Source organism: Pseudomonas sp. ICMP22404 (assembly GCF_006227205.1).
GTDB lineage: Bacteria > Pseudomonadota > Gammaproteobacteria > Pseudomonadales > Pseudomonadaceae > Aquipseudomonas.
This window is the reverse complement of the sequence record NZ_VCNG01000016.1, coordinates 55,834-147,840: the sequence shown is the minus strand read 5'-3', so window position 1 is coordinate 147,840 and position 92,007 is coordinate 55,834. Positions and strand designations below refer to the sequence as shown.

Sequence of the window (92,007 nt, the reverse complement as noted above, 5' to 3'; positions counted from 1 at the left end):
GCGGCAATGTCGAATGTACCGCCGCATCGCGAGCAGGCTCGCTCCCACAAAGGGGGCTGCGCCGTGCCATAGCTGTGTGGCGGACACAAGACCTGTGGGAGCGAGCCAGCTCGCGATAGCGGCGGGTCGGCTTGCGACAATATTGAATGTACCGCCGCCTTCGCGAGCAAAGGGGTTACAGGGCTGAGGCCTGGCGCCATTCGGATGGAGATGTTGCCAGTTCCGCAGCACCGGCCACTGCACCGATAACCAGGATCGCCGGGCTCTTGAGTTGAAACGCACCTGCATCGGCCTCCATCGAGGCCAGGTCGCTGCGGCAGTCTCGCTGATGAGGCAGGGAGGCATTCTCGATCATGGCCACCGGGGTGTCCGCTGCCAGGCCACCGGCCAGCAGTTGCTCGCGGATCTCGCTCAGTTTCGCCACCCCCATGTACACCACCAAAGTCGTCCCGCTTTGTGCCAGGGCTTGCCAGTTCAGGCTGCTGCCGTCCTGGGTGTGGGCAGTGACCAGCGTCACGCCCCGGGCGATGCCGCGCAAGGTCAAGGGAATGTCGCACTGGGTCGCGCCTGCCAGCCCGGCCGTGATGCCATTGACCAGCTCCACTTCTATGCCATGCTCGCGCAGCCATTGCGCCTCTTCACCGCCCCGACCGAAGATGCACGGGTCGCCGCCCTTGAGGCGGACCACGCATTTGCCCTGGCGCGCATAGCGCAGCATCAGCCGATGGATGAAGGCCTGGGGCGTGGAGCGGCAGCCGCCGCGCTTGCCCACGGCGATGATGCGTGCACCGCAGCAATGTTCCAGCACTGCCTCATTGACCAGATCGTCGATCAGCACCACGTCGGCTTCGCGCAGGGCGCGTACGGCCTTAAGGGTCAGCAATTCAGGGTCGCCAGGACCCGCACCCACCAGCCAGACTTTTGCGTTCATAGTGTTTTCCTCACGAGAGAGCGGCCATCGGTTGCGCGGTGGCAACCAGCAGACGCTTGATTTCCGGTACGCAGGAACCGCATTGCGTGCCACAGCCCAGTTCCTGTTTCAGCCCTTGCAAGTCCAACCCTCGTTCAATGCCGGCGCAGATCGCACGCTGGCTGACGTTCAAGCAGTTGCACAATGTTTTACCGCCAGCGGTCGCCGCGCCGACGTTGCCTGGTGGTGCGCTCAACGGTGCCAGCAGCCAGCGACGCAGTTGCTCATCGGCACGACCTTCCAGCCACAGGTTCTGCAGCCAATGACGGGCGAGGGTTTCGCCAGCCAGGCGGATGGCGGTGATGCGTCCGTTTTCGATCCGCACCCGTTTCCCGATGGCGCGGCGGGGATCGTCGTAAGCCAGTACCGGTCCGTCGATCAGCCCCAGTTGTTCGTCGATTGCTTGCAGCAGTGCGGGGTCAGGCGCTTCGGTGCTGGCGGCGCGAATCAGCAACGCGGGACGTTCACGGCCGGTCAAGCTCAGGCTGACGTAGGCAAACACCTCACACAGCGGACGCAATGTCTCCAGATGCTGTTGGACATCGCCTTCGATCAGGGCGAAAAGCTGCCAAGGCAGGCTCACCGGTTCCAGACGCACGCCGCTGTGTTTGAGTTCCGGTTGTTTCGACAAGGGGTCGAAAGCCGGTTGGGTCAGGGTATTGACTCCACCCTTGAGGAACCGATCGCCCCAGTGCATTGGCAGGAACGCCTGGCCGGGCCGCACGCTTTCGTCGCTGTCCACGGCCACGATCACCGCGCCACGACGACTCTTGAGGCTGACCAGATCGCCCGGTTGCAGGCGCTGGCGCTGCAGTTCGTCGGGGTGCAGGCTGAGTACGGCTTCATTCACATGACCGAACAACTGCGCGGCGGTGCCGGTGCGGCTCATGCCGTGCCACTGGTCCCGCAGTCGGCCGGTGTTGAGGGTCAACGGGTAGCGCGCGTCCCGTAGTTCCCTGGCGGCGCGATACGGTTCGGCGACAAACCGCGCCCGGCCGCTGTCGGTGGGGAAAATGCCATCCATGTACAGACGCGCCGTCCCGACCGTGGCGCCCTCAGGGAAGGGCCACTGCTGGGGGCCAAGTCGATCGATCAGCCCATGGCTGATACCGGACAAGTCGAGATCTCGGCCCCGGGTCAATTGTTTGTATTCGTCGAACAACTGGGCGGGTGCGTCAAAGGCGAACAGGCTGGGTTGGCCCGGCCGCAGACGTTTCTCCAGGCGTTGGGCAAAATCCACGGTAATGGCCCAGTCTGGTCGTGCTTCGCCCGGTGCGTCAATGGCCCGGCGAACGTGGGAAATTCGCCGTTCAGAGTTGGTCACCGAACCTTCCTTTTCGCCCCAACTGGCCGCTGGCAACAGCAGGTCGGCAAACCCGGCGGTTTCGGTGGTGCGGAAAGCCTCTTGCAGCACCACGAACGGGCAGGCCTGCAGGGCCTCCCGAACCGCCGTCTGGTCCGGCATCGATTGAGCCGGGTTGGTGCAGGCGATCCACAAGGCCTTGATCTTGCCGTTGCGCACCTGCTCGAACAACTCGATGGCGCTCAAGCCGGTATTGGCGGGCAGTTGCTCGACGCCCCAGTATTCGGCGACTTCGGCGCGATGCTCCGGGTTGGCGGCTTCGCGGTGGCCCGGCAACAGGTTCGACAAGCTGCCGGTTTCCCGCCCGCCCATGGCGTTGGGTTGGCCGGTCAGCGAGAAAGGGCCGGCCCCCGGGCGGCCAATCTGCCCGGTGGCGAGGTGCAGGTTGATCAGGGCACTGTTCTTGGCGCTGCCGGCGGTGGACTGATTCAGGCCCATGCACCACAACGACAGGAAGCTGGGGGCCGTGCCGATGGCTTCGGCACACTGATGCAGTTGCTCGACGCTGATGCCGCATAGCTGGGCAACCATGGCGGGGGTGTAATCGCGCACCAGGCTCTTCAGGTCCGCCAGGCCTTCGGTATGGGCCTTGATGAAATCGTGATCGATCCAGTCTTCCCACAACAGCAGATGCAAAATCCCATGGAACAAGGCGACATCGGTCCCCGGCAGGATGGCCAGGTGCAGGTCCGCCAGATCGCAGGTGTCGGTGCGCCGCGGGTCGATGACAATGATCTTCATCTGCGGCCGGCGGGACTTGGCTTCTTCGAGGCGGCGAAACAGGATCGGGTGGGCGTAGGCCATGTTGCTGCCGACGATCATGACGCAGTCGCTCAGCTCCAGGTCTTCATAGTTGCAGGGCGGCGCGTCGGCGCCGAGGCTGCGCTTATAGCCCACCACCGCCGAGGACATGCACAGCCGGGAATTGCTGTCGATGTTGTTGGTGCCGACCAGGGCCCGGGCCAGCTTGTTGAAGGCGTAGTAATCCTCGGTCAGCAACTGGCCGGAGATGTAGAACGCGACACTGTCGGGGCCGTGCTCAGCGATGGTCTTGGCGAACACGCTGGCGGCGTGCTCCAGGGCACTATCCCAGTCGGTTCGGGCACGGGACAGGCCTTTGCCCAGGCGCAGCTCGGGGTACAGGGCTCGTGCGGCGAGATCACCGGTCAGGTGCAGGGTCGAGCCCTTGCTGCACAGTTTGCCGAAGTTGGCCGGGTGGGCGGGATCGCCACTGACGCCGAGGATGCGCTCGTCGTCGTGTTCGATCAGTACGCCGCAACCGACCCCGCAATAACAGCAGGTCGAGGCAGTGGTCTGGCGGTTCATCAGCTTGCGTCCCTTAGCGCCAACAGCACCCGGCCGTTCTCGACCCGTGCCGAATGATGATGGGCACAGCCCACGTCCGGCGCCTGGGCCTGGCCGGTCTCCAGGTCGATCTGCCAGTTGTGCAGCGGGCAGGCCACGCGCTTGCCATAGATCAAGCCCTGGGACAACGGCCCTCCCTTGTGCGGGCAGCGGTCATCGAGTGCGAACACTTCATCGTCGCTGGTACGAAAAATCGCAATGTCGCCCTTCGGGCCGTTGATGATGCGCGAGCCCAGGGCATTGATGTCTTCCAGCGCGCAGATATCCAGCCAGTTCATGCCGGCACCTCCAGATGCTTCACGGGGATGACTTCAAACTCTTTCTTCAGCTGGGGTTGTTCCAGGCGCTGTTTCCATGGGTCCTGTTCCAGCGACAGGGAAAACTTCAGGCGCTCATGAAGGGCCTTGCGCCGCGCCGGGTCTTCGAGCACGGCTTTCTTGATGTGCTCCATGCCGACCCGCTGCATGTAATGCACGGTACGTTCGAGGTAGAAGGCTTCTTCGCGGTACAACTGCAAGAAGGCACCGTTGTATTCGCGCACTTCCTCGGCGGTCTTGAGTTTGACGAAGAACTCGGCGACTTCGGTCTTGATTCCACCATTGCCGCCGATATACATCTCCCAGCCGGAATCGACACCGATGATGCCCACATCCTTGATGCCAGCTTCCGAGCAGTTGCGAGGGCAACCGGAGACGGCCAGCTTCACCTTGTGCGGCGACCACATGTTGAACAGGTCATGTTCCAGTTCGATGCCCAGTTGGGTGGAGTTCTGCGTGCCAAAGCGACAGAACTCACTGCCCACGCAGGTCTTCACGGTGCGGATGGATTTGCCGTAGGCATGGCCGGATGGCATGTCGAGGTCTGCCCATACGCCGGGCAGATCCTGCTTCTTGATGCCCAGCAAGTCGATGCGCTGGCCACCGGTGACCTTGACCATGGGCACGCTGTATTTGTCGGCCACGTCGGCGATGCGTCGCAGCTCCGCGGGCGTGGTCACGCCGCCCCACATCCGTGGGACGACCGAGTAGGTGCCATCCTTCTGGATGTTGGCGTGGGCACGTTCGTTGATCAGTCGGGATTGCGGATCGTCGTGGGCTTCGCCTGGCCAAGTGGAAATCAGGTAGTAGTTCAATGCCGGACGGCAGGTGGCGCAGCCGTTCGGGGTGCGCCAGTTCAGGTAGTTCATGGTGCCGGCGATGGTCAGCAGGTGCTCGTCGCGAATCGCCTGGCGGATCTGGCCGTGGTTGAGGTCGCTGCATCCGCAGATGGCTTTTTCGCTTTTCGGTTTGACGTCGGCCGCGCCGCCAACCGTGTTGATGAGGATCTGCTCGACCAGACCGGCGCAGGAGCCACAGGAACTGGCGGCCTTGGTGTGTTTTTTCACGTCATCGACGCTGAACAGGCCATGCTCCTGGATCGCCTTGACGATGGTGCCCTTGCACACGCCGTTGCAGCCGCAGACTTCAGCGGAATCGGCCATGCTCATGGCTTTGTCCTGGCCCTGGTGGCCGACGTCGCCCAACGCGTTCTCACCAAACATCAAGTGATCGCGGATCTCGCCGATGGCGGCGTTCTCGCGGATCTGGCGGAAATACCAGCCACCATCTGCCGTATCGCCGTACAGGCAGGCGCCGACCAGCACGTCATCCTTGATCACCAGTTTCTTGTAGACGCCGCCGATGGGGTCGGAGAGGGTGATGGTCTCGGTGCCTTCGCCGCCCATGAAGTCGCCGGCGGAAAACAGGTCGATGCCGGTGACCTTGAGCTTGGTCGAGGTCACCGAGCCTTTATAGGTGGCAAAACCCAGTTGCGCGAGGTGATTGGCGCAGACCTTGGCCTGTTCGAACAACGGGGCCACCAGGCCGTAGGCGGTGCCGCGATGGTTGGCGCATTCACCGATGGCGTAGATGCGCGGGTCATAGGTCTGCATCGTGTCGTTGACCAGGATTCCGCGACTGCACGGGATACCGGCTTTTTCCGCCAATTCGACGTTGGGGCGGATGCCCGCCGCCATCACCACCAGGTCGGCGGGGATGATGTCACCGTTCTTGAACTGCACCGAGCCGACCCGGCCATTGCCGGCGTCGTGGAGGGCCTGGGTCTGCTCGTTGAGGCGGAATTTCAGGCCACGGTCTTCCAGGGCGGTTTGCAGCAGTTGGCCGCTGGTCTTGTCCAGCTGCCGCTCCAACAGCCACTCACCCAGGTGCACCACGGTCACGTCCATGCCCCGCAGTTTCAGGCCGTTGGCGGCCTCCAGGCCCAACAGGCCGCCGCCGATCACCACGGCGTGCTTGTGGGTCTTGGCGGTTTCGATCATTGCCTGGGTGTCGGCGATGTCGCGATAGCCGATGACGCCGTCGAGCGTGTGGCCGGGAATCGGCAGAATGAACGGCGTGGAGCCGGTGGCGATCAGCAGGCGATCGTACTCGGCCTCGGTGCCGTCTTCAGCGATGACCCGACGCTTGACCCGGTCGATCTCCACGACCTTGCGGTTGAGCAGCAGGTTGATGTGGTTGTCCTGATACCAGCTCAGGTCGTTGAGGACGATTTCCTCAAAGGTTTGCTCGCCGGCGAGCACGGGGGAGAGCAGGATGCGGTTGTAGTTGGTGTGAGGCTCGGCGCCGAACACCGTGATGTCGTACAGCTCGTTGCTCAGCTTGAGCAGTTCTTCAAGGGTTCGAACCCCGGCCATGCCATTGCCGATCATCACCAGTTTGAGTTTTTTCATCAGGGTTCTCCGCAAGCCCAGACCCGGTTTCGTCACGTCTCATCACGGCGATCGGACTGGCTCGGCAATTTTCACGAAAACAAAAAAAGGCGTCCCGCTAGTGTGCTAGCGAGGACGCCTTTGTCCTGGTCCCGTTCTCTCGGGAAGCACCGCCTTCATCGTTGGAGGCGTTGCTTTATGTCTGTTGAGAGGGGATATGCAGTGGTTGTGCCAAGTGACTCCAAGGCACGGATTTATTGCGGGAAGCGTGGGGCGGGGGGGGGTGGAAGGGGATTTATTGCACCGAATCAAAGCGTGTCGCCCGGTAATGGAGCGTGGCAGACGATAGCTTTGTAGTGGCAGGCAGGCCGCCATCGCGAGCAAGCTTTGCTCCCACAGCAGACCCTCTGTGGCAGCAGATCCCCAGTGGCAGCAGACCCTCTGTGGCAGCAGATCCCCAGTGGCAGCAGATCCTCTGTGGGAGCAAAGCTTGCTCGCGATGGGCGCGACCGGATCTCAGCTATGAAACACCAGGAACAGCAACACAATATTCACCACCAACGACACCAGCGCCAACGTCCGCCAGACCTTCAGCGGTTCCCTTTCCAGCAGTGGCCGGGGCCTGACGCTCAAGCTGCGGCGCTCGCCCTGTTCCAGCAATAACAACCATTCCTCGGCGGTCTCAAAGCGCTCGTTCGGATCCGCTGCAACAGCGCGCTCCAGGCTTTGTCCCAGCCATTCAGGCAGGTCCGGCCGATAGCGGCTGGCGCTGACCGGCACGCCAAAGCGCGGTCGCTGGAAGGCCTCGACTTCGCCGTGGGGATAGTGTCCGGTCAGCAGGAAATACAGGGTCACACCGACGGCATACAAGTCCTGCTGCGCCGTCGGTGCGACACCGCCGAAGGCTTCCGGTGCGATATAGCTGGGGGTGCCCGGTAGCACGTTGGCCTGGTCTTCGGACAGGCCGGGGCAGTACGCCAGCCCGAAATCCAACAGCCGCAGTTCGCCGTCGTCCCCCAGATGCAGGTTTTCCGGCTTGATGTCACGGTGGTAGATCTGCCGTCGATGCAGCAGGCCCACCGCCCGCACCAACCGCTGCGCCAGGTCCAGCCATTGAGCCAATGGCAAGGCGCCGGCCTGGTGGAACAGCTCGGCCAGGGTCATGCCCGGATATTCGCGCATCACGTAATACAGATGCTGGCGCTGGGGAACGCCGTGGACTTCCGGAAACTGCCTTCCGGCGACCCGCTTGAGAAACCATTCTTCCGACAGCAATGCCTGCCCGGCCCGGGTGTCGTCCCGTAGCTGCCCCGGCAAGGTTTTCAGTAGCCACGGTTGGCCTTGGCCGTCGTGTACCCGGTAGAGCAGCGATTGCTGGCTCTGGCCGAGCAGCCCTTCGACCTGCCAACCCTCGAACGCCTGGCCCGGTTTCAGCGCCGGGGGAAGGGGCCATTGCTGCAGTTGGATCAGCGCATCGCCGATGCTCGCTTCGCCCAGTGCATCGACCCGTATCAGCAAGGCGCTGGCGTTGTCCTGGCTGCCGGCCAGGTGCGCGGCGTTCACCAGTGTCTGGGCGGCGAGGTTCAGGTCCGGCTGGTCCCGAAGGATGCCGGCAATGGCCGTATCCCCCAAGACCGCCCAGACGCCATCGCTGAGCAACACGAAGGTCTCTTCAGTGCGCAGTTCGCCGTCGAGGAAATCCAGAATCAAATGTTGATCCAGCCCCAGGGCGCGCTTGAGCACATGTTGCATGCCCTGCTGCTCCCAGACGTGATCCTCGCTGACCCGTTGCAGATGATCTGCGTGCCAGCGGTAGACCCGGCAATCACCCACGTGGGCGAGGGTGAAGCGCCGGCCCCGCAGTACCAGGGCACTGACGGTGGTGAGCAACGGCTGCCCGCCACCGTTGGCCTGCAACCAACGATTCTGTGCCAGCAACAACCGGTCCAGCGCCTGGGCCACGCCCCAGGTTTGCGGCGTGGAGTAATAGTCCAGGGCCAGTGCCTGCAAGGTCGAGCGGGCGGCCAGTCCGCCGTCGGCGCATTGACTCACGCCGTCGGCAATAGCGAACAGGTAGCCCTTGCTGGCGGCCAGGGCCGGGGCCGGGGTGACCAGGCGCAGGGCGTCCTGGTTTTCCTCCCGTGGGCCGATGGCAGTGGCTTCGGCAAAACTCAATTGCAGGTTCATGGTCGCTGTTTATACCCGAGCCGCGGTGACGGCTGCGGAGCCCCAGGTGGTTCTCCAGCGACGCTTGACGCCGTGCAGGCCGAACCAGGCCAGGACGCCCAGGCTGGCGAACAACCACAACGCCAGTTGGTAGCTGCCGGTGCTCTGCTTGATCGCGCCCATGCCCGCCGCCAGGGCGAAGCCACCGATGCCGCCGGCCATGCCGATCAGTCCGGTCATCACGCCGATTTCGCGACGGAAACGTTGCGGTACCAGTTGGAACACGGCGCCGTTGCCTGCGCCAAGGCCGAGCATGGTGCAGACGAACAGCGCCAGTGCCGCGTAGGAGTTCGGCAGGTTGAAGCCCACCGCTGCGATGCAGATGGCCGCCACGGTGTACATGCCCAGCAAGGTGCGGATGCCGCCGAAGCGATCCGCCAGGGCACCGCCCAGCGGCCGCATCAGGCTACCGCCGAAGACGCAGGCCGCAGTGTAGTAGCCGGCGGTTACCGGGCTCAGGCCATATTGGTCGTTGAAATAGCCGGGCAGGGCGCTGGCCAGGCCGATGAAGCCGCCAAAGGTCACGCTGTAGAAGAACATGAACCACCAGCTGTCACGGTCACCCAGGGCCTTGAGGTAGTCAGCCATGGATTTGGCTTTCGGCCGCTCGGGAGCGTTCTTGGCCAGCCAGGCGAAGATGACCAGAGTCAGGACCAGCGGGATCAGTGCGAAACCGAACACGTTGCCCCAGCCGAAGGCTGCGGCCATCACCGGCGCGATGATCGCGGCCAGCACGGTGCCCGAGTTGCCGGCACCGGCGATGCCCATGGCCTTGCCCTGGTGTTGTGGTGGATACCACTGGGACGCCAATGGCAGGGCGACGGCAAACGAAGCGCCGGCCATGCCCAGGAACAGGCCCAGCAGCAGTGCCTGTTCGTAGCTGTGGATGCCCAGTTTCCAGGCGCAGAACAGCGCGCTGATCACGATCACCTGACCGACCATGCCGGCGGTCTTTGGCGAAATCCGGTCGGCCAGCAGGCCCATGAACAGCCGCAGCACGGCCCCGGCCAGAATCGGTGTCGCGACCATCAGGCCACGTTGCTGGGTAGTCAGATGCAAGTCGGTGGCAATTTGCACCGCCAGGGGGCCGAGCAGGTACCAGACCATGAAACTCAGGTCGAAATAAAGGAAGGCCGCGAACAGGGTCGGGGTGTGGCCGGATTTCCAGAAGCTTGAATTCATCGCGCACCTCAGCTGTAAAAGTCTCGAGAAATGAGTCAGTGCTCAGAGCAGTGCGCCGTCTGTGGTCGCACCACCGGCTCCGAAGAGCCAAAACAAAAAAACGCCGCAACCCGGATTGCCAGTGAGGCAAGAAGGGTGTGCGACGTCTTTGTCGTAGGTGGGGCAACCGCCGTTGGTTACCTGTAGGGATGCTTAAGCGAGATCTGTGCCAACAGCAGGTATCGAGGGGAGGTCATCGCGAGCCGGCTCGCTCCCACAGGTGGATTGGGCGGTACTCGGAATCCTTGTGGGAGCGAGCCTGCTCGCGATAGCGCCGGGCCAGGCGCCGCGGGGCCTCAGCCCAGCAACTCATTCATCGCAATGATCTGCTCGGCCACTTGAATCAGCTTCTGCTGGCGACTCATGGCCTGGCGGCGCATCAGGGTGTAGGCCTGTTCTTCGTTGCACTCCTTCATCTTCATCAACATGCCCTTGGCCAGTTCGATGCGCTTGCGTTCGGCCAGTTGCTGGTCCCGGGCCTGGAGCTGGGCGCGCAGGGCCTGGTCGCTTTCAAAGCGGGCCATGGCCACGTCGAGGATCGGTTGCAGGCGCGCGGCGTGGATGCCTTCGACGATGTAGGCGCTCACCCCCGACTTGATTGCCTGGCGCATCACACCCGGGTCGTGCTCATCGGTGAACATGACGATCGGTCGTGGCTGGTCGCGACTGACCAGCACCACTTGTTCCATGACATCCCGGCCGGGTGACTCGGTATCGATCAGGATTACATCCGGACGCACTGTTTCGACGCGTTCCGGCAGGTCGATGGTCAGCCCGGATTCGTCAATGACGTCGAACCCGGCCTCCACCAGGGCGGCCTTGAGACGGCCGACTTTCTTCGCGGTGTCGTTGATCAGCAGGATACGCAGCATGGTCGGGCTCCTGTCAGCGGCTGGCGAAAAGGGGAGCCGCATCGCTCAAGGCGTGCAGTTTGAAGCGGCGGGCATACCCGGCCGGATCCGAGCCGTCCCAGGTGGTGCCGTCGATCAACTGGCTGCTGCGCATGGCCTGGAAGGTGGATGAAATGCCCAGCGCCGTGCACGCCTGGCGATACAGCTCGAGTTGCTGGACCTCCTTGGCCACGGCCAGGTAGTCCGGGTCTTCCCGCAGCAGGCCCCAGCGACGGAACTGGGTCATGAACCACATGCCGTCGGACAGGTAGGGCACGTTCACCTCGCCGTTGCCATGAAAACGCATGGCGTGGGGATCCTGCCAGCTGTTGCCCAGGCCATCGGCGTAGATCCCCAGCAGACGGGGTTCGATGCAGTCCAGCGGGGCGTCGAGGTATTCGGGGGCACTCAACAGTTGGGCGGTACTGCGACGGTTCTCGGTGCTCTGTTCGATGAAACGGCTGGCTTCGAGGATCGCCATCACCAGCGCGCGCGCCGTGTTGGGGTATTGCTCGACGAACGCGCGGGTACAGCCCAGGACTTTTTCCGGGTGATCGGGCCAGATGGTCTGGGTCGTCGCCAGGGTGAAGCCGAGGTTCTGTTTCACTGCGCTGGCGCACCAGGGCTCGCCGACACAGAGCCCGTCGATGCGCCCAGCCTGCAAGTGCGCAATCATTTGCGGCGGCGGAACCACCACGCTGTCGACATCCGACAAGGGATGGATGCCCTGGGCGGCGAGCCAGTAGTAGAGCCACATCGCGTGGGTGCCGGTGGGGAATGTCTGGGCGAAGGTCAGTTTCGAGCGAGTTTGGTGCACATGGCGCTCCAGTGCCTCAGGACTGGTCACGCCCATCGCCTGCAGGCCGTGGGAGAGGTTGATGCTCTGACCGTTCTGGTTCAGTCCCATCAGCACCGCCATGTCGGTCGGCGCGACACCGCCGATGCCCAGGTGCACGGCGTAGATCAGGCCGTACAGGCTATGGGCCGCGTCGATTTCACCGCTGACCAGCTTGTCCCGCAGATTGGCCCAGGAGCTCTGGCGCTTGAGGTTCAAGGTCAGGCCGTAGGGTTGGGCGAAGCCCTGAGTGGCGGCCACCACGACCGGGGCGCAGTCACTCAAGGCCATGAAGCCGAGATCGATCACGCTTTTTTCCGGAGCGTCGCTGCCATTGACCCAGGCCAGGGGAGTGGCTGGAACTTCATTCATCGGGCATCACCTTCCACGTAAAAAAGCGCCGTACCCGGACGAATGCCAGAGCATGGCCGGATGACGACGCCGTTGTCCTCTAAAAACAGTGTGGCACTCATCCCGTCGTTGGCATGAGCGCCGATGAGCGAAAAGGGTGCAAGGCATATGCCATCGACGCTGTTTTGTGCAGGCGCCTCGCTTGAGCCGCTGTTGCGCGGCTATAATCGCCGCCTCATTTCGTCGCCCGAGTCAAAGCCGCCCATGTACACCCTGGCCCGTGAACTGCTGTTCAAACTTTCCCCGGAAACCTCCCACGATCTGTCCCTGGACCTGATCGGCGCGGGCGGACGTTTGGGCCTCAATGGTCTGCTGTGCAAGGCGCCGGCGTCATTGCCGGTGAGTGTGATGGGCCTGCAGTTCCCCAACCCGGTCGGGCTGGCGGCGGGTCTGGACAAGAACGGCGCGGCCATCGACGGCTTCGCGCAATTGGGGTTCGGTTTCGTGGAAATCGGCACCGTCACGCCACGGCCACAACCGGGCAACCCCAAGCCACGGCTGTTTCGCCTGCCGCAAGCCGAGGCGATCATCAATCGCATGGGTTTCAACAACCTCGGCGTCGACCATCTGCTGGCCCGCGTGGCTGCCGCCAAGTACAAGGGCGTACTAGGCATCAACATCGGCAAGAACTTCGACACGCCGGTGGAGCGTGCCGTCGATGATTACCTGATCTGCCTGGACAAGGTCTATGCCCACGCCAGCTATGTGACCGTCAACGTCAGCTCCCCGAACACCCCGGGGCTGCGCAGCCTGCAGTTCGGTGATTCCCTCAAGCAACTGCTGGCCGACCTGGCCCAGCGTCGTGCCGAGCTGGCGGTGACCCATGGCCGGCATGTGCCGTTGGCGATCAAGATCGCGCCGGACATGACCGATGAAGAAACCGCCCAAGTGGCCCAGGCGCTGGTCGAGACCGGCATGGACGCGGTGATCGCCACCAACACGACGCTGGGCCGCGAAGGGGTCGAAGGGCTGGAATACGGTGACGAAGCGGGCGGGTTATCCGGTGCGCCGGTGCGTGACAAGAGCACGCACACCGTGAAAGTGCTGGCCGGGGAGTTGGCGGGACGCTTGCCGATCATCGCCGCGGGCGGGATCACCGAGGGACGGCATGCCGCCGAGAAGATCATCGCGGGTGCGAGCCTGGTGCAGATTTACTCCGGCTTCATCTACAAGGGGCCGGCGCTGATTCGCGAGTCGGTGGATGCGATTGCGGCGTTGGGCTGATTTCGCGGCTGTCAGATACTTCTGTGGCGAGGGGATTTATCTGTGGCGAGGGGATTTATCCCCGCTGGGCTGCGAAGCAGCCCCAAAATCGCACGACCGAAACACCTTCATCAATTCATACATCGAAGAGGGATGCTGCGCATCCCAGCGGGGATAAATCCCCTCGCCACAACAGTGTTCGCAACTAGTTTCCGATGGGCATTAAAAAGGGCTCCTCGAAGGAGCCCCTGGGCCGTAGCCCGCCGTCCGGATGGGACGCGCGTGGTTAAATCGGTGTGTGGATCGAAGTTGTCGAGTTCCTGAGTATTGAGCCCTGTGTCAGCCGACGGCGTGAAGTTCGTTGAGTCTGTGGATACCCGCAGTGCCGGTCATACCGTCCCAGTTGTCGCCGCGTCCTTCTCGCCAGCCATTGATCCAGGCTTGACGTACCGACGGTAGAGTAAAGGGGCAAAGCTCACGGGATTTACCACCAACACCATATTGGTAACCGCGTAAAAATGCTCTTTCCAACGGATCACGCTTAAGTCTTCTCATAGGGTATTGCCCTCACTTGTTGACTGTTACTTCGCGTCGGCCTCTGTTGAGGCCGGGGCAGAATCATTCTGCCGTTGGTGGCTCGTTGCCGGCGTGACGAGCCAAGGTGTTGGCGCCGTTGTGGCGTCAACCTGTGTTGAGTTCTAACCAAAGCGTCACATGGATGGAATGATCGTTTTGTCATAAGCACGTAACAATAAAGACGTTAGGGCGATAAGTAACAGGGTGTTCAGCGTCCGCTTTTGAGCAAGACCCCTGTATGATCGGCCCTGCGTTGAACGGCGCTGTCTTTTCTCGGATGAGAATGTCCCCCTGTTGCACTCGGGTACTATTCGACGAAAGGGGTGACTTTTCATCAATTTGTTACACCGAATTTTTTATCTGCCCCCGCATCTAAGCTCTTTTAACCTGAGCGGCGAGGGTGGGACGGCACACTTTCGTGCCACCGGGTGCTCTTGAGAAAAGCACCTGATTGAACCTGACCCGGCAACGCGTTGCCCCGGTCCACTTAGCCAAAGGCTCTGGAACTCCCCATGTCCGATCGTTTCGAACTCTTCCTCACCTGCCCCAAGGGCCTCGAAGGCCTGCTTCTCGAGGAAGCCATCGGGCTTGGCCTTGAAGAGGCGCGCGAGCACACCTCGGCCGTTCGCGGCGTGGCCGACATGGAGACGGCGTATCGCCTGTGCCTATGGTCACGGCTGGCCAACCGCGTGTTGCTGGTCCTCAAGCGTTTTTCGATGAAAGACGCCGAGGACCTGTACCACGGCGTGCTGGACGTCGACTGGCAGGACCACATGCTGGCCGATGGCACCCTGGCGGTCGAGTTCAGCGGTCACGGCTCGGGCATCGACAATACCCACTTCGGCGCCTTGAAGGTCAAGGACGCTATCGTCGACAAGCTGCGTACCCCCTCGGGTGAGCGGCCTTCCATCGACAAGCTCAACCCGGACCTGCGTATTCACCTGCGCCTGGACCGCGGTGAAGCGATCCTCTCCCTGGACCTGTCCGGTCACAGCCTGCACCAGCGTGGTTACCGCCTGCAGCAAGGTGCCGCGCCGCTGAAGGAGAACCTCGCCGCCGCCATCCTGATCCGTGCCGGCTGGCCGCGCATCGCCGCTGAAGGCGGCGCCCTGGCCGACCCGATGTGCGGCGTCGGTACCTTCCTGGTGGAGGCGGGCATGATTGCCACCGACATGGCGCCGAACCTGCGTCGTCAGCAGTGGGGGTTCACCGCGTGGCTGGGCCATGTGCCGGCGCTGTGGAAGAAACTCCACGAAGAAGCCACTGCCCGCGCCGCCGCCGGGCTGGCCAAGCCTGCGCTGTGGATTCGCGGTTATGAAGCCGATCCACGGCTGATCCAGCCAGGTCGCAACAACGTCGAGCGTGCCGGCCTGAGCGAGTGGATCAAGATCTATCAAGGCGAGGTCGCTACGTTCGAGCCGCGTCCGGACCAGAACCAGAAAGGCCTGGTCATCTGCAACCCGCCGTACGGCGAGCGCCTGGGCGATGAGGCCAGCCTGCTTTACCTCTACCAGAACCTCGGCGAGCGGCTGCGCCAGGCGTGCCTGAACTGGGAGGCGGCGGTGTTCACCGGCGCCCCGGACCTGGGCAAGCGCATGGGCATCCGCAGCCACAAGCAGTATTCCTTCTGGAACGGTGCCTTGCCGTGCAAGTTGCTGCTGATCAAGGTGCTGCCGGACCAGTTTGTCACCGGCGAGCGTCGCACTCCGGAACAGCGTCAGGCCGAGCGTGAGCAAGCCCGCCTTGACCAGGAAGAGCAGGGACAGGCGCTTGAGGTACCGCAAGAGCGCCAATACAACAAGAATGGCAACCCGATCAAGCCGACCCCCGCTCCCGCGCCTGTGGTCGAGCAGGCGCGCTTGAGCGAAGGCGGGCAGATGTTCGCCAATCGCCTGCAAAAGAACCTCAAGCAGTTGGGCAAATGGGTCAAGCGCGAAGGCGTGGACTGCTATCGGGTCTATGACGCCGACATGCCGGAATACTCCATGGCGATCGACCTTTATCACGACTGGGTGCACGTGCAGGAATATGCCGCGCCAAAATCCATCGATCCGGAAAAGGCTTCGGCACGGCTGTTCGATGCCTTGGCGGCCATTCCCCAGGCGCTGAATGTCGACAAGAGCCGCGTGGTGATCAAGCGTCGCGAGCGCCAGAGCGGCACCAAGCAGTACGAGCGCCAGAGTGCCCAGGGCAAGTTCACCGAGGTCAATGAAGGTGGCGTGAAGCTGCTGGTCAACCTGACCGACTACCTGGACACCGGGCTGTTCCTCGATCACCGGCCGATGCGCCTGCGGATCCAGAAGGAGGCGGCCGGCAAGCGCTTCCTCAACCTGTTCTGCTACACCGCGACCGCCAGCGTCCATGCCGCCAAGGGAGGAGCCCGGAGCACCACCAGCGTCGACCTGTCGAAAACTTATCTGGACTGGGCACGACGTAACCTGTCGCTCAATGGTTTTTCCGACAAGAACCGCCTGGAGCAGGGCGATGTGATGGCCTGGCTTGAAGCTAGCCGTGACGAATACGACCTGATCTTCATCGACCCGCCGACCTTCTCCAACTCCAAGCGCATGGAGGGCGTGTTCGATGTGCAGCGCGATCACGTCCAGTTGCTGGACTTGGCCATGGCTCGCCTGGCGCCGGGAGGCGTGCTGTATTTCTCCAACAATTTCCGCAAGTTCCAGCTCGAGGACAACCTCGGCGAGCGCTACGCAGTGGAGGAAATCACCGCAGCAACCATCGATCCGGACTTTGCCCGCAACAGCAAGATCCACCGTGCCTGGAAAATCATGGCTCGTTGAGATTTTTCGATTGGATCCACGAAGCCTTGTAAATCAAGGCTTCCAGCCGATTTTAGGGCTGGTCAAAGTGATGGCTAATAGCTATAACTAGGCTGTGGCCAGGGCTGTACCGACGCCTGCCCCTTTTTCGAGTTGTGTCCTATGGCATTGCATCCGGTGCGTCCCAGGATCCTGGGTTTTATCAGCGAAGATGTATCGGCCTGGCTGGTGGCTTCACTGGTCTTCCTGGCTGGCACGTTCCTGACCGGTTTGGTGAGCTGGGCGATGATGAGCCTGTTCAACCAGCAACTTCGCCAGCGCTTCGAGCTGCAAGCGGAGGAGCGCTTCAGCCGTATCGAGGAAAGACTCCAGGAGCAGGAGCAGCGCCTCGACAGCCTGAGGCGTTTCTTTGCCAATTCGGCGGCGGTTTCCGAGAAAGAATTCCACGGCTATGCCGAACCGTTGTTGCGGCGTACCCAGGCCTTCGCCTGGGCGCCACGAGTGTTTCGCGACGAGCGGCAGGCTTTCGAACAACGGGAACGGAATAAACGAATCAACCCTTTCATCATCCGTGAAGTGGACGATTCAGGCGGCTTGCGGCAGGCCGCAGAACGGGACGAGTACGCACCGATCCTCTATGTGCAATGCCAGGGGTCCCAGGAGTCAACGCTGGGTTTCGACCTGCTTTCCCATCCATTGCGCCGCGCCGTGCTCGAGCGGGCTCGTCAACAGAACAGCCTGGCGGTATCGCAGCCGCTGGACCTGGTAGGGACCGATCCGGCCTTTGTCCGTGGCGTGTTGCTGGTGGCGCCGGTCACCCGGGCCTCTTCTACGGAGCCTTTCGGTTACGTGGTGGCGGCCATCAGCATGCGCCAACTGGTGGGCGACGGCCTGCCGACGGCCGGTCATGACAATCTTTCGATGCGGGTCCTGGACTTGTCCGATGCCGACCAGGAGGAGGTGCTGTTCGATTCTCCCGGGCCGCCGGGGGACAGTGACCTGGCGGCGATCCGTGTGTTGCGCCTGGCGGATCACGACTACCGGGTAGAGTTGCGGCCCAGCCGCATCTTCCTGTCGACCAACCATTCCACGATGTCGAGCCTGGTGGTATTGGGCGGTTTGCTCAGTTTCCTGCTCAGTGCCTTACTCTACGTCCTGGTCAGCCAGCGCCAACGGGCCCTGACACTGGTGGAACAACGTACCCAGGAGCTGCGCGCCCGGGAACAGGAGCTACGGGGTACCCACGGCCAGTTGCGCGGTGTGCTGGATGCCGCGACCCAGGTTGCGATCATCGCCACGGACCTGCGTGGCGTCATCACCACATTCAATGCTGGCGCCGAACAGATGCTGGGCTATCAAAGCTGCGAAGTCCTGCAGAGCATGACCCTCGAGAGTCTCCACGTGCCCCGGGAACTCCAGGCCCGGGCCGCAGAGCTTGGCGCCCGATTCGGCAAGCCGATTCCTACCTGCCACGCGATGCTGCTGGAGGGCGGCGAGGCGGGCGGCCAGCAGGCTCGGGAGTGGACCCTGGTAAGGCGTGACGGCAGTCACTTGACTGTGAACATGCTGGCCACGCCGGTGCTCGACGATCAGGGGCTCTGGGTCGGACACCTGGCGATTTGCATCGACATCACCGAGCGCAAGCGCGTCCACGAGGCCCTGGCGGCCCGGGACTTGCTGTTGAAGAAGCTCAGTGCTCACGTGCCGGGCGGCATCTATCAGTTCAAAATGGATTTCAACGGCCGCTTCAGTGTGATCTATGCCAGCGATGGCATTCGTGACATCTACGAACTGGAGCCCAATGTGCTGGTCCAGAACGCGGAGGTCGTCTTCTCCCGTATCCATCCGCTGGACAACGCGCGGGTCCGGGCGTCTATCCGTGCCTCGGCCGACACCCTGAGCCCATGGCGCGAAGAGTATCGGGTGCAACTGCCACAGCGCGGCCTGCGCTGGGTGCGTGGCGAGGCGACGCCCGAGCAACTGCCAGGCGGTGGCGTGTTATGGCACGGCTATATCTCCGATATTTCCGATCTCAAGCGGGTGGAAGAAGAGTTGCGAGCATTGTCCGTGACCGATGCCTTGACCGGTATTCGCAATCGGCGTTATTTCCAGGAGCGCCTGAACTCGGAAATGATCCGGGTCGAACGCGGCTCCGGGGATCTGTCGGTCATCATGCTCGACATCGATCACTTCAAGCGTATCAATGACCAGCATGGCCATGCGGTGGGTGACCGGGTGTTGCAAGCGGTTTGCCAGCGCGTTACCCAGCGTTTGCGGCGTACCGACGTCTTCTGTCGGCTGGGCGGTGAAGAGTTCGTGGTGCTGTGCCCTGACACCGATGGTGAAAGTGCCTATGCCTTGGCCATTGGGTTGTGGCAGGGGCTGCGGGGTACGGAGATCGAAGATGTGGGGATTGTCACCGCCAGCTTCGGCATCGCCAGCTGGCGCGCCGGGGAGGGCGCGGATGCCCTGCTGTTGCGGGCCGACTCGGGCGTGTACGCGGCCAAGCAGGCCGGTCGGGATCGGGTCGAGATGCAGGTGGGGTAAACGACCGGTGAACGAGTGGGAGCGAGCTTGCTCGCGATAGCGGGCGTGTCAGTTGACGGCTGTTTGGACTGATCCACCGTCATCGCGAGCAGCTCAGCCCCACGCATGCCAGTTGAATGGCGGCTATCGCGAGCAAGCTTGGATCAGAGCACCGACGCCGTCTGCGGCAGTTTCGGCTGGCGGTACAGGTCCAGCAGCACCTGGTCCAGCACCGATGAAGCGCCCCATGGCTTTGGATCGTTGAGGATCGCCACCACCGCCCAGGTGTTGCCGTTGATGTCACGGCTGAATCCGGCAATGGCGCGCACGGTGTTCAAGGTGCCGGTCTTGATGTGGGCTTCGCCGGCCATGGCCGTGGTCTTGAGGCGTTTGCGCATGGTGCCGTCGGTGCCGGCGATCGGCATCGAACTGATGTACTCGGCCGCATAGGGGCTGCGCCAGGCGGCTTGCAGCATCGCCGCCATTTCCCGGGCGCTGACCCGTTCGGCGCGGGACAGGCCGGAGCCGTTCTCCATCACCAGGTGCGGTGCGGTGATGCCTTTCTTGGCCAGCCATTGGCGCACGACCCGTTGCGCGGCCTTGGCGTCGTCACCGTCGGCTTCGTTGCGGAACTGCGCGCCGAGGCTCAGGAACAACTGCTGGGCCATGGTGTTGTTACTGTATTTGTTGATGTCGCGGATGATCTCCGCCAGGTCCGGGGAGAACGCCCGGGCCAGCACTTTGGCGTTGCTCGGGGTAGCGGCCAGACGGTCCTTGCCCTGGATGCTGCCGCCCAGTTCCTTCCAGATCGCCCGCACCGCGCCAGCGGTGTAGGTGGCATGGTCCAGCAGCGACAGGTAGGTCTGGGAGCTGCACCCATCGCCCAACTGCCCGCCGACGGTCACGGTCACGCTGCCGTCCGCCTGTGGCACCGGGTTGTAGCGCACACCTCCGGCGCATTGCTTGGAATTGACCGCCTTGACCTGGTTGTCGATATGGATGCTGGCAATCGGTGGCTCCACCGACACCAACACCCGGCCGCCATCATTGCGGGCAACGAAGCGCAGCGCCTTGAGGTTGACCAGCAGGGAGTCGGGCTTGACCAGGAAAGGCTTGTTCTCGTCGTTGCCGTCGTCGTTGAACTCCGGCAATTGCGGCTGGATGAAGAAACCGCGGTCCAGCACCAGGTCGCCGGTGATCTGCTGGACGCCGTTGGCCCGCAAGTCGCGCATCAGCAGCCAGAGTTTTTCCATGTTCAGCTTGGGGTCGCCGCCGCCCTTGAGGTACAGGTTGCCGTTGAGGATCCCGCCGCTAAGGGTGCCGTCGGTGTAGAACTCGGTCTTCCACTGGTGATTGGGGCCGAGCATTTCCAGGGCGGCGTAGGTGGTCACCAGTTTCATGGTGGAGGCCGGGTTGACCGAGACGTCAGCGTTGTAGATGGTCGGGGTGCCGGGGCCATTGAGTGGCACCATCACCAGGGACAACGCGTCGTCTTGCAACTTGCTGGTCTTGAGGGCCTTCTGCACATTGGGCGACAGGGCGGTGTTGATCGTAGCGGCGCTGGTGGAAACAGGGAGGGCCAGGGGAAGAAGAAGGCTGGCCAGAAGCAGTGGACGCAAAGATTTGATCATGTGTAATAAAACCCTACGGGCGAGGGGGAAAAAACGAGGACATGAAAATGAACGTCCTCAACGGTCAAGAAAGTGTCGGCATTATGCCCCAAGGCGCACCGGCATGGGCCGTGCCTGAGCCTCTGATGAGGCAATTTTTTACCGACGGTAGGTCGATACGCCCGATCAACCGGGCAATCGTTGCACCAAACTGGTAAAGTGCCGGCCGTTATTACTTATGAGGATTGTTCCAATGGCGACTAACCGTTCCCGGCGTCTGCGCAAAAAGCTGTGTGTGGATGAATTTCAGGAGCTGGGTTTCGAACTGAACCTGGATCTCAAAGAAGATCTGGACGATGAGGCGATTGACGCTTTCCTCGACGCTTTCCTGAAAGAAGCCATGGAAGCCAATGGCCTGGGCTATGTCGGCGGCGACGACTACGGTCTGGTTTGCCTGCAGAAACGCGGCTCGGTTTCCGAAGAACAACGTGCTGCCGTTGAAGCCTGGCTCAAGGGCCGCAGCGAACTGACCAACATGACGGTCAGCCCGCTGATCGACGTGTGGCACCCGGACATGCCGATCAACGCCAAGGCGTGATGTCCTGAACCGGCGGCCCGATAGGGCGCCGGTTTTTTTGTGCCTGGCGATTGGGTTTTTGGTTGATCTTCAGGCCGCTATCGCGAGCAGGCTCGCTCCCACAATTGGATCGCGTTTCCCTGTGGGAGCGAGCCTGCTCGCGAAGCCTTAGGCTTTACGCCAATTAAGAATCAGCAAGGTCAGCACCCCCGCCACAATCCCCCAGAACGCCGAACCGACGGAAAACAGTGTCAACCCCGACGCCGTGACCATGAAGGTGATCAGCGCCGCTTCCCGTTCCCTGGCTTCGCTCATGGCGATGCTCAAGCCATTGATGATCGATCCGAACAGCGCCAGTGCCGCGATGGACAGCACAAGTTCCTTGGGCAGCGCCGCGAACAACGCCGCCAGTGTGGCGCCGAACACCCCGGCGATCCCGTAGAAGATCCCGCACCAGACCGCTGCGGTGTAGCGCTTGTTATGGTCTTCGTGGGCATGGGGCCCGGTGCAGATGGCGGCGCTGATGGCCGCCAGGTTGATGCCATGGGAGCCGAACGGCGCCAGTAGCAGCGAGGCGATGCCGGTGCTGGTGATCAGGGGGGAGGCCGGTACGTGATAGCCGTCGGCCCGGAGCACGGCGATGCCGGGCATATTCTGGGAGGTCATCGCCACCACGAACAGCGGAATGCCGATGCTGATGGTGGCCGCCAGGGAAAAGTGCGGCGTGGTCCAGACCGGTGTCGCGACCTCAAGGGCAAAACCGCTGAAGTCCAGCAGACCCATCAGGCCTGACAGCGTGGTGCCGATCAACAGCGCCGCCAGCACCGCGTAGCGAGGCGACAGGCGCTTGACGATCAGGTAGGTGAAGAACATGCCCAGCACCAGGCCGGTGCGATGCTGGGCGGCGACGAAAATCTCGCTGCCGATTTTGAACAGGATGCCCGCCAGCAACGCTGCCGCCAGCGACGCCGGAATACGCTTGACCAGGCGTTCGAAGCTGCCGGTCAGGCCGCAGATCGTCACCAGTACCGCGCAGGTGATGTAGGCACCTATGGCTTCGCCATAGCTCACGCCACCCAGGCTGGTAATCAGCAACGCCGCGCCGGGCGTCGACCAGGCGATGGTGACCGGTGTTCGGTAACGCAACGACAGGCCGATGGAACATACCGCCATGCCAATGGAGATCGCCCAGATCCACGACGAAATCTGCCCGCTGGTCAGCCCCGCCGCCTGGCCGGCCTGGAACATCAGTACCAGGGAGCTGGTGTAGCCGGTCATCATGGCGATGAACCCGGCGACGATGGCTGAGGGCGAGGTGTCGGCGATTGGGCGAAGTGGCGCAGTCGTGACTTCGGTCATGGTGGGCGGGGGTCCTTGGATAGATTATGTACCTGTGGGAGCAAGGCTTGCCCGCGATGACGGTGCCTGGGTTTCAAGGCTCGGCGCGTCAGCTTCATCGCGGGCAAGCCATGCTCCCACAGTTGTCATAGGTGTCACAGATTGAGGGTTTAAGCCTAAACTCAACCCAGTGGTCAATTGCAATACAGCCAAGCCCACAAACAGCCATACAGTCGTGTTGCCATCAGAGGTTGTGTACAATCGCCGTGTTTTTTACGCGATACTTGCCAGCGACCCGCTGCGCCGTATTACAGTCACGGTCAATTCGCCGCAGTTTTTCCGACCCGAGTGCCCATGAACGAACAGTTGCAGCCCCTCAAGAAACAACCGCGAGCAGGTAAAGCCGGCCGCAGCGGAACCCAGGACGATATCGTCTATGCGCATATCTTCGAGGCCATCCTCGAACAACGCCTGGCGCCCGGCACAAAGCTGAGTGAAGAGGCACTGGGGGAGATTTTCGGGGTCAGCCGCACCATCATCCGTCGTGCGCTGTCGCGCCTGGCCCATGAAGGCGTGGTGTTGCTGCGGCCTAACCGCGGCGCGGTCGTTGCCAGCCCGAGTGTCGAAGAGGCTCGCCAGGTGTTCATGGCCCGGCGCCTGGTGGAACGGGCGATCACCGAGCTGGCGGTGCAGCACGCTACCGCCGAGCAACTTGCCGAATTGCGGCAGATGGTCAGCGACGAACGGGACAGTTTTTCCCGTGGCGACCGTGGTGCCGGCATCCGCTTGTCAGGTGAGTTCCATCTCAAACTGGCCGAAGCGGCGAAAAATGCCCCGCTGATCAGCTTCCAGCGCAGCCTGGTGTCCCAGACTTCATTGATCATCGCCCAGTACGAAAGTGGCAACCGGTCCCACTGTTCCTACGATGAACACACCCAACTGATCGATGCCATCGAAGCCCGCGATGCCACCCTGGCGGTGGACCTGATGATGCATCACATGGATCACATCGACAGCAAGCTCAACCTCGACGAAGAGGGGGCTTCGGACGATCTGCACGCGGTGTTTTCGCACCTGTTGCAGAGCAAGAAGCCTGGACGGTCGACGGCCAAGCTCTGACCTCATCTCGTTCCCACGCTCTGCGTGGGAACGCAGCCTGGGACGCTCTGCGTCCCAAAAGCCGAACGCGGAGCGTCCGTTGAGGCATTCCCACGCAGAGCGTGGGAACGATCCCTACCGTTGATGCACCAACCGCCCCGCTGCATAGGTCTGCGCCACCGTTCGGTCATCCCCCAGCGTCATCAACACGAACAATGTCTCGGCAATGTCGCGGGCCTGCTTCAGGCGATAGCTCAACAGCGGCGTAGCGTTGTAGTCCAGCACCAGGAAGTCCGCATCGCTGCCCGGCTGCAAGGTGCCGATGCGGTCTTCCAGGCGCAAGGCCCGGGCGCCGCCGAGGGTGGCCAGGTACAGCGATTTGAACGGGCTCAGCCGCGCGCCCTGCAATTGCATCACCTTGTAGGCTTCGTTCAGGGTCTGCAGCAGCGAGAAACTGGTGCCGCCGCCGACATCCGTGCCCAACCCCACGTTGACCTTGTGCTTCTCGGCCATTGGCAGGTTGAACAGGCCGCTGCCCAGGAACAGGTTGGAGGTCGGACAGAATGCGATGGCCGAGCCGGTTTCGGCCAGGCGCGCACATTCGTCGTCGCACAGATGCACGCCGTGGGCGAACACCGAACGCTCGCCGAGCAACCGGTAGTGATCGTAGACATCCAGATAGCCCTTGCGCTCGGGAAACAGCGCCTTGACCCATTGCACTTCCTGCAGGTTTTCACTGATGTGGGTCTGCATGTACAGGTCCGGGTATTCCTCCAGCAACTGACCGGCCAGCGCCAACTGCTCTGGCGTGCTGGTGGGGGCGAAGCGCGGGGTCACGGCGTAGTGCAGGCGGCCCTTGCCGTGCCAGCGCTCGATCAGCGCCTTGCTCTCGGTGTAGCTGGATTCGGCGGTGTCGGTCAGGTAGTCCGGGGCGTTGCGGTCCATCATCACTTTACCGGCAATCATCCGCAGGTCGAGCTTCTCGGCCGCTTCAAAAAAGGCATTCACCGATTGTGGGTGCACACTGCCGAACACCAGGGCTGTGGTGGTGCCGTTGCGCAGCAGCTCCTTGATGAAGATGTCGGCCACGGCTTCGGCGTGGGCCGGGTCGGCGAACTGGCGTTCACAGGGGAAGGTGTAGGTGTTGAGCCAGTCCAGCAGTTGTTCGCCATAGGCGCCCACCATGCCGGTCTGCGGCAGATGGATGTGGGTGTCGATGAAGCCGGGGGTGATCAACGCGTCCGGGTAATGGGCGATTTCGATGTCCGCCGCCAGGCTCGGCAGCAGGTCATGGGCGTGGCCAAGGGCGCTGATCTGGCCGTTTTCCACCACCAGCAGGCCGTCCTCGAAATATTCATAAGAGGCTTCGATGCCGACTTCGGCCGGGTCGGCAAGGCTGTGGAGCAGGGCGGCGCGGTAGGCTTTGCGTGTTGTAGGCATGGGGAATCTCAGGATTTGGCTTGGCTGCGACGCGAGGCCGGCAGCAGCTTGGCAATGGGTTCGGCGCGGGCAGTGTGCTGGCCGAAATTCGCGTTATAGGTGGCGATGATTTCACCGGCGATGGAGATGGCGATTTCCACAGGCAGCTTGCCTTTGACTTCGCCAATGCCCATCGGGCAACGCATGCGTTGCAAGGTGCCGCTGTCGAAACCGCGATCGCGCAGGCGGTGTTCGAACTTGACCCGCTTGGTCTTCGAGCCGATCAGGCCGAAGTAGGCGAAGTCGTTGCGCTTGAGGATCGCCGCGCTCAGCTCCAGATCGAGCTGATGGTTGTGGGTCATGACGATGCAGTAGCTGCCGACGGGCAATTCATCGACCTCGTCCAGCGGCTCTTCGCTGACGATTTTCTGTACGCCATGGGGCAATTGTTCAGGGAACTCGGCTTCCCGCGAGTCGATCCAGCGCACCCGACAAGGCAGGCTCGCCAACAGCGGCACCAGGGCCCGGCCGACATGTCCGGCGCCGAACACGGCGATCTGCGCCTGCACCTGACCCATGGGTTCGAACAGCAGCACGGTGACGCCGCCGCAGCACTGGCCCAGGCTGGCGCCAAGGCTGAAACGCTCCAGATGCGTGCCCTGCTGGCCGTTGGCGAGCATTTGCCGGGCGATCTCCATGGCCTTGTATTCCAGGTGCCCGCCACCAATGGTGTCGAACGTCTGGCTGGCGCTGATGACCATCTTCGAACCGGCGTTGCGCGGGGTCGAGCCGAGTTCCTCGATGATCGTCACCAGCACGCAGGGTTCACCGCGGGTTTGCAGGTCGGCGAGGGCGCTGATCCAGTTGTACATGTTCACCTCGATTGATCGTTCCCACGCTCTGCGTGGGAAAGCATCTCTGGACGCTCCGCGTCCGCTTTCAAAGTTCTTTGTTGTCTGTTGCGGCCTCATCGCGAGCAGGCTCGCTCCCACAGGGATTTGTGAACACTGACCCACTGTGGGAGCGAGCCTGCTCGCGATAGCCGCGCTGCGGTCTAGAGCGAAGCCATCTCGGTTTCAGGCTCTACCGCCTTCACCTTCAACCCGCGCATCTGCTCACAGCCCCACAGCACCCGCTCCGGTGTCGCCGGCGCGTCGATTTTCGGCTGGTGCCGGTAATCTCCCAGGCTCGCCACGGCGTCCTTGATCGCACACCACGCGGCGATGCCGAGCATGAACGGCGGCTCGCCCACGGCCTTGGAGTGGAACACCGTGTCTTCGGGGTTCTTGCGGTTCTCCACCAGCCTGACCCGCAGGTCCAGCGGCATATCGGCTACGGCCGGGATCTTGTAGCTGGCCGGGCCGTTGGTCATCAGCTTGCCCTTGTCGTTCCACACCAGTTCTTCCATGGTCAGCCAGCCCATGCCCTGGATGAAGCCGCCCTCGACCTGGCCGGTGTCGATGGCCGGGTTCAACGAGGCGCCGACGTCGTGGAGGATGTCGGTGCGCAGCATCTTGTATTCACCGGTGAGGGTATCGACGATCACCTCGGCGCACGCTGCACCATAGGCGTAGTAGTAGAACGGCCGGCCACGGGCCTGGCTGCGGTCGTAGTAGATTTTCGGGGTCTTGTAGAACCCGGTGCTCGACAGCGAGACCTGGGCGAAATACGCCTGTTGCACCAGTGCCTCGAAGGTCAGGATGTGATCGCGGACCCGCACATGGCCGTTGTGGAATTCCACGTCTTCTTCACTGACCTTGTACTGTCGCGCGGCAAACTCCACCAGGCGCCGCTTGATGATTTCGGCGGCATTCTGCGCGGCTTTTCCGTTCAGGTCGGCGCCGCTGGAAGCCGCGGTGGGGGAGGTGTTCGGTACTTTGTCGGTGTTGGTCGCGGTGATCTGCACCCGGTCCATTTCCACCTGGAAAACTTCGGCCACGACCTGCGCGACCTTGGTGTTCAGGCCTTGGCCCATTTCGGTGCCGCCATGGTTCAGGTGGATGCTGCCGTCGGTGTAGATGTGGATCAAGGCACCCGCCTGGTTGAGGAAACTGGCGGTGAACGAGATGCCGAACTTGACCGGCGTCAGTGCCAGGCCCTTTTTCAGGATCGGGCTGCCTGCGTTGTAGCGACGGATCGCTTCGCGCCGCTCGGCGTACTGGCTGCTTTCTTCCAGCTCGGCGGTCATCTCCTCGAGCATGTTGTGCTCGACGGTCTGGTAGTAGTGAGTGACGTTGCGCTCGGTCTTGCCGTAATAGTTGGCCTTGCGCACCGCCAGCGGATCGAGCCCCAGGTGCCGGGCGATGGCGTCCATGACTTCTTCGATGGCCACCATCCCTTGCGGGCCGCCGAAGCCACGGTAAGCGGTGTTCGATGCGGTATTGGTCTTGCAGCGGTGGCCGTTGATGGTCGCATCGCCCAGGTAGTAGGCGTTGTCGGCATGGAACATCGCCCGGTCGACAATCGACGCCGACAGGTCCGGTGAGCAGCCGCAGTTGCCGGCCAGTTCCAGGGCGATCCCGTGCAGGCGCCCGCGGCTGTCGAAGCCCACGTCGTATTCGATGTAGAAAGGGTGACGCTTGCCGGTCATCAGCATGTCTTCGACCCGGGGCAGGCGCATCTTGGTCGGCTGGCCCGTGAGGTGCGCGATCACCGCGCACAGGCAGGCCGGACTGGCGGCCTGGGTTTCCTTGCCGCCAAAGCCACCGCCCATGCGGCGCATGTCCACCACGACCTTGTTCATCGACACGCCCAGCACTTCGGCCACCAGTTTCTGCACTTCGGTGGGGTTCTGGGTGGAGCAGTAAACGAGCATGCCGCCGTCTTCGGTGGGCATCACCGATGAAATCTGGGTCTCCAGGTAAAAGTGCTCCTGGCCGCCGATGTGCAGCGAGCCCTGTATGCGATGTTCGGCACTCGCCAGTGCGGTGGCTGAATCGCCGCGTTGGTGGGTGTGGCTGTCGAGCACGAAATGCCGTTTGCGCAGGGCTTCGACCACGTCGAGCACCGGTTCCAGGTCTTCATATTCGATGATCGCGGCCATCGCCGCCTTGCGCGCGGTTTCCAGGTCCTTGGCGGCGACGGCCAGCACCGGTTGGCCAACGAACTGCACATCGTCAATCGCCAGCAGCGGGTCGCCGGGCAGCAACGGGCCGATGTCCTTGAGGCCGGGGATGTCGGCGTGGGTAATGGCGATGCGCACACCTTCAAAGGCGTAGCACGGCGTGGTGTCGACGCGCAGGATCCGGGCGTGGGCGCGGTCCGACAGGCGCGCGTAAACGTGCAGTTGGTTCGGGAATTCGAGACGGTCATCGATGTACTGCGCGTCACCGGTCACATGCTTGGCGGCGCTGTCGTGCTTGACGCTGCGACCGACGCCGGTACTCAGGTCGTGGGCAAACAGCTCGGCCAGTTCGGCTTGGGTCTTCTCTACGGCGTGATGGTTAGACATAAGCGGTCACCCGAGTCTCGATGTGCGGCGTTTGCAGTTCGATGAAGTATTTGCGCAGCAGGTTGCGAGCGCTGAGCAGGCGGTATTCCTTGCTGGCGCGAAAGTCCGACAAAGGCGTGAAGTCTTCGGCCAGGGCGGCGCAGGCGCGTTCGAGGGTACTGTCGTTCCACGGCGCATCGATCAGCGCGGCTTCACAATGCTTGGCACGCTTGGGGATGGCGGCCATGCCACCGAAGGCCACGCGGGCATCGCGGACCACGCCGTTGTCGATGCGCAGATTGAACGCCGCGCAGACCGCGGAGATGTCATCGTCCAGGCGCTTGGACACCTTGTAGGCGCGGAACGCCTGCTCGGCGCTGGCCCGGGGCACGATGATCTTCTCGATGAATTCGCTTTCCTGGCGGGCGGTGACCCGGTATTCGATGAAGTAATCCTCCAACGCCAGGGTGCGACGAACCTGACCCTTGCACAACACAATCTGCGCGCCAAGGGCGATCAGCAACGGCGGCGAATCACCGATGGGCGAGGCGTTGCCGATGTTGCCGCCCAAGGTGCCCTGGTTGCGGATCTGCAGCGAGGCGAAGCGTTGCAGCAGCTCACCGAAGTCCGGGTATTCGGCTTTCAGGGCTTCGTAGCAATCGGACAGCGCGGCAGCGGCGCCGATTTCCAGGCGGTCGTCGAAACGCTCGATGCGTTTGAGCTCTGCGACGTTACCCACGTAGATCATTACCGGCAGGGTGCGGTGGAACTGGGTGACTTCCAGGGCCAGGTCGGTGCCGCCGGCCAGCAGGCGCGCCTGGGGATAGGCGTCGTAGAGATCGGCCAGGTCGGCCACCGTCAACGGCACCAGGCAGCGTTTGTCGCCACAGTTGAGCTCGCCGGTTTCCTTGGGCGCGATCGCTTCGAGACGGGCAATGGTCTCGGCCTCGCGGGCGTCGAACTGATCGGGTTGCTTGCCGCAGCAGGCCTGGTCGGCGGCAGCCAGGATCGGCCGGTAGCCGGTGCAGCGACACAGATTGCCGGCCAGCGCTTCATGGGCCTTATGGGGATCAGGTTGATCGCTGTTTTTTTGCAGGGCGAACAGCGACATGACGAAGCCCGGTGTGCAGAAGCCGCATTGCGAGCCGTGGCAATCGACCATCGCCTGTTGGACGCTGTGCAACTGGCCCTGGTGCTTGAGGTCTTCGACGCTGATCAGTTGCTTGCCGTGCAGGGACGAGACGAAGGTCAGGCATGCGTTCAGGCTGCGATAACGAATGCGCGAGCGGCCGCTTTCGTCTGTGTCCAATTCGCCCACCACGACGGTGCAGGCACCGCAGTCGCCGCTGGCACAACCTTCTTTGGTGCCGGATTTACCGACATGCTCGCGCAGATAGTTGAGCACGGTCAGGTTCGGGTCCAGGGTGTGCTCGCTACGGAGTTCCTGGTTGAGTAAAAACTGGATCACGGAAGGCCTCGCAGATTCATTATTGTTGTATCGACGTAGGCCGAATTTAGCAGGTCTGACTTTTCGGTCAACGTTTTTCTGACTTAAAGGTCAGGAAAATCCGGTTTGTCGATGAGCAACGTTCTATAGACACTGTAGAACCTTGTGGGAGCCGAGCTTGCTCGCGATGGCGGTGGCACATTCAACAGGGATGGAGGCTGGCATGCCGCCATCGCGAGCAAGCTCGGCTCCCACAGAACCTTTTTGCTTGAATCGTGCCAAAAACCCGGTACAGGCCCTGCGCCATGACGTATCGAGTGCGCTACACTGCGCCGCTTGTGCAGATCGAAGAGTTTGAAGGACAACCATGACGTTCAAGGCCCCGGACAGCCTCGCCGAGCAAATCGCCCATCATCTCGCCGAACGCATCATCCGCGGTGAAATGAAGCCAGGAGAGCGCATCCAGGAGCAAAAGGTCACACTGGCGCTCAACGTCAGTCGCGGCTCGGTCCGCGAGGCCCTGCTGATCCTGGAGCGACGCCATCTGATTGCGATCCTGCCGCGCCGTGGTGCTCACGTTACCGAACTTACCGAACATAATGTGCGTAGCCTCTGTACGCTGATGAGCGAGCTGTACATCCTGCTGGGCAACGCCGTTGCCCATGGTTGGCGGGATTCGGCCGACATGGCGCCGTTCCTGCAGATCCAGCAGCGCCTCAAGGAGGCCTTCGAGCGCCAGGACATCCGCATGTTCGTCGACGAGAGCTTCAGCGTGATGCGCGCGGCCTATCCATTTGCCAATAACCCGTACTTGCAGGAAACCGTCGAGAACCTGCAACCGGCCATGAGCCGCGCCTATTTCCTGGCCCTGGAACAGCGCAAGGCCGAAATGAGCGAATTCCTCGATCTGTTCCAGCGCCTGCTCGTCGCGGTGCTGGCCCGTGATCTGCCGCAGATTCGCATTGTGCTGATGGCTTACTGTCAGCGTAGTTGCGATCTGGTGGTTGCCGCCCTGACGAAGGCCTGAACGTGCGCCTCAAGTGCATCAAGCTGGCGGGGTTCAAGTCCTTCGTCGACCCGACCACGGTGAACTTCCCCAGCAACATGGCGGCGGTGGTGGGACCCAACGGTTGCGGCAAGTCGAACATCATCGACGCCGTGCGCTGGGTGATGGGCGAGAGTTCGGCCAAGAACCTGCGCGGCGAGTCGATGACCGACGTCATCTTCAACGGCTCCACCAGCCGCAAGCCGGTCAGCCAGGCGAGCATCGAGCTGGTGTTCGATAACTCCGACGGCACCTTGATCGGCGAATACGCGGCCTATGCGGAAATCTCCATCCGCCGCAAAGTGACCCGCGACAGCCAGAACAGCTACTTCCTCAACGGTGCCAAGTGCCGGCGTCGCGACATCACCGACATCTTTCTCGGCACCGGCCTGGGGCCGCGCAGCTACTCGATCATCGAGCAGGGCATGATCTCCAAGCTGATCGAGGCCAAGCCCGAAGATCTGCGCAACTTCATCGAAGAGGCTGCCGGTATCTCCAAGTACAAGGAGCGCCGGCGCGAGACGGAGAACCGAATCCGTCGCACCCACGAAAACCTGGCTCGCCTGACCGACCTGCGCGAAGAACTCGATCGTCAGCTCGAACGCCTGCACCGCCAGTCCGAGGCCGCGCGCAAATACCAGGAATACAAGGGCGAGGAGCGCCAGCTCAAGGCCCAGCTCTCGGCCCTGCGCTGGCAGGCGTTGAATGAACAGGTCGGCCAGCGCGAAGCGATCATTGGCAACCAGGAGGTCAGTTTCGAAGCGCTGGTGGCCGAACAGCGCAATGCCGATGCGGCCATCGAGCGCCTGCGTGATGGGCACCACGAACTGTCCGAGCGCTTCAACCTGGTGCAAGGGCGCTTCTATTCGGTCGGTGGCGACATCGCCAGGGTCGAGCAGAGCATCCAGCATGGCCAGCAACGGTTGCGCCAGTTACAGGACGACTTGAAAGAGGCCGAGCGCGCGCGCCTGGAGACCGAGTCTCACCTGGGGCACGACCGTACCTTGCTGCTGACCCTCGGTGAAGAACTGGACCGGCTCACGCCAGAGCAGGAGATCACTAGCGCCGCTGCCGAAGAAGCCGCCGCGGCTCTGGAAGAAGCCGAGTTGACCATGCATGGCTGGCAAGAGCAGTGGGACCGATTCAACCTGACTTCTGCCGAACCGCGGCGTCAGGCCGAGGTCCAGCAGTCGCGCATCCAGCAGTTGGAAACCAGCATGGAACGCCTGGCCGAGCGCCAGCGCCGCCTGGCCGAGGAGCGCGCCTTGCTCGCGGCGGACCCGGAAGACGCGGCGATCCTCGACCTGAGCGAGCAACTGGCTGCCAGCGAAGCCACCCTGGAAGATTTGCAGGCCAGCGAAGACGCCCAGGTCGAACGGCTCGAACAACTGCGCCAGGCCTTGCAACTGGCCCTTCAGAATCAGCAGCAGGCCCAGGGCGAGCTGCAACGACTCAACGGTCGTCTGGCGTCGCTGGAAGCCTTGCAGCAAGCGGCGCTGGACCCGGGCACCGGCACCGCCGAATGGCTGCGCGACCAGCATCTGGCCGAGCGCCCGCGACTGGCCGAAGGACTGAAGGTCGACGCCGGTTGGGAACTGGCGGTGGAAACCGTGCTGGGCGCCGATCTGCAAGCGGTGCTGGTGGACGATTTCGCGGGCTTCGACCTCTCGGGTTTCACCCAGGGCGACCTGCGCCTGCTCAGCCCGGCCGGTGACGGCGTGCGGATGCCGGGCAGCCTGCTGGACAAAGTCGAGGCCAAGGTCGATCTGTCGCCCTGGCTCGGGCAGGTCAGGCCGGTGGAAAACCTCGAACAGGCCCTGGCGCTGCGCGGGCAACTGGCGGCGGGCGAGAGCCTGATCAGTCGCGACGGCTATTGGGTCGGCCGGCATTTCCTGCGGGTGCGCCGGGCCAGCGAAGCCGAGAGCGGCATGCTCGCCCGGGGCCAGGAGATCCAGCGTCTGGGCGCCGAGCGCGATGAGCGCGAAGCCAGTGTCGAAGCCCTGGAAACCGAATTGCAGAATCTGCGGGCGCAGCAGCGTCAACAGGAAAACGGCCGCGAACACCTGCGCCGGCTGCTTCAGGATGAGGCGCGCCAGCAGGGCGAACTCAAGGCACAGCTGTCGGCCGGCAAGGCCAAGGCCGAGCAGTTGGCCTTGCGTCGTACTCGTCTGGAAGAAGAAATTGCCGAGCTGGGCGAGCAACGGGCGCTGGAGCACGAGCAGGTCGGCGAGGCGCGTCTGCAACTGCAGGAGGCCCTTGATGCCATGGCGCTGGACACCGAGCAGCGTGAGCTGTTGCTGGCCCAGCGCGACAGCTTGCGCGAACGCCTCGACCGGGTGCGCCAGGAAGCGCGTCAGCACAAGGATCATGCCCATCAGTTGGCGGTGCGCCTGGGCTCGCTCAAGGCGCAGTACGATTCCACGCGCCAGGCTCTCGAGCGTTTGGAAATGCAGTCCGAACGCCTGACCGAAAAACGCGAACAGTTGAGCCTGAACCTGGAAGAGGGCGAGGCGCCGCTGGAAGAGTTGCGCCTCAAACTCGAGGAACTGCTCGACAAGCGGATGAGTGTCGATGAAGAGCTCAAGACCGCTCAGATCGCCCTGGAGGACGCCGACCGTGAGCTGCGCGATGCCGAGAAGCGCCGTAGCCAGGCCGAGCAGCAATCCCAGCTGATTCGCGGCCAGATGGAACAGCAACGCCTGGAATGGCAGGCCCTGACCGTACGCCGCAAGGCCTTGCAGGATCAACTGCTGGAGGACGGCTACGACCTCAACGGCGTGCTCGCCACCCTGGTGGCCGGGGCTAACGAGAAAGACGCCGAGGAGGAGCTGGAGCGCATTGCTGCGCGGATCCAGCGCCTGGGCGCGATCAATCTGGCGGCCATCGACGAATACGAACAGCAGTCCGAGCGCAAGCGCTACCTGGATGCCCAGGATGCTGACTTGGTGGAAGCGCTGGAAACCCTGGAAAACGTCATTCGCAAGATCGACAAGGAAACCCGCAACCGTTTCAAGGATACCTTTGATCAGATCAATGGCGGTTTGCAGGCGCTTTTCCCAAAAGTTTTCGGTGGTGGCAGCGCTTACTTGGAACTGACGGGCGAAGATCTACTCGATACAGGGGTGACGATCATGGCGCGTCCTCCCGGGAAGAAGAACAGCACCATTCATTTGCTCTCCGGTGGTGAAAAGGCGCTGACCGCGTTGGCCCTGGTATTTGCCATCTTCAAGTTGAATCCGGCGCCGTTCTGCATGCTCGACGAAGTCGATGCACCGCTGGACGACGCTAACGTGGGCCGTTATGCGCGCCTGGTAAAGGAAATGTCTGAAACGGTGCAGTTCATCTACATCACCCACAACAAGATCGCCATGGAAATGGCCGATCAACTGATGGGCGTGACGATGCACGAACCGGGCTGTTCGCGGCTGGTGGCGGTGGATGTCGAGGAGGCCATGGCGATGGTGGATGCCTAGCGGCGAGCGGCGAGCTTAAAGTGGCGAGCTGCAAGCGATGCAGCTCAGCTGTAGCTTGTAGCTGCTGTTATGTAGCTTCAAGCTGTTGGTCATGCTAGTTTAATGTCAATTTTTCGTGTGCGTGGGCAAAACGCCATTCAGAACATAGAGTTGGCGCCACGTTTTAAAGCGGTTTGCAAATAGCTAAGCCCCTTATTTTTCAGCATTTTTATAGAGGCACGGGATTACATGGAAATCGGTCTGCGCGAGTGGCTGATCGTCATCGGCATCATTGTCATTGCCGGTATTCTTTTCGACGGCTGGCGCCGCATGCGCGGTGGCAAGGGGAAACTCAAGTTCCGCCTTGATCGCAGCCTGTCGAACCTGCCGGACGAGGATGACAATGCCGAGCTGCTGGGCCCGCCCCGGGTGCTGGACACCCACAAGGAGCCGCAACTGGACGAGCATGACCTGCCGTCGATGAGCGCGCCGGTGCGCGAGCCCCGTGAATCGGGTTCCAAGCGTGGCAAGCGCAACAACGAACCGTCCCAGGGTGACCTGAACCTCAACCTGGACCTGGATGGCGGCCCGAGCTTCAGCAGTCGCGACGACTTCCCGGAAGAGAGCAAGGCGTCGAGCAGCGACAAGGATCAGGCCCAGGCTGAAGAAGTCCTGGTGATCAGCGTGATCTGCCGCGATCCGGCCGGCTTCAAGGGCCCGGCGTTGTTGCAGAACATCCTGGAAAGCGGCCTGCGTTTCGGCGAGATGGACATTTTCCATCGTCACGAAAGCATGGCAGGCAACGGTGAGGTGCTGTTCTCCATGGCCAACGCCGTCAAGCCAGGGGTGTTCGATCTGGACGACATCGATCATTTCAGCACGCCGGCGGTGAGTTTCTTCCTCGGTCTGCCGGGCCCGCGTCATCCCAAACAGGCCTTTGACGTGATGGTGGCGGCGGCTCGCAAGTTGTCCCAGGAACTCAATGGCGAATTGAAGGATGACCAGCGCAGCGTGCTGACTGCCCAGACCATCGAGCACTACCGCCAGCGTATCGTCGAGTTTGAACGTCGGGCATTGACCCAGAAGCGCTGATCAGAGCGCCTCTGGTAGCCGCTTGTGGCAAACCGCTTTTGTGGCGAGGGGATTTATCCCCGCTGGGCTGCCGAGCAGCCCTCAAAATGTTGTGTTGCCACAGAGTTTGCGAGTGCTGCGCGCTCGAGCGGGGATAAATCCCCTCGCCACAGGTTCTCTGCCGAGCGTTACTTGACTGATTGAAATGAGCAGCCTCGGCTGCTCTTTTGCTTTATGAGAGAACACCCATGAATGCCGTCGAAACCCGCATCCTAGAGCTGCGAACCGAACTGGATCAGCACAACTATCGCTATCACGTCCTCGATGAACCGACCATCCCGGACGCTGAGTACGACCGCCTGTTCCACGAGCTCAAGGCCCTGGAGGCGCAGCACCCGGAGCTGGTGACCAGCGACTCACCGACCCAACGGGTCGGCAGCGTGGCGTTGTCGGCGTTCAGCCAGGTCCGTCACGAAATCCCGATGCTCAGCCTGGGCAACGCCTTCGATGAAGCCACCATGCGTGAGTTCGACCGCCGGGTGACTGAAGGCCTCGATCTGCCGATGGGTGATCTGCTGGGCGGCGGTGCGGCGGTGGAATACAGCTGCGAGCCGAAACTCGATGGCCTGGCGGTCAGTCTGTTGTACCAGGACGGCCTGTTGGTACGCGGTGCCACTCGCGGCGACGGCACCACAGGCGAAGACATCAGCGTCAACGTGCGCACCGTGCGCAACATCCCCCTCAAGCTGCAGGGCAGCGGCTGGCCTCCCGTGCTGGAAGTGCGCGGCGAGGTGTACATGTCCAAGGCCGGCTTCGAGCGTCTCAACGCCACGCAGTTGGAAACGGGTGGCAAGACCTTCGCCAACCCGCGCAACGCGGCGGCCGGCAGCCTGCGGCAACTGGACTCGAAGATCACCGCCAACCGTCCGCTGGAGTTCTGCTGCTACGGCATCGGCCAGGTGACGGCGGATATCGCCGATACTCACATCGGCAATCTCAAGCAGCTCAAAGCCTGGGGCATGCCTGTCAGCCGCGAGCTGAAACTGGCCCATGGCATCGACGAATGCCTGGATTACTACCGTGACATCGGCGAGCGGCGTAGCGCGTTGCCCTATGAGATCGATGGCGTGGTGTTCAAGGTCAACAGCATTGCTTCCCAACGTGAGCTCGGCTTCCGCGCTCGCGAGCCGCGCTGGGCCATCGCCCATAAATTCCCGGCCAGCGAAGAACTCACTGAGTTGCTCGACGTCGAGTTCCAGGTGGGCCGCACCGGGGCGGTGACGCCTGTTGCGCGGCTCAAGCCGGTCAAGGTGGCAGGCGTGACCGTGGCCAACGCCACGCTGCACAACATGGACGAAGTGGCGCGCCTGGGGTTGATGATCGGCGACACGGTGATCATCCGCCGCGCCGGGGACGTGATTCCACAGGTGGTGCAAGTCGTCACCGAGCGTCGCCCGGAAAATGCCCGCCCGGTGGAAGTGCCCCAGCAGTGTCCGGTGTGCGGCTCCCACGTGGAGCGCACGCAACTGATCAAGCGCAGCAAGGGTCGCGAAACCATCAGCGAAGGCGCGGTGTATCGCTGCGTCGGGCGCCTGGCCTGCGGAGCGCAGCTCAAGCAGGCGATCATTCACTTCGTCTCGCGCCGGGCCATGGACATCGAAGGGCTGGGGGAAAAGAGCATCGAACAACTGGTGGACGAGGGCCTGGTGGGATCGCCGGCCGATCTGTATGCCCTGACCTTCGAACAAGTGGTCGACCTGGAAGGCTTTGCCGAATTGTCGAGCCGGAAGTTGTTGGCGGCCATCGTCGACAGTAAGAAGCCCAGTCTGGCGCGCTTCATTTACGCCCTCGGCATCCCGGACGTCGGCGAGGAAACCGCCAAGGTCCTGGCGCGCTCCCTGGGCTCGCTGGAACGCGTGCAAGCAGCGTTGCCCCAGGTGCTCACGTACCTGCCGGACGTGGGCCTGGAAGTGGCGCATGAGATCCACAGCTTCTTCGAGGACCCGCACAACCGTCAGGTGATCGCGGACCTGCTGCGTCATGGTCTCGATATCCAGGACCAGGGCGAGCTGGGCGCCGAATTCTCCGCCAGCACCACCCTGGGTGGCTTCCTCGACAAGCTTTATATCCCGTCGGTCGGACCGGGTGGTGCGCAGAAACTGGCAGACAAGTTCGGCTCCCTCGAGGCAGTGATGAACGCAGATTGGCTGGACATGCGCCAGGCCCTGCCGGAAAAGCAGGCCAACGCCGTGCGCGAATTCTTTGCCATCACCGAAAACCGCCAGCAGGCCGAGGCCGCGGAACAGCAGTTGCGGGACTTCGGCATGCACTGGCAAAGCGAGAAGAAGGTGGTCGAAGGCTTGCCGGAGGCGGGTCACACCTGGGTACTGACCGGTTCGCTGGAATTGATGAGCCGAGACGTCGCCAAGGACAAGCTGGAGAGCCTTGGGGCCAAGGTCGCCGGTTCCGTGTCGGCGAAAACCCATTGCGTCGTGGCCGGCCCGGGCGCGGGCTCGAAACTGACCAAGGCCAATGAACTCGGGCTCAAGGTGCTGGATGAAGAGGCGTTCGTAGCGTTCCTTGGCAAGCACGGCATCACGGTCTAGCCCTTGTGGCGAGGGGATAAATCCCCTCGCCACAAGGGTGTGACACCAGGCTGAACGTCTGTGCCAGAAGACGATCTAGTGTTGCAGGCCCCAGGGAGAGATCGCCATGTACCGCTTCTTCGAACAACTGAGCTCACGCATCGCCGCGCCGTTCCTGGGCGACCGTTCGCGCAACAGCAAGGTCTGGCCGTGTCGCTGCGGCCAGTCGCTGTTTTTCCGCAACAGCCAGTGCCTGGCCTGCCTGGCGGCGTTGGGCTACCAGCCGGAGCAGAGTCGTCTTTCGTCACTGCAACCCGGTGATCTGCCCGACACCTGGACCCTGGATGCCGACCCACAGGCCGGTCTGTTCCGTCGCTGTGCCAACCTCGATACCGCGGCAGCGTGCAACTGGCTGCTGCCGGCCGGGGGGCGCGACACCTTGTGCATCGCCTGCCGGCTGAACCGCACCATCCCCGACCTGTCGATCCCGGAGAACCCTGAACGCTGGCGCAAGGTCGAGACGGCCAAGCGCAGGCTGGTGGCGCAACTGATCACCCTCGGTCTGCCGGTCGCGCCGAAAAGCGTCGACGAATCCACGGGCCTGGCCTTCGACTTCATCGGCGTCGACCCTGACGGCACGCCACCGACCACCGGCCATGCCAGCGGCTTGATCACGCTCGACATCAAGGAAGCGGACGACGCCCACCGTGAGGCCGTGCGCCAGCAGATGTGCGAACCGTATCGCACCTTGCTCGGGCACTTTCGTCACGAAGTGGGGCATTACTACTGGGATCTTCTGATTGCCAACAGCCACTGGCTCGAAGCATTCCGCGGATTGTTCGGCGATGAGCGGGCCAGTTATGCCGACGCGCTGGAGCGGCATTACCAGCAAGGAGCACCGTTGGACTGGCAAACCCGTTACGTCAGTGCCTACGCCACCATGCACCCCTGGGAGGACTGGGCCGAAACCTGGGCTCACTACCTGCACATGATGGACGCCGTGGACACGGCGCTGGGCTTTGGCATGAGCGCCCAGGACATGGACTTCGACTACCAACCGTTCCCACCCGACACCCTGTTCGATCCGGAGCACGCCGGAGGCACGGCGTTCCTGTCGTTCGTCAACGCCTGGATCGAACTGGCAGGCATGCTCAACGAACTGTCCCGCAGTATGGGCCAACCGGATTTCTACCCGTTCGTCGTGCCGGCAGCCGTCATCACCAAACTGCATTTCATCCATCTGGTGATCCAGGAGGAGGGCGGCCGGGCGGATGAGGTGCTGCTGTAGCGACGGGGTTTGCCAGGATGGCTGCGCACCCTCGATCTACTGTGGGAGCGAGCCTGCTCGCGATGGCGGCAGCTCATTGCAAGCCGACCCACCGCTTTCGCGAGCAGGCTCGCTCCCACAGGGTTCCTCGGGATGGCTGTAAAACGCATATCCACCCCCATGGCAAGTGCTTGAACATCTTCGCTTTTTTAATCCGGCGCGAACGGTTGTAACTTCCCGTCAGATAGGTACAATGGCGCGGCTCGCCGTCAGGCGGGCGTCGTTATGGTGACCCCATCGGTCCCCCCGCAACGATTACCCGTGAACCTGGTCAGATCCGGAAGGAAGCAGCCACAGCGGGAACATTGTGTGCCGGGGTGTGGCTGGTGGGGTTGCCTCCATAACGCCCCAGGCCTTCATTCGCAAGGTTTGTCAGATTTCCCCCCGCCTTTCTTGTTCTGATCGAATTCGGTTGATGCCTTCTGCTGTCTGCTCTATTACCGTTGATCGGCACTGTCATTTCTGACAGTAGAATTTCACGTTGTGCCTTTCTAGGGTTCGTGTAGACGGCCAGAGGGCAACGTGATGAACAACGACATGGTGTTGACGCAAAGCAGGGGGGCAATCGCCGTGAAGGTCGCGGCGGCGTTGGGATGGTTTGCATTGCTTCTCCAGCTTTACCTGATCCTGACCTCACGCTGGCAGGCCGAGAAGAGCCTGTTGGGTGGCGTGGAGATCTTTTTCAGCTACTTCACGGTGCTGACCAATATCCTGGTGGCGATCGTGCTGACCTGCGCGGCGACGACAGGTGACTCGGCGCTGCGACGTTTCTTTCTCCGGCCTTCGACCCAAACGGGGGTGGCGGCTGCCATCGTGCTGGTCGGGCTGGCGTACAACCTGTTGTTACGCCAGACATGGAACCCTCAAGGCTGGCAGTGGGTGGCTGATGAGCTGCTGCACGACGTGATGCCTGTGCTGTTCATGATCTATTGGTGGTTCTGTGTGCCAAAGGGAACCCTGCACTGGAGCGATGTATGGGCGTGGCTGATCTATCCACTGGTCTATTTCATTTACGCCCTGATACGTGGCGAGATGATCGGCTCCTACCCCTATCCGTTCATCGAGGTGAACAACTTGGGTTATTCACAGGTGCTGGTTAATGCGATGTTGGTGTTGGTGGGGTTCGTGGTGATTTCACTGGTGCTGGTCGCGGTGGATCGGGCGAAGGGTGGGCGCTGATTGGCAGGTCATTTTTCTGGATGCCCATAAACCCAGTGTTCGTCACCGATCCCCTGTGGGAGCTGAGCTTGCTCGCGATGGCGGTGGGTCAGCTTGCATTGATGTTGCCTGAGATTCCGCTATCGCGAGCAAGCTTTGCTCCCACAGGTTGTGTGCATCAGGTCCGGGGAGCCGGGGAGCCATCACACCCGACTCAAGGCTTGGACAGCGCTTGATCCACCGCCGCGATCAGCTTGCCCAGGTCCTTCGGAGTGGCCTTGTGTATGACACCGAACAGATAGGCGCGCTGTTCGTCTTCATCGTTCATGTCGGCGAAAAAGGCTTTCAGTTGCACGTCCAACACGTTGGCGAGCAGGAACAGGGCTTCGATGCTGGGCATGTAGGTGCCGGTTTCGAAACGGCTGATGGTTTTGGGGTCAAAACCGGTTCTTTCGCCCAGTTCAGCCTGAGTCAGCCCCGCTACTTTGCGGTAGCGTCTGATGGCTGCACCCAAACTTGAAATTTGCATCGCTCAATTCCCATTTAGAATCAAGAACTTAACGATAGATTTTCGCATTAGGCAACCGCGTGATCCATCACCTTGCTTTGCAAAATGTGATGTGTTTCGTAGAATCAGCGTTTGGGACGGGCATTTGGTGACCTGCTTCAGATACCAAAAGATGCAAAAAGAAATGGGTCGCGGGTTCATGGTCGTGGCACAGGGCAGGCGTTCTGGGCTTTCGAGCGGCACCGACAAAGCCGTGCTCCCACTTCTCTCACGGTATTTGAGCCTAGTTGATTTTCGCCTGTCCGAAGGCGGTGCAACCGCGCGCGCCAAATGAGCCTGACTCATGGATGACTGCTTCGATGGATAAGAAGTACCGCAGAGCCGTTGACGCCGCCGCGATTTTTTCCGAGACCGATGCGAGCGGGCGTATCACCTACGTCAACGACCAGTTCTGTAACCTCTTTGGCTACCGGCGCGATGAACTGCTGGGGGTGAACCATCGCCTGCTCAATTCCGGTCACCACCCCGGGGAATTCTTCAGTGCCATGTGGCACACCATCTCGTTGGGGCAGGTCTGGAAGGGGGATATCTGTAATCGCGCGAAGGACGGTACCTTGCATTGGGTCGATACCACCCTGGTACCGTTGACAGATGACGCGACAGGACAGGTCGAGCGCTACCTGGCGATTCGTTTCGACGTCAGCGACAAGCGCCGGCAACTGCACTCCCTGCAATGGCGAGTCGGGCACGATGTGCTGACCGGGCTGCCCAATCGCACCTATTTGTCTGACCTGCTGGACCAGGCCCTGGCGTTTTCCCAGGCGGAAAGCTTCCCCCTCGCGGTCTGTATGCTTGATCTCGATGGCTTCAAGGCGGTCAATGACGGTCACGGCCATGCCAGTGGCGACCAGCTGCTGGTCGAGGTCGCAAGGCGGCTGCGCAGCATCGTTCGAGGCGAAGATGTGGTTGCGCGGCTGGCGGGGGACGAGTTCGTGCTGGTGTTGCGTCATGTGCCTGGGATGGATGAGTTGCATGGGGCTTTGAACCGGGTGCTGGTTGCTGTTTCCACGCCCTATGCCATTGACGGTAAAAGCATCAAGGTCTTCGCAAGTATCGGCGTCACGCTGTTCCCCTGGGACAACGAAAACGCCGAGACGTTGCTGCGCCATGCCGACCAGGCGATGTACATGGCCAAGCAGAGCGGCCGCAATCGCTTCCATCTGTTCGATGTATCCCGGGACAAGGAGGTGCGGGCCACCTACCAGACCGTCGAGCGGGTTCGGCAGGCATTGGCCGCCCGTGAGCTGCGGCTGCATTTCCAGCCCAAGGTCAATATGCGCAGCGGCACCGTGGTCGGCCTTGAGGCGTTATTGCGTTGGAAGCACCCGCAACGTGGCCTGGTGCCGCCTCGTGAGTTCCTGCCGCTGGCGGAGGAGACCGATCTGATTGTCGAGATCGGCGAGTGGGTCATGGAACAGGTCATGATTCAGTTGCAGCTGTGGCAGCAAGCGGGGCAGGGGTGGCCGGTCAGCATCAATGTCTCGGCACGGCATTTCCAGCGCGAAGACTTTGTCGAGCGGCTGCGGCAGATGCTGGAGCGACACCCGGACGTGGCGCCGCGCATGCTCGACCTGCAAATCGTCGAATCCGTCGCGGTGGAAAATCTCCAACATGTCAGCGCCTGCCTCCAGGCTTGCCAGGCCCTGGGGGTGGGTTTCTCCCTGGGCGGGTTCGGGACGGGCTACTGCTCCCTCAATGACCTCAAGCATTTGCGCATCCAGACCATCAAGATCGACAAGACCTTTATCCGCGACATTCTTGTGAATCGGGATGACCTGGCCTTGACCAAGGCCGTGATCGGTCTGGCCCAGGCGTTCGATCGCCAGGTCGTCGCCGAAGGGCTGGACAGTCTCGAGCATGGGCAATTGCTGCTGCGCCTGGGGTGTGAAGTCGCCCAGGGCTACTTCATCGCCCGACCCATGCCAGCCGAGCAGATACCGGGCTGGGTGGCGAGGTTTGTTCCGCCGTCGCAATGGCAGCAGCGTCCGGGCATTCAGGGAGAGCCGGCTTCAGGCTCGGATTGCGCATTGCGGCCGGTGTAAAGCTGGATGATCGCGTCGATCTCTCCGGAGGATTTCATGTTCTGCAAGGTGCGCAGGATGCGTTGTGCCGGGATTTTCGGATCATTGCGCAGGTAGCAGCCCAACTGCTGTTTCTGCAAAACGGCCACCTCATGCAGTTGGTAGTCAGCGGTGTGCCGTTGGTTGAACCAGTCCAGCGCCCATTGGTTGCTCACGCCGTAGCGATAGCGCCCGGCAAGCAATTTTGTCAGCACTTGTTCCTGGCTCCGTGCGTCATCGCGCCTTAGATGACCGCTGTCGAACAGCGGCTGCAAGGTCGGATAGGTATAGCCGAGCACGGTACCGATCGGCTGCTGCCCCAGCGTCGCCGGCACCACTTGTCTGGGGGCACTGGCTGTGCCGACGAGCAGGTCACGCTGGAAGAACAGCGGGACACTCCAGAGGAAACCTGCTCCTTCGTCCTTTACCCAGTTGGGGCTGACGTAGCAGCGCATGTCGACTTCGTCGTGTCGCATGGCCCCGTCGAGCCGGGCCCGGGACAGGACATGGAACTCGGCCGGCATGCCCACCTGGGTCGCCAGGCTGGTCATGACGTCTGGGAGTATTCCCTGGGTCGGGCGACCCTGTTCGATCTGCACCATGGGCATGGCCCAGCCGTCAGTCACGGCAAAGCGCAAGGGTAATTCGGCGGCGGAACATTCTGTCCCTAATAACAGCAAAGCCCCCATGGCCAAGCGCATAAGCTCTCCTGACGGTATGAAAACGTGTCGACAACCGAGTCCTTGATCCAAGCTTAGTCAGATTAGAACGGTGCACCGGATGCAATTTCGCCCCTGCTCCGCTAGCATTAGCCGCTTATGTTCCTTCGTTGCGATGGTTTTCGATGAGTTATCAGGTTCTTGCACGTAAATGGCGTCCGCGCTCGTTCCGCGAAATGGTCGGCCAGACCCATGTGCTCAAGGCTCTGATCAACGCCTTGGACAGCCAGCGGCTGCACCATGCCTACCTGTTCACCGGGACCCGCGGCGTGGGCAAGACGACGATCGCGCGAATCATCGCCAAGTGCTTGAATTGTGAAACCGGTATCACTTCGACACCCTGCGGTGAGTGTTCGGTCTGCCGGGAAATCGATGAAGGCCGTTTCGTCGACCTGATCGAGATCGACGCCGCCAGCCGCACCAAGGTCGAAGATACCCGCGAGCTGCTCGACAATGTGCAGTACGCCCCCAGCCGTGGGCGCTTCAAGGTCTACCTGATCGACGAAGTGCACATGCTCTCCAGCCATTCCTTCAATGCGCTGCTCAAAACGCTTGAAGAGCCGCCGCCCTACGTCAAGTTCATCCTGGCAACCACCGATCCGCAGAAGCTGCCGGCCACGATTTTGTCCCGCTGCCTGCAGTTCTCCCTGAAGAACATGACACCGGAGCGGGTCGTCGAGCACCTGACCCACGTGCTGGGTGTCGAGAATGTGCCGTTCGAAGACGATGCGCTGTGGCTGCTGGGTCGCGCCGCCGACGGTTCGATGCGTGACGCCATGAGCCTGACCGACCAGGCCATCGCCTTCGGGGAAGGCAAGGTCATGGCTGCCGATGTGCGGGCCATGCTCGGTACGCTCGATCACGGCCAGGTCTATGACGTGTTGCATGCCCTGATCGACGGCGACGCGAAGGCGTTGCTCGAAGCGGTGCGCCACCTGGCCGAACAGGGGCCGGACTGGAATGGCGTGCTGTCGGAAATCCTCAATGTATTGCACCGTGTCGCCATCGCCCAGGCCTTGCCTGACGGCGTCGACAACGGCCATGGCGACCGTGATCGCGTGCTGGCCCTGGCCCAGGCGTTGCCCGCCGAAGACGTGCAGTTCTATTACCAGATGGGCCTGATCGGTCGTCGCGACCTGCCCCTGGCGCCGGATCCGCGCGGTGGCTTCGAAATGGTGCTGCTGCGAATGCTGGCGTTCCGGCCTGCGGACACGGCGGATGCGCCGAGGCAGGCGCTAAAGCCAGTGGGGATCAGCCAGGCCACAGCTGATTCCGCCAAGCCAGTGGCTGCCGCGCCCGTTGTTGCGCCGGCAGCGGTTTCTGCCCCGGCGGCGGTAGCGCCCGTCGTGGAACCGGCTCCGGCGCCTGTCATCGAGCCTGAGCCGATTCCCGAGCCTGTCGCCGAAACCGTCATCAATCTGCCCTGGAATGATCCGGTCGAACCCGAGATCGTCCAGCAGCCTGTGGTGGAGCCTGTACTGGAAACCGTCGCCGAGCAGCCCGAGCTGCCGCCGATGCCCCTGCCGACGCCCGACAGCGTGGTGCCTGAAGCGCCTGAGTGGGTCGCCGCTCCGATGCCCGAGCCGACCGCCGCCGATGTCGATATGGCCACGCCGGGCATGGACCTGGACGACGAGCCTCCGTTGGATGAGGATTACATCGAGCCGGACATGGACTCGGCCTACAGCTACCTGGATGACCTGGCCAGCGAGCACGCCGCCGAGCCGGCACCCGAGCCTGAGCCGGAACCCGCAGCGATGCCGGCCACCGGGCTGGCCCTGCAATGGCTGGAGCTGTTCCCGAAATTGCCGATCACCGGCATGACCGGTAGCATCGCCGCCAACTGCACGCTGATCGCGGTAGAGGGCGATCACTGGCTGCTGCACCTGGACCCGGCCCACAGCGCCCTGTTCAACGCGACCCAGCAGCGGCGTCTCAACGATGCACTGAACCAGTACCATCAGCGCACGCTGACGCTGAGCATCGAACTGATCAAGCCGGAGCAGGAAACCCCGGCCCAGGCCGCGTCCCGGCGCCGTGCCGACCGCCAGCGCGAGGCCGAGGAGTCGATCCACAGCGATCCGTTCATCCAGCAGATGATGCAACAGTTCGGCGCGGTGGTCCGTCACGATACTATCGAACCTGTCGAGGCCCCGGTCACCCAGGGCTCATAATTGAAGGCGCCGGGCCGAAAGGGCCGGGCGCGGTGTTTATCCAAGTACTTTCGAGGTGATTCCCATGATGAAAGGTGGCATGGCCGGCCTGATGAAGCAGGCGCAGCAGATGCAGGAAAAAATGGCCAAGATGCAGGAAGAGCTGGCCAACGCCGAAGTCACCGGCAAGTCCGGCGGCGACATGGTGACCGTGGTCATGACCGGTCGCCACGACATCAAGCGCGTCAGCATTGACCCGAGCGTGGTCGAAGGCCTGAGCGAAGATGACAAGGAAATGCTCGAAGCCCTGTTCGCCGCCGCCGTCAACGACGCCGTGCGCAAGATCGAAGCCAACAGCCAGGACAAGATGTCTGGCATGACCGCCGGCATGCAACTGCCGCCGGGCATGAAACTGCCGTTCTGATTCGCCATCCCGTTCGGGATGGGCTACACCCAATGCCAGGCATCGCGCCTGGCATTTTTGTTTCGGGTGCATGGCTGTGATGGCCGGAACCCTTGTGGGAGCAAAGCTTGCTCGCGATAAGCGCCGGGGCCCCCTGAAAAGACCGCGTTGAATCCATCGCGGGCAAGCCTTGCTCCCACAGCGATAAACATCGAACGCCACCCCCCAGGCAATGGTCTGCTCCCTATACGTGCCCATTCAACGATCAAGGAGACGTTTCCATGTCACAAGCATCGACCTCCAACCAGCGCATCGTCCTCGCTTCCCGTCCCAAGGGCGCGCCCACCGCGGAGAATTTCCGGGTTGAGCAGGTAACCCTGCCAGAGCTGGCGGACGGGCAGATCCTGCTCGAGACACTGTTCCTGTCCCTGGATCCCTACATGCGCGGGCGCATGAGCGACGCGCCGTCCTACGCTGCGCCGGTGGAAATCGACGAAGTGATGACCGGCGGAGCTGTCAGCCGCGTAGTGCGCTCGAAGCACCCGAAATTTCACGAGGGCGACCTGGTAGTGGGGGCCACGGGGTGGCAGAGCCACAGCATCAGCGATGGTCGCAACGTCATACCCATTCCATCCGGGTTGCCCAGTCCGTCGATGGCCTTGGGAGTGTTGGGCATGCCGGGCATGACCGCCTACATGGGACTGATGGACATCGGTCAACCCAAGGCCGGGGAAACCCTGGTGGTGGCCGCCGCCTCGGGCGCCGTGGGTTCTGTAGTCGGCCAAGTGGCGAAAATAAAGGGGCTTCGGGTCGTCGGGGTGGCTGGCGGCAGCGAGAAATGCCAGTACGTGGTCGACGAGTTGGGATTCGACGCTTGCATCGACCATAAGAGCGAGCACTTTGCCGAAGAGCTGGCCCGGGCGTGCGACATAGGCATCGACATCTATTACGAGAACGTCGGCGGCAAAGTCTTCGACGCGGTGCTGCCGCTGCTCAACGCCAAGGCCCGCGTCCCGCTCTGTGGCCTGATCGCGTCCTACAACGATCAGCACGCCCCGAGCGGACCGGATCGGTTGCCGCAGTTGCAACGCACCTTGCTGACCAAACGGGTGCGCATGCAGGGATTTATCGTGTTTGACGACTACGGTGATCGTCAGCCGGAATTCATCAGCGCCATGGCGCCATGGGTGCGGGATGGCCGGGTCAAGTTCCGCGAAGACGTGGTCGATGGTCTGGAGAATGCGCCACAGGCGTTTATCGGGCTGCTGGAAGGACGCAACTTCGGCAAGCTGGTGGTGCGGGTGGCGCAGGATTGAGTATTTGACGCTGGTCAGAGGCGCGGGTATAAACCGCGTCTCGTTGTTATGTCGGACATTTCCTCGATGAGCTTCAGCCCTTTGATTCGCCAACTGATCGATGCCCTGCGAACCTTGCCGGGTGTGGGTCAGAAAACTGCCCAGCGCATGGCGTTGCAATTGCTTGAGCGTGATCGCAGCGGCGGTTCGCGCCTGGCCCAGGCCTTGAGCCAGGCCATGGAAGGGGTCGGGCATTGCCGTTTATGCCGGACCCTGACTGAAGACGACCTGTGCCCCCAATGCGCCGACTCGCGTCGGGACGACACGCTGCTGTGCGTCGTGGAAGGGCCCATGGACGTGTATGCGGTGGAGCAGACCGGTTTCCGTGGGCGGTACTTCGTGCTCAAGGGACATCTCTCGCCCCTCGATGGCCTGGGGCCGGAGGCCATCGGCATTCCAGAGTTGATGGCGCGGATCGAAGAGGCGGGGACTTTCACCGAAGTCATCCTCGCCACCAACCCGACGGTGGAAGGCGAAGCCACCGCCCACTACATCGCCCAGTTGCTGAGCAACAAAGGCCTGGTCGCCTCCCGCATCGCCCACGGCGTGCCGTTGGGGGGCGAGCTGGAGTTGGTCGATGGCGGGACGCTGGCGCACTCGTTTGCCGGGCGCAAGCCGATTACGCTGTAAGCACGATACAAATACCTGTGGGAGACCTGTGGGAGCGAGCCTGCTCGCGATAGCGGAGTATCAGTCAGTCAAGAGGCGACTGGCACTCTGCAATCGCGAGCAGGCTCGCTCCCACATTGGTCGGGGGTAGCTTTAGTATTCTGCGGCCGAACACAAACCCTGTGGGAGCGAGCCTGCTCGCGATGGCGGTAAGTCAGTTAGCGATAATGTGACTGATACACCGCTTTCGCGAGCAAGCCCGCTCCCACCGAACCGATGATGGTCGGGCGGTTATCGTTCGCTCAGGGAGAACTGCGTCAGGCAGAACGTTGGAATCCCCATGTCGGTCAATCGCTGGGAGCCCAGCAATTCCGGCAGGTCGATGATCGCCGCCGCCTCGTGGACCTTGGCGCCCATACGGCGGATCAGGTTGGCGGCAGCGATCAGCGTGCCGCCGGTGGCGATCAGGTCATCGAACATCACCACCGAATCGCCTTCGCACAGGCTGTCGGCATGTACTTCCAGGAACGCTTCGCCGTATTCGGTCTGGTAACCCTCGGCCAGCACATCGGCCGGCAGCTTGCCTTGCTTGCGGAACAGCACCAATGGTTTGTTCAACTGGTAGGCGAGGATCGAACCGATCAGGAAGCCCCGGGCATCCATCGCGCCGATGTGGGTGAACTCGGCCTCGACGTAGCGGTGGGCAAAGCTGTCCATCACCAGCCGCAGGGCCGTGGGGGACTGGAACAGCGGGGTAATGTCGCGGAAGATCACGCCGGGTTTGGGGAAGTCGATTACGGGGCGGATCAGGGATTTGATGTCGAAGGAGTCGAAGACCATCGTCGAAATGTCCTGGCAGGGCTGCAAACGCGGCAGTATAGCGCGGCCAAGGGAATCCCTCAGCCGCGCGTGTTCATCAGCCTTCGATCGAGCCGCCGGCCAGGGCGCAGAGCTGGATCGGGTCGAGGATGTGGATTTCCTTGCCTTCGGCGGCGATCAACTCATTCTGCTGGAAACGGGTGAACACCCGGGAGACGGTCTCCACGGCCAGGCCCAGGTAATTGCCGATTTCATTGCGCGACATGCTCAGGCGGAACTGGTTGGCCGAGAAGCCACGGGCACGGAAGCGGGCGGAGAGGTTGACCAGGAAGGTCGCGATGCGCTCGTCGGCGGTCTTTTTCGAGAGCAGCAGCATCATCTGCTGATCGTCGCGGATCTCCCGGCTCATCACTCGCATCAACTGGCGGCGCAACTGCGGCAGTTGCAGCGCGAGTTCGTCGAGGCGTTCGAAGGGAATCTCGCACACCGAGGTGGTTTCCAGCGCCTGGGCCGAGACCGGATGGCTCTCGGTGTCCATGCCGGACAGTCCCACCAGCTCGCTGGGCAGATGGAAACCGGTGAGCTGCTCCTCGCCGCTGTCGCTCAGGTTGAAGGTTTTCAACGCGCCCGAGCGCACGGCATAGACGGAATCGAAGGTGTCACCCTGGCGAAACAGGAATTCACCTTTTTTCAACGGTCGGCCCCGTTTGACGATTTCATCCAGCGCGTCCATGTCCTCCAGATTCAGCGACAATGGCAGGCAGAGAGGAGCCAGGCTGCAATCCTTGCAATGGGCCTGGCTGTGGGCGCGCAGTTTGACTGGCTCGGACATTTCTTCAATCCTTGTGGGAAAACACACATAGGCCGTAAGGGTAACCCAGCTCCGGGTCCTGGGCCAGCGTGGTTCCTCGTCAAATTGTCGCGCTCAGATGACGCGGGAGAAGCGCTGCCGGTTTTGCTGCTCCAGGTAGCTGTCGAACACCATGCACACCGAACGCACCAGCAGGCGCCCGGCAGGCAATACCTTGATGTGGGTATTATCCAGCTCGATCAACCCGTCCTCGGCCATGGCCTGCAACTGCGGCCACAACGCTGCGAAATAACCCTGGAAATCGATATTGAAGGTTTGCTCAATCTCGGCGAAGGCCAGGTCGAAATGACAGATCAATTGCTGGATCACCGCCCGCCGCAGCCGGTCGTCGGCATTGCACACCAGCCCGCGACTGGTTGCCAGTTGTCCGTCGGCGAGGATGCCCTGGTACTGGTTCAGGTCGCTGCTGTTCTGGCAGTACAGGTCGCCGATCTGGCTTATGGCTGACACGCCGAGGCCGATCAGGTCGCAGTGGCCATGGGTGGTATAGCCTTGGAAGTTGCGTTGCAGGGTGGCCTCTTCCTGGGCGATGGCCAGGTCGTCGTCGGGCAGGGCGAAGTGATCCATGCCAATGTAGCGGTAACCGGCGGCGGTCAGTTGTTCGATGGTGCCTTGCAACATCGCCAGTTTCTGTTCCGGATTCGGCAGGTCCTGGCTGTTGATGCGCCGCTGGGGCATGAAGCGTTCCGGCAGGTGAGCGTAGTTGAACACCGAAAGGCGATCTGGTTGCAGGTCGATGACTTCTGCAACGGTGCGGGCGAAGTTGTCCGGGGTCTGCTTGGGCAGGCCGTAGATCAGGTCGATGTTGATCGAGCGGAATTGCAAGGTCCGGGCGGCTTCGATCACCGCACGGGTTTCCTCCAGGCTTTGCAGGCGGTTGACGGCGCGTTGCACGGCCGGATCGAAGTCTTGCACGCCGATGCTGACCCGGTTGAAACCCAGTTCCCGCAACAGACCCATGGTCGACCAGTCGGCTTCCCGGGGATCGATTTCGATGCCGTAGTCACCGGAGTCGTCATCCAGCAGGTTGAAATGCTTGCGCAGCTTGGCCATCAACTGGCGCAGCTCGTCGTGGCTGAGGAAGGTCGGAGTGCCGCCGCCCAGGTGCAACTGTTCCACGCGCTGGGCGGGATCCAGATGGCAGCCGATCAGCTGGATTTCCTGTTCCAGGCGTTGCAGGTAGGCGTGGGCGCGACCACGGTCCTTGGTGATGACCTTATTGCAGGCGCAGTAGTAGCAAATATTTGCGCAGAACGGCACGTGTACGTACAGCGACAGTGGCCGCATGGCCTTGCGACTGTCGCGCAGGGCGTGGAGCAGGTCGAAGGTCCCCACCTGGCCGGCGAACTGCGCCGCAGTCGGGTACGAGGTGTAGCGAGGCCCCGCTACGTCGTAGCGGCGGATCAGATCAGAGTCCCAACGAATGGCGTCGAGCATGCGGGCGTTCCCCGGATAGGCTGGCATGAGCGCGAGTCTAGGAGGGTGGACGCTGGGGCGTGTTGATTTGCATCAACGGGGGAGTGCTGTACAAGACCCTGTCGGATGGGGGCTGAGTGTGGAGTACAACTTGTGGGAGCCGAGCTTGCTCGCGATAGCAGTGGGTCAGTCAATTGAGTATTGATGGTGCCGTCCTCGATCGCGAGCAAGCTCGGCTCCCACAGGTGGCAGTGACAGGGAATCCCGATCAATGCCCCATGAGCCAATGCTGGTGCGGCCCCGGTAGGGTCCAGATGCCGAAAATGATCACCAGCAGGCCGCCGGCCGTGCGCACGCTGCGCTTGCGCAGCAGGGCGGTGACGCGTTCGGCGGCCAGGCCGGTGGCAAGCAGTACCGGCCAGGTGCCGAGGCCGAAAGCCAGCATCAGCAGCGCGCTGTCCAATGCGTTGCCCTGGCTGGCGGACCACAGCAGGGTGCTGTAGACCAGGCCGCAGGGCAGCCAGCCCCACAGTGCGCCAAGTAACAAGGCTCGGGGCAGGCTCGATACGGGCAGCAAGCGATTCGCGATCGGCTGGATATGTCGCCACAAGCCCCTGCCGACGCCTTCAATGCGGGTCAGGCCGCTCCACCAGCCCGCCAGGTACAGGCCCATGGCGATCAGCAGCAATCCGGCCAATACCCGCATGAACATCGCTGCCGGGCTGTTGGCGACCGCCCAGCCAGCCAGGCCGATCAACAGCCCGGCAGTGGCATAGCTCAGGATTCGCCCCAGGTTGTACGCCAGCAACAGCCGGAAGCGCCGGCTGCGTTGTTCCTTGGGAATCGCCAGGGTGAGGGCGCCCATCAGGCCGCCGCACATGCCCAGGCAATGGCCGCCGCCCAGCAGGCCGAGGATTACCGCTGAAACCAGTAATGGCGCCAGATCAAGCATGGGGCGGGGCCTTGTCGTCCGGCCGCTGGGCTTGGCCGTCGGCTTCGTCCACGGCGGCCTTGTGATTGGGGTCCTGATCATCGAACAGGATGCTGTGGGCCGGACCGTCGAGGTCGTCGTACTGGCCGCTGTCCACGGCCCAGAAGAAAATGTACACGGCGATGGCCACGATCAGCAGCGCGGCCGGGATCATCACGTAGAGAGCTGGCATTCTCGGAACTCCAGGCCCGCGCGGCTCAGGCCGGCAGCGGGCGGGTATCGGGCGCGGCGTCGAAAACCTGCAGCTTGGGCTGGCGAGTCAGCCTCAGCGCATTCAACACCACGGTCAACGAACTGATGGACATGCCGACGGCGGCCCACACCGGGGTAATCCAGCCGAGGGCGGCGAACGGCAACATGAGGCCATTGTACAGCGCCGCCCACACCAGATTCTCGATGATCACCCGACGGGTGCGCCGGGCCAGGTTGAAGGCGTGGATCAGGGCATCGAGACGGTTGGACAGCAACACCGCGTCGGCGCTGGTCTTGGCCAGGTCGGTGGCCGAGCCCATGGCCACACTGATGTCCGCTGCCGCCAGCACCGGCACATCGTTGACCCCATCGCCGAGCATCAGCACCTTGCGGCCTTGCTGGTGCAACTGCTGCAGCACCGCCAGTTTGTCGTCCGGGCGCAGTCCGCCCCGTGCCTCGTCGATGCCCAGTTCGGCGGCGACACTGGCAACCATTGGCGAACTGTCGCCCGACAGCAGGAGTGTTCGCCAGCCGCGCGCCTTGCAAGCCGCCAGCAAGGCCGGGGCGTCGGCGCGCAGGCGGTCGTCGAGGACGAACCAGGCCAAGGGCCCGCCGGTATCGCCCAACAGCAGCCATTGGCCGGGCTCGTCCGGCATCGGCGGTATTGCCGCGCAGCTCAATTCGCAGACAAAGCCGGGTTGGCCGATGCGCAGGCGCTGTTCGCCGACTTGGCCCTCCAGCCCCAGCCCGGGTGTACTCTGTACCTGCTCGGCGGCCAGCGGCGCGCGGCCAAAAGCCCGTGCGATGGGGTGTTCGGAGCGGTTTTCCAAGGCGGCGGCCAGCGCCAGGCACTGGTCGCCGTCGAGGCCTGCCAGGGGGCGAATGGCGCGCAAGGCCAGGCGACCTTCGGTGAGGGTGCCGGTCTTGTCGAAAATCACCGTATCGATCTGGTTCAGGCCTTCCAGCACATGACCCCGGGTCAGCAGCAGACCGAGCTTGTGCAGGGTGCCGGTGGCGGCAGTGAGGGCGGTTGGCGTAGCAAGGGACAGCGCGCAAGGACAGGTGGCGACCAGCATCGACAGGACAATCCAGAAGGCGCGGGATGCATCCAGCTGCCACCACAACAGGCCGATGGCGGCAACGGCGACCAGGGAGAGCAGCAGGAACCATTGGGCTGCCCGGTCGGCGACTTCCGCCAGTCGCGGCTTTTCGGCCTGGGCTCGCTCCAGCAGCCGCACGATGGCGGACAATCGGGTGTCTTGCCCCAATGCCTGCACCTCGACGGTCAAGGCGCCTTCGACGTTCAACGTGCCCGCGGTAACCGCATCGCCCACTTGGCGGGTTTGCGGCAGGTATTCACCGGTCAGCAGGGACTCGTCGATGCTGGACTGGCCGTCGAGGATCCTGCCGTCGGCCGGCAGGACCGACCCTGGATGCACCAGGACCCGGTCGCCGGTACGCAACTCGCTGAGCAGGATGCGTTCGCTCTGGCCGTCGCTTGCCAGGCGCAGGCATGAGGCCGGCAACAGATTGACCAGTTGCGCGGTGGCCGCAGCGGTGCGCTCTCTGGCCCGTCGCTCCAGGTAGCGGCCGGCCAGCAGGAACAGCGCGAACATGCCCACGGCATCGAAATACAGCTCGCCCACGCCGGTGACAGAGGTCCAGATCCCGGCGATGTAAGCACTGCCGATCGCCAGGGACACGGAAACGTCCATGGTCAGGTGGCGGGTGCGCAGGTCACGCATCGCGCCTTTGAAGAAGGGCGCGCAGCTATAGAACACGATAGGGGTGGTGAGAAACAGCGCGACCCAGCGCAGGATGGTGTGCATCTCCGGGCTCAGATCGATATTGAATTCCGGCCATGTCGCCATGGTTGCCATCATGGCCTGGAACCACAGCAGCCCGGCCACGCCGAGCTGGCGCAGGGCCAGGCGGTTTTGCGCGGCCAGTTGCTCGCTGGCCTGGTCGGCCTGGTACGGGTGGGCAACGTAGCCGATCTGGCGCAATTCGGCGAGCAGGGTGCTCAACGGCAGTTCAGCGTCGGCCCAACGCACCTGCAGGCGATGATTGGACAGGTTCAATCGCGCTTCGGCCACGCCCGGCAGGCCACGCAATTGTTTTTCGATCAACCAGCCACAGGCGGCGCAACTGATGCCTTCCATCAACAGGGTGGTTTCGGCCAGCTCGCCTTCGTGGCGCACGAACGATTGCTGCACGTCGGGGCGGTCGTACAACGCCAGTTCATCGGTCAATTGGACAGGCAGGGTTTCGGGGTTGGCCGATGCTTCGCTGCGATGCTGGTAATAACTCTCCAGGCCGCCAGCGACAATCGCCTCGGCCACCGCCTGGCAACCCGGGCAGCAGAACTCACGGGTTTCACCCAGGACAACGGCGATGAAGCGGCTGCCGGGAGGGACGGGCAGGGCGCAGTGGTAGCAGGGCAGGGGCGTAGTCATTGCGTTTTCACAGACGTTGTCCAATGATCGTTCCCATGCTCTGCGTGGGAACGCATCCTGTGACGCTCCGCGTCACGCTTGCGGGAGGACGCGGAGCGTCCCGGGCTGTGTTCCCACGCGGAGCGTGGGAACAATCAGAACGACAGAAAGACGGCCTACTTCTTCAGGTCTTCAGCACCTTGCAGCGGCTCATCGCCCAGCAGGATGGCCTGGTCGTGGTTGACCTGTTCCTCTTCGAACAGTCGCCAGGTCTTGTCGTTCTCCATGCCCAGCAATTCGACAAAGCGCCGGCCTTCGATCTTGTCCGTCAACTGGCCGATGTACCGCCCCGGCTCGCTGTCGTTGCGGGTCAGGACGATCTTGCGGTCCTTCTCCGGCTGGGTCGGAGAAATCAGGCTCAGTTCCAGGGTCTGCGGCCGGCTGTTGCCGCTCAGGCGCAGGTCCACCTCGCCAGTGACATCATCCATCTGCACGTTGGCATGCAACTGCAGGGTCTGGGCCAGCAGTTCGCGCTCCAGCGAGCGGTTGATGCCCTTGCCGGCTTCGTAATAGTTGTCGTTGACCAGGTTGTCCGGATTCTTCACTGCAATGGTCACCATCGTCAGGCTCAAGGTCACCGAGCAGGTCAGGATCCCGATAATGATCCACGGCCAGAGGTGCTTGTACCAAGGGCTGGTGGCGGTTGCTGCAGGCATGTTCAGTTCTCTCAACGAATTTGTGGGCCGATGAACCGGCTCTTGGCTTCGACATGAACGCTGTCGTCATCGGCATCCTTGAGGATGAAGGTCACCTCGTTGGTGCTCGACGGCAGCTGGTCCGGTGCACTGGACAACTCCACTGGCTGGCTGAAGATATCGCCGGCCGCGACCTTGATTTCCCGTCGGCCTTGCAGCTTCAAGTCAGGCAGGCCGGTGGCTTCCAGCACATAGGTGTGATCGCGCTGGTCCTTGTTCATGATCTTCAGGCTGTAGACGTTCTCGATCCGGCCTTCGGCGTTTTCGCGGAACAGCACGCGGTCCTTGCTGACGTCGAAACCCACCAGCGAGCGCATGAAGAACGCCGTCACCAACAAGCTGATCATCGCCAGCAGCACCAGGGCATAGCCGATCAGGCGCGGGCGCAGTTTATGGGTTTTCTGCCCGGACAGGTTGTGTTCGGTGGTGTAGCTGATCAGGCCGCGAGGGTAATCCATCTTGTCCATGATGTTGTCGCAGGCATCGATGCAGGCGGCGCAGCCGATGCACTCGATCTGCAGGCCGTCGCGGATATCGATGCCGGTGGGGCAGACCTGGACGCACATGGTGCAATCGATGCAGTCCCCCAGGCCCAAGGCCTTGTAGTCGATGCCTTTCTTGCGAGGGCCACGGCCTTCGCCGCGACGTGGGTCATAGGACACGATCAGCGTGTCCTTGTCGAACATCACGCTCTGGAAGCGGGCGTAAGGGCACATGTAGATGCACACCTGCTCGCGCAGCCAGCCGGCGTTGCCATAGGTGGCGAGGGTGAAGAAACCGACCCAGAAATACGACCAGCCATCGGCCTCACCGGTAAAGAACTCGAACACCAGCTCGCGGATCGGCGTGAAGTAGCCGACGAAGGTCATGCCGGTGACGAAACCGATCAGCAGCCAGAGGCTGTGCTTGGCGAATTTGCGCAGGAATTTGTTGGCCCCCATGGGCGCCTTGTCCAGCTTGATGCGCTGGTTGCGGTCGCCTTCGGTGACTTTTTCGCACCACATGAAGATCCAGGTCCACACGCTCTGCGGGCAGGTATAGCCGCACCACACCCGACCGGCGTACACCGTAATGAAGAACAGGCCGAAGGCGGCGATGATCAGCAGTCCGGACAACAGGATGAAATCCTGGGGCCAGAAGGTCGCGCCAAAAATAAAGAATTTGCGTTCCGGCAGGTTCCACCAGACGGCCTGATGACCGCCCCAGTTCAACCAGACGGTACCGAAGTACAGGAGGAACAAAAAGGCTCCGCCGACCATCCGCAGGTTGCGGAACAGACCGGTGAAGGCTCGGGTGTAGATTTTTTCCCGAGAGGCATACAAGTCGACGCTCTTGTTGGCATCCTTGGCAGGCGGGGTAACGTCATGTACCGGAATCTGATTGCTCATCAAATGCATCCCACGGCAGTGGAAAAGTGCCGAGGCCAGTGCGTGCCGACCACGGTCAGAAAGGGTGCTGCAATGGCCCAATGATACGCCTGTCGCTCTAGCCCAAGGGTGCGACCTTTGGTCGCGTTGGGCGCAAGGGGCGAATGGTGTAGCGGATGTAACAAGTCATGACCCAGATCAATTGACTATAGACAGTCCATGGGCGTTGCTGGTCCCTTTGGTTTTGCCGCCAGCGGTGAATGCAGGCAACGCCTGAAGGCTGCACTAGGTGGCGGGGGAGCTAGTGGCTATACAGGATGTTGTAGAACGACGCTGAATCGTTATTGATCGAGGTCAGATCATGACCCGTAGGAATCTTTTCGAACAGCGCTTTGGTGACGGTCATACGACGCAGGATGATGGCCTCCAGCAATTTGCCGAACAGCACCTCATCATTGACGTATTTCTTCAGTTTCAGGATTTCACGAGGCCGGTTTTTCAGTATGTGGAAGGAGTAGTTCATCAGAATCATGTTCGAGACGAACAGGTTTTCCGTTGATTGGAGTGGATTGAGCGTATCGATCACAGCGTTGAGTACCCACCGCCTGTTCTGGGCATAGGTATTCAGAAAAAGGTCGGGGTACATGAGTTCGCTGTGGCGATCATTGAGCTTGAAGCGGTAAGTGTCTCCGTCAGCTTCGGTCAGTAATCGGATAACGGCTGTCTGATAGCTTTTCAAATGGCTCAGCAGCTCATGCTCTTTCCTGGCGTCCGCCTTGATTGCCTTGTAAACCAGATCGATGATCTCCAGAAAAGGCACAGGCCCCAAGGCATCGGTCGCCATCATCAACTGATAACCCTCGATGCTGAACCGACGATACACCTCGTCGTCGATGCTCAACTCGAAAAGCAGGAACCTGAACATGTGGTTTCTGAGTTGTGCATTGGAATCGATCGGGCTGTTCTTCAAGCTGATCAACTGGATCAAGTAGAAGAAAACAAAATAGTCTTTGTTGGTTCGTTGGCGGTTGTCGATCTCGAGCAGGTAGCCAAGGCGTGACAGGACCAGGAGCAGGGCATAGCAATCCGATTCCGTGAATCCGATTTTCGCCATGGATTTTTCGAAAGCGCTTGCTGAAAACAAGTCGTGCCAACGGCTCACGCTGAAGGCTGAGCCGTTGCTTCTCCTGGCCACGACTCGGAGTAATAAGGGCTCGTCTTCTTCATAGAAAATGGCGCCCAGCGCCTTGGGGTAGGGGCGGGCGTTCAGGAAGTTTTCAAGTTTGTAGGAAAGAAGGTTGAACAGGTCCATTTAGCTGCCGGGCGTCCTTTACCAATCTGAGAATTCGCCGTCTTCATCCGTTCACGTAAGTCGCATACCGATGCTTGCCTTCAAAAGATAGTATGAATGTCTGCTGACATAGCCGTGGCCTCTAACCGCTGTGCAGTCTGCCCGCTACCGTAAATGCCAGTAATGATGCCGCTAACATTATCGCTGACCACCAAGCCATGAAGAAAAGTCAGAGATGTAAATTTCATCTAGCGTCAAGTCTGGTGGTATGTCTTCAATACTGTCAGCGATTTCATCATAGGGGGAAGGTAATACGTAAGAAAAGCCGAAGTCCTCATTGAGGATAAGTGAGCCGTTGAAGATTCTTTGGCGCTCGGTGAGATTTTTTATTTGACCAAACGACATGCCTGTAGAAAGTGCATCTCTATACAGTCCCTTGTAGTGGGTATTGCAACCAATGGAGAAAATTTTTCCGTCGGGAAGTGTCGAGATAGTGATGGTGTTATCTACCACGTAGGCTGTTCTCGTTTCGTTATTGGGCAGGTTGTAGAGTTTTACTTCGACTTTGTGTTTTTCATACAGCTCATTGGTGTAGATTGAAATGTTTTCCCCAAGCAATATATTGGCTGCGGAATGTTTTGATTTTATCTCTGCTCTAAAATCAATCATTTTATGATCCGTTCATCAGTGTACCGTTTACATAGACAGGGGAGTCTTTGATAAGGTCGTAATTTTTAAAGTCGCCGTGGCCAATTCGGCCGAATACGACATCTTCTCCGGCTTTGTTGGATTTGTACACTTTCCAATAGTCATTGCCGTGAATATTGGGCTGGGTGGGGCTACCACCTGGATGGTAGTCAAGTTTGTAGGTGGCTCCGGATTTTGTGGTGCGAACATATTGAACGTGTTGGATAGCATCAGGTCTGCCTGCCTGGGGATAGTTTTTTGTCCAGCCTCGGGCTGTCAGGTATCCATCAACATCGGCGGGGGTTTTACCGGACAGTTTCCCAACCCATCTTTTAGTGATCGTGTTTTTTCTGGCGAAGCCTTTCGCCGTTGCACAGCTTAAGCCTAATGGATCGACATAACTGGCGGGGTTTGGCGCGTAGACATAGAAATTGATTCCCCCCGCTAACCCAATCGGATCCGGCGTCGTAAACCTTCCGACATCCGGATCATAAAACCTGAACGTATTGAAATGCAGCCCCGTCTCCCGGTCCAGGTACTGCCCCTGGAACCGCAGGTTCTGCTCTTCGATGTAATACGGCTCGCGCACCTCTTCCAGCGTGTTGCCCCAGACACGATAGGTCGCCTGCCAGACGCTGTGCCCGTCGGCCTCGGTGAGCTGTTCCGGCAGGCCGTTGAGGTCGATGTGGTAGTAGCGGACCTTTTGCAGTGGGCCGGTGCCATCGACGCGGGCCAGGGGTTCGTAGCTGTTATCGTCGTAGAGGTACAGGCTGCTCTGCTGGTGGCGATGCTCCTGCAACAGGCGCAGGCCGTCCCAGGTGAAGCGGGTTTCACCGAGCGGATAACCGTTATTGTCATGCTCGTTCTTGACGATACGTCGGCCCAGGGGGTCGTAGGTCATGCGCACAATGCTGCCGTTTTCGTTGCGCACTTCGATCAGGCGACTTTCGGCATCGTAGGCAAAGCGTTGCAGGCCGCGTTTTGCGCTGCGTTTTTCGATCACCCGGCCAAAGGCGTCGTAGCGGTACCGCTTGTCCTCATACGTCAGCAATTTGTTATGCACCACCCGGCCGGCACCGGCTTGCGTGCCGTCCAGCAGGTTAGCGGCGGCGTCGTAGATAAAGGTTTCGCGTTGGCCGTGAAGGCTGTCCTGGCTGGCGATAATGCGGCCGGTGGTGTCGTAGTGCAGCAATTGGCGGTGCTGTGCGGCCGGTTGCTGGTCGAGTTTGCCGATCAGGTTGCCGGCGGGGTCGTACTCGAAGTGTTTTTGCACCGTTGCCGGCAGGAGCGACGGTTGGCTGGTGTGGCGGCGTTGGCGCGAGCGAAGGCGGCCGCTGCGGTCATATTCGCTGCGGGTGCTGATCTGGCCTTGGGTGCGCAGCACTTCACGGTGCAGGCGGTCGCGTTCGAAGTCGCTGATGACTTGGCCGTCGAGGTTGATCTGGTGCAGGTGGCCGCTGCCGTAGTACAGCCGGTTGAGCCAGCGGCCATCGGGCAGTTGGGTCTGGATCAGGTTACCGAGTTCGTCGTAGTGGTGTTGCAGGCTGCCGGCGGCGCTGTCTTCGGCCAACAGTTGGCCGAGGGCATCGTAGGCGAAGCTCAGGCGTTGGGCATTGCCCTGGTGGTCGGTGAAGGTGACGGCGGTGAGCTGGTCCAGCGGGTCGTAGGTGTAGTCGGTGCGGCCATCGTCGGTGACCTTGGCGATCAGCCGGCCCACGGCGTCGCGCTCCAGTCGATGGACGATGGGCGGCGGTGGCGCTTCGGGGACCACCGCCAGGCCGGTGCCGTGAGGGGCCGGAACGGCTGTCACGGCGGCGACGTTGTCCAACCGGTCGTAGGCGTAACGCTTGGCGCTGCCGTCCAGGTCCTGCTGTTCGACCAAGCGGTCGCCAGCATCCCAGGCAAACCGATAGCGTTCACCATTCTCATTGACCAGCGCCTGCAGTCGCCCATAGCTGTCGTAAGCAAACTGCACCTGCCGGCCCTGGGCGTCGGTGCGCTGGCGGACCTGGCCGCGGCGGTTGTGTTGGTAAAGAGTTGTGTGCCCGGCCGGGTCCGTATAGCCGGTCAACTGGCCGGCGACGTCACGCTGGTAAAGCTCGCTGCGGCCGTCCGGCAATTGGCTGCCGAGCAAGCGACCTTGGGCGTCGTAGCTGAACTGGGTGCGCTCGCCGAGGGCGTCGGTGATGGTCTGCAGATAGCCCCGATGGTCGTAGCTGAACCGCGTCGGGTAACCCGAGCAGTCGACATGCTCCACCAGTTGTCCGAACGGGTTCCAGCGCAGCTTCTTGCTCTTGCCGGTGGCGTCGATGATTTCGATGACCTGGCCGTGGGCGTCGTAGCGGTAGCGGGTGACATGGCCCAGCGGATCGGTTTCGGCGATGCAGTTGCCGCGCTGATCGTAGCGGTACGTCCAGCTGTGGCCGGCGGCGTCGGTGTCCACCTGCGGCAGGGCCCAGTGTTCGAGCCAGAGGGTGGATTCGCTGCGACCCAGCGGGTCGGTTTCGCTGATCAGGTTGCCGGCTTCGTCGTAGCTGTAGGTGTAGTGCCCGCCCTGTGGGTCGGTGGCGGCCAGCATCTGGCGCTCGTCGTTCCACTCGAACGACCAGGTCTGGCCGAGCGTGTCGGTGAATTGGGTGATCTGGTGCTGGCTGTTCCAGTGGCGGGTGCTGACCCGCTGCAAGCTATCGCTGATGCGGGTGATGCCGGCCATGAGGTCATAGTCGAACTGGTAGGCATCGCCCTCATCGGTCCAGTGTCGGACCACGCGCCATTCCTGGTCCTCGATCAAGGCCCAGTCGTAGAAGCACTGCAGGCCCGTGGGCAACTGGTGCTCCACCATGCGCCGGCCCGCGTCGTAGGCGAAGCGTCGTTGCACCTGGCCGGTGGCGTCGCGTACTTCGGTCAGGTTGCCCGTCGCGTCATAGCCGTAGCTGACCAGCACTTCCCGTTGCTGGTCGGGGTACAGGCGTTCGATCTGGCTGACACGTTCACGTTCGTAAGCCAGCTCGACCTGTACCAGGTCGAAAGCGTCGCGCAGTCGTACCAGGCGCCCGGTTTCGTCGTAGTCGAGGTGGATGCGGTTGTCGTTGCGGTCGCCCAACTGGTTCAGGCGCAGCAAAGCCGCATTTCCTGGCGCCGGTTCGAACAGGCGATACAGGCCGTCCGCGCTTTCGATCAGCAATTGCCCGTTGGCATGGCGCCGCACGGCGAGGCCTTCGCCGGCGCTGAACACCGCACCGCCCAAGGGGATTGAGCCCATGTCGATGGGGCGGCTCTGTTCGTCGGTGTAGACCAGGGTCTCGCCGCCCTCGGGGTGAGGCCGGATCTCGACGCACACCTCGTAGGGCACGCTCCAGCCGACGCCGAACAGCCCTTCGCCGCGCTCGTCACGGCTGTTATAGAAGCGCTGCCAATCGATCGGCTGAATCCCCGGCAGTACGAAATCCAGCTCTTCATCGCCGCCCAGGACCTTGGCCCCGGTCGCCGCATGCACCGGGTTCGACGAGCCCATGGCCGCGTTGGCCGCCGCGCCCATGGCACTGCTGACCGCCATCGACGCCGCTGCGCCGGCCAGCATGCATGGCAGCTTGCTGAAGAACTTGCCCTTGCTGCCCTTGAGCATCAAGAGGGCCGTTACTGCCAGGCCCACGCCCGGCGTCTTGCCGCTGCGAATCTCGCGTACCACCACGGTGCCGCCGCCGATGGTCACGTCGGGGGAAATCAGCCCGGACGACACCACCTTGGCTTCGCAGGTACTGCGGTCGCCGCTGCGCACGGCGGGCTGGCCGTTGATGGTGACCTTGTCCGAGCCTTCGGCCAGGAACTGCGGCGGCATCGGCGGATGCTTCAGGCAGGTGATCATGTCCAGCGGCTTGGGCACGGCACCGGGGGCGGGTGTGGCGACGGTGGGCCGCCACATCTGCGAGAAGAAACTCTCGGCCATGTCCAGGTAGCTGGGCTCGGGCGCTTCCAGCTCGGTGCCGGCCGGTGCGACATGGGATTCGATGGCCCCGGCGGCGCGGGCGGCGGGAATGTTGTTGGTCAGGGTGTCGGTGGAACCGGTGAGGATGTTGGCCTGCACCGTGGGCGGAAAGAGGGCGTTGCCGATGCCCTCGCAAATATTGCTCAGGCCCTTGTCGGCGCCGGTCTTGCTCATGGCGAGGCCGACGACCGCGCCGACCACGGCGCCGAGCAGGAAGCAACCGAGGCCGCCGGTCGCGACCGTGATGCCCGTGGCCGCAACCACGGCAGCGGTGGCGACGGCCGTGATCGCGATGTTGGCCGCCACTTCCAGCACACCGCCGAGGATGTCGGCCATCATCGAGGTGTGATCCAGCGCATCGCCCAGGCGAGCGGCCCAGAGCGCGTCAGACATGCACGTTGCCCGTGCAGTGGGAGCCGCCGGCTTCTATCGGTTCAAGCGTTGTGATGCCTTCCATTGCATCTTCTCCTTGTCAGTCATGGCCCGCGTCTCCGTGCGCACCGGGCATTTGATCAGCTTCGGACGCATCAGGCAATCGGCCGGTTTTTCATCCCGGCCAGCCGCACCGCGTAGTCAGGCCATCCACGGGTTGAGCAACGTAACCCCGCTGGCCTCGAAGTCCGCTACGTTGCGGGTGACCACGGTCAGGCCATGGATCAGCGCCGTGGCAGCGATCAGCGCGTCGCATTCGTTGCTGCGATCAGGTACGTGCAGCCGGGCGCAGCGCAGCGCCACGGCGCGGTCCACCGCCAGGATCCTGCCGGCAAAGGCGGGCAGGACGTGGTTGTCCAGCCAGGCCCGCAGGCGGCTTCCCTGGCTCGGGTCCTTGCGTTCGAAGCGCAACACGCCGGTTTCCAGTTCCAATACGGTAATCGCCGAAACATACAGGCTGGGCGCGGCTACGCTGCGGGCCCAGGCCTGCACGTTTCTGTCGGCCTGGGGTTTGCGCAATTCCGAAATGACATTGGTATCGAGTAAATACATCAGGACAGGTCTACCGCTCGAGGAGTGATGACGGCGCGCTCGGTGTCGAAATCGATATCTGGCGCATCGGGCATGACCAGCAGCTCGACAATGCTGGCGCCGATGCCGGTCAGTTTCTGGTACTCCTCAATGCTTAGCAGCACATGAGCCGGCTTGCCACGGTCGGTGATGATGACGGGCCCTTCGCGGGTCGCTTTTTTGGCACCACTTGTGTCGTGGTTGAATTCGCGGCTGGACATGGTAGTGATGGACATGGGCATGCCCTCATTGAAGTTGATGTAGGCACGTTACTACCTTGACTGATTGGCGGCAAGAGAAACGGCTGCGCCCTATCGGACCGGCCATGAAAAAGGCCCCGTCAATGTGCATTGACGGGGCCTTTCGTGTATCAGGCGCAAGCCTTACTGGGCGTCAGCGGCCGGAGCCTTTTCGCCGTGGGACAGGCTGTAGACATAGGCGGCCAGCAGGTGGACCTTGTCGTTGCCTTGCAGGTCGGCCTGGGCAGGCATCTGGCCCTGGCGACCGTAGCGGATGGTCTGCTGCAGTTGAGCGAAGCTCGAACCGTAGATGAACGCGGCCGGGTGCGTCAGGTTGGGTGCGCCCATGGCGGGAGTACCCTGGCCTGCCGGACCGTGGCAGGCCACGCAGTTGGCAGCGAAGATTTTCTGGCCGTTGGCCGGATCGGCCTTGGCGCCTTCCGGCAGTTTGCGACCGTGCAGGCTGGTCACCAGGTACGACGCCACGTCGGCGACACCTTGCTCGCCGACCACGGCAGCCCAGCCCGGCATCACGGCATGACGACCGCCCATGATGGTGGTCTTGATGGTTTCCGGCTCACCGCCCCAGCGCCAGTCGGCGTCGGTCAGGTTAGGGAAGCCGTAGGCACCCTTGGCGTCGGAACCGTGGCAGACCGAGCAGTTGGAGGCGAACAGACGGCCACCCATCTTCAGGGCTTGCGGGTCCTTGGCAACTTCTTCGATCGGCATGGAGGCGAACTTGGCGAAGATCGGACCGAACTTGGCATCCGAGCGCGCCATTTCCTTTTCCCACTCATGCACGCCGGTCCAGCCGGTCTGGCCGTTGGCGAACGCGGTCTGCTTTTCGGTATCCAGGTAGTTATAGCCTGGCAGCAGGCCTTTCCAGTTGCCCAGACCCGGGTAGAGCACCAGGTAGCCGAGGGCGAACACGATGGTGCCCACGAACAGCATGAACCACCATTTCGGCAGCGGGTTGTCGTATTCCTCGATCCCGTCGAAGGAATGGCCAACCGTCTCTTCGGTGGCCTCGCTGCGCTGGCCCTTGCGGGTCGACAGCAGCAGCCAGGTCAGGGAGAAGATCGTTCCCAGGCTGAGGACTGTGACGTACAGACTCCAGAACGTTGTCATTCTTTGTTACTCCTAGAAGCTTGCTCGACGTGCTTGATGGCTTCGGGATCATCCGCGAACGGCAGCAAGGTCGCGTCGTCAAACTCCGACTTGCGCTTGGGGCTGAACACCCACAGGGCCAGACCGATAAAAGCCACCATCACGACGACGGTGCCCAGGCCGCGAATCATCCCGATATCCATTAAGAATCACCGTTTGCTTTTGATGATGGTGCCCAGGCCTTGCAGATAGGCCACCAGCGCGTCCATTTCGGTCTTGCCTTTCACGGCATCCTTGGCGCCGGCGATGTCTTCGTCGGTGTAAGGCACGCCCAGGGTACGCAGGACTTCCATTTTTTTCGCGGTGTCCTTGCCGTCGAGCTTGTTTTCCACGAGGAACGGGTAGGCCGGCATTTTCGACTCGGGTACCACGTTGCGCGGGTTGTACAAGTGCGCACGGTGCCAGTCATCGGAGTAACGACCGCCAACGCGGGCCAGGTCCGGACCGGTACGCTTGGAACCCCACAGGAATGGGTGGTCCCAGACGCTTTCGCCAGCGACCGAGTAGTGGCCGTAGCGTTCGGTCTCGGCGCGGAACGGACGGATCATCTGCGAGTGGCAGCCGACACAGCCGTTGGCGATGTAGATGTCGCGGCCTTCCAGTTCAAGGGCGGTACGCGGCTTCATGCCTTCGACCGGCTTGTTGGTCACGTCCTGGAAGAACAGCGGAACGATCTGGGTCAGGCCGCCGATACTCACGGCGATGACCATGAAGAAGGCCAGCAGGCCGATATTCTTCTCTACTGCTTCGTGCTTCATCAGTGAGCTCCAACTACGGCGATCTTGGCGGCGGCTTCAGCTTCAGCCGGGTCAGAAGCACGAACGGTGCGATACACGTTGTAGGCCATGAACAGCATGCCGCTGGCGAAGAACGCGCCGCCCAGGGCACGGACGATGTAGCCAGGGTGGCTGGCTTGCAGCGCTTCGACGAACGAGTAGGTCAGAGTGCCGTCGTCGTTGATCGCACGCCACATCAGGCCCTGGGTGATGCCGTTGACCCACATGGAAGCGATGTAGAGCACGGTACCGATGGTCGCGAGCCAGAAGTGCGCGTTGATCAGGGGAGTACTGTGCATCTGCGCACGACCGAACAGTTTCGGGATCATGTGGTAGATGGCGCCGATGGAAATCATCGCTACCCAGCCGAGCGCGCCGGCGTGGACGTGGCCGATGGTCCAGTCGGTGTAGTGGCTCAGGGAGTTGACGGTCTTGATGGCCATCATCGGGCCTTCGAAGGTCGACATGCCGTAGAACGCCAGGGATACCACCAGGAAGCGCAGGATCGGGTCGGTGCGCAGCTTATGCCAGGCGCCCGAGAGGGTCATCATGCCGTTGATCATGCCGCCCCAGCTTGGCGCCAGCAGGATGATCGACATGGCCATGCCCAGGGACTGCGCCCAGTCCGGCAGCGCGGTGTAGTGCAGGTGGTGCGGACCGGCCCAGATGTACAGGGTGATCAGCGCCCAGAAGTGGACGATGGACAGGCGATAGGAGTAGATCGGACGCTCGGCCTGTTTCGGCACGAAGTAGTACATCATCCCCAGGAAGCCGGTGGTCAGGAAGAAGCCCACGGCGTTGTGGCCGTACCACCACTGGATCATCGCGTCGGTCGCGCCCGAGTAGGCCGAGTACGACTTGAACAGGCTGACCGGCAGCGACATGTGGTTGACGATGTGCAGCATCGCCGTCACGACGATGAAGGCACCGTAGAACCAGTTACCGACGTAGATGTGCTTGGTCTTGCGCTTGACGATGGTGCCGAAGAACACCAGGCCGTAGGTCACCCAGACGATGGCCAGCAGAATAGCCAGGGGCCATTCCAGTTCCGCGTATTCCTTGGTGGTGGTCAAACCCATGGGCAAGGTCACGATCGCGCCGACGATGACCGCTTGCCAACCCCAGAAGGTGAAGGCCGCGAGGCTGTCGGAGATCAGTCGCGTCTGGCAGGTTCGCTGCACGACGTAGTAGGAAGTGGCAAACAATGCACAACCACCGAAGGCGAAGATCACCAGGTTGGTGTGCAGCGGGCGCAGGCGTCCAAAGGTCGTCCATGGCAGATCGAAGTTCAACTCCGGCCAGACCAGTTGCGAGGCGATGAAGACACCGAGCCCCATGCCAAGGATCCCCCAGACCACCGTCATGATGGCGAACTGGCGGACTACCTTATAGTTATAAGCAGTCGGACTGATTGCTGTGCTCATTCTAAGGTTCCACGGTTTGGGTGTTTTATTAGGATAAAAATCGGCCGCAAGTATGGAGAAAGCGGGGGGTCATTGCAACGCGCCATGACCTGGGTCAATGCTTTCAAAAGCTGATTCTGCGGCCTTTCCATGCGCCGCGTAAGGACAAAATGGGCCCTCGACAAAGTGTCGCGCCGAAGGAATGAGGCGAGGGGGTCAGGTCGGTTGTAACGGGGTGTGTTCAAAGCCGGCGTTCGGGTGACACCGGGCCATTGTCGTCACAGCCGGTATCTGCCTGTCTTTACGGCGTTTTTGTCGAACGATTGTCGAACACATCGGGTCGGGTCGACCTGAAACCGGCAGTCGCCAGTACACGCAGAGGCAAGCTTAGACCCGATTCCGAGGAACCGAAAGAAAGACCTTGGGAGGGTGCGACAATGCGTCGCGCGCAGGCATGGAGTCGCCGCATCCGATGGATGCGGCTGTTCATGGGGGCAGGATTTATTCGCTTTTGCGTTCGGCTTGCAGGCGCTCGGCACCGGCAGGGTGGGACAGGCTGTAGACGTAAGCCGCGAGCAGTTGCACCTTGTCATTGCCGAGCAGTTCGTTTTGCGCCGGCATCTGGCCCTGGCGGCCATGGCGAATGGTTTGCTGCAACTGCGCCAGGCTGGTGCCGTAGATGAAGCCCGCCGGTTGCGTCAGGTTCGGCGCGCCCATGGCTTCGGTGCCTTGGCCGTTGGCGCCGTGACAGGCGGTGCAGGTGGTGCTGAACGTCTGTTTGCCGGCTTCCAGGTCGGCGCCGCTGTCAGCTGGCAGCGACAGGCCGGCCAGGTCGTGACGTACATACGCTGCTACGTTCTTGACCCCGGCATCCCCCAGTATTTCGCCCCAGGCCGGCATCGCCGCCATGCGCCCCCCCAGGATGGTGGTCTTGATGGTGTCGGCCGCGCCGCCCCAGCGCCAATTGTTGTCGGTCAGGTTGGGGAAGCCGAAGGCGCCCTTGGCGTCCGAGCCGTGGCAGACCGAGCAGTTGGAGGCGAACAGGCGGCCGCCCATTTTCAAGGCCTGCGGGTCCTTGGCGACTTCTTCCACGGGCATCGCGGCGAACTTGGCGAAGATCGGCCCGAACCTGGCGTCGGCCTTGGCCATTTCCTTTTCCCATTCATGGGCGCCGGTCCAGCCGTTTTCATAGCCAGGCAGGATGCCTTTCCAATTGCCCAGGCCCGGGTAAAGGATCAGGTAACCGACGGAAAACACCAGGGTGCCGGCGAACAACAGGAACCACCACTGCGGCAGCGGGTTGTCGTACTCCTCGATGCCATCGAAGCTGTGGCCCATGGTCTGGTCGACGCTGCCCTTGGTCTCGCCCTTGCGGGTACCGATCAACAGCCAGGTCAGGCCGATCAGGCTGCCGAGGGTCAGTACGCAGATCCACGTACTCCAGAAGGTGGTCATGGCCGGGTACTCCTTGTTGCAGGGTCTTGGGGATTGGCGATGTCGGCGGGTGGTTCGTCAGCGAACGGCAGCAGGCGCGCCTCGGCGAACTCCGGGCCGCGCTTGCTGCTGAAAGCCCACAGGAGCAGGCCGATGAAGGCCACGAACACCACGACCGTGCCCAGGCCGCGGATCATTCCAGTGCTCATTTCAAGAAACATGGGGCTCACCTCTTGCTCTTGATGGCAGTGCCGAGCACTTGCAGGTAGGCCACCAGTGCGTCCATTTCGGTCTTGCCCTTGAGCGAGGCCACACTGCCGGCGATGTCGTCATCGGTGTAGGGCACGCCGAGGGTGCGCATGGCGCGCAGCTTGGTTTCGGTGTGGCTGCTGTCCACCGCCTGGGTTACCAGCCACGGATAGGCCGGCATCTTCGACTCGGGCACGACGTTGCGCGGGTTGTACAAGTGCGCGCGGTGCCAGTCGTCGGAGTAGCGCGCGCCGACCCGGGCCAGGTCCGGCCCGGTGCGCTTGGAGCCCCACAGGAACGGATGGTCCCAGACGCTTTCGCCGGCTACCGAGTAGTGGCCGTAGCGCTCGGTCTCGGCGCGGAACGGGCGGATCATCTGGGAATGGCAGCCGACGCAACCTTCGCGGATGTAGATGTCGCGGCCTTCCAGTTGCAGGGCGGTGTAGGGCTTCATGCCATCCACCGGTTTGTTGGTCACGTCCTGGAAGAACAGCGGCACGATCTGGGTCAGGCCGCCGATGCTCACGGCCAGCACCATCAGCAGCATCAGCAGGCCGACGTTTTTCTCGATTGTTTCGTGTTTCATGGCGGACTCCTCAAGCCATCTGCGCGGCAGCGGCGGCTTCGGCAGGCTGGTAGGCCCGCACGGTGCGCCAGGTGTTGTAGGCCATCAGCAGCATGCCGCTGAGGAAGATCGCTCCGCCCACCAGCCGCACGATGAAGCCGGGGTGGCTGGCCGCCAGGGTTTCGACGAAGGAGTAGGTCAAGGTGCCGTCCTCGTTCACCGCGCGCCACATCAGGCCCTGGGCGATACCGTTGACCCACATCGAAGCGATGTAGAGCACGGTGCCGATGGTCGCGAGCCAGAAGTGCGCGTTGATCAGGCCGATGCTATGCATCTGTGGCCGGCCGAAGACTTTCGGGATCATGTGATACAGCGCGCCGATGGAAATCATCGCCACCCAGCCGAGTGCGCCGGCGTGGACGTGGCCGATGGTCCAGTCGGTGTAGTGGGAGAGGGCGTTGACGGTCTTGATCGCCATCATCGGGCCTTCGAAGGTCGACATGCCGTAGAACGCCAGGGACACCACCAGGAAGCGCAGGATCGGGTCGCTGCGCAACTTATGCCAGGCGCCCGAGAGGGTCATCATGCCGTTGATCATGCCGCCCCAGCTGGGTGCCAGCAGGATCAGCGACATCACCATGCCCAGGGACTGCGCCCAGTCCGGCAGCGCGGTGTAGTGCAGGTGGTGGGGGCCGGCCCAGATATATAAGGTGATCAGCGCCCAGAAATGCACGATGGACAAGCGATAGGAATACACCGGACGCTCGGCCTGTTTCGGCACGAAGTAGTACATCATCCCCAAAAAGCCTGCGGTGAGGAAAAAGCCTACGGCGTTGTGCCCGTACCACCATTGCACCATCGCGTCCGTGGCCCCGGCGTACACCGAGTAGGATTTGGTGAAGCTCACCGGCAGTTCCAGGTTGTTGACGATGTGCAGGATCGCCACGGTCAGGATGAAGCCGCCGAAGAACCAGTTGCCCACGTAGATGTGCTTGGTGGTGCGCTTGGCGACAGTGCCGAAGAACACAATGGCGTAGGCGACCCAGACGATGGTGATCAGGATGTCGATCGGCCATTCCAGCTCGGCGTACTCCTTGGAACTGGTGTAGCCCAGAGGCAGGCTGATGGCCGCCAGCAGGATCACCAGTTGCCAGCCCCAGAAGTAGAACGCAGCGATTTTCGGCGCAAACAGCTGGGTCTGGCAGGTGCGTTGTACCGAATAGAACGAGCTGGCGAACAGGGCGCAGCCACCGAACGCGAAGATCACCGCGTTGGTGTGCAACGGGCGCAGGCGACCGAAGCTGGTCCAGGGCAAATCGAAGTTGAGCTGCGGCCAGACCAATTGGGCGGCGAGAAAAACCCCGAGCCCCATGCCGACGATGCCCCACACCACCGTCATAATGGCGAATTGGCGGACCACCTTGTAGTTGTAGGCGGTACTGATAGAAGTGTTCATGGTTCCCCATCCACGGTTCAGCCGAAGAGCCCGCCTGCGCAAGGCAGCGCGGCATCTTCGCCTGGAGTTATAGGCAGACTGAAAGCGAGGCAAGCATGGACAAACAGCACAAGGCCAGTATTGACGGGGATCAATGGGCGCGGTGCGTGGCGCAACATGGCTGGCTGTGGACGGCCGCGCAATCGGGCGCCGGTGCCGGGGCGCCCACCTTGATTCTTGCCCACGGTGCCGGTGCGCCGATGGACAGCGGCTTCATGAACGAAATGGCCGCGCGCCTTGCTGCGCATGGGGTCAACGTGCTGCGTTTCGAATTTCCCTACATGGCCCAACGGCGCCTGGACGGTGGCAAGCGACCACCCAACCCGGCCCCCAGGCTGCTGGAATGCTGGCGTGAGGTGTACGCCACGGTGCGGCCTTATGTCGCTGGTCGGCTGGCCATCGGCGGCAAGTCCATGGGCGGGCGGATGGCCAGCCTGTTGGCCGACGAGCTGCAAGCGGACGCCCTGGTGTGCCTGGGCTATCCCTTTTATGCGGCAGGTAAGCCGGAGAAACCCCGGGTCGAGCATTTGGCCGGGTTGAAGACCCGGACCTTGATCGTCCAGGGCGAGCGCGATGCATTGGGCAATCGTGAGACCGTGCGAGGGTATGTCTTATCACCTGCCATCGAGGTGATGTGGTTGGCGGCGGGGGATCATGATTTGAAGCCGCTGAAAGCTTCAGGGTTTAGTCATGAGCAGCATCTGGAGGCAGCGGCGCTGGGCGTGTCGGGATTTCTTTTTCAGGTGTGAGGTGATTGGGCGGGCCTCATCGCGAGCAGGCTCGCTCCCACAGGGAATTGCATTCCAAATGTGGGAGCGAGCCTGCTCGCGATGGGGCCAGGACAGGCAATAAAAAACCCGGAAGCTGTCGCTGTCCGGGTTTTTTATCGAACAGGCATCGGTCAGCGGTTGAACCGCTCCACCAAGGAGTACTGGGTGTTGGCCGTACGGGTCAGTTCTTCGCTCAGTAACGCCGAGCTGTGAGCCTGTCCCGAGGTCTGGTCGGCCAGTTCCGATATGTTGCTGATGTTGCGGCTGATCTCCTCGGCCACCGAGCTCTGTTCCTCTGTGGCGGCAGCGATCTGGGTGGTCATGTCGGTGATGTTGGCCACCGCTTCGCTGATGCCCACCAGCGCTGCGTCCGCTTCCATCACCCGCGCCACGCCTTCTTCGGCCTGGCGATGGCCGGCGTCCATGGTCTGCACGGCATTGGTGGCGGTTTGCTGGAGCTTGGCGATCAGGGCGTGGATCTGCCCGGTGGATTCGCTGGTGCGTTGCGCCAGTTGCCGGACTTCATCGGCCACCACGGCAAAGCCGCGGCCCATCTCGCCGGCACGGGCCGCTTCGATGGCGGCGTTGAGCGCCAGCAGGTTGGTCTGGTCGGCGATGCCTTTGATCACGTCCACCACGCCGCCGATCTCGTCGCTGTCCTTGGCCAGTTGGGTCACGGTCTGGCCGGTTTCGCCCACCACCACGGACAGGCGTTCGATGGCCTCGCGGGTTTCCCCGGCGATGTCGCGTCCGCGACCGGTCAGGCGGTTGGCTTCCTGGGTGGCGTCGGCCGTGCGTTGCACGTGGCTGGCGACTTCCTGGGTGGTGGCGGCCATCTGGTTGACCGCCGTGGCCACCTGTTCGGTTTCCACGCGCTGGCGTTCCAGGCCGCTGGAGCTGTTGTGGGCCAGGGTGTTGGACTGTCGCGCCTGCTCGTTGAGGTGCTCGGCGGTGTCCTGCAGACGGGTCAGGCAGGTTTTCAGGCGAGCCTCCTGGCTGAGGATCGACATCTCCAGGCGTGCCTGGACGCCACGGCTGTCGGTGTACATCCGGGCGATCAGCGGGTCGGACGTAGTCTGCTCGGCCAGGCGCAGCAGGCGTTTGATCCCGCGTTGCTGCCATTGCAGGCCCATCAACCCCAGGGGTACCGACAGCAGGGCGGCCAGGGCAAAACCCCAGGAGGAATCTAGGAAGGCGCCCACGATGAAGCTCAACTGGCTGACCAGGATGAACGGCAGCCAGTCCTGGAGCAGGGGCACCCACTTATCGCTACGGGGGATTGCCGACTTGCCTTGGTTGATGCGCTGGTAGAGGGCTTCGGCTCGGGCGATCTGCTCGGCGCTGGGCTTGACCCGAACCGACTCGTAGCCGACCACCTGGTTGCCTTCGAACACCGGAGTGACGTAGGCGTTGACCCAGTAGTGATCGCCGCTCTTGCAGCGATTCTTGACGATGCCCATCCATGGCAAGCCTTGTTTCAGGGTATTCCACATATGGGCGAACACGGCCGACGGGACGTCGGGGTGGCGCACCAGGTTGTGAGGCGAACCAATCAGTTCTTCCTTGGAAAACCCGCTGATTTCAACGAACGCGTCGTTGCAGTAGGTGATCACGCCCTTGGCATTGGTGGTGGAGATCAATCGTTGCTGGGCCGGGAAGGTCCTTTCGCGTTGTGTGACGGGTTGGTTGTTACGCATCGTGTGCTAATCCGCAAGGCTTTGAAAGGTTGTCGGCAACGTCGGGTTTTTATTGAAGTTATTTTCCCCGTCGGTATCACGCCAGCATCGGGTAGGTAAACAAGGCGAAATGAAGCAGGTTGAGGCCGAAGTGGGTGGCAATTGCCGCGCCCAGGCCGCCGAAGCGATAGGCAAGGCCGTAGCCGATCCCCGCCAGGCCGGACAGCAGCACCCATTGCCAACCCGCGCCGGCGTGTACCAGGCCGAACAGCAGCGAGGCCAGGAGCAAGGCCAGGTTGTCACCATGGGCCAGATGACTGAAGCGCCGGCTCAGGCTGCCTTGAATGTAGCCACGAAACAGCGCTTCCTCCACTACTGTCACCAGTAAAAGGTTGTTGGCGATCCAGAGCCATGCATGGTCCGGCCACTTCGGTGCCCAGTGGATCATCCCCAGCACGATCGCCCCACCCAGGGCCAATATCGCGCTCAGCGTCAGACCCAGGGCCGTGGCCAGGATCGATAGGCCAAACGGGCGCCGGCCGACGATCCATGGACACGCCAGCAACAGCCAGAAACCGATCAGCGGCTTGTCCTGATTCAAATACATGGCAAACGGTGCGGCGTCATCGGTCAGGCGATGGGTCGGGATCGCCCGTCCGTTGAAAAAGCCCGGCATCCAGTGCAGGGCCAGCGCCAGGGCCAGGACGAGGAAAAGAGCGTGACCGAGAAATCGGCCGACCGGTATCTGCCGCTGGCGGACTGCATAACCGGCCAGTAGCAACAGTGCGATTGAGATGGCGGCGGTCCAGGCCAGCTTTCCGTAGGCCAGGGCCAGGCAATAGCCAACGGACAGTAAGGCCAGGTAGGGCCAGGGCAGAGCAGGCATATAACATCCTTTTAAGGCTGTGAAGCTTTGGCGAAAATGGCCGGCGCGTCTACGACGTTGCCATGTCGCGCAAAGAGCACATATTTGTATCCATGCAGATTCATGCGTAGGCGTGGAAATCAGCCAGCTGACTCAGATCCTTGAGTGCCGACGGGGGAGAGTATAAGCGGAGCGATACAAAAAGCGGTGATTGATCTTGTGATTGATACTCTTGAGCCATGAACAGGGCTGTGGGAGCGGGTTTGCTCGCGAAAGCGCTGGTCCAGTCATTGCAGCAACAAACGACCGACTGCCTTCGCGAGCAAGCCCGCTCCCACAGGGATTACGCGTTAACCGGCAATCAATTGCCGCAGGACATAGTGCAGGATCCCGCCCGCCTTGAAATATTCCACTTCATTCAAGGTATCGATCCGACACAACACCTCGATCCGCTCCTGGCTACCGTCCTCGCGGGTGATGACCAGTGGCAGGTTCATCCGCGGCGTCAGTTCGACGTCGTTCAGGCCGAGGATATCCAGGGTTTCCTTGCCGGACAGGTTCAGGCTCTTGCGGTTCTGATCGAGCTTGAATTGCAACGGCAATACGCCCATGCCCACGAGGTTGGAGCGGTGGATGCGCTCGAAGCTTTCGGCGATCACCGCCTTGACCCCCAACAGGTTGGTACCCTTGGCCGCCCAGTCCCGACTGGAGCCGGTGCCGTATTCCTGTCCCGCGATCACCACCAGTGGCGTGCCCTTGGCCTGATACAACATGGCGGCGTCGTAGATCGGCATTCTTTCGCCGCTGGGAATGTAGATCGTGTTGCCGCCTTCCTCGCCGCCGAGCATTTCGTTGCGGATCCGGATATTGGCGAACGTGCCACGCATCATCACCTGATGATTACCGCGCCTTGAGCCATAGGAGTTGAAATCCCGGGGCTCCACGCCCTGCTCGCGCAGGTACCGCCCGGCCGGACTGTCGGCCTTGATATTGCCGGCCGGGGAGATGTGGTCGGTGGTGACCGAATCGCCGAGCAGGGCCAGTACCCGGGCGCCTTCGATGTTGCGAATGGCCGGTGGAGGTCCGTCGATGCCGTCGAAGAAGGGCGGGTGCTGGATATAGGTCGAGTCCGCCTGCCAGACGTAAGTCGCCGCTTGCGGCACCTCGATGGCTTGCCATTGCTCGTCGCCGGCGAACACGGCAGCGTACTCCTTGTGGAACATGCCAGTATCTACCTGGGCCACGGCGTCGGCGACTTCCTTGCTGCTGGGCCAGATGTCCCGCAGGTACACCGGATGGCCATCGTGGTCATTGCCCAGCGGTTCGCTGCTGATGTCGATACGCACCGTGCCGGCCAGGGCATAGGCCACCACCAGGGGCGGCGAGGCCAGCCAGTTGGTCTTGACCAGCGGATGCACGCGGCCCTCGAAGTTGCGGTTGCCCGACAGCACCGAGGCCACGGTCAGGTCGGCTTTCTGGATGGCTTTTTCGATCGGGTCCGGCAAGGGGCCGGAGTTACCGATACAGGTAGTGCAGCCGTAGCCCACCAGGGCAAAGCCCAGTTGATCCAGGTACTCGGTCAGGCCAGCGGCCTGGTAGTAATCGGTCACCACCTTGGAGCCCGGGGCCAGGGAGCTCTTGACCCAGGGCTTGCGGGTCAGGCCTTTTTCCACGGCTTTTTTCGCCAGCAGCCCGGCGGCCATCATCACACTGGGGTTGGAGGTGTTGGTGCAGGAGGTAATGGCCGCGATCACCACCGCACCGTTTTTCAGGCGATGCGTATGGCCTTCGAACTCGTACTCGGCCTCACCCACCTGATCGGCATTGCCCACCGCCACGCCACCGCCGCCTTCGCTTTCCAGGCGACCTTCTTCCTTGCTGGTGGGCTTGACCTGCAGCCCCAGGAAGTCGCTGAACGCCTGGCCGACATTGGGCAGTGAAACCCGGTCCTGTGGGCGTTTCGGCCCGGCCAGGCTGGCTTCGACGCTGCCCATGTCCAGCTCCAGGGTGTCGGTGAACACCGGTTCCTTGCCAGGCAAGCGCCACAAGCCCTGGGCTTTGCAATAGGCCTCTACCAGTTTCACCGTTTCCGCCGGGCGTCCAGACAGGCGCAGGTAATCCAGGGTGACGTCGTCCACCGGAAAGAAGCCGCACGTGGCGCCGTATTCCGGGGCCATGTTGGCAATGGTGGCGCGGTCGGCCAGGGGCAGGTCGGCGAGGCCATCGCCATAGAACTCGACGAATTTGCCCACTACGCCTTTCTTGCGCAGCATCTGTGTGACGGTGAGGACCAGATCGGTGGCAGTAATGCCCTCGCGCAGCTTGCCGGTGAGCTTGAAGCCGATGACCTCGGGAATCAGCATCGACACCGGCTGGCCCAGCATGGCCGCTTCCGCCTCGATCCCTCCGACGCCCCAGCCCAGCACACCCAGGCCATTGATCATGGTGGTGTGGGAGTCGGTGCCCACCAGCGTATCGGGGAAGGCATAGGTGCGGCCGTCTTCCTCCTTGGTCCACACCGTGCGCCCCAGGTATTCGAGGTTGACCTGGTGGCAGATCCCGGTGCCCGGCGGCACCACGCTGAAGTTGGCGAAGGCGCTCTGGCCCCAGCGCAGGAAGGCGTAGCGTTCGCCGTTGCGCTGCATTTCGATGTCGACGTTCTGCTCGAACGCCTGGCGGCTGGCGAACTTGTCCACCATCACCGAGTGGTCGATCACCAGGTCCACCGGCGACAGCGGGTTGATCCGCTGGGGATCGCCGCCGGCCTTTTCCACGGCGGCGCGCATGGCGGCCAGGTCGACCACGGCCGGGACACCGGTGAAGTCTTGCATCAGCACTCGTGCCGGGCGGTATTGGATCTCGCGGTCGGAACGACGTTCTTTCAGCCACCCGGCCAGCGCCTTGAGGTCGGTGCCGGTGACGGTTTTTTCATTTTCCCAGCGCAGCAGGTTTTCCAGCAGCACTTTCAGGGACATGGGCAGCTTGTCCAGATCACCGAGGCTGCGGGCGGCATCCGGCAGGCTGAAATAGTGGTAGACCTTGGCGTCGACCTGCAATGTTTTAAGGGTTTTCAGGCTATCGAGGGATGGCATTGAAATCACTCCTTTGAGTCCGCACGGTTACGGACTGACGGGACGGACAGAGCCTTTAACCTAGCCCTGTTTCGAGCGTATGACTAATCACTGGACTCTATGGGCAGGTTCGGGGTTCCGAAGTCCGCTATCATGCGCCGATTTTCGTGACAGGCTTTGCTACGGAGTTTCAATGAACACGCTTTTCATGCACTGCCGCCCGGGCTTCGAAGGCGAGGTCTGTTCCGAGATCGCCGAACACGCCGCCAGACTCAACGTGGCCGGTTATGCCAAGGCCAAGCCGGCCAGTGCCTGCGCTGAATTCGTTTGCACCGAAGAGGACGGTGCCGAGCGGTTGATGCGTGGCCAGCGTTTCGCCGGCCTGATTTTTCCGCGCCAATGGGCCCGTGGCACCTTCATTGACTTGCCGGAAACCGACCGTATCAGCGTCATCCTGTCCCACATGGCGCAGTTTCCGGTCTGCGGCAGTTTGTGGCTGGAGGTGGTCGACACCAACGATGGCAAGGAACTGTCGAATTTCTGCAAGAAATTCGAAGGCCCGCTGCGCAAGGCGCTGACCGGCGCCGGCAAATTGGTGGATGATCCGCACCAGCCGCGCCTGCTGCTGACGTTCAAAAGTGGCCGTGAAGTGTTCCTGGGGCTGGCGGAAGCGGACAACTCGGCGATGTGGCCAATGGGGATACCCCGCCTGAAGTTCCCTCGGGAAGCACCGAGCCGCTCGACCCTCAAGCTCGAAGAGGCCTGGCATCACTTCATTCCACGGGAAGAGTGGGACGAGCGCCTGCACAGTGACATGACCGGCGTCGACCTGGGGGCCGCGCCGGGTGGTTGGACCTGGCAACTGGTGAATCGGGGCATGCTGGTGACCGCCATCGACAACGGCCCGATGGCCGAAAGCCTGATGGACACCGGTCTGGTGCAACACCTGATGGCGGATGGTTTTACCTTCAAGCCCAGGCAGCCGGTGGATTGGATGGTCTGTGACATCGTCGAGAAGCCGGCGCGCAATGCGGCGATGCTGGAGGAGTGGATCGGCGAGGGCCATTGTCGCGAGGCAGTGGTCAACCTCAAGCTGCCGATGAAGCAGCGTTATGCCGAAGTGAAACGCCTGCTCGAACGCATTGCCGATGGCTTCAAGGCCCGGGGGATCAAGGTGGAGATCGGGTGCAAGCAGCTGTACCACGACCGTGAAGAGGTGACGTGCCATTTGCGCCGGCTGGACAGCAAGAAGCCTGTGGGAACCAAGCCTGGTGGGAGCAAAGCTTTCTCGCGATGAGTCAACGCGGTCTTTCAGAATCGCGGCGCCCGCATCGCGGGCAAGCCTTGCTCCCACAACCTTGCTCCCACAGAACCGAAATATGCGGGCTTTGTTCCAACCCGACATTGCGCGACAATGCCGGCCAGTTTCAGGAGTAGAACATGAGTGAAATGAACGATACGCCGGTCGACGGCACGCTGGATGCCACGGGCCTCAACTGCCCTGAGCCGGTGATGATGCTGCACCAGCACATCCGCGACCTGGTGCCGGGCGGGCTGTTGAAGGTGATTGCCACCGACCCCTCGACCCGCCGCGACATCCCCAAGTTCTGTGTGTTTCTCGACCACGAACTGGTGGCCCAGGACGAAGTGGACGGTACGTACCGCTACTGGATCCGCAAGAAGCTCGCTTAGCCCATCGAACGGCTGATGCGGATCTGTTTGCGCGCGCTGCGGGCCAGACGGATCGACAGCATCAGCGCCGCGCAGCTCAGGCCCACGATCAGGCCTTGCCACAACCCGCTCGGGCCGTTGGCCGCGCCGAACCAGTTGGTCAGCCCCAAGGTGTAACCCACCGGTAAACCGATACCCCAATAGGCGAACAGGGTTAGGATCATCGTCACTCGTGTGTCCTGGTAGCCGCGCAACGCGCCCGCCGCGGTGACCTGGATCGCATCGGAAAACTGGAACAGCGCTGCGTATACGATCAACATCGAGGCGACGTCGATCACCACCGGGTCGGCGGTGTAGATCGCGGCGATGGGTCCGCGCAGCGCGAACATCAGGCTCGCCGACAGGCAGGCATACGCCAGGGCCGCGCCCATGCCCACGCCAGCGGCGAAACGCGCCTCGCGAGGCTGGCCCCGTCCCAGTGTCTGGCCGACCCGCACCGTTACGGCCATGGCCAGGGAGTAGGGAATCATGAACACCAGGGAACTGAAGTTCAGCGCGATCTGATGCCCGGCCACCACCGTGGCGCCGAGGCTGCCGATCAGCAGCGCGATCACCGCAAAAATGCTCGACTCGGCAAACACCGCGATGCCAATCGGCAGGCCGATGCCCAGCAGGCGTTGGATGACTGCCCAGCGCGGCCAATCGAAACGGCTGAATAAATGGCTCGACCGATAGGCCGGCGCCCAGCGTGTCCAGCCGGCCATGCCCAGGGCCATCACCCACATGACAATAGCGGTGGCCCAGCCGCACCCGACGCCGCCCATGGCCGGTACGCCCAGGTGCCCGTAGATGAAGATGTAGTTGAGCGGAATGTTCAGTGCCAACCCGCACAACCCCAACACCATCGCCGGCCGCGTGCGGCCCAGGCCGTCGCTGAAGCAGCGCAGTACATGGTACAGCGCCACGGCCGGCAGGCCGGTACCGATCCCTCGCAGGTATTCCATGCAAGGGCCGATCAGCTCCGGGTCCACCTTCATGATGTGCAGGATCGGCTCGGCACTGAACAGCGCCAGCGTTGCCATCAACCCGACCACCAGCGCCAGCCACAGGGCCTGGCGCACCAGTGGACCGATTTCGTCGAAGGTTCCGGCGCCGAAGCGTTGGGCGACTTTCGGCGTAGTCGCCAGCAGCGTGCCAGTCATCAACAGAAACACCGGCACCCAGATCGAGTTGCCCAATGCTACCGCCGCCAGGTCCCGTGGGCCGACACGACCGGCCATCACCGCATCGACGAAGCCCATGGCGGTGGTTGCCAGTTGCGCCACCATGATTGGCAGTGCCAGGGCCAGCAATGTCCTGACCTCCAGGCGAACCCGGGCCGGGCGGGAGAGAAGGGTGGGGGTGTCGATCACGGGATTCACAGGCGAAGCGTCCGAAAGATTAAGCGCAAGGCGGCGGATTCTACGCGTTGACGCCATGGTCAGGAAAAAAGCTGTGTTGGGGATTTGTAAGCGGTCCCTTGGGTGCGCAACCTGTGGGAGCAAGGCTTATCCCAATGTCGGCAAAAACCGTGGGAGCAAAGCTTGCTCGCGATAGCGGTAAGTCAGCCAGCAATAATGTCGGCCGGCCTGCCGCTATCGCGAGCAAGCTTTGCTCCCACGGCTTAACTGACCGACATTGGGATAGGCCTTGCTCCCCAGAGAGCTGCGACTGCCCGCTCACCGTCATTCACTTCCGGTAATGCGCAGACACACCGGAACGCCTACACTGCCCACCCCGCCAAAGGAGCTTTGCCATGCTGATCGTCGCCGACGAAAACATTCCCCTGCTCGATGCCTTTTTCAAGGGTTTCGGTGAGATCCGCCGGGTGCCGGGGCGCGGCATCGACCGGGAAATGGTCGCGCAGGCCGACGTGTTGCTGGTGCGCTCCGTCAGCCGGGTCAATCGTGACTTGTTGGAAGGCAGCAACGTGCGTTTCGTTGGCACTTGCACCATAGGCACCGATCACCTGGATCTGGATTACTTTGCCGAGGCCGGTATCCGCTGGGCCAGTGCGCCGGGCTGCAATGCCCGGGGCGTGGTGGACTACGTGCTGGGCAGCCTGATGACCCTGGCTGAAATCGAAGGCGCGGATCTGCGCCAGCGCACCTACGGCGTGGTCGGTGCAGGGCAGGTGGGCGGTCGCTTGATCGATGTGCTCAAGGGCCTGGGCTGGGACGTGAAGGTGTGCGATCCACCCCGCCAGGCGGCCGAGGGCGGCGACTATGTGAGCCTGGAACAGATCATCGAGCAGTGCGATGTGATCAGTCTGCACACCCCTCTGACGCGCGACGGCGAGCAACCGACCTGGCATCTGTTCGACGAGCAGCGCCTGAACAACCTCAAGCCTGGCACCTGGTTGATCAATGCGGCTCGCGGGCCGGTGATCGATAACACCGCGTTGCGCAATGTGCTGTTGGAACGCGAAGACCTGCAAGCGGTGCTGGATGTCTGGGAACAGGAGCCCACGGTGGATGTGGACTTGGCCGACCTGTGCGTGATCGCTACGCCGCACATTGCCGGCTACAGCCTCGATGGCCGCCAGCGCGGCACGGCGCAGATCTATGAAGCGCTATGCGCGTTCCTGGAGACACCGGTTACAGTCTGTCTCGGTGATCTGCTGCCTCGGCCCTGGCTGGGCGGCATCACCCTGGACGCCGCCACCGACCCGGCCTGGGCGTTGGCCGCGCTGTGCCGCGGCGTATACGACCCGCGTCGTGACGATGCGGACTTCCGCCGTAGTCTGGTGGGAACCGTCAGCGAGCAGCGCAGTGCCTTCGACGCCCTGCGCAAACATTACCCGCCGCGCCGGGAGATCGACAGCTTGAAGGTGCGCATTGAAGGGCAATCAGCGGCGTTGCAGCAGATCGTGACCGCGCTGGGGGCCACCCCCCTTTAACCCTCGCCCCAGGGTGGTAGAGTCCATAGGCACAAAAAACCCGACATCAAGGTCGGGTTCAATCGAAGACGGGCTGTATCACTTTTGTTCGGCAGGCTTGACCAGTCGTTGTTCCAGTTCACTGCAGGCTTTCTGGATCATCTCTTCGGTGATCGGTACTTCGCGCCCTTGGGCGTCGATGAACGAGCAGCCCAGGGACTGGTCCGGTTGCGTGCGGATCACTTGAATCTTGTCGTCGCTGCTGTGTTGCAAGGACATGGCCTGTCTCCTCATCAGGTTTTAATGTCTACTGTACTGTCGTCAGGTGACTGAGAAATGACACTCCTTGTCGGTCATGACGACAGCTCTACTCAAACAGAAATACTTGTACGTTTCCAGTCAGACTTTAGACCGATACCATCTAGCGGGTAGTCGTCGCGTTCATATTTAACCTGACTCATTCTGATTCAATAAGGTTCCGCCGCGCTTCGGTGCCGTTGACCGGCCCTTTCCCTGTTGCATTATCGGACGTTACTGATGCTTTCCTCCCAACATCGCCGTGCCATCGGCCTGGCCAGTGGTTTTATCGCTCCTTACCGCAAGCAGGTCGTCGGCGCGTTGCTGGCGCTCATCGTCACGGCGGGCATTACCTTGTCCATGGGTCAGGGCATCCGGCTGCTGGTGGACCAGGGGTTCATGACCCGTTCTCCTCAGCTGCTGAACCAGTCCATCGGCTTGTTCATGGTGCTGGTGATAGGCCTGGCGATCGGAACCTTCTCCCGGTTCTACCTGGTGTCGTGGATTGGCGAGCGCGTGGTGGCCGACATCCGGCGACAGGTTTTCAATCATCTGGTGTACCTGCACCCGGGGTTCTATGAGAACAACCGCAGCTCGGAGATCCAGTCACGCCTGACCGCCGATACCACGTTGCTGCAATCGGTGATCGGTTCGTCCTTGTCACTGTTCCTGCGCAACGCCCTGATGGTGATCGGCGGCATCGTGCTGTTGTTCATCACCAACCCCAAGCTCACCAGCATCGTGGTGATTGCCCTGCCGCTGGTGTTGGCACCGATCCTGGTGTTCGGGCGTCGGGTGCGCAGCCTGTCCCGCCAGAGCCAGGACCGCATCGCCGATGTCGGCAGTTACGTTTCCGAAACCCTGGGCCAGATCAAGACCGTGCAGGCCTACAACCATCAGGTCCAGGATGAGCGACGTTTTGCTGTCACGGTGGAGCAGGCGTTCGACACCGCCCGCAAACGCATCGCCCAGCGGGCCTGGCTGATCACCCTGGTGATCGTGCTGGTGCTGGGGGCGGTGGGTGTGATGCTCTGGGTGGGTGGCATGGATGTGATCGCCGGGCGGATTTCCGGCGGTGAGCTGGCGGCGTTCGTGTTCTACAGTCTGATCGTCGGCAGCGCCTTCGGTACGCTGAGCGAGGTGATCGGCGAATTGCAACGGGCCGCCGGCGCGGCCGAGCGTATCGCCGAGCTGTTGCGTTCGCAGAACATTATCCAGCCACCGACCTCGGACCTGGTGACGTTACCGGAGCGGGTCCGGGGCGATCTGCGCCTTGAAGGCGTGCGGTTCTCCTATCCGTCCCGACCGGAAAGCTATGCGGTCGACGGCCTGGACCTGACGGTCAATGCTGGCGAAACCCTTGCCCTCGTCGGGCCGTCGGGCGCGGGTAAATCGACGGTGTATGACTTGTTGTTACGTTTCTACGATCCGGCACAAGGCCGGATTTTCATCGATGGGGTACCGCTGACCCAACTCGATCCGCTGGACCTGCGCCGTCATTTCGCCCTGGTTTCGCAGAATCCGGCGCTGTTCTTCGGCACCGTGGAAGAAAACATCCGCTATGGCAATCCCGACGCGACTGCCGAGCAGGTGCGCGAGGCGGCCCGGATTGCCCACGCCCACGACTTTATCGACAAGATGCCCGATGGTTACCAGACCCACCTGGGCGACGGTGGCCTGGGGCTATCCGGCGGCCAGCGCCAACGCCTGGCCATCGCCCGGGCGCTGTTGGTGGACGCGCCGATCCTGTTGCTGGACGAAGCCACCAGCGCCCTCGATGCGCAAAGCGAACACCTGATCCAGCAAGCCCTGCCCAACCTGATGAAAAACCGCACCACCCTGGTCATCGCCCATCGCCTGGCCACGGTGAAGAACGCCGACCGAATCGCGGTGATGGACCAGGGCAGGGTGGTGGCGGTGGGCACGCATCAGGAGCTGGTGGCCAGCAATGAGCTGTACGCGCGGTTGGCGGCGTTGCAGTTCAATGTGGGGCATGCGGCGGTGGTCGACTGATCGCACCCCCCCCTGTGGGAGCGAGCCTGCTCGCGATGACGGCGGCGTATTCAACATTGATGCAAGCTGACCCGCCGCTATCGCGAGCAGGCTCGCTCCCACAAGGGATTGTGGGGATAAAGCCGACCATAAAAATGCCCGTATCGTTTGATACGGGCATTTTTCTTTTCAGGCATGGCTTGCCGCTTGAGGCTCACTGATCGTCGAAATACCGCTCGTGCCAGTCCACCAGCGGTTGCGGCGAGTTGAGTTTCTGGCCGTAGATCACCGAGTACGACAAGACGTTCTGCACGTATTGGCGGGTTTCGTCGAAGGGGATGCTTTCGACCCAGACGTCGAAGCTCAGGTGGTCGGCACCGCGCAGCCACTGGCGTACGCGGCCGGGGCCGGCGTTGTAGGCGGCCGAGGCCAGGACGCGGTTGCCGTTGAACTGGCTGTGGACCTGGCTAAGGTACGCTGCGCCGAGCTCGATGTTCTTGTTCGGATCCAGCACCTGTTGGGGCGAAGCCAGGGGGATGCTGAATTTGCGCGCGGTTTCCTTGGCGGTGCCGGGCATCAATTGCATCAGGCCGGCGGCACCCACGCCGGAGCGCGCGTCATCCATGAAGGCGCTTTCCTGGCGGGTGATCGCGAACACCCAGCTCGAATGCAGGCCACGAGCCTTGGCTTCGCGCACCAGGGTATCGCGGTGCGCCATCGGGAAACGGATGTCCAGGTCGTCCCAGTACTTGGCCTGGCTGATGGTGCGGATGGCCGGGAAATACCATTTCAGGTCGTAGGCCAGCTTCGCCTGGGCGACCATTTCGTCCCGGCTGAAATGCCGGCTGACGTGATACCACTCGCGACGCCCATCTACGATCTGCCCGCGGGCGTGGAATTCCAGGGCCCGGCGAACGCCCGGTGTATTGCGCACTTTGTTGATCAATGCCTGGCTCAGCACCAGGGGCTTGTTGGCGAGCGAGTAGGGTGATTGGGAGCGGTCAGCGGCCAGGAACCCATAGAAATCCCGCTCGCGAGCCAGATGCTTGTAAAGCGTCAAGGCTTCGGGGTTCTGCGGTTGAGCCAGTTCCAGGCTGCGGGCCTGCCAGTAGCGCCAGCGGTTGGTGCTGGCCAGCGACTCGGGCAGGCGACGGGTCAACTGATAGGCGTCGTCCCAGCGGCCCAGGCGCAGCAGCAGGCGCAGGCGCCATTCCGAAACGGTGTCGTCCCGCAGCTCGGGGTCATATTGGGTCATCATCTCAAGGGCGCGACTGTCGAAGCGCTTGGCCAGGGTCAGGCCGATCTCCCGGGCGATGGCGACTTTTTCGTCGCGGGAAAAATGCATGGTGCTGGCATAGCCGTCCAGCAATGCCATGGCTTTATCCGGATCCTGGCGGGCGAGACGGCGCAGGCCGAGGCTGACGATATCGGACATCGGTTCATCGGCCGGGACGAAGCGCGAGGGTTGATTGAGCAGTTCAGGTTTCTGCGCCACGTCTACCAGCAATTTGCCGCGAGGGGCGAGGGTGACCAGGCCGCTGACCAGGCTGTTGGCCAGTGGATAATTTCGGGCCTGGGCCGCCAGTTTTGCGCGCTCCCAGCGCTTCTGCTCGGTCAACTGGCCTTGGGAGGCCCACAGGCCGAACAGCGCGTCGCAGGCCTGTGGTTGGGATTTACCGGTGAGCCAGAGCTTTTCAGTGTTGGCGTAGCCCTCGGCCTTGAGACCGTGGCTGAGCTGGTACTGGCCATTGAGGCAGTCCAGTTCGGTGAAGTTGAGCTTGGGGTCGTAATATTTGACGAAGGTCGCCCAGTCGCCGCGTTCGGCCAGCCAGCGCAGCCAACGCAGTTTCATCCAGTTGGCCTGGGGCAGGTCGCCGTGTTCGGCGAGGAATTTCTCGATTTCGGCGTTGCTCGCGCTCTTGAGGCGAGCGGTCAGTTCGTCGTAGGCCAGGTACGGCTCCAGCGGATAATCGCGCAGGGCCTCGCTATAGCGGAAATAGGGGCCGGCATCACCCTTGGCCAAGGCTCGCTTGGCTTCATCGTAATACTGGCGCTGGGTGGAAATATCCACCGCTTGAGCGGTTTGAACGGCAGTGGCACACACGAAAAAACAAGACAGAACAGTAATAAGGCGACTGCGCATGAGACATCCGGGCAGAAAAAAACATGAAAAGCCCAAGGGGTAACCCAGGGTAACTGTCTGTAGCTTAGCCTTTTGCCAGCAGCCGGCGAAAGCTTTGCGGGGCCGTCGGCGCAAGTTCGCAACATTTGTTATGCAGAGTGCTTCAACGACGAAAATGGCGGACCCCTGAAGTCTCATCTCAGGTAGAATGCGCGCCCGGTTTTTGGAGAAGCTCATGACCCTGCTCAAATTCAGCGATGTGTCCCTTGCTTTCGGCGCGATGCCGTTGTTGGACAAGGTGTCCTGGCAGATCGCCCGTGGAGAGCGGGTGTGCATCATCGGCCGCAACGGTACCGGCAAGTCCAGCATGATGAAGCTGGTCAAGGGCGATCAGAAGCCCGATGACGGCTCGGTCTGGCGTGCCCCCGGTCTGAAGATCGGTGAGTTGCCCCAGGAACTGCCGCTGGCCGACGAGCGGACGGTATTCGATGTGGTTGCCGAAGGCCTGGACGGTGTCGGCGCGCTGTTGGCCGAATATCACCACCTGAGCCAGAACATCGTCACCGATGCCGACCTGGAAAAGCTGATGCATGTGCAGCACGACCTTGAGGCCCGCGATGGCTGGCGTCTGCAGCAACTGGTCGACAGCACCCTGAGCCGCCTGCAACTGCCGGCCGACAAGACCCTCGCCGAGTTGTCCGGCGGCTGGCGTCGCCGTGTCCTGCTGGCCCAGGCCCTGGTTTCCGAGCCGGACCTGCTGCTGCTCGACGAACCGACCAACCACCTGGACATCGGCGCCATTGCCTGGCTTGAAGAAGCCTTGAAGGATTTCCAGGGGGCGGTGCTGTTCATCACCCACGACCGTTCTTTCCTGCAGAACCTGGCGACCCGCATCCTTGAGCTGGACCGTGGCGGCCTGATCGACTGGAACGGCGATTACGCCAGTTTCCTGGTGCACAAGGAAGCGGTACTGGCGGCGGAAGAAACCGCCAACGCACTGTTCGACAAGCGCCTGGCCCAGGAAGAAGTCTGGATCCGCCAGGGCATCAAGGCCCGTCGTACCCGTAACGAAGGTCGTGTACGCGCCCTCAAGGCTCTGCGCGTCGAGCGCAGCGAGCGCCGCGAGCGTACCGGCAAGGCCAATATCCAGCTGGAAACGGCTGAGAAATCCGGCAAGCAGGTAATGGTGCTGGAAAACGTCAGCTTCGCCCATCCCGGCGGCCCATTCCTGGTCAAGGACTTCTCCATGGTCCTGCAGCGCGGCGACCGCATCGGCCTGCTGGGTGCCAATGGCACCGGCAAGACCACCTTGCTCAAGCTGATGCTCGGCGGCCTGGTTCCGAGCAGCGGCAAGGTGGAAGAGGGGACGAAGATCGACGTCGCCTACTTCGACCAGTTGCGTCACCAGCTGGACCTGGAAAAGACCGTGATCGACAACGTGGCCGAAGGCCGCGACTTCATCGAGATCGATGGCCAGAGCCGCCACGTACTGAGCTACCTCGGTGATTTCCTGTTCAGCCCCCAGCGTGCCCGGACCCCGGTCAAGGCGTTGTCCGGCGGCGAGCGCGCTCGTCTGCTGCTGGCGAAACTGTTCAGCAAGCCGGCCAACCTGCTGGTCCTCGACGAACCGACCAACGACCTGGACGTGGAAACCCTCGAATTGCTGGAAGAGGTGTTGCTGACCTTCAACGGCACCGTGCTGATGGTCAGCCACGACCGGGCATTCCTCGACAACGTGGTTACCAGCACCCTGGTATTCGAAGGCGAAGGTCGGGTTCGCGAATACGTCGGCGGGTATCAGGACTGGCTGCGCCAGGGCGGCTCGCCGCGCCTGCTGGGCGTGACCGAGAGCAAGTCCGGCAAGGCCGACTTGAATTCGGCGGTGGTCAAGGCCGAGCCTGCGCCGGTTGCCGCTGCGGCGGCCCCGGCTCCGGCCAAGAAAAAACTCAGCTACAAGCTGCAGCGCGAGCTGGAAGCGCTGCCGGGCGATATCGATGCCAAGGAAGCACAGATCGCCGCGGTACAGGCCGAGATGGCCGACGCCGGCTTCTACCAGCGGCCGGCCGCGGAAACCGCCAAGGTGATTGCGCATCTGGAGCAGTTGCAGGCTGAGTTGGATGCGTTGGTGGAGCGTTGGGCAGAGCTGGACGCCTGATTTGAAAGGCAGCCCTTTGTGGGAGCGAGCTTGTTCGCGATCGCGGTGTGTCAGCTAACAGGCATGTCGACTGTGCTGACGTCATCGCGAGCAGGCTCACCCCCTCAGGGCTTCATAGCTGTTATGCGCGCTTGACCAGGTGCACCGCCAGCACATCGCAAGGTGCGCCATGCAATACGTCGTTGGCGGTGGAGCCCAGCAGCAGCGCCAGCCCATGGCGACCGTGGCTGCCGACGACGATCAGGTCGCAACCCTGTTCCTTGGCCAGGTGATGGATCTCCTGGCGCGGCTGGCCGTAGGTCAGGTGGCTGTTTTCCCGTTTCAGGTCCGGATACTTCACGATCAGGCGGTCAAGGCGTTCCTTGGCCTGATCGAACTGCTGTTGTTGCAGTTGGGAAAGGTCCATGGGGACATCGCCGCCAAAGGCCATGGCCATCGGTTCGACGATATGCACCAGTGACAGCTTGGTTTCTCGGCCATCGCACAGGGCGCGAGCGCGTTTGATGACGGGATCGCATTCTTCAGTGAGGTCGACGGCGACCAGGATGTGTTCGTAGTACATGAAAAGCACTCCAGAGAATGGCGATACGGTTAAGTATGGCTGGTTTCAAGCGCATTGACGGCGATATGGGTCAATGGCTCATCAGAATTCGGGAGTACTGATATGACGGTCTGGATAGTGGTGTCAATCCTGTTGGTGGTATTGAGCCCCCTGGCATGGTTGCGGCCGTCCCGTGTACAGAGTGGTCGCATGGCCCTGCGCATGGAGGCCCGTCGCCTCGGCCTGGCCATGCAATTGGCGCCCCAGGAATGGCCGCACTGGCTCGATTCCCAGCCGCCAAACCCTTGCGCGCAGTACCATCGGCCCCGGCGCGGCAAGCAGCCCGCCTGTTGGAGTTACTGGCAAAGCGCGCCTGGCGTTTGGGTCAATCAGTGGCGGGAAACTTGCCAGGACGAGTCGTTGCTCGAGCATTTCAGGACATTGCCAGCCAACGTCTACAAGATCGAAGCCGACCCGCAAATGATCACCCTGTATTGGGGCGAGAAGGGCGAGGCTACTGTTTTGCAGGATATTGCGGCGGTGCTCAAGGCCCTGGCCTGACCATAAAAAAGCCCGACAGTCTCGTCGGGCGGGTTGGCCAGGCAGGCCGTAAACCAATTCAATCCGGGTGTTCGTTCGTAACGTCCTCGCGCCAAGCGCTTTCATAACGTACCGCCAGCATAGCCCTTTGTATTCGTTGCGTCTGGAATTAGGGCGACTTTTCTAATTATTGATCTTATGAATGTCCGCACATGCAGCGTCGTGTTGCGGATCTGCAGGGTAATGGAAATGACCGTCAAGTCGCGTCCGAGCCCTTGTTTAGGGCGATTGACAATTGTCGGAAATTCCGTGAAGGTGACGTACCCAAATCAAACGGGCGTATGAATTGAGCGTTTGTATTTTCCGAACGTTCCTACAGAACCCCGACTATCGCGTTGACGGGTGTGCCTGGCGGATTGGCGTAGCATCGACGGTAACGTCAATGCCGAACCAGTGGTCAGCGTTCAACGTGTACTGTTCAGCTTCCATATCGTGGAGATCAGTTGATGATTTACGAAGGTAAAGCCATCACGGTTAAGGCTCTTGAAAGTGGCATCGTCGAACTGAAGTTCGATCTCAAGGGTGAGTCCGTCAACAAGTTCAACCGTCTAACCCTGAACGAATTGCGTCAGGCCGTGGACGCTATCAAGGCAGACGCTTCGATCAAGGGTGTGATCGTCAGCAGTGGCAAGGACGTTTTCATCGTCGGTGCCGACATCACCGAATTCGTCGACAACTTCAAGCTGCCCGATGCCGAACTGATCGCTGGCAACCTCGAAGCCAACCGTATCTTCAGCGACTTCGAAGATCTCAACGTACCCACCGTCGCGGCCATCAATGGCATCGCCCTGGGTGGCGGCCTGGAAATGTGCCTGGCAGCGGACTATCGCGTCATGTCTTCCGGCGCCAAGATCGGCCTGCCGGAAGTCAAGCTGGGCATCTACCCGGGCTTCGGCGGTACCGTGCGTCTGCCGCGCCTGATCGGGGCCGACAACGCCATCGAATGGATTGCCGCTGGCAAGGAAAACCGTGCCGAAGACGCGCTGAAGGTCGGCGCCGTGGATGCGGTGGTCGAACCGGGCAAGCTCCAGCAAGCGGCCCTTGAATTGATCAAGCGCGCCATCAGTGGCGAGTTCGACTACAAGGCCAAGCGTCAGCCGAAGCTTGAGAAACTCAAGCTCAACGCCATCGAACAGATGATGGCCTTCGAAACCGCCAAGGGTTTCGTGGCCGGCCAGGCAGGCCCGAACTACCCGGCGCCGGTCGAAGCGATCAAGACCATCCAGAAAGCCGCGAACTTCGGTCGCGACAAGGCCCTGGAAGTCGAAGCCACCGGTTTCGTCAAACTGGCCAAGACTTCGGCGGCACAAAGCCTGATCGGTCTGTTCCTCAATGACCAGGAACTGAAGAAAAAGGCCAAGGCCTACGACGAAATCGCCCGTGACGTGAAGCAGGCCGCCGTGTTGGGCGCCGGCATCATGGGCGGCGGTATCGCCTATCAGTCGGCGTCCAAGGGCACGCCGATCCTGATGAAGGACATCAACGAACACGGCATCGAACAGGGCCTGGCCGAAGCCGCCAAGCTGCTGGTGGGGCGCGTCGATAAAGGCCGCATGACCGCAGCGAAGATGGCCGAAGTGCTCAACGGCATTCGTCCGACCCTGTCCTATGGCGATTTTGGCCATGTCGATCTGGTGGTCGAAGCGGTTGTCGAAAACCCGAAGGTCAAGCAAGCGGTATTGGCTGAAGTCGAAGAC

The 92,007-nt window shown here is 62.0% G+C and carries 69 protein-coding genes and 1 other RNA gene (1 of these 70 only partly in view); 25 read left to right on the top strand and 45 right to left on the bottom strand.

Annotated elements, in window-relative coordinates; genetic code table 11:
- Positions 1 to 175 precede the first annotated feature (175 nt).
- From cobA to FGE05_RS24125, 8 genes are all read right to left on the bottom strand, one after another.
- Entirely contained in the window at positions 176 to 931 is a 756-nt protein-coding gene (gene cobA, locus FGE05_RS24160) for a uroporphyrinogen-III C-methyltransferase (protein WP_139648918.1), read from the bottom strand.
- Positions 932 to 941: 10 nt separating this feature from the next.
- Positions 942 to 3,659, bottom strand: coding sequence for a nitrate reductase (locus tag FGE05_RS24155; RefSeq protein WP_139648916.1), 2,718 nt, complete (start codon positions 3,657 to 3,659; stop codon positions 942 to 944).
- A complete protein-coding gene (gene nirD / locus FGE05_RS24150) occupies positions 3,659 to 3,976 on the bottom strand; it encodes a nitrite reductase small subunit NirD (protein ID WP_024776753.1) in 318 nt (105 codons plus the stop codon). Before nirD ends, FGE05_RS24155 begins: the two co-directional genes overlap by 1 nt.
- Positions 3,973 to 6,426 (bottom strand): nitrite reductase large subunit NirB, encoded by a 2,454-nt coding sequence (nirB, locus tag FGE05_RS24145; protein WP_139648914.1) that lies wholly within the window; start codon positions 6,424 to 6,426, stop codon positions 3,973 to 3,975. Before nirB ends, nirD begins: the two co-directional genes overlap by 4 nt.
- Positions 6,427 to 6,921: 495 nt before the next feature.
- Positions 6,922 to 8,592: a bifunctional protein-serine/threonine kinase/phosphatase gene (locus FGE05_RS24140; protein WP_139648912.1), complete on the bottom strand. Its 1,671-nt coding sequence runs from the start codon at positions 8,590 to 8,592 to the stop codon at positions 6,922 to 6,924.
- A 9-nt stretch (positions 8,593 to 8,601) separates the two neighbouring features.
- Complete coding sequence (locus tag FGE05_RS24135; protein ID WP_139648910.1) at positions 8,602 to 9,813, bottom strand: NarK/NasA family nitrate transporter; 1,212 nt, start codon at positions 9,811 to 9,813, stop codon at positions 8,602 to 8,604.
- Positions 9,814 to 10,148: 335 nt separating this feature from the next.
- Positions 10,149 to 10,724 (bottom strand): ANTAR domain-containing response regulator, encoded by a 576-nt coding sequence (locus tag FGE05_RS24130; protein ID WP_139648908.1) that lies wholly within the window; start codon positions 10,722 to 10,724, stop codon positions 10,149 to 10,151.
- A gap of 13 nt (positions 10,725 to 10,737) precedes the next feature.
- Positions 10,738 to 11,949: a CmpA/NrtA family ABC transporter substrate-binding protein gene (locus tag FGE05_RS24125; protein WP_139648907.1), complete on the bottom strand. Its 1,212-nt coding sequence runs from the start codon at positions 11,947 to 11,949 to the stop codon at positions 10,738 to 10,740.
- A gap of 243 nt (positions 11,950 to 12,192) precedes the next feature.
- Here FGE05_RS24125 and FGE05_RS24120 point away from each other — a divergent pair, with 243 nt between their 5' ends.
- On the top strand, positions 12,193 to 13,212 hold the full coding sequence (locus FGE05_RS24120) for a quinone-dependent dihydroorotate dehydrogenase (protein ID WP_139648905.1): 1,020 nt from the start codon (positions 12,193 to 12,195) through the stop codon (positions 13,210 to 13,212).
- A gap of 318 nt (positions 13,213 to 13,530) precedes the next feature.
- Here FGE05_RS24120 and rmf read toward each other — a convergent pair whose 3' ends face one another.
- Positions 13,531 to 13,746, bottom strand: coding sequence for a ribosome modulation factor (gene rmf / locus FGE05_RS24115; RefSeq protein WP_003223300.1), 216 nt, complete (start codon positions 13,744 to 13,746; stop codon positions 13,531 to 13,533).
- Between the two features lie 533 nt (positions 13,747 to 14,279).
- On the opposite strand from rmf, the gene rlmKL reads away from it, so the two are divergent.
- Entirely contained in the window at positions 14,280 to 16,565 is a 2,286-nt protein-coding gene (rlmKL, locus tag FGE05_RS24110; RefSeq protein ID WP_139648903.1) for a bifunctional 23S rRNA (guanine(2069)-N(7))-methyltransferase RlmK/23S rRNA (guanine(2445)-N(2))-methyltransferase RlmL, read from the top strand.
- A 141-nt stretch (positions 16,566 to 16,706) separates the two neighbouring features.
- Complete coding sequence (locus FGE05_RS24105) at positions 16,707 to 19,091, top strand: GGDEF domain-containing protein (RefSeq protein ID WP_139648901.1); 2,385 nt, start codon at positions 16,707 to 16,709, stop codon at positions 19,089 to 19,091.
- A gap of 143 nt (positions 19,092 to 19,234) precedes the next feature.
- Here the strand turns inward: FGE05_RS24105 and dacB are convergent, their stop codons facing one another.
- Positions 19,235 to 20,701 carry a D-alanyl-D-alanine carboxypeptidase/D-alanyl-D-alanine-endopeptidase gene (gene dacB / locus FGE05_RS24100; protein WP_139648899.1) on the bottom strand — a complete coding sequence of 489 codons (1,467 nt, stop codon included), beginning with the start codon at positions 20,699 to 20,701 and terminating at the stop codon, positions 19,235 to 19,237.
- Positions 20,702 to 20,933: 232 nt separating this feature from the next.
- On the opposite strand from dacB, the gene FGE05_RS24095 reads away from it, so the two are divergent.
- Positions 20,934 to 21,278, top strand: coding sequence for a YggL family protein (locus FGE05_RS24095; RefSeq protein ID WP_024776763.1), 345 nt, complete (start codon positions 20,934 to 20,936; stop codon positions 21,276 to 21,278).
- A gap of 147 nt (positions 21,279 to 21,425) precedes the next feature.
- On the opposite strand, the gene FGE05_RS24090 is transcribed toward FGE05_RS24095, so the two are convergent.
- Positions 21,426 to 22,616 (bottom strand): benzoate/H(+) symporter BenE family transporter, encoded by a 1,191-nt coding sequence (locus FGE05_RS24090; RefSeq protein WP_139648897.1) that lies wholly within the window; start codon positions 22,614 to 22,616, stop codon positions 21,426 to 21,428.
- Between the two features lie 333 nt (positions 22,617 to 22,949).
- Here FGE05_RS24090 and FGE05_RS24085 point away from each other — a divergent pair, with 333 nt between their 5' ends.
- A complete protein-coding gene (locus FGE05_RS24085) occupies positions 22,950 to 23,714 on the top strand; it encodes a GntR family transcriptional regulator (RefSeq protein ID WP_041021647.1) in 765 nt (254 codons plus the stop codon).
- Positions 23,715 to 23,828: 114 nt separating this feature from the next.
- On the opposite strand, the gene guaD is transcribed toward FGE05_RS24085, so the two are convergent.
- The 4 genes from guaD to xdhA all read right to left on the bottom strand — a co-directional run bounded on the left by guaD (position 23,829) and on the right by xdhA (position 30,010).
- The gene (gene guaD / locus FGE05_RS24080; protein WP_139648895.1) at positions 23,829 to 25,133 is read right to left on the bottom strand and encodes a guanine deaminase; all 1,305 of its coding nucleotides are present in this window, start codon (positions 25,131 to 25,133) and stop codon (positions 23,829 to 23,831) included.
- 8 nt (positions 25,134 to 25,141) lie between these two features.
- Positions 25,142 to 25,984: a xanthine dehydrogenase accessory protein XdhC gene (xdhC, locus tag FGE05_RS24075; RefSeq protein WP_139648893.1), complete on the bottom strand. Its 843-nt coding sequence runs from the start codon at positions 25,982 to 25,984 to the stop codon at positions 25,142 to 25,144.
- A gap of 182 nt (positions 25,985 to 26,166) precedes the next feature.
- Entirely contained in the window at positions 26,167 to 28,563 is a 2,397-nt protein-coding gene (gene xdhB, locus FGE05_RS24070; protein WP_139648891.1) for a xanthine dehydrogenase molybdopterin binding subunit, read from the bottom strand.
- Positions 28,556 to 30,010: a xanthine dehydrogenase small subunit gene (gene xdhA / locus FGE05_RS24065; protein ID WP_139648889.1), complete on the bottom strand. Its 1,455-nt coding sequence runs from the start codon at positions 30,008 to 30,010 to the stop codon at positions 28,556 to 28,558. Before xdhA ends, xdhB begins: the two co-directional genes overlap by 8 nt.
- Positions 30,011 to 30,356: 346 nt before the next feature.
- Between xdhA and FGE05_RS24060 the strand changes: the two genes are divergently transcribed.
- From FGE05_RS24060 to FGE05_RS24030, 7 genes are all read left to right on the top strand, one after another.
- Complete coding sequence (locus FGE05_RS24060; protein ID WP_024776771.1) at positions 30,357 to 31,016, top strand: GntR family transcriptional regulator; 660 nt, start codon at positions 30,357 to 30,359, stop codon at positions 31,014 to 31,016.
- 2 nt (positions 31,017 to 31,018) lie between these two features.
- A complete protein-coding gene (smc, locus tag FGE05_RS24055; RefSeq protein ID WP_139648887.1) occupies positions 31,019 to 34,507 on the top strand; it encodes a chromosome segregation protein SMC in 3,489 nt (1,162 codons plus the stop codon).
- 228 nt (positions 34,508 to 34,735) lie between these two features.
- The gene (zipA, locus tag FGE05_RS24050; RefSeq protein WP_139648885.1) at positions 34,736 to 35,578 is read left to right on the top strand and encodes a cell division protein ZipA; all 843 of its coding nucleotides are present in this window, start codon (positions 34,736 to 34,738) and stop codon (positions 35,576 to 35,578) included.
- A 227-nt stretch (positions 35,579 to 35,805) separates the two neighbouring features.
- Entirely contained in the window at positions 35,806 to 38,163 is a 2,358-nt protein-coding gene (gene ligA, locus FGE05_RS24045; protein WP_139648883.1) for an NAD-dependent DNA ligase LigA, read from the top strand.
- A gap of 106 nt (positions 38,164 to 38,269) precedes the next feature.
- Positions 38,270 to 39,430, top strand: a complete 1,161-nt coding sequence (locus tag FGE05_RS24040; protein ID WP_139648881.1) for a putative zinc-binding metallopeptidase — start codon at positions 38,270 to 38,272, stop codon at positions 39,428 to 39,430.
- Between the two features lie 274 nt (positions 39,431 to 39,704).
- Positions 39,705 to 39,801: signal recognition particle sRNA small type (gene ffs / locus FGE05_RS24035), an RNA gene on the top strand.
- Between the two features lie 193 nt (positions 39,802 to 39,994).
- Positions 39,995 to 40,648: a Pr6Pr family membrane protein gene (locus FGE05_RS24030; protein WP_139648878.1), complete on the top strand. Its 654-nt coding sequence runs from the start codon at positions 39,995 to 39,997 to the stop codon at positions 40,646 to 40,648.
- Between the two features lie 193 nt (positions 40,649 to 40,841).
- On the opposite strand, the gene FGE05_RS24025 is transcribed toward FGE05_RS24030, so the two are convergent.
- Entirely contained in the window at positions 40,842 to 41,156 is a 315-nt protein-coding gene (locus FGE05_RS24025; RefSeq protein WP_139648875.1) for a helix-turn-helix domain-containing protein, read from the bottom strand.
- A 338-nt stretch (positions 41,157 to 41,494) separates the two neighbouring features.
- Here FGE05_RS24025 and FGE05_RS24020 point away from each other — a divergent pair, with 338 nt between their 5' ends.
- Positions 41,495 to 43,237, top strand: a complete 1,743-nt coding sequence (locus tag FGE05_RS24020; protein WP_139648873.1) for a bifunctional diguanylate cyclase/phosphodiesterase — start codon at positions 41,495 to 41,497, stop codon at positions 43,235 to 43,237.
- Here the strand turns inward: FGE05_RS24020 and FGE05_RS24015 are convergent.
- Positions 43,189 to 43,956, bottom strand: a complete 768-nt coding sequence (locus tag FGE05_RS24015; protein ID WP_139648871.1) for an ABC transporter substrate-binding protein — start codon at positions 43,954 to 43,956, stop codon at positions 43,189 to 43,191. The two genes, FGE05_RS24020 and FGE05_RS24015, sit on opposite strands and share 49 nt — an antisense overlap.
- A 143-nt stretch (positions 43,957 to 44,099) precedes the next feature.
- Here FGE05_RS24015 and dnaX point away from each other — a divergent pair, with 143 nt between their 5' ends.
- The 4 genes from dnaX to recR all read left to right on the top strand — a co-directional run bounded on the left by dnaX (position 44,100) and on the right by recR (position 48,515).
- Positions 44,100 to 46,148 carry a DNA polymerase III subunit gamma/tau gene (dnaX, locus tag FGE05_RS24010; RefSeq protein WP_139648870.1) on the top strand — a complete coding sequence of 683 codons (2,049 nt, stop codon included), beginning with the start codon at positions 44,100 to 44,102 and terminating at the stop codon, positions 46,146 to 46,148.
- A gap of 64 nt (positions 46,149 to 46,212) precedes the next feature.
- Positions 46,213 to 46,551, top strand: coding sequence for a YbaB/EbfC family nucleoid-associated protein (locus FGE05_RS24005; protein WP_003183512.1), 339 nt, complete (start codon positions 46,213 to 46,215; stop codon positions 46,549 to 46,551).
- A gap of 260 nt (positions 46,552 to 46,811) precedes the next feature.
- Positions 46,812 to 47,846: an NADP-dependent oxidoreductase gene (locus FGE05_RS24000; RefSeq protein WP_139648868.1), complete on the top strand. Its 1,035-nt coding sequence runs from the start codon at positions 46,812 to 46,814 to the stop codon at positions 47,844 to 47,846.
- Positions 47,847 to 47,912: 66 nt separating this feature from the next.
- The gene (gene recR / locus FGE05_RS23995) at positions 47,913 to 48,515 is read left to right on the top strand and encodes a recombination mediator RecR (RefSeq protein ID WP_041020490.1); all 603 of its coding nucleotides are present in this window, start codon (positions 47,913 to 47,915) and stop codon (positions 48,513 to 48,515) included.
- A 270-nt stretch (positions 48,516 to 48,785) separates the two neighbouring features.
- Here recR and FGE05_RS23990 read toward each other — a convergent pair whose 3' ends face one another.
- From FGE05_RS23990 to ccoN (FGE05_RS23890), 21 genes are all read right to left on the bottom strand, one after another.
- Positions 48,786 to 49,334 (bottom strand): adenine phosphoribosyltransferase, encoded by a 549-nt coding sequence (locus FGE05_RS23990; RefSeq protein ID WP_139648866.1) that lies wholly within the window; start codon positions 49,332 to 49,334, stop codon positions 48,786 to 48,788.
- Between the two features lie 76 nt (positions 49,335 to 49,410).
- Positions 49,411 to 50,145 (bottom strand): fumarate/nitrate reduction transcriptional regulator Fnr, encoded by a 735-nt coding sequence (fnr, locus tag FGE05_RS23985; RefSeq protein ID WP_139648864.1) that lies wholly within the window; start codon positions 50,143 to 50,145, stop codon positions 49,411 to 49,413.
- A 93-nt stretch (positions 50,146 to 50,238) separates the two neighbouring features.
- Positions 50,239 to 51,621, bottom strand: a complete 1,383-nt coding sequence (hemN, locus tag FGE05_RS23980; protein WP_139648862.1) for an oxygen-independent coproporphyrinogen III oxidase — start codon at positions 51,619 to 51,621, stop codon at positions 50,239 to 50,241.
- Positions 51,622 to 51,868: 247 nt separating this feature from the next.
- Entirely contained in the window at positions 51,869 to 52,552 is a 684-nt protein-coding gene (locus FGE05_RS23975) for a sulfite exporter TauE/SafE family protein (RefSeq protein WP_139648860.1), read from the bottom strand.
- Positions 52,545 to 52,763: a cbb3-type cytochrome oxidase assembly protein CcoS gene (gene ccoS / locus FGE05_RS23970; protein WP_139648858.1), complete on the bottom strand. Its 219-nt coding sequence runs from the start codon at positions 52,761 to 52,763 to the stop codon at positions 52,545 to 52,547. Before ccoS ends, FGE05_RS23975 begins: the two co-directional genes overlap by 8 nt.
- Positions 52,764 to 52,788: 25 nt before the next feature.
- Positions 52,789 to 55,239, bottom strand: a complete 2,451-nt coding sequence (locus tag FGE05_RS23965; RefSeq protein WP_139648856.1) for a heavy metal translocating P-type ATPase — start codon at positions 55,237 to 55,239, stop codon at positions 52,789 to 52,791.
- Between the two features lie 155 nt (positions 55,240 to 55,394).
- Positions 55,395 to 55,934 carry a FixH family protein gene (locus FGE05_RS23960; RefSeq protein ID WP_139648854.1) on the bottom strand — a complete coding sequence of 180 codons (540 nt, stop codon included), beginning with the start codon at positions 55,932 to 55,934 and terminating at the stop codon, positions 55,395 to 55,397.
- Positions 55,935 to 55,945: 11 nt separating this feature from the next.
- Positions 55,946 to 57,361 (bottom strand): cytochrome c oxidase accessory protein CcoG, encoded by a 1,416-nt coding sequence (ccoG, locus tag FGE05_RS23955; RefSeq protein ID WP_139648852.1) that lies wholly within the window; start codon positions 57,359 to 57,361, stop codon positions 55,946 to 55,948.
- A gap of 280 nt (positions 57,362 to 57,641) precedes the next feature.
- Entirely contained in the window at positions 57,642 to 58,652 is a 1,011-nt protein-coding gene (locus FGE05_RS23950) for a hypothetical protein (protein WP_139648850.1), read from the bottom strand.
- A 177-nt stretch (positions 58,653 to 58,829) separates the two neighbouring features.
- Positions 58,830 to 59,300, bottom strand: a complete 471-nt coding sequence (locus FGE05_RS23945) for a hypothetical protein (protein WP_139648848.1) — start codon at positions 59,298 to 59,300, stop codon at positions 58,830 to 58,832.
- Between the two features lies 1 nt (position 59,301).
- The gene (locus FGE05_RS23940) at positions 59,302 to 63,696 is read right to left on the bottom strand and encodes an RHS repeat-associated core domain-containing protein (protein ID WP_257225706.1); all 4,395 of its coding nucleotides are present in this window, start codon (positions 63,694 to 63,696) and stop codon (positions 59,302 to 59,304) included.
- A 180-nt stretch (positions 63,697 to 63,876) separates the two neighbouring features.
- Entirely contained in the window at positions 63,877 to 64,287 is a 411-nt protein-coding gene (locus FGE05_RS23935; protein WP_139648846.1) for a type II toxin-antitoxin system VapC family toxin, read from the bottom strand.
- The gene (locus FGE05_RS23930; RefSeq protein ID WP_024777889.1) at positions 64,287 to 64,541 is read right to left on the bottom strand and encodes a type II toxin-antitoxin system Phd/YefM family antitoxin; all 255 of its coding nucleotides are present in this window, start codon (positions 64,539 to 64,541) and stop codon (positions 64,287 to 64,289) included. The genes FGE05_RS23935 and FGE05_RS23930 overlap by 1 nt, the downstream gene beginning before the upstream one ends.
- Before the next feature lie 147 nt (positions 64,542 to 64,688).
- Positions 64,689 to 65,672: a cytochrome-c oxidase, cbb3-type subunit III gene (ccoP, locus tag FGE05_RS23925; RefSeq protein ID WP_139648844.1), complete on the bottom strand. Its 984-nt coding sequence runs from the start codon at positions 65,670 to 65,672 to the stop codon at positions 64,689 to 64,691.
- The gene (locus tag FGE05_RS23920; protein ID WP_003183474.1) at positions 65,669 to 65,854 is read right to left on the bottom strand and encodes a CcoQ/FixQ family Cbb3-type cytochrome c oxidase assembly chaperone; all 186 of its coding nucleotides are present in this window, start codon (positions 65,852 to 65,854) and stop codon (positions 65,669 to 65,671) included. The genes ccoP (FGE05_RS23925) and FGE05_RS23920 overlap by 4 nt, the downstream gene beginning before the upstream one ends.
- Before the next feature lie 6 nt (positions 65,855 to 65,860).
- Complete coding sequence (gene ccoO / locus FGE05_RS23915; protein WP_003199605.1) at positions 65,861 to 66,469, bottom strand: cytochrome-c oxidase, cbb3-type subunit II; 609 nt, start codon at positions 66,467 to 66,469, stop codon at positions 65,861 to 65,863.
- Complete coding sequence (gene ccoN / locus FGE05_RS23910) at positions 66,469 to 67,911, bottom strand: cytochrome-c oxidase, cbb3-type subunit I (protein WP_047703838.1); 1,443 nt, start codon at positions 67,909 to 67,911, stop codon at positions 66,469 to 66,471. Before ccoN (FGE05_RS23910) ends, ccoO (FGE05_RS23915) begins: the two co-directional genes overlap by 1 nt.
- Positions 67,912 to 68,391: 480 nt before the next feature.
- Positions 68,392 to 69,345, bottom strand: coding sequence for a cytochrome-c oxidase, cbb3-type subunit III (gene ccoP, locus FGE05_RS23905; RefSeq protein ID WP_139648842.1), 954 nt, complete (start codon positions 69,343 to 69,345; stop codon positions 68,392 to 68,394).
- Positions 69,342 to 69,545, bottom strand: coding sequence for a cbb3-type cytochrome c oxidase subunit 3 (locus tag FGE05_RS23900; RefSeq protein ID WP_139648840.1), 204 nt, complete (start codon positions 69,543 to 69,545; stop codon positions 69,342 to 69,344). Before FGE05_RS23900 ends, ccoP (FGE05_RS23905) begins: the two co-directional genes overlap by 4 nt.
- Positions 69,546 to 69,550: 5 nt before the next feature.
- Positions 69,551 to 70,159 carry a cytochrome-c oxidase, cbb3-type subunit II gene (ccoO, locus tag FGE05_RS23895; RefSeq protein WP_024777895.1) on the bottom strand — a complete coding sequence of 203 codons (609 nt, stop codon included), beginning with the start codon at positions 70,157 to 70,159 and terminating at the stop codon, positions 69,551 to 69,553.
- A gap of 10 nt (positions 70,160 to 70,169) precedes the next feature.
- On the bottom strand, positions 70,170 to 71,594 hold the full coding sequence (ccoN, locus tag FGE05_RS23890; RefSeq protein ID WP_139648838.1) for a cytochrome-c oxidase, cbb3-type subunit I: 1,425 nt from the start codon (positions 71,592 to 71,594) through the stop codon (positions 70,170 to 70,172).
- A gap of 95 nt (positions 71,595 to 71,689) precedes the next feature.
- Here ccoN (FGE05_RS23890) and FGE05_RS23885 point away from each other — a divergent pair, with 95 nt between their 5' ends.
- Positions 71,690 to 72,382, top strand: a complete 693-nt coding sequence (locus FGE05_RS23885) for an alpha/beta family hydrolase (protein ID WP_139648836.1) — start codon at positions 71,690 to 71,692, stop codon at positions 72,380 to 72,382.
- 152 nt (positions 72,383 to 72,534) lie between these two features.
- Here the strand turns inward: FGE05_RS23885 and FGE05_RS23880 are convergent, their stop codons facing one another.
- The 3 genes from FGE05_RS23880 to acnA all read right to left on the bottom strand — a co-directional run bounded on the left by FGE05_RS23880 (position 72,535) and on the right by acnA (position 78,036).
- Positions 72,535 to 74,100 (bottom strand): PAS domain-containing methyl-accepting chemotaxis protein, encoded by a 1,566-nt coding sequence (locus tag FGE05_RS23880; RefSeq protein WP_139648834.1) that lies wholly within the window; start codon positions 74,098 to 74,100, stop codon positions 72,535 to 72,537.
- A 76-nt stretch (positions 74,101 to 74,176) separates the two neighbouring features.
- Entirely contained in the window at positions 74,177 to 74,965 is a 789-nt protein-coding gene (locus tag FGE05_RS23875; protein ID WP_139648832.1) for a CPBP family intramembrane glutamic endopeptidase, read from the bottom strand.
- Positions 74,966 to 75,294: 329 nt separating this feature from the next.
- Positions 75,295 to 78,036 carry an aconitate hydratase AcnA gene (acnA, locus tag FGE05_RS23870; RefSeq protein ID WP_139648830.1) on the bottom strand — a complete coding sequence of 914 codons (2,742 nt, stop codon included), beginning with the start codon at positions 78,034 to 78,036 and terminating at the stop codon, positions 75,295 to 75,297.
- 172 nt (positions 78,037 to 78,208) lie between these two features.
- Between acnA and rlmM the strand changes: the two genes are divergently transcribed.
- A complete protein-coding gene (gene rlmM / locus FGE05_RS23865; RefSeq protein WP_139648828.1) occupies positions 78,209 to 79,312 on the top strand; it encodes a 23S rRNA (cytidine(2498)-2'-O)-methyltransferase RlmM in 1,104 nt (367 codons plus the stop codon).
- Between the two features lie 143 nt (positions 79,313 to 79,455).
- The gene (gene tusA, locus FGE05_RS23860) at positions 79,456 to 79,707 is read left to right on the top strand and encodes a sulfurtransferase TusA (protein WP_041023259.1); all 252 of its coding nucleotides are present in this window, start codon (positions 79,456 to 79,458) and stop codon (positions 79,705 to 79,707) included.
- On the opposite strand, the gene FGE05_RS23855 is transcribed toward tusA, so the two are convergent.
- The gene (locus tag FGE05_RS23855) at positions 79,704 to 81,107 is read right to left on the bottom strand and encodes an MATE family efflux transporter (protein ID WP_139648826.1); all 1,404 of its coding nucleotides are present in this window, start codon (positions 81,105 to 81,107) and stop codon (positions 79,704 to 79,706) included. The two genes, tusA and FGE05_RS23855, sit on opposite strands and share 4 nt — an antisense overlap.
- 374 nt (positions 81,108 to 81,481) lie before the next feature.
- Between FGE05_RS23855 and pdxB the strand changes: the two genes are divergently transcribed.
- On the top strand, positions 81,482 to 82,624 hold the full coding sequence (pdxB, locus tag FGE05_RS23850; RefSeq protein WP_139648824.1) for a 4-phosphoerythronate dehydrogenase PdxB: 1,143 nt from the start codon (positions 81,482 to 81,484) through the stop codon (positions 82,622 to 82,624).
- 78 nt (positions 82,625 to 82,702) lie between these two features.
- On the opposite strand, the gene FGE05_RS23845 is transcribed toward pdxB, so the two are convergent.
- On the bottom strand, positions 82,703 to 82,882 hold the full coding sequence (locus FGE05_RS23845) for a PA1571 family protein (RefSeq protein WP_041023262.1): 180 nt from the start codon (positions 82,880 to 82,882) through the stop codon (positions 82,703 to 82,705).
- 258 nt (positions 82,883 to 83,140) lie between these two features.
- On the opposite strand from FGE05_RS23845, the gene FGE05_RS23840 reads away from it, so the two are divergent.
- Positions 83,141 to 84,913: an ABC transporter transmembrane domain-containing protein gene (locus FGE05_RS23840; protein WP_139648822.1), complete on the top strand. Its 1,773-nt coding sequence runs from the start codon at positions 83,141 to 83,143 to the stop codon at positions 84,911 to 84,913.
- Positions 84,914 to 85,106: 193 nt separating this feature from the next.
- Here FGE05_RS23840 and FGE05_RS23835 read toward each other — a convergent pair whose 3' ends face one another.
- The gene (locus tag FGE05_RS23835; protein ID WP_139648820.1) at positions 85,107 to 87,035 is read right to left on the bottom strand and encodes a transglycosylase SLT domain-containing protein; all 1,929 of its coding nucleotides are present in this window, start codon (positions 87,033 to 87,035) and stop codon (positions 85,107 to 85,109) included.
- A gap of 214 nt (positions 87,036 to 87,249) precedes the next feature.
- Between FGE05_RS23835 and FGE05_RS23830 the strand changes: the two genes are divergently transcribed.
- A complete protein-coding gene (locus FGE05_RS23830) occupies positions 87,250 to 89,169 on the top strand; it encodes an ATP-binding cassette domain-containing protein (RefSeq protein ID WP_139648818.1) in 1,920 nt (639 codons plus the stop codon).
- A 121-nt stretch (positions 89,170 to 89,290) separates the two neighbouring features.
- On the opposite strand, the gene FGE05_RS23825 is transcribed toward FGE05_RS23830, so the two are convergent.
- Entirely contained in the window at positions 89,291 to 89,731 is a 441-nt protein-coding gene (locus FGE05_RS23825; protein ID WP_024777909.1) for a universal stress protein, read from the bottom strand.
- Between the two features lie 102 nt (positions 89,732 to 89,833).
- Between FGE05_RS23825 and FGE05_RS23820 the strand changes: the two genes are divergently transcribed.
- Positions 89,834 to 90,271 carry a hypothetical protein gene (locus FGE05_RS23820; RefSeq protein WP_139648816.1) on the top strand — a complete coding sequence of 146 codons (438 nt, stop codon included), beginning with the start codon at positions 89,834 to 89,836 and terminating at the stop codon, positions 90,269 to 90,271.
- Between the two features lie 485 nt (positions 90,272 to 90,756).
- Positions 90,757 to 92,007, top strand: the 5' portion of a protein-coding gene (fadB, locus tag FGE05_RS23815; RefSeq protein WP_139648814.1) for a fatty acid oxidation complex subunit alpha FadB. Its footprint extends 897 nt past the window's final position; only the first 1,251 of its 2,148 coding nucleotides appear in the window; its start codon is at positions 90,757 to 90,759; its stop codon lies off the right edge, out of view.

Excerpts from the sequence above, each read along its gene's own strand:
- guaD (WP_139648895.1), bottom strand. The coding sequence starts at position 25,133 with ATGCCTACAACACGCAAAGCCTACCGCGCCGCCCTGCTCCACAGCCTT.
- xdhC (WP_139648893.1), bottom strand. The coding sequence starts at position 25,984 with ATGTACAACTGGATCAGCGCCCTCGCCGACCTGCAAACCCGCGGTGAA.
- ccoO (WP_003199605.1), bottom strand. The coding sequence starts at position 66,469 with ATGAAGCACGAAGCAGTAGAGAAGAATATCGGCCTGCTGGCCTTCTTC.
- fnr (WP_139648864.1), bottom strand. The coding sequence starts at position 50,145 with ATGTCCGAGCCAGTCAAACTGCGCGCCCACAGCCAGGCCCATTGCAAG.
- FGE05_RS24135 (WP_139648910.1), bottom strand. The coding sequence starts at position 9,813 with ATGAATTCAAGCTTCTGGAAATCCGGCCACACCCCGACCCTGTTCGCG.
- ccoO (WP_024777895.1), bottom strand. The coding sequence starts at position 70,159 with ATGAAACACGAAACAATCGAGAAAAACGTCGGCCTGCTGATGCTGCTG.
- FGE05_RS24105 (WP_139648901.1), top strand. The coding sequence starts at position 16,707 with ATGGCATTGCATCCGGTGCGTCCCAGGATCCTGGGTTTTATCAGCGAA.
- FGE05_RS24040 (WP_139648881.1), top strand. The coding sequence starts at position 38,270 with ATGTACCGCTTCTTCGAACAACTGAGCTCACGCATCGCCGCGCCGTTC.
- cobA (WP_139648918.1), bottom strand. The coding sequence starts at position 931 with ATGAACGCAAAAGTCTGGCTGGTGGGTGCGGGTCCTGGCGACCCTGAA.
- FGE05_RS24005 (WP_003183512.1), top strand. The coding sequence starts at position 46,213 with ATGATGAAAGGTGGCATGGCCGGCCTGATGAAGCAGGCGCAGCAGATG.
- FGE05_RS23945 (WP_139648848.1), bottom strand. The coding sequence starts at position 59,300 with ATGATTGATTTTAGAGCAGAGATAAAATCAAAACATTCCGCAGCCAAT.
- ccoG (WP_139648852.1), bottom strand. The coding sequence starts at position 57,361 with ATGAGCAATCAGATTCCGGTACATGACGTTACCCCGCCTGCCAAGGAT.
- FGE05_RS23920 (WP_003183474.1), bottom strand. The coding sequence starts at position 65,854 with ATGGATATCGGGATGATTCGCGGCCTGGGCACCGTCGTCGTGATGGTG.
- rmf (WP_003223300.1), bottom strand. The coding sequence starts at position 13,746 with ATGAGAAGACTTAAGCGTGATCCGTTGGAAAGAGCATTTTTACGCGGT.
- FGE05_RS24125 (WP_139648907.1), bottom strand. The coding sequence starts at position 11,949 with ATGAATGAAGTTCCAGCCACTCCCCTGGCCTGGGTCAATGGCAGCGAC.
- xdhB (WP_139648891.1), bottom strand. The coding sequence starts at position 28,563 with ATGTCTAACCATCACGCCGTAGAGAAGACCCAAGCCGAACTGGCCGAG.
- ccoP (WP_139648842.1), bottom strand. The coding sequence starts at position 69,345 with ATGACCACCTTCTGGAGTACGTGGATCTGCGTACTGACCCTCGGCAGC.
- ccoN (WP_139648838.1), bottom strand. The coding sequence starts at position 71,594 with ATGAACACTTCTATCAGTACCGCCTACAACTACAAGGTGGTCCGCCAA.
- FGE05_RS24130 (WP_139648908.1), bottom strand. The coding sequence starts at position 10,724 with ATGCTGCGTATCCTGCTGATCAACGACACCGCGAAGAAAGTCGGCCGT.
- FGE05_RS23845 (WP_041023262.1), bottom strand. The coding sequence starts at position 82,882 with ATGTCCTTGCAACACAGCAGCGACGACAAGATTCAAGTGATCCGCACG.
- FGE05_RS23965 (WP_139648856.1), bottom strand. The coding sequence starts at position 55,239 with ATGACTACGCCCCTGCCCTGCTACCACTGCGCCCTGCCCGTCCCTCCC.
- FGE05_RS24155 (WP_139648916.1), bottom strand. The coding sequence starts at position 3,659 with ATGAACCGCCAGACCACTGCCTCGACCTGCTGTTATTGCGGGGTCGGT.
- nirB (WP_139648914.1), bottom strand. The coding sequence starts at position 6,426 with ATGAAAAAACTCAAACTGGTGATGATCGGCAATGGCATGGCCGGGGTT.
- acnA (WP_139648830.1), bottom strand. The coding sequence starts at position 78,036 with ATGCCATCCCTCGATAGCCTGAAAACCCTTAAAACATTGCAGGTCGAC.
- ccoP (WP_139648844.1), bottom strand. The coding sequence starts at position 65,672 with ATGACAACGTTCTGGAGTCTGTACGTCACAGTCCTCAGCCTGGGAACG.
- FGE05_RS23930 (WP_024777889.1), bottom strand. The coding sequence starts at position 64,541 with ATGTCCATCACTACCATGTCCAGCCGCGAATTCAACCACGACACAAGT.
- FGE05_RS23935 (WP_139648846.1), bottom strand. The coding sequence starts at position 64,287 with ATGTATTTACTCGATACCAATGTCATTTCGGAATTGCGCAAACCCCAG.
- FGE05_RS23960 (WP_139648854.1), bottom strand. The coding sequence starts at position 55,934 with ATGCCTGCAGCAACCGCCACCAGCCCTTGGTACAAGCACCTCTGGCCG.
- FGE05_RS24015 (WP_139648871.1), bottom strand. The coding sequence starts at position 43,956 with ATGCGCTTGGCCATGGGGGCTTTGCTGTTATTAGGGACAGAATGTTCC.
- dacB (WP_139648899.1), bottom strand. The coding sequence starts at position 20,701 with ATGATCAAATCTTTGCGTCCACTGCTTCTGGCCAGCCTTCTTCTTCCC.
- ccoS (WP_139648858.1), bottom strand. The coding sequence starts at position 52,763 with ATGCCAGCTCTCTACGTGATGATCCCGGCCGCGCTGCTGATCGTGGCC.
- FGE05_RS23820 (WP_139648816.1), top strand. The coding sequence starts at position 89,834 with ATGACGGTCTGGATAGTGGTGTCAATCCTGTTGGTGGTATTGAGCCCC.
- FGE05_RS23885 (WP_139648836.1), top strand. The coding sequence starts at position 71,690 with ATGGACAAACAGCACAAGGCCAGTATTGACGGGGATCAATGGGCGCGG.
- ccoN (WP_047703838.1), bottom strand. The coding sequence starts at position 67,911 with ATGAGCACAGCAATCAGTCCGACTGCTTATAACTATAAGGTAGTCCGC.
- FGE05_RS23830 (WP_139648818.1), top strand. The coding sequence starts at position 87,250 with ATGACCCTGCTCAAATTCAGCGATGTGTCCCTTGCTTTCGGCGCGATG.
- FGE05_RS23950 (WP_139648850.1), bottom strand. The coding sequence starts at position 58,652 with ATGGACCTGTTCAACCTTCTTTCCTACAAACTTGAAAACTTCCTGAAC.
- ligA (WP_139648883.1), top strand. The coding sequence starts at position 35,806 with ATGAATGCCGTCGAAACCCGCATCCTAGAGCTGCGAACCGAACTGGAT.
- FGE05_RS23990 (WP_139648866.1), bottom strand. The coding sequence starts at position 49,334 with ATGGTCTTCGACTCCTTCGACATCAAATCCCTGATCCGCCCCGTAATC.
- tusA (WP_041023259.1), top strand. The coding sequence starts at position 79,456 with ATGAGTGAAATGAACGATACGCCGGTCGACGGCACGCTGGATGCCACG.
- FGE05_RS23835 (WP_139648820.1), bottom strand. The coding sequence starts at position 87,035 with ATGCGCAGTCGCCTTATTACTGTTCTGTCTTGTTTTTTCGTGTGTGCC.
- FGE05_RS23880 (WP_139648834.1), bottom strand. The coding sequence starts at position 74,100 with ATGCGTAACAACCAACCCGTCACACAACGCGAAAGGACCTTCCCGGCC.
- FGE05_RS24085 (WP_041021647.1), top strand. The coding sequence starts at position 22,950 with ATGAACGAACAGTTGCAGCCCCTCAAGAAACAACCGCGAGCAGGTAAA.
- FGE05_RS24140 (WP_139648912.1), bottom strand. The coding sequence starts at position 8,592 with ATGAACCTGCAATTGAGTTTTGCCGAAGCCACTGCCATCGGCCCACGG.
- nirD (WP_024776753.1), bottom strand. The coding sequence starts at position 3,976 with ATGAACTGGCTGGATATCTGCGCGCTGGAAGACATCAATGCCCTGGGC.
- FGE05_RS24095 (WP_024776763.1), top strand. The coding sequence starts at position 20,934 with ATGGCGACTAACCGTTCCCGGCGTCTGCGCAAAAAGCTGTGTGTGGAT.
- FGE05_RS23940 (WP_257225706.1), bottom strand. The coding sequence starts at position 63,696 with ATGTCTGACGCGCTCTGGGCCGCTCGCCTGGGCGATGCGCTGGATCAC.
- FGE05_RS23840 (WP_139648822.1), top strand. The coding sequence starts at position 83,141 with ATGCTTTCCTCCCAACATCGCCGTGCCATCGGCCTGGCCAGTGGTTTT.
- FGE05_RS24025 (WP_139648875.1), bottom strand. The coding sequence starts at position 41,156 with ATGCAAATTTCAAGTTTGGGTGCAGCCATCAGACGCTACCGCAAAGTA.
- FGE05_RS23875 (WP_139648832.1), bottom strand. The coding sequence starts at position 74,965 with ATGCCTGCTCTGCCCTGGCCCTACCTGGCCTTACTGTCCGTTGGCTAT.
- FGE05_RS24120 (WP_139648905.1), top strand. The coding sequence starts at position 12,193 with ATGTACACCCTGGCCCGTGAACTGCTGTTCAAACTTTCCCCGGAAACC.
- rlmM (WP_139648828.1), top strand. The coding sequence starts at position 78,209 with ATGAACACGCTTTTCATGCACTGCCGCCCGGGCTTCGAAGGCGAGGTC.
- rlmKL (WP_139648903.1), top strand. The coding sequence starts at position 14,280 with ATGTCCGATCGTTTCGAACTCTTCCTCACCTGCCCCAAGGGCCTCGAA.
- recR (WP_041020490.1), top strand. The coding sequence starts at position 47,913 with ATGAGCTTCAGCCCTTTGATTCGCCAACTGATCGATGCCCTGCGAACC.
- FGE05_RS24030 (WP_139648878.1), top strand. The coding sequence starts at position 39,995 with ATGAACAACGACATGGTGTTGACGCAAAGCAGGGGGGCAATCGCCGTG.
- dnaX (WP_139648870.1), top strand. The coding sequence starts at position 44,100 with ATGAGTTATCAGGTTCTTGCACGTAAATGGCGTCCGCGCTCGTTCCGC.
- FGE05_RS24060 (WP_024776771.1), top strand. The coding sequence starts at position 30,357 with ATGACGTTCAAGGCCCCGGACAGCCTCGCCGAGCAAATCGCCCATCAT.
- FGE05_RS24000 (WP_139648868.1), top strand. The coding sequence starts at position 46,812 with ATGTCACAAGCATCGACCTCCAACCAGCGCATCGTCCTCGCTTCCCGT.
- hemN (WP_139648862.1), bottom strand. The coding sequence starts at position 51,621 with ATGCTCGACGCCATTCGTTGGGACTCTGATCTGATCCGCCGCTACGAC.
- FGE05_RS24020 (WP_139648873.1), top strand. The coding sequence starts at position 41,495 with ATGGATAAGAAGTACCGCAGAGCCGTTGACGCCGCCGCGATTTTTTCC.
- FGE05_RS23825 (WP_024777909.1), bottom strand. The coding sequence starts at position 89,731 with ATGTACTACGAACACATCCTGGTCGCCGTCGACCTCACTGAAGAATGC.
- FGE05_RS23900 (WP_139648840.1), bottom strand. The coding sequence starts at position 69,545 with ATGTTTCTTGAAATGAGCACTGGAATGATCCGCGGCCTGGGCACGGTC.
- FGE05_RS23975 (WP_139648860.1), bottom strand. The coding sequence starts at position 52,552 with ATGCTTGATCTGGCGCCATTACTGGTTTCAGCGGTAATCCTCGGCCTG.
- FGE05_RS24090 (WP_139648897.1), bottom strand. The coding sequence starts at position 22,616 with ATGACCGAAGTCACGACTGCGCCACTTCGCCCAATCGCCGACACCTCG.
- zipA (WP_139648885.1), top strand. The coding sequence starts at position 34,736 with ATGGAAATCGGTCTGCGCGAGTGGCTGATCGTCATCGGCATCATTGTC.
- pdxB (WP_139648824.1), top strand. The coding sequence starts at position 81,482 with ATGCTGATCGTCGCCGACGAAAACATTCCCCTGCTCGATGCCTTTTTC.